The organism is Arthrobacter sp. P4_F11, assembly GCF_056401395.1.
The window spans coordinates 113,110-226,778 of record NZ_JBFUJK010000006.1 but is presented as its reverse complement, the minus strand read 5'-3'; the positions used below and the strand labels follow the sequence as shown (position 1 = coordinate 226,778).

Here is a 113,669-nt window from a genome sequence, read left to right as displayed (position 1 = left end):
GTTGGCGCGGAGGAAGTCAAAGCCCTTCTCCGAGGTCCAGATGCCGCTGCCCCAGCGCTCGGGGACTGCGAGTTCCAGGTGCACGCCGATGTCGAACACCACGCGGGCCGCACGCATGCGCTGCATGTCCAGCATGCCCATGTGGTCGCCCGGATCATTGAGGTAGCCGAGCTCCTGCATGAGCTTCTCCGCGTAGAGTGCCCAGCCTTCCCCATGGCCCGAGGTCCAGCACACACTGCGGCGCCACTTGTTCAGCAGCTCCCGGCGGTAGGTGGCGGTGGCGACCTGGAGGTGGTGGCCGGGCACGCCCTCGTGGTACACGGTGGTGGTTTCGGCCCAGGTGGTGAAGGTGTCTTCGCCGGCCGGCACGGACCACCACATGCGGCCCGGGCGGCTGAAGTCCTCCGAGGGTCCGGTGTAGTAGATGCCGCCTTCATCGGTGGGCGCGATCCGGCACTCCAGCGTTTTCATGACGTCCGGGATCTCGAAGTGGACGCCGGCGAGCTCCGCGACGGCTTTGTCGGACAGTTCCTGCATCCAGGCCTGGAGGGCGTCGGTGCCCTTGAGCTGGCGGGCGGGATCGTTGTTGAGGATCTCTTTGGCTTCCTCCACCGTGGCGCCGGGCCGGATTTCGCCTGCCACCCGTTCCTGTTCGGCGATGAGGCGGTCGAGTTCCTGGACGCCCCATGCGTAGGTTTCCTCCAGGTCCACGGTGGCGCCGAGGAAGTCCCGGGAGGCCAGGGCGTAGCGGGCGCGGCCCACAGCGTCCTTGGCCGGGGCGACGGGCAGGAGCTCGGACTCGAGGAAACCTGCGAGCCGGGAGTACGCCACCCGGGCAGCTGCCGCGCCGGTATCGAGCCGTGACTGCAGTTCCGTCGGGAGCGGGCCGTCCGCGGTCTTGGCGCCGGCGGCGAGCTTGGCGAAGAAGCCGTCGTCCGCGGCGTGCTTGGTGGCCTGTTCGATCACGATCGAAACCTGGCGGGCCGCGGCCACTTTGCCGTCCTGCATCGCCGAACGCAGCGACTCGATGTAGCCGTCGATTGCGGCGGTGACATTGCGGGCCCGGCCCGCGATGTGCTCCCACTGCCCGGCGGTATCCGTCGGCATGAGGTCAAAGATCGCGCGGATGTCCTGGGACGGGGAGGCGATGTTGTTCAGATCGGCCGTGGCCCAGCCCGATTCGTGGATTTCCAGCTGCAGGCCCAGCCGCTCTCGCATGGCGTCGAGCGTGACGGCGTCGACGTCGTCAGCCGGCTCCAGCCCGTCCAGCGCCGCAAGTGCCTCGCGGGCGGCGGCCGCGAATTCCTCGTGGCCGGCGGGGGAGAAGTCCTGGTACTCCGTCTCGTGCCCGGGCAGGCCGAGTTCGGTGGCGAAGCTCGGGTTAAGCCGGATCAGGGTGTCCGTGTAGGCGTCGGCGACGGCGTCAATGGCCGTCTGCTGGCGCGCGGGGGCAGTGTTGTCTGAGGCGATGATTTCGGTAGTCACCCGACGAGACTAGCCCGGCCGCCGTGGTTATGAAAGAGTCACTGAACTTTTTCGCGCGCAACTTTCCCGGGCAGATTTCGGCTGCGGGCCGGCCCTGCCAGGGCGCTGAACCGGGTCGGCTCAGCCCAGGCTGCGGCGCCAGGCCTGCGGACCGGGACTCGGCGCCAGCCGAAGCTGCTGCCGGCGGACCCAGTGCCGGACGCCGGGGCTTTCCGGTGCCGCCTGCTGGGTCTGCCCCAGGGACAGCACGACGGCGGTCAGCGCCGCCAGCTCTTCCGGCGTCGGCTCGCCCTTGGCGACGGAGAACAGGATCCCGGGCGCGGCGTCGCTGCCCACCGCGTCGGCAGGTTCGTCGGGTTCGGCCATGGGGCTCACAGCGGGATGTTCCCGTGCTTCTTGGCGGGCAGGGCGGCCCGCTTGTCCCGGAGGGCGCGCAGGCCCTTGATGATCTGCATCCGGGTCTCGGACGGTGCGATGACCGCGTCCACATAGCCGAGCTGGGCGGCCTGGTAGGGGTTGAGCAGCTCTTCCTCGTACTGGCGGATCACCTCGGCGCGCTTGGCCTCGACGTCGCCGCCGTCCTCCGCCACCGCGGCGAGTTCGCGGCGGTACAGGATGTTCACGGCACCCTGGGCGCCCATGACGCCGATCTGGGCGGTGGGCCAGGCGAGGTTGAGGTCCGCGCCGAGCTTCTTGGAGCCCATCACGATGTAGGCCCCGCCGTAGGCCTTGCGGGTGATCACGGTCAGCTTGGGCACGGTGGCCTCGGCATACGCGTAGAGCAGCTTGGCGCCGCGGCGGATGATGCCCTGGAACTCCTGGTCCTTGCCCGGCAGGAAGCCCGGCACGTCCACGAGCGTGATGATGGGGATGTTGAAGGCATCGCAGTGCCGGACGAAGCGCGCGGCCTTTTCCGAGGCCGCAATGTCCAGGGTGCCGGCGAACTGCATGGGCTGGTTGGCCACGATGCCCACCGTGTGGCCCTCGACCCGGCCGTAGCCGATGATCACGTTCGGGGCATAGAGGGACTGCATCTCGAGGAAGTGGGCGTCGTCGACAATTTGCTCGATGACTTTGCGCATGTCGTACGGCTGGTTGGCCGAGTCCGGGATCAGCGCGTCCAGGGCGAGGTCGTCGTCGTCGACCTCCAGTTCCTGCTGGTGCTCCAGCACCGGGGCCTCGGCGAGGTTGTTGGAGGGCAGGAAGTCGAGCAGTTCGCGGACGAACTCGACGGCGTCGGCCTCGTCGGAGGCCAGGTAAGTCGACGTGCCGGTGTTGGCGTTGTGCTGCCGGGCGCCGCCGAGGGTTTCCATGTCCACGTCTTCGCCGGTGACGGTCTTGATGACGTCCGGGCCGGTGATGAACATGTGCGAGGTCTTGTCCACCATGACCACATAGTCGGTCAAGGCGGGGGAGTAGGCTGCGCCGCCGGCGGACGGGCCCATGATGAGGGAGATCTGCGGGACGACGCCGGAGGCGTGGACGTTGTTGCGGAAGATGTCCGCGAACATCGCCAGGGAGGCGACACCCTCCTGGATGCGGGCACCGCCGCCGTCGAGGATGCCGACCACGGGGCAGCCGTTGCGCAGCGCGAACTCCTGGACCTTGACGATCTTTTCGCCGTTGACCTGGCTCAGCGAGCCGCCGTAGACGGAGAAATCCTGGCTGTAGACCGCGACCGGGCGGCCGTCCACCGTGCCGTAGCCGGAGACGAGGCCGTCGCCGAGGGGCTTCTTCTTCTCCATGCCGAACGCGGTGGAGCGGTGCACGGCCAGCGCATCGAATTCGACGAAGGAGCCGGCGTCCAGCAACAGGTCGATGCGCTCGCGGGCGGTGTTCTTGCCGCGCGCGTGCTGCTTGGCGATCGCTTCCGGGCCGGAGGGCTGTTCGGCACGGGCCTGGCGGTCGCGGAAATCCGCAATCTTTCCCGCAGTCGTGGTCAGATCGTGGCTCATCAAGTTTCTCCGGCTCTGTCGCAAGGTTGTACGGCGCCCGTTGCGTGGGGTCCTTTGGCTGGAATCCACAAAAGCAGGGCTCTGCTGGCAAGTCTAGTGACGGTATTGGCCGGCGCCGCTGTAGGGAACCTACAATTTTCCCGCCGCGAAGCTCCCTCACCGCTTTGTTACCCGCCAGTAACATTGGTCGGCTAGAGTGTGGGAATGACTTCAAGCAACGATGCTTCGGGCACCGCCGCAGGGCCGTACCAGGCAGCCGGTTCCCTCCAGGGCCGCACTGTCCTCATCTCCGGGGGCAGCCGTGGCATCGGCCTGGCCATCGCGCTCCGCGCGGCCCGGGACGGCGCCAACATTGTCCTGATGGCCAAGACCGGTCAGCCCCACGCCAGGCTGGAGGGCACCGTGTATACCGCCGCCGAACAGATCGAGGCCGCGGGCGGCCAGGCCCTGCCGCTGGTCGGCGACGTGCGCAACGACGCCGACGTCGCCGGTGCAGTCGGCGCCGCCGTGGACCACTTTGGCGGGATCGACGTCGTCATCAACAACGCGTCGGCGATTGACCTCTCCACCACCGACGACGTGGACATGAAGCGCTATGACCTCATGCAGGACATCAACGTGCGCGGGACGTTCCTGCTCTCGAAGATGGCGCTGCCGGCCCTGCGCGCCTCCGGGGCCGGGCACATCCTCACCCTCTCCCCGCCCCTGAACCTGGATCCGAAGTGGGCCGGCCTGCACCTGGCCTACACCATGGCCAAATACGGCATGAGCCTGACTACGCTGGGGCTGGCCGAGGAGCTCAAGGCCGACGGCGTCGCCGTGAACTCACTCTGGCCGTGTACCTTGATCGACACCGCGGCAATCCGCAACATGCCCGGCGGCGACATGATCGTCAAGGGCGCCCGCAGCCCCGAAATCATGGCCGACGCCGCCCACGCCGTGCTGACCGGCGGCAATGCGGTCCCCGCCCACAGCAGCCGGAGCGGCAACTTCTACACCGATGAACAGGTTCTCGCGGCGGCAGGGGTGACGGACTTCAGCCCGTACAGCCTCGGCGCGCCGGAGGCCCAGCTGGTCCCGGACATCTTCCTCTGAACTTGCTGAGTGTTTTGCGGCCGTCTGCCCCGCGGATTTTCCCCTCATTTGGGGGCCGGACGCCGGAATGAGCGGTGTGTCCGGCCGACACGCCGGACATCCCGGCCAGAGGTGGGGAGTTTCGGCGGAGGCATTGAGGCAGACGGCCGGGGCCCCGGTGCGCTTTCCTCGGTAGGATTCAAGGATGGAAGCCGCGCAGGAAACCCCGGACCGTCCGCCCCTGGACCTGAGTGCCCTCAGCGATGAGGCGTTCCTGTCCGCCAACGGAATTCCGCGCCTGACGGTGCTTGAGTCCACCGGCTCCACCAACGCCGACCTCCTCCGCGGGGTGACCGAGGATCCCGGTGCGTGGCCGGACCTGTCAGTGCTGACCGCCGAGTACCAGAGCGACGCGCGCGGCCGGCTCGACCGCCGGTGGGAGGCGCCGGCCCGCAGCTCGGTCTCCGTCTCCCTGGTGCTCCTGCCGGTCAACGGGGCCGGCCGGCCGCTGCCGACCCACAGGTACTCCTGGCTCTCCCTCCTGGCCGCCCTCGCCCTGCGGGAGGCCCTGACGGAAACGGCAGGCCTTCCGGCGGAACTCAAATGGCCCAACGACGTCCTGGTCCGGGGCCGGAAAATCGCCGGCATCCTGGCCCAGCTCGGCCCGCTCGGCGCCGGCGGCGCGCCGCCGGTCATCCTCGGCACCGGCCTGAATGTCACGCTGACGGAGCCCGAACTCCCGGTTCCCACCGCCACCTCCGTGCTGCTGGAGAATCCGGACACGGTGGACCGGACGGAGCTCCTGAAGAGCTACCTGTCCCGCTTCGCCACCCTGTACCGGAGTTTCTGCAACGCCGACGGCGACCCCACCGCCGGCATGGCCGGTGGCCCGTCGCTGCACAAACGCGTGGAGCACCTCCTCTCAACCCTCGGCAAGCAGGTCCGGGCCCAACTCCCGGGCGACCACGAGATCATTGGCCACGCCACGCGCCTGGACGAATACGGCTCACTCCTGGTGGTCGATGCCGCGGGCCATGAACATGTGGTGACCGCCGGCGACGTCGTGCACCTGAGGCCGTGGAATCCGGCACGGACCGGCAGCCAGGGCACCGGCAGCGGCGGAGCAGAAAGCGGCTATGCGTAGAGTGCTCCTGCCGGGAGAGCAAGTGATTGTGGTGACCCGGCCCCAGCCCAGGATGCTCATTGTCCCGGCGCTGATGTTCATTGTTGTTCCGGCCTTGGCCGCGTATGCCTGCGCCTGGGTTGTCAAGGGCGGCCCGGCGCGGCTCGTCCCCCTCGTCCCGAAGGAGTGGACGCCCTGGCTGGTCGCCGTGTGCCTGGCGTTGGCGGCGTGGGTGCTGCTGGGCTATTGCCTCCCGCGGGTCATTGCGTGGCACGTTACCCGCTACATCCTCACCAGCCAGCGCATAGTTGCCCGATACGGCATGTTACGGCGGCGCGATGAACAGGTCCCCCTCGCCGCCGTCCGCCATGTGGCCATTGAGCAATCCTTGTTGCAGCGCCTATTGCACTCCGGGAATATATCCTTGGAGACCGGGTACCCCCTTGGAACGGTGGTCCCCGATGTCCCGGAGGCGGCGACATTCCGTAATTTCCTGCTGGACGCCATCGACGACCTCCCGCAGGGCGAGGCGTCCGGCGCCGATGGCATGACCGACAACCCGGGCGAGGCCTGGCCGTGGGAAACGAGAGAAGGTGGAAGAGATGAACGCTGAGAACGTCCACCAGGACATCGATCTCGCTGCCCCGGATTTGCCCCGGGAGCCCGAGGACGCCGCCGGTTCGGCTGCCGCCGACAGCGACGCCGGGACCGCCTTCGGCAGCGAAGCCGGCGCGCTCACCGAACCCGCTGCCGAACCCGAACTCGAACCCGACGAAGCTGAACCCGTGGCCCCGCCCACCGGCACTATGTCCGCTGAACGGCTCGCCGCCAAGGCCCTGGAAGCGCGGCTGCTGGGCGGCGAACGCAAGCTTCGGCGTCGTGAAGTCGCCGCCGGTGCAGGGCTCTCGCTGCTCTCTGCCCGGAAACTTTGGCGCGCCCTGGGTTTTCCCAACCTCGGGGATGAAGATGTCGCTTTCACCGAGCGTGACCAGGCCGCCCTGTCCACCATCGTGGACCTGGTGCGCGACGGCAAGCTCACCGAGGAAGCCGCAATCTCCATCACCCGGGCCATCGGCCAGATGACCGACCGGATGGTGGTGTGGCAGATCGAGGCCCTCGTGGAGGACATGGTCCAGGAACATGGCGTGACCGACGCCGTCGCCCGCAAGCGTCTCGTCAGCGAGTTGCCGAACCTGATCGACCCCCTCGAGGAGATGCTCGCCTACTCCTGGCGCCGCCAGCTCAACGCCGGTGTGCAGCGCCTGGCCGTCCGGGCCGAAGCCGGGCTGCAGTCCAGCGAAGAGGGCCGCGAAGGCGACGAGGACGATGCGCCCCTGCCGTTGGCCCGGGCGGTTGGCTTCGCCGACCTTGTCTCCTACACCAGCCTGTCCCGCCGGATGAACGAGAAGACGCTGGCCCAGCTGGTGCAGCGCTTCGAGAACAAGTGCGCCGAAATCATCTCGGTCGGCGGCGGCCGGCTGGTCAAGACCGTCGGCGACGAAGTCCTGTACATTGCCGAGACTCCGGCGGCCGGCGCCGAGATTTCCCTGGCCCTGTCCCGCGCCTTCACCGACGACGAGATCCTGCCCCAGGCCCGCGTGGCCATGGTGTGGGGCCGCATCCTCTCCCGCCTCGGCGACATCTACGGACCCACCGTCAACCTCGCCGCCCGCCTGACGGCTCTCGCGGACCCTGGAACCGTACTGGTGGATTCGATGACCGCGGCCGCGCTGGAGCAGGACGAACGCTTCGTCCTGGTGCCCCGGCCGGCCGAGGACGTCCGCGGGTTCGGTGAAATCCACCCGGTGCAGCTGCAGCCCGGCAGCGGCCGGGGCCTGATCCTGGACTGAACGCCGGATCAGCCCGGCGGTAGGCCGTGGCGGGCTTCTCAGCTGAGCGGCGCATATGCAATAGTCGGACCGGCAGTTGCGATCCGGCCGGGTTGCGAACGCCGTCAACCCCCGCGCACCAGTGAAGCCGCGCACCACTGTATTGAGGACCGCCATGAACCCATCGCCAGACGCCCCCATCCCGCCGTCGGACGGAAAACAGGGACCGCTACTGCGCTGCGGGTACGGCACGGACCGGGGACTGCGCCGCGAGGCGAACGAGGACGCCTTCATTGCCGCGGACCCCGTCTTCGCCGTAGCGGATGGCATGGGCGGGCACGAGGCCGGCGAAGTTGCCAGCAGCATCTGCGTGCGCACCCTGGCCGAGCTGCCACAGTCCAAGACCGGCAGCCGGGATGCGACGGCGGACATCCTGCAGGAGTACCTGCTCATGGCCGATGCGGGCATCCGTCACGCCACCGGATCGCGCGCCGGAACCACCCTGTCCGGCGTCGTGGTGGTGGAACAACAGGACGTTCCGTACTGGCTTGTCCTCAACATCGGAGACTCCCGCACGTACCGGTACAGCCATGGCCAGCTCGCCCAGATCAGCGTGGACCATTCCGAAGTCCAGGAACTCCTCGACACCGGCCAGATCACCGAGGCCGAGGCCGCCGTGTACCCCCGCAGGCACGTGGTGACCCGGGCGCTGGGAACCGGGGATGACTCCGAGGCCGACTTCTGGCTGGTTCCCCTTGAAGACGGCGACCGGATGCTGGTCTGCTCCGACGGCCTCAACGGCGAACTCAGCGATGAGAAGATCGCCGGCATCCTCGCGGCCGAGGCCGACCCCCAGGCGGCCGTGGACGAACTGATCCAGGCGGCCTTGCGCAGCGGCGGCCGGGACAACATCACGGCGATCGTGGTCGACGCCCGGACTGCAAACGTCGACGGGCCCGCCTGACCTTGCGGTCAGCATCAGACCAAATTCGGATGCGGGCCCCAGACCGGACCCTGGACCGGACAATGTCGGGGATCTAGGGCAGGATAGGTCTGTGAGCACAGGGAAGACCGCAGCAGAGACCGCAGCAGGGACTGAAGAAGCAGCCGAAGCAGCCCCCGGGCACGTCACGGACCCGCAAGGCCCCGCGGGGGAGCAGGTCCCCTCCGGGGACATCCGCGCGGAGTATGAAGACCTTGTTGAGCAGGTCCGCAAGCACCGCTTTGCCTACTACCAGCAGGACGCGCCGATCATCTCCGACGCCGAGTTCGACGAGCTCTACCGGCGGCTGGAAACGCTCGAAGCCATGCATCCGGAACTGGTGGCCAACGATTCGCCCACGCAGGAAGTCGGCGGCGAGGTGTCAGCGGCGTTTGCCGCCGTGCAGCATTTGCAGCGCATGTACAGCCTGGAGGATGTCTTCTCGCTCGAGGAGCTGGAGGCCTGGATGGTCAAGGCCGAGGCGGGCGTCGCCAAGCTCGGCAACGGCGGGAACCCGCCGTCGTGGCTCACCGAACTGAAGATCGACGGCCTGGCCGTCAACCTGCTCTACCGCGACGGCGCCCTGGTCCGGGCCGCAACCCGCGGGGACGGCACCACCGGCGAGGACATCACGCATAACGTCCTGACCATCAAGGAAATCCCGAAGCAGCTCAGCGGCACCGGCTTCCCGGCGGAGGTGGAAGTCCGCGGCGAAGTCTTCATCCCGTCGCAGGCCTTCGCGGAATTCAACGAAGCCCTGATCGAGGCCGGCAAGGCGCCGCTGGCCAACCCCCGCAACGCCGCCGCAGGTTCGCTGCGGCAGAAGGACCCCGCGGAAACCGCCAAGCGGCCGCTGCGGATGTACGTCCACGGCATCGGCGCCCGCGAGGGTCTCGACACCGCCAGCCAGTCCGAGACCTACCGCAAGCTGGCCGAGTGGGGACTGCCCACGAGCCCGTATTTCGAGGTCCTGGCCGGGCTTTCCGACGTGCTCGAATTCATCAAGCGCTACGGCGACAAGCGGCACAGCCTCACCCACGAGATCGACGGCATTGTGATCAAGGTGGACGACTTCGCCACCCAGCGGGCCCTGGGCTACACCACCCGGGTGCCGCGCTGGGCCGTGGCCTACAAGTACCCGCCCGAAGAGGTCCACACCAAGCTGCTCGACATCGCCGTCAACGTCGGCCGCACCGGCCGGGTCACCCCGTACGGCGTGATGGAACCGGTCAAAGTCGCCGGCTCCACCGTGGAAATGGCCACCCTGCACAACCAGGAAGTGGTCAAGGCCAAGGGCGTGAAGATCGGCGACATTGTGGTGCTGCGCAAGGCCGGAGACGTGATTCCGGAAATTGTGGGCCCGGTGCTGGCGCTGCGGGACCAGCAGGACCCTCCCGTCCGCGACTTCATCATGCCCACCGAATGCCCCGCGTGCGGCACGCCGTTGGCCCCCGGGAAGGAAGGGGACGTGGACATCCGCTGCCCCAACTCCCGGTCCTGCCCGGCGCAGCTGCGCGAACGAGTCTTCCACCTTGCCGGCCGCGGCGCCTTCGACATCGAAGCCCTCGGTTGGGAAGCCGCCATCGCACTGACCCAGCCGGCCGAGCCCGCGGAGCCGCCGCTGACCACCGAGGCGACATTGTTCGACCTCACTCCGGAGCAGCTCGCGGACGTCCGTGTCCGCCGGGAGAAGCGCTCCAAGGGCGTCGGCACCGGGGAATTCGAGCTGGTGCCCTACTTCTTCACCAAGGCCACCACCAAGACCCCGTCCAAGCCCACGGCCACGACGGACAAGCTCTTCCGGGAGCTCGAAAAAGCGAAATCCCAGCCGCTGTGGCGGATCCTGGTGGCCTTGTCCATCCGGCACGTCGGCCCGCGGGCCTCGCGCGCCCTCGCCACCGCGTTCGGCAGCATGGACGCCATCCGGCAGGCCTCCGAGGAGGAGCTCGCCCACGTGGACGGCGTGGGCCCGGTCATCGCCCAGGCGCTGACTGAATGGTTCGCCGAGGACTGGCACCGCGACATCGTGGACCGCTGGGCGGACGCCGGCGTCCGGATGGCGGACGAACGCGACGAGTCGACGCCCAGGACGCTGGAGGGGCTGACTGTGGTGGTGACCGGGAGCCTCGAGGGCTTCAGCCGCGATGAGGCCAAGGAAGCCATCCTGATCCGCGGCGGCAAGGCGGCCGGATCGGTGTCGAAGAACACCAGCTACGTGGTGGCGGGCGAGAACGCCGGCACCAAGCTGGACAAGGCCGAACAGCTCGGCGTCCCGGTCCTGGATGAGGACGGCTTCCGTGCCCTGCTGGCGAACGGGCCGGCCGGCACCGGCGCGGACGGCAGCGCGGACAGTGTGCCGGGCAGCGGCGCGGACGGCGTCCCGGACCCGGCCGACGACGGCGAGGCCCCCGTCGTCGAGGTTGCGGCGGCCGAATGAGTTCCCACTCCGCGGGTCCTCCCGCACCTGGCATTCCGGAGCTGCTCGAACTGGCCAAATCGGCCGCCGCGGCGGGCGCCGCCGTCCTGGCCACCCGGAAGACCGCGGCCCTGGACGTCAGCAACAAGGGCGACTCAGGAGACTGGGTGACCGCCTTCGACCTCGCCGCCGAAGCCGCCGTCCGGGACGTCATCACCGCCGCCCGGCCGTGGGACATCATCACGGGCGAGGAGGGCGGCACCGTCCTGCCGGCAGAGCCCAGCGGCTACCGCTGGTCCATCGACCCGCTCGATGGCACCACCAATTTCATCCGCAACATCGTCTACTACGCCACCTCCGTGGCGGTGGCCGACGCCGACGGCGTCTGGCTGGCCGGCGTCGTCAGCGCACCGGCGCTGGGACGCACCTACTACGCGTCCCGCGGCGAGGGCGCCTGGCTCCAGGAGCAGGGCCACGTGACCGCCCTGTTCGGCCCGGTCCCCGGACGGACCGGCCAGATCCTGGCCACGGGCTTCAGCTACGATCCCGGCGTGCGGGCGGAACAGGCCGCAGGCCTCGGCAGCCTGATGGACGGCTTCGCCGACATGCGCCGGCTCGGGTCCGCGGCACTGGACCTGTGCCTCGTGGCGGACGGCACGCACGACGCCTACGGTGAGCGCGGGCTCAACGAACACGACTTCGCCGCCGGGGCCCTGATCGCCGAGGAGGCAGGCTGTTGGGTGCGCCGGCCGCGGCTCACCAGCCCCCTGGCCGGCGGCCCCTCCGACGACGAGCGCCTCGCCGCATGGACGTGCGCCGGGCCGCTGGAACTCTCCGGCAAGTTCCCGCTCTAACGTCGTCTCACCGGCCAGGCTCTACGCCTGTCAGATGCGCCTGAGTGATAGTTCAGTCACGGAAACGGCCTTTCCGGGCACGGCCCGGGCCGGGCGCCCGTACCATTGACAGGTGCCTTCGCAGATCCTCATTCGCCCCGCCGTTCCGGCCGACTTCGACGCCATAGCGCGCATCACCCGGGACGCCTACCTGGCGGCAGGCTACTTTGAGAGCGCCGACCACCCCTACATGCAGCAGATCCAGAACGTCGGGCAGCGCGCGGCGGCCGCGACGGTTTGGGTCGCCGAGCGTGAGGGCCGGATCCTCGGCTCCGTGACGCTGGCGGTCGCCGGCGAGCCCTACGCGGACATCGCCTTCAGCGACGAGCTCGAGTTCAGGATGCTCGTGGTGGACCCCTCCGTGCAGCGCAGCGGTGCCGGCAAGGCCATGGTCCAGGCCATCATCAAGCACGCCAGGGCCCTGCCCGGCATCCACGCCGTGGCCCTCACCACTGGCGAGAGCTGGGAAAGCGCCCACGGCCTCTACCTGAAGACCGGCTTCGTCCGGGCGCCGGAGCGCGACTGGCTCGTGCCGGGCACGGACATCAAACTGCTCGTTTACCGCCAGGAACTCTAGCCGGGGCGGTGGCCCCGCGCAGGTCCGCCGACACAAAGCAACCCGGTTTGGCGGCCCGGCCATCCGGCGCCCTACAGTTGTGCCGATCCCTGGGGCAACTGCGAAAGGCCCACCATGCGCAAGACCTTCGGTACCGGCTCCACCTGGGAACAGACCCTCGGCTATTCCCGGGCTGTCCAGGTGGACAACACCCTCTACATCTCCGCGACCGCCGCCAGCGGCGAGGACGGAATCGTGGGCGAGGACTTCTACGCCCAGACCAGCTACATCCTGCAGAAGCTCGGCACCGTGCTGGCCGAGGCCGGCTTCGGCTTCGAGGACGTGGTGCAGTCCAAGCTGTACCTGACGGACATCAGCCAGTGGGAAGAGGCCGGCCGGGCCCACGGCGAGGTCTTCGGCGACATCCGCCCCACGCTCTCCCTCGTTCACGTGCTGCCGTTCCTGGATCCCAAGATGCTCGTCGAGATCGAACTCGTCGCCCAGAAGAGCGCCACCTAGGGCCAAACCGACGCTTGCCCGGGGCGTTGCGGGGGCCGGCCGGGCTCTGGCGGAACGTCGGGACTTGGAGTATGAAGGGCGCATGACCAAGGCGCACGGGCAGGGGCCCACCAGGATCCCCCTCATCGGCCAGTTCCGCTCCTATGACCGCTCGTGGCTGCGCGGCGATCTGATTGCCGGGGTCACCGTCGCGGCCCTGATCGTTCCGAAGAACCTCGGGTACGCAGGCATCGCCGGTATCCCGCTGCAGAACGGCCTGTATGCCGCGGCCGCCGGCGCCATCGTCTACGCGATCTTCGGCACCTGCCGGCAGATCTCGATGGGCCCGAGTTCGGGCCTGGCGGCGGTGGCCGCAAGTGCCGTGCTCGCGGCGGGCATCACCGGCGAGCAGGATGTCGCCTCGTTCGTTGCCGGAATTACCCTTGCCTCCGGCATCCTGTTCCTGATTCTTGCCGTCTTCAAGATGGGCTGGATTGCGCAGTTCCTCTCGAAGGCCGTGGTCACCGGCTTCCTTTTCGGCGCGGCGATCGACGTCGTGATCGGCGAGCTCCCCAAACTCACCGGGACCGAGGTCACCGGCTCGAATCCGCTCCAGGAGCTGTGGTCGTGGCTGGGCACCCTGGGCGCGGCACAGCCGACCACCGTGGTGGTGGGGGTCATCGCGCTGGCTGTGGTCTTCGGGCTGAAAGCCATCGCTCCCCAAGTCCCCGGCGCCCTGGTCCTGGTGGTGGGCGGACTGGCGGCGGAGGCGCTCTTCGGTCTCGGGGCCAAAGGCGTGGCCCTGGTGGGCGACGTACCCAGCGGGCTGCCCTCGCTGCAGGTCCCGGACGGCCAACTCATGTGGGACCACGTCGGCACCGTGGCGCTCGCGGCGGTGGCACTGGTCCTGATCGGCTTCTCCCAGACCGCAGGGGATGCCAGGGCGTTCGCTGCCAAACACCGCTACCAGATCGACATCAACCAGGAATCCATAGCCCAGTCAATGGCCAACATCGCCTCGGGTCTGTTCAAGGGGATGCCCGTCTCGACGAGCCTGTCCGCGAGCTCGCTGAACGACCACTCGGGGGCGAAGACCGGACTGGCCTCCCTCACCTCGGGGATCACCGTCCTGCTCACGCTGCTGTTCCTGGCGCCGCTGTTCTCGATCCTGCCCAAGCCCGTGCTGGCGGCGCTGATCATCGAGGCCGTCGTCATGGGCATGATGAACGTGCCCGAGCTGCGGCGGCTGGCCCGCGTGCAGAAGTTCGACTTCTGGATTGCGGTCGCGGCCATCATCGGGACCCTCATCTTCGGCGTGCTGGCGGGCGTCGTCATTGGAATCGGGCTCTCGCTCATCTGGCTCGTCCGGGTGGCGACCCATCCGGAGATGCCCGACCTGGGCCGCGAGCCCGGGACCCAGGTCTTCCGCGACGCCGGTGAGCACCCCGGCGACGAGACCGTTCCCGGCATTGCCGTGATCCGGTTCGACGGCGGCCTGTTCTTCGCCACGGCCGATGCACTGGAGGACCGCCTGCGCGACGTCATCCAGTCGACGCCGGGGCTCACCGGGATCGTGCTCGACTGCGGCGGGATCAACTTCGTCGACTCGCAGGGGGCGGCAAAGGTGGCGGACATCGTCATCCTCGCCCGGGAGGCCGGGGTCAACCTGCGCCTGACCCGGCTGAAGCCCGCGGTCCGGTCGGTCCTGGAGCGGGACGGCGTGATCGAGCGTGTCGGGGCGGACATGATCCACGGCAACATCCACAGGGCCGTGCAGGCGGAGCAGGCGGCGGCACAGAAGGAGCCCGACGGCGCCTAGTGGCCGGCCGGAACGGGGATTCCGTAGCGGTGCTCGGGCCGCCCGGTGGTGCCGTAGCGCAGCTGGATGTCGACGGCGCCGTCGTCCGCCAGCGCGGACAGATACCGCTGGGCGGTGGCCCGGGACACACCGACCCGGGCGGCGACGTCGGCGGCTGAATACTGCTCGCCGGGCACCAGGGATTCCAGCACCGCGGCCTCGGTGGCGGAGCGGGGACGTGCCGAGGCGACGACGTCGCCCGGGATCAGGGCGCGCTTGGCGCGCTCCACCGTCTCCTGGCTGACGGAGCCCGGCTGGGCCAGGATCCGGCGGTAGCGTGCATAGGAGCGCAGCTGCTGCGAAAGGGATTCGGCCGTGAAGGGCTTGAGCAGGTAGCCCAGTGCCCCGCGGCGGAACGCGAGCCGCAGCGAGGCCGTGTCCGAGGCCGCGCTGAGGATCACGGTATCGACGTCCAGCTGGTGCAGCAGGTCCAGGCCCGAAGCGTCCGGCAGGTAGACGTCCAGCAGCACCAGGTCCGGGCGGAGGCTGTGGATGGCCTGCAGTGCCTGGGACGCCGAGCCGGCCGGCGGCAGCGCCAGGAAGCCGGCCACCGAATCCACATAGGCGGCATGCAGCTTGGCGACGTGGAAATCATCGTCGACAATCAGCACCCTGAAATCCTCAGACATCGTTGTCCTCTCGGTTTGCTTCAGTGATTGCAGGTTCGGTATTTCCCGGCAGTGTTGGCCCCGGTTCGGTGGTTCCCGGCAGCGTGGCGACGAAAACGGCGCCCGGGCCGCCGGGGGAGCCGGCTTCGAGCACCCGCAAGTCTCCGCCGCGGCGGCGCGCGAGCTGGCGGGACAGCGCCAGCCCCAGGCCCTGCCCTCCGCCAGGGCGGGCGGGCCGGACCGAGGTCGTGTAGCCTTCCGCGAAGACCCCCTCGGCCTCGGCGGCTGTCATTCCGCCGCCCAGGCCGTCGCCGGAATCGGCCACCACAATGTGGAGTGTGCCGGCGCCTCCGTTGATGCCCGGTTCGTCCAGCACTTCGACTTCCACCCAGCGCTCGGCCGCGGATCCGGCGACGGCGGCGTTCACGGCGTTGTCGATCAGGTTCCCCAGGACGGTGGTGACGTCCTGGGGTTCGGTGACGTGGCCGCGGACCACGGATTCCGGGCCGAGGCGGAGGCTCACGCCGCGCTCGTCCGCCTCGACGCCCTTGGCACCGAGGAAGGCCTGCAGGTAGGGGTCCTGGAGCAGCTCGGCCTGGTCCACCGGGAATGCCAGCGGCCCGGTGCCGGCCAGTTTGGCGAGATAGTCCTGGGCCTGCTGGGGCTCCCCGATGCTCATGAACCCGGCGATCGTGTGCAGCTGGTTGGCAAACTCGTGGCGCTGTGCCCGCAATGCCGCAGACATGGTGCCGACGGCGTCGAGCTGGCGGGTCAGCTGCTGCAGCTCGGTCCGGTCCCGCAACATCACCACCCAGCCCAGGTCCTCCCGGCCGTGCAGGGCCTTGCGGGCGCTCACCACCAGCACCCGGCCGCCGGCCACGAGTTCCACCGCCTCGCCCTCGGCCGCATCGGCCCGGGTCAGGGCCTTGAGCTGCTCCGGGACCGGCGCGGCGGCCCAGGCCGTGCCCGCGAGGTCCGGGACACCGAGCAGCCGCTGCGCGGCGGCGTTGAAAACGCTGACCCTGCCGTCGGCCGAAACGCCGATGACGCCGTCGTCGACGCCCTGCAACACGGCCACCTGGTCGTGCACCAGGGTGCTGATCTCCTCGGGTTCGAGCCCGAGGGTCAGCCGCTGGAGCCGCCGCCGCAGCAGGAAGGAGGCGAGCACGCCGGCCAGCAGCGCGCCGGCGGCCGTGACGGCGATGGGGATGATGTCCCGGGCCAGGCTTTGGCTGATCGTCTCGGTGGAGTAGCCCACGCTCACCTCGCCCACCACCGCCGTCGAATCCGGGGCGTACACCGGGACCTTGGCGCCGGCGGACGGGCCCAGCGTGCCCGTGTTCCGCGTGGTGACCTCCCGGCCCGCGAGGGCGTCCGAGGGGTCGGTACTGACCTTTTCGCCCAGCCGCTCCGCGTCGGGGTGCGCCAGCCGGATGCCGGTCTCGTCCGTAATGACCACGAACAGCGCCCCGGTGCGGGTGCGGGCACCCTCCGCGGCAGCCATCAACGGACCGGCCAACAGCTCGGCGGCCGGGGGAGCGGCGGGAAGGGCGCTGATGGACTGGACCTGAGCCCGCACGGAGGGGTCCGAGGCCACGGTCCGGGCCAGGGTCAGCGCCTGGTTCTCCGCCTCGCGGCCCAGCCGGTCGTAGCTCAGCCAGGCGTGGACGGCGCTGCTCAGCAGCACCACCAGCGCCACGACGCCGAGCTGCAGCAGCAGTGTCTGGGTCGAAAAACGCAGGGCCGGCAGAACTGTGCGGCGCTTCATCGGGCTCCTGCCTGGGGTTGGTACGGACGTGAGCAAAATGCGCAAAATGCATCCAATAAGCAGTATGCCAATCAATTGAGCCAAAGGCCCAGTCGTGACGGGCGCCACTCTAACGTCTGTAGTGCGCATCACACCGGAGTGGTGTCATTCAACGAAGAAGGAGCCGGCCGTGCTGGTATTACTAGGATTCGCCATGATCGCGGTATTCATGGTGCTGATCATGACGAAGAAGTTGACGCCGGTGCTGGCGCTCATCATTGTTCCCACAGTCTTCGGGCTTTTCGCCGGCGCGGGCCTCGGCATCGGCCCGATGGTCATGGACTCCATGAAATCCATGACCTCCACCGCCGCGCTGCTGATGTTCGCGATCATCTACTTCGGGCTGATGATCGACGTCGGGCTCTTTGACCCCCTGGTCAGGTTCATCCTGCGAAAGCTCGGCAACGACCCCGCCAAGGTGGTCCTGGGCACGGCCATCCTCGCGGCAGCGGTCTCCCTCGACGGCGACGGCTCCACCACCTTCATCCTCACCACCGCGGCGATGCTGCCGGTCTACCTGCGGCTGAAGATGAGCCCCGTGGTCCTGACCTGCGTGGCCGGCCTGGCCAACGGCACCATGAACATCCTGCCCTGGGGCGGCCCCACCGCCCGCGCCGCCTCCGCGTTGAAGCTCGACGTCAATGATGTCTTCGTGCCCATGGTCCCGTCCCTCATCGCAGGGCTCATCGTCGTGCTGGTCTTCTCCTGGCTGCTCGGCCTGCAGGAACGCAACCGCCTCCGCGCCGTCGCCCCCGAGATCTGGGGCGTCCCGGATACAGCCGCAGCCTTCGACGGCGATGCAGACGGCGCAGCCGGCGGCAGCGCGGCCGGCGGTACCGGAATCCGCCGCGGCCGCAAGGGCCCCGGAGCCTCGCCCGCCGGGCTCTCCCCGGAAGGATCGTCCGTTGCCGTGCTGGAGCGCGCCGATTCCCTCGTTGACGACCGCGACTCCGCCATGGCCGACACCGCCCTGGACCCCAACCGCAAGACCCTCCGTCCCAAGCTGTTCTGGTTCAACCTCGGCCTCACTGTCGCCGTCATGGTGACGCTCGTCGCCAACGTCATTCCGCTCCCGTTCGTCTTCATGGTCGGCGCCGCCATCGCCCTGCTGGTCAACTTCCCCAAGGTCAAGGACCAGAGCGCCCAGCTGATCGCGCACGCTCCCTCGATTGTCGCCGTCGTCAGCATGGTCATGGCCGCCTCGGTCCTGACCGGCGTCCTCAACGGCACGGGCATGGTCAAGGCCATGTCGGAATGGCTGGTCCAGATCATCCCGTCGGACATGGGTCCGCTGATGGCCGTGATCACCGGTGTCCTGAGCATCCCAATGACGTTCTTCATGAGCAACGACGCCTTCTACTTCGGCGTCCTGCCGGTCCTGAGCGAAACGGCGGCCCACTACGGCGTCAGCGCCGCCGACATGGCCCGCGCTTCCATCACCGGCCAGCCCTTCCACCTGCAGAGCCCCCTGGTCCCCGCCATCCTGCTCCTGGTCTCCCTCGCCAAGGTGGACCTGGGCGACCACCACAAGAAGGTCCTGTGGCGCACGGCCGTGATCTCCCTGGTCATGCTCGGCGTAGGAGTCCTCACCGGAGCCATCGGCATCGGCTGACAAGCCAAGGAGCACCACAAATATTCATAACGAGACTGTCGGGTTCGGAGATTTTCCGGACCCGACAGTCGCGTTTGGTGAGGGAGGCTCGTCCGGCCTGGCGCCGGACGGCGGCAGGGCGTTCAGACACGTAGACTGGGACGGAAAATTATCCATACCTTGCAGGGGAGATCCATGGCTGCGATCAACCGCGATGACGTCGCGCATCTCGCGCAACTCGCGCACATCGAGATGAGTGCTGAAGAGCTGGACAGGATGGCCGGCGAACTCGCCGTCATCGTGGATTCAGTGAAGTCCGTCAGTGAAGCCGCCGGTGATGACGTCCCGGCCACGTCCCACCCGATTCCGCTGACCAATGTGTTCCGCGAGGACGTCGTGGGCCACACGTTTACGGCCGAGCAATCCCTCTCCGGTGCCCCAGACGCGTACGAAGGCCGTTTCAAGGTCCCGGCAATCCTGGATGAGGACTAAGACCATGACTGAGAACAACGAACTGATCCGCCTCTCCGCCGCCGCGCTCGCCGAGAAGCTGGCCGCCCGCGAGATCACCGCCGTCGAGGTCACCCAGGCCTACCTGGACCGCATCGCCGCCGTCGACGGCAAGGTCCACGCCTTCCTCCACGTCAACGCCGACGAGGCGCTCGCCGTCGCCGCCGAAGTGGATGCGATCCGCGCCGCCGGCGGTGCCGCCGCCGAAGAGCTCCACGTCCTCGCGGGCGTCCCGATCGCCGTCAAGGACCTCATCGTCACGATCGGCCAGCCCACCACGGCCGGCTCGAAGATCCTCGAAGGCTGGCACAGCCCCTACGACGCCACCGTCGTCGAGCGCCTGCGCGCCGCCAAGATGCCGATCCTGGGCAAGACGAACCTCGACGAATTCGCGATGGGCTCGTCCACCGAGCACTCCGCCTACGGGCCCACGCACAACCCGTGGGACCTGGACCGCATCCCGGGCGGTTCCGGCGGCGGTTCCGCTGCCGCCGTCGCGGCCTTCGAAGCCCCGCTGGCCCTCGGCACGGACACCGGCGGATCCATCCGCCAGCCCGGCGCCGTCACCGGCACGGTCGGCGTCAAGCCCACCTACGGCGGCGTTTCCCGCTACGGCGCCATCGCCATGGCCTCCTCGCTGGACCAGATCGGCCCGGTCTCGCGCACCGTTCTCGACTCGGCCCTGCTGCACCAGGTGATTGGCGGGCACGATCCGCGCGACTCCACCTCGCTGCCGGACCCGCTCGAGGACCTCGTGGCCGCTGCCCGGACCGGCAACGTCGAGGGCATGAAGATCGGCATCATCAAGGAGCTCCACGGCGAGGGCTACCAGGCCGGCGTCGAGAACCGCTTCAACGAATCCCTCGAGCTGCTGAAGGGCGCGGGCGCCGAGATCGTCGAGGTCTCCTGCCCCAACTTCAAGTACGCCCTGGGCGCCTACTACCTGATCATGCCGTCGGAGGCGTCCTCCAACCTGGCCAAGTTCGACGGCGTCCGCTACGGCCTGCGGGTCCTGCCCGAACAGGGACCGCTGACCATCGAGCGGGTCATGGGGGCCACCCGCGCCGCCGGCTTCGGCGACGAGGTCAAGCGCCGCATCATCCTGGGCACCTACGCCCTGAGTGCCGGCTACTACGACGCGTACTACGGCTCGGCCCAGAAGGTGCGCACCCTGATCCAGCGCGACTTCGACGCCGCCTTCGAAAAGGCCGACGTGCTGATTTCCCCGACGGCGCCGACCACGGCGTTCAAGCTCGGCGAGAAGCTCAACGACCCGCTGGCGATGTACCTCAACGATGTCGCCACCATCCCGGCGAACATGGCCGGCGTCCCCGGCCTGTCGCTGCCCGGCGGCCTGGCCGACGAGGACGGGCTGCCCGTGGGCATCCAGCTCCTGGCCCCGGCCCGCCAGGACGCCCGCCTGTACCGCGTCGGCGCGGTCCTGGAATCCCTGCTCGAGGCGCAGTGGGGCGGCCCGCTGCTGGACAAGGCCCCCTCGCTCACTGATTCTGCCGTTTCAAGCCACGGAGGCTCACACTAATGACTGACGCAACCCTCAGCTTTGAAGAGGCGATGGACAAGTACGATCCCGTCCTGGGGTTCGAGGTCCACGTGGAGCTCAACACCAAGACCAAGATGTTCTCCTCCGCGCCGAACGTCTTCGGCGACGAGCCGAACACCAACGTCAACGAGGTGGACCTCGGCATGCCCGGCGTGCTGCCGGTGGTGAACAAGACCGCGATCGAGTCCTCGATCAAGATCGGCCTGGCGCTGAACTGCAAGATCGCCGAGAAGTGCCGCTTCGCCCGGAAGAACTACTTCTACCCGGACACCCCGAAGAACTTCCAGACCTCCCAGTACGACGAGCCCATCGCGTACGACGGCTACCTGGACGTCGAGCTCGCCGACGGCACCGTGTTCCGCGTCGAAATTGAACGCGCGCACATGGAGGAGGACGCCGGCAAGCTGACCCACATGGGCGGCGCCACCGGCCGCATCCAGGGAGCGGACTACTCCCTGGTGGACTACAACCGTTCCGGCGTGCCGCTGGTCGAGATCGTCACCAAGCCGATCGAGGGCGCCGGCAGCCGCGCTCCCGAACTCGCCAAGGCCTACGTGGCCGCCGTCCGCGAGATCGTCAAGAACCTCGGGGTCTCGGACGCGAAGATGGAGCGCGGCAACGTCCGCTGCGACGCCAACGTCTCGCTGCGCCCGCACGGCCGCGAACGTTTCGGCATCCGTTCGGAAACCAAGAACGTCAACTCGCTGCGCGCCGTCGAACACGCGGTCCGCTACGAGATCCAGCGGCACGCCGCCGTGCTGGACTCCGGCGAGCCGGTCACCCAGGAAACCCGGCACTGGCACGAGGACACCCGGACCACGACATCGGGCCGGGCCAAGTCCGACGCCGACGACTACCGCTACTTCCCGGAACCTGACCTGGTCCCGATCACCGCGTCCCGCGAATGGGTCGAGGAGCTCCGGGCCACCCTGCCCGAGCCGCCGGCCGCGCGCCGCAAGCGGCTGCAGGCCGACTGGGGCTACTCGGACCTGGAGTTCCGCGACGTCGTCAACGCCGGCGTCATGGACGAGATCGAGGACACCATCACCGCCGGCGCCACCGCCACCGTGGCCCGCAAATGGTGGATGGGCGAGATCGTGGGCCGCGCCAAGAACGCCGACGTCGATCCCGGCCAGCTCGGCGTCAACCCGGCCACCATCGTGGAACTGAACAAGATGGTCGAGGACGGCAAGATCAACAACAAGATGGCCTCCGAGGTCCTGGACGGCGTGCTCGCCGGCGAAGGCACCCCGGCGGAAATCGTCGAGAAGCGCGGCCTCGCCGTGGTCTCCGACGACGGCCCGCTGCTCGAAGCCATCGACGCGGCCCTCGCCGCTCAGCCCGGCGTCGCGGACAAGATCCGCGGCGGCAAGATCCAGGCGATCGGCGCGATCGTCGGGGGCGTGATGAAGGCCACCCGCGGGCAGGCCGACGCCGGCCGCGTGCGCGAGCTGATCCTCCAGCGCCTCGGCGTCGAGGGCTAGCCCCTAGCCGCCCACTAAATCGGTCATGATGGTCTGCAGCGCTTCGCAGACCATCATGACCGATGTGCGTTTAAGGTTCTCCGGCCGGGCCAGGACGTCGATCCGACGCCGGGTGCTGATGCCCTCCAGCGGCCGCAGCACAATGTCCGGGTTCAGCACAGGCCGCGCGGTGTGCCGCGGCAGCAGGCCGATCACGCCGCCGGCCGCCACGAGCGCCGCCACAGTTGAGTAGTCGTTGATGCGGTGCACGATGTTCAGCTCACGGCTGGAGACCGCCGCGACGGCGGAGAGCACGTCGGCGGGGGAGTAGCCGGCGCGGCTCGTCACCCACGGTTCGCCCACGACGTCGTCCGCCGTCACCGCGCGCTGGCCGGCCAGCCGGTGCCCGGCCGGCAGTGCCACGTCCAGCGGCTCATGCGCGAGCGGGATCACCGCGACGCGTTCCCCGGGCCAACGCGGGCTGTGATCCATCCGGTGCGCCAGGACCAGGTCGTAGCGCGCCGTCAGGGCGGGAAAATCCTGCTGGGCGACGTCCTCGTCGGAGAGCAGGATCCGCGGCTGGCCCGGGCCGTCCAGCAGCCGGGCCAGCGGCGCGAACAATGCCTGCCCGGCGCTGTGGAAACCGCTGAGCGTCACCGGCGCCACCGGTGAGCCGTGGTAGGCGCCGATCGCCATCTTCGCATCCGCCATCGCGCTGACCACCGCGGCCCCGGCGTCCGCCAGCACCTGCCCGGCCTCCGTGAGCACCAGGTTCCGGCCCTCCTTGCGGGTCAGCGGCACCTCCACAGTCTTCTGCAGCGCGGCCAGTTGCTGGGACACCGCCGACGGCGTCACCAGAAGGGTTTCGGCGACGGCCTTGACGCTGCCCAGAGCTCCGAGTTCGCGCAACATCTCCAGCTGGTGGATTTCCATGCCAGCCATTCTATGCAACAGCGATTGCTAATTCGTCGATTGAGAAAAATTCGGTTGTGCTAATGCTTTCTGGTGGGTCTAATGGGGTGAGTTGACCCACACGCCCGCCCCGCATGCGGAACAGAACACGCGGAACAGAACGCGCGGAGCAGGACCCCAAAAGCACAGTTAGGAAGGCCCATGAAGGCTCTCTACAAAGCCGGCGCCCACGCAGGATTCGAGCTCGTCGACCGTCCCGAGCCGAAGACCGGCCCCGGGGACGTCAAGATCCGCGTCATGACCACCGGCATCTGCGGTACGGACCTGCACATCCAGGCCTGGGACGCCTGGGCGCAGGGCATCATCAACGCCCCCCTGATCGCCGGCCACGAGTTCTACGGCGAGGTCGTGGAGACCGGCGAGGACGTCCTGGACGTCAAGGTGGGGGACAGGGTCTCCGGCGAAGGCCACATCGTCTGCGGAATCTGCCGCAACTGCCGCGCCGGCCGCCGCCAGATGTGCATCAACACCGTCAGCGTCGGCGTCCAGCGCGACGGCGCCTTCGCCGAGTACGTGGTGATCCCCGAGACCAACGTCTGGGTCCACCAGGACCCCTCCGTCACCCCGGAACTCGGCGCCATCTTCGACCCCTTCGGCAACGCCGTCCACACCGCCCTGAGCTTCCCGCTGGTCGGCGAGGACGTGCTGATCACCGGCGCCGGACCCATCGGCCTGATGGCGATCGCCGTGGCCCGGCACGCGGGCGCCCGCAAGATCGCGATCACCGACGTCTCCGCGCCCCGGCTGGAACTGGCCCGCAGGCTCGGCGTCGACCTCGCGATCGATGTCTCGAAGATGCGGGTCAAGGACGCCCAGCGCGAACTCGGCATGCGCGAAGGCTTCGACATCGGCATGGAAATGTCGGGACACCCCACCGCGCTGCCTGAGATGATCGACAACATGAACCACGGCGGCCGGATCGCGATGCTGGGACTGCCCAGCCAGTCCATCGACATCAACTGGGGCAAGGTGGTCACGCACATGCTGACCATGAAGGGCATCTACGGTCGCGAAATGTTCGAGACCTGGTACGCGATGAGCGCCATGCTCTCCTCCAACCCGGCCCTGCACGCGAACATCTCGGCCGTGGTCACGGACACGCTGCCGGCCACCGACTGGGAAAAGGGTTTCGAGGTGGCCCGCGCCGGCGTCGGCGGCAAGGTGGTTCTCGACTGGACCGTTTTCTAGGCCCTTTCCTGACTGCGCGCTTCCGGCCCCCTGCCAGACACCGCCTTCCACGCACAGCATTCCGCCCCCGCATCCAACCAGCCGAGGAGCCAACCCATGTATTCAGCCATCAAGGACCAGCTGCAGCACGAACTCGATGAGATCCGCAGCGCCGGTCTGTTCAAGACCGAGCGGCACATCGACTCGCCGCAGGCCAACCGCATCAAGGCCGGGCAGATCGGCGAGTCCGGCGCCGACGTGCTGAACTTCTGCGCCAACAACTACCTGGGCCTCGCCGATCACCCGGACATCATCGCCGCGGCGAAGACCGCCATGGACGAGCGCGGCTTCGGCATGGCCAGCGTCCGCTTCATCTGCGGCACCCAGGACCTGCACCTGGCACTGGAAAAGCGTGTCTCGGCGTTCCTCGGCACCGAGGACACCATCCTGTTCTCCAGCTGCTTCGACGCCAACGGCGGCGTATTCGAGTCCCTATTCGGCCCGGAGGACGCCGTCATCTCGGACGCCCTGAACCACGCGTCCATCATTGACGGCATCCGGCTCTGCAAGGCCCAGCGCTTCCGCTACGCCAACCAGGACATGGCGGACCTCGAATCGAAGCTGATCGAGGCCACGACCCAGGAGAACCCGGCCCGCCGCAAGATCATCGTCACGGACGGCGTCTTCTCGATGGACGGCTTCCTGGCCCCGCTCGAAGCGATCTGCGACCTCGCCGACAAGTACGACGCCCTGGTCATGGTGGACGATTCCCACGCGGTGGGCTTCATGGGCGCCACCGGTGCCGGCACGCCGGAACATGCCGGCGTCTCGGACCGCGTGGACATCTACACCGGCACCTTCGGCAAGGCCCTCGGCGGCGCGTCCGGCGGCTACGTCTCGGGCCGCGGCGAGGTCGTGGCGATGCTCCGCCAGAAGGCCCGCCCCTACCTGTTCTCCAACTCGCTGGCCCCGGCGATCGTCGCGGCCACGCTCACGGCCCTGGACCTCGTGGAAAACTCCGGCGAACTGCGCGGCAAGCTCTTCGCCAACGCGGAGCTCTTCCGGAACCGCATGAGCGAGGAAGGCTTCGACCTGCTCCCCGGCGAGCACGCCATTGTCCCGGTAATGTTCGGCGACGCCGTCATGGCCGCCAAGGTGGCCGATGCCATGCTCCACAACGGCGTCTTCGTCACGGCGTTCAGCTACCCGGTGGTGCCCAAGGGCGCCGCCCGGATCCGCGTCCAGCTCTCCGCCGCGCACAGCGCCGACGACGTCGAAGCCTGCGTCCAGGCGTTCGTGCGCAGCCGCGCAGCGGTGGCAGCAGCCTAGAGCGCCTGATCGCCGGGCCGGGCCCCCGCTTTCAGCACGGGTCCGGCCCCACCCCAGGGGTCCGGCCCTGCCCGTTCATCCCGGCTTGCTCCTCTTGCTGGTCCGCGGGACATGTCCAGCTCCGGCAGCGAGGACTGGACATAATGCCACTATGTCCAACGGCCACGACCAACGAAGGGCATGCCCCGGTCCTGCCCGCCGCAGCGAGGGACATGTCCAGCCGTACGGACCACGGAAGAGCATGTCCCGGGCCGGCCCGCCGCAACGCGGGACATGCCCAGCCGTGCGGACCACGGAAGGGCATGTCCCGGGCCGGCCCGCCGCAACGGTGGACATGCCCAGCTCCGGCAGCGAGGACTGGACATAATGCCACTATGTCCAACGGCCACGACCAACGAAGGGCATGTCCCGGGCCTGCCCGCCGCAACGAGGGACATGTCCAGCCGTGCGGACCAAGGAAGGGCATGTCCCGGGGGCGGCGTGCACAATTTATCCAAGCAACCAGGATTCCAAGAAAGTTGCCGCCAAACCCGGAATCGTGGAGACGCCATGTGCCGAGAGCACCGTGAGTCACTGGACATTTCAACGCCCGGGGATCCAACAACGCCGCTGGTGATGACTGTGGGACCCGATTGACGCCGCTCGCCCGGGCGCAGGTTGCGGCAAACGCCGGATACCGGCGCGGCCTGACCCGACAATCTGCAAGGATGGGATCATGTCAGCTCATTACGATGTCGTAATTGTCGGCGGCGGGATCGCCGGCCTGTCCCTTGCCTCCGCCTTGGCCGGGCGCTGCAGCGTGGCCCTGATCGAAGCCGAGCAGACCCTGGCGTACCACACCTCGGCCCGCTCGGCCCGGCAACTGATTCCCAGCTACGGCCCGCCTGTGGTTCAGGAGCTCACCGTCCGGACGCTCGACCTCATCGCGGCCCAGGACGCTGAACGTCCGGAACCGGTGCTCACCCCGCGCAGTTTCATGCTGATCGGGGACGACGCCACCGTCCGGGCGGAGGCAAGCGGACACATGCAGCGGATCACCCACGCCGAGGCACTGGACCTGTGCCCGGTCCTGGTCCCGGATTCGTTCAGCGCCGCCGGGCTGGACACCGGATCCTTCGCCTGCAACGCCCCCGTGCTGCTCGAGGACCACCGGCGGCTCGCCGTGGCCGGCGGCGTGGACATCATTACCGGCGCCAGGGTCCATTCCGCCCAACGCCTGGGCACCGGCTGGGAACTGGGCGCCGGGCAGGAAGGCTTCCAGTCCGCCGTCGTGGTCAACGCCGCCGGTGCCTGGGCCGACGAGCTCGCCGTCCTCAGTGGCGTCGAGAAGCTCGGCCTGCAGCCGTACCGGCGCACCGCGGCGATCGTCGACGTCGAGAATCCCCTCCCGGAAGCCTGCCCGATGGTGGCGGCGGCCGATGACAGCTTCTACTTCCGGCCGGACAACGGCCAGGTCCTGATCTCGCCCGCCGAACACGTGCCGAGCGGACCTGAGGACGCCCGGCCCTATCCCGGCGACGTCGAACGGGTCATCGCCCGGCTCAACGAGATCACGACGCTCGGGATCCGGAGCGTTCGCACGGCCTGGACGGGGCTGCGGACGGAGGCGGCCGACGGCGTCCCGGTGGTGGGGTTCGACGCCGAGGCCACCGGATTCTTCTGGCTCGCCGGCCAAGGGGGGTACGGATTCCAGACCTCATCCGGCGTCGCGGAACTGGCCGCCGGGCTGATCCTCGCCGGCCAGGGCTCCGCCCCGGCCCTGGCCCCGGCCCTGCCCCCGGCGCGGGACGCCAGTCCGGCATCCCGGACAGCGGAGGCGCTGGCCGCGACCCGCTGGTCCATCCGGCGCTGAAGAATGGACCCATGAGTACCCTCATCACCAATATCGCCGAACTGATGACCCAGGACGCGGAACACCGCGTCCTCCGCGACGCGGCGGTGGTCATCGAGGGGGAGCGGATTTCCTGGCTCGGGCCCGCGGCCGGCGCCCCGGCCGCGGACGAACGGGTGGATGCCGGTGGCCGGGCGCTCCTCCCGGGCTGGGTCGACTCCCACACGCACCTGATCTTCGCGGGGGACCGCACTGCCGAGTTCGAGGCCCGGATGGCGGGGGAAAGCTACAGCGCCGGCGGGATCGCCGTCACCACCGGCGCCACCCGGAGCACGAGCGACTTCGACCTGACCCGGCTGGCGATGGGCCGCGTCGCGGAGGCCGTGTCGCAGGGCACCACCTACCTGGAGACCAAAACCGGCTACGGCCTGGACCTCGAGAACGAGGCCCGCAGCGCCCGCATCGCCTCCACGGTGGCGGACGAGGTGACCTACCTGGGGGCGCACCTTGTGCCCGCCGGGATGGACGCGGAGGAATACACGGAGCTGGTCTGCGGACCGATGCTCACCGCAGTCCGGCCCTACGTCCGCTGGGCCGACGTCTTTTGCGAGCAGGGTGCGTTCAACGAGGACCAGTCCCGCCGGGTGCTGCTGGCCTGCAAGGCCGCCGGGCTGGGGCTGCGCGTCCACGGCAACCAGCTCGGCGAGGGCCCCGGCGTCAGGCTGGCCGTGGAATTCGGCGCCGCGAGCGTGGACCACGTGAACTACCTGTCGGCCGCGGACATCGACGCCCTTGCCGGCAGCTGGTCCGGCTGGGACGCCGCCGGCGGCAGCGGCACGCCTGGATCCGGGCAGCGCGGCACGGTTGCCACGTGCCTGCCGGCCTGCGATCTTTCCACCCGGCAGCCGCTGGCCCCAGGCCGTGAACTGCTCGACGCCGGTGTGCAGCTGGCGCTGGCCTCCAACTGCAACCCCGGCACGTCCTACACCAGCTCCATGGCGTTCTGCGTCACCACCGCAGTGCTGCAGATGCGGCTCAGTGTCCATGAGGCGGTGCGCGCCGCGACCTACGGCGGCGCCCTGGCCCTGGGGCGGGAGGCCGGGAACGACGTCGACGGCGAACGCGCGGTGGGCTCGATCGCCGTCGGACACCGCGCGGACCTGCACCTGCTCAACGCCCCTTCCGCCACGCACCTCGCCTACCGGCCCGGCATCCCCCTGACGCACGCGGTGTGGCGCGTCGGTGTAGCGCAGCCGCTCCGCTAGCCCTAGAACATCATGGGCGGTGCGTCGAGGACGGTCTCGTCCACGCGCCTCTTCTCCCACTGCGTGAAGGGCTTGTCGAGCTCGTACTTGCCGTGCGAGGTGCGCAGCAGGGTGCGGACCTCGGCGTTCTCGGGGTTGTTCAGGGACTCGAAGTATTCCACCGACCAGTGGAACCAGCGCATGCAGAACAGCCGCATGGTCAATCCGTGCGTCACGAACAGCGCGTTCGGGGCATAGCCGGGCCGGGACCAGTGCCGGTGCAGGGTTTCCATGAACGAAGAGATCCTGTCATACACATCGGAACCGGACTCGCCCTCGCGGAAGCGGTAGAAGAAGTGCCCGTAGGCGTTGCGGAGCTCCTTCTGGTCCTCGATGTCGCCGGCGATCTGAAAGTTGGCCCAGTCCTGTTCGCGCAGGCGCGGTTCCTCGATCACCCGCTCCACGAGCGGGCCGAGATTCAGCGCCTCGAGGGTCTGGTAGGCGCGCAGGTACGGGGAGACGTAGACGCACACCGGGCGGCCGTCCAGCTGGCGCCGGACCTCCTCCCCGGCCGCGGTGGCCTGCTCCAGACCCAGCGCGGTCAACGGGATCCGGTAGTCCGGAACACGGTTGTAGATCGAGGTGTCGGCATTGGCGGCAGACTGGCCGTGCCGGATCATGATGATTTTCCGGGGCGCACTCATAATCCCCAAGCATAGGGCTCCTAAAAGCAGGTGCCGCAGGCAAAACCCCGTTCGGCCGGCACCACGCGGGCACCAGCAAACTATCGGCAAGTGCAGGCAAGATAGAACCATGTTGGTTCCCTCCCGCCGTCGGCTGCGGTTCGAAGTGTTGATTGTCCTGGGGTTGTCGCTGGGGCAGTCCGCGATCTACTCCGTGGTGCAGTTGCTGGACAAGATGACCACGGCGCCGCTGGCCCAGGGGACATCCACACTGAACCGCTCACAGAGCGCACGCGAATACTTCGACCTCACCTACCAGTTGCTGGACATCATCTTCGCCCTGGTCCCGGTGGCCCTCGTGATCTATTTCCTCACCGAGCACTGGCCGGCCGGTGAGCGCGGAACCTCGGCGTTCCGAAGGATCGGCTTCGACTTCGCCCGGCCCGGCAAGGACCTCCTGCAGGGTCTCGGACTCGCCGCGCTCATCGGCATTCCGTCCCTGGGTCTCTACGCCGCCGGCCGGGCCCTGGGGATCACGACGGCGATCATCCCCAGTGCCCTGGACGCGTACTGGTGGACCGTGCCAGTGCTGGTCCTGTCCGCGATCCGGCACGCGGTGGTCGAGGAAGTGATTGTGGTGGCGTACCTGCTGGACCGGCTCGGGAAACTGGGCTGGAGCGTGCCGGCGGCCATCGCCGCCAGCGCCCTGCTCCGCGGCAGCTATCACCTGTACCAGGGGTTCGGGCCGTTCATCGGCAACGCGGTGATGGGCGTCGTCTTCGCGCTGGTCTACACGCGGACCAAACGGGTGATGCCGCTGGTGATCGCCCACGCCATCCTGGACACTGTGGCGTTCGTGGGGTTCAGCCTGTTCGGCAAGGCCGTGGGCCTGGGCTGAGTTGCTTTTAGGAGCAGCCCTTAAATGATCTCGGCCGCCGTCTCCTAGGTGACATCGTTGGCACCTAAGAGATGGCGGCCGAAGCGTGGGGCAGGTGGAGCGTTAGATCGTGACCGCTCCGGAGGCGGTCTCGAAGGTGACAGAGAGGATGCCGGGAGTCCCGTGCGGCGCGATCCAGTTCACGGCGACGTCTTCCAGCGGCTTTTCAACCGGTTCGCCCAGCCACTCCGTGACACGTGCGGCCGAACCGGCAATGGTCAGTGCGGACATCTTGACATCGCTCGCGTAGGCGTTGGACGGGTGCAACTCCGGGTCGCCCTCCCACTTGAGCATGTACGGCACCTGGGGGTCGGCAATGAGCCCCAGGATGCCGATCTGCTTCCAGACCAGTTCGCGGCCGTCGGGAAACTTCCGGTTGCCGTTGACGGCGGCGCGGCCGAGCCGCTCCTCGAACGGGGCCAGGTCGTCAACCTCGACGCACCAGCCCATCCAGCCGCCGCCGGCCTCGGAGCGTGCCCGGACGGCCTGGCCGAACGGGGCCTTGTCGGAGGCCGGGTGGTTCAGGACCTCCACGACTTCCAGGTACTTGTGTCCCGCGAGCGGGATAATCATGTTGCGTGTCCCGAAACGGGGGTGCACTCCACCCTTCACGGCTTCAACGCCGAGGGCAGACGCAATACGTTCAGTGGTGGCTGCCAAGCCATCGTGTTCACAGGCGTAAGAGACGTGATCCATGCGCATGCCATCATCTTGGCACTTTGTGATGGACCTCTCAGCTTAGGCTCCCCTAACCGTCATGGGACGTCCTGGGGCGCGGAACGCGGCGCCCCGGATGCTCCGTCACGGCGGCCGTCTTCATCTTCGTCACAAAGCTATCCATGGCTCCGCCGCCATTCCTACACTGAAGCCAGGTCATGAGTGCCAGCGCACAGCCCCGGCTTGCTGGCCGGCAACCCTCGTATCGCGGTGGGGTGCCCCGGGTGAAGACCTGGCCGTCCGGCGCCCGCCGGAGGGCAAGCGCGGCGCCTGTTCCGGTTCGGGCCGAAAGCCCCGGCCGGTGCTGTGCCCAGTGACTCGAGGAGCACCAATGTCCAACGCCTGGTCCTTTGAAACCCGCCAGATCCACGCCGGCCAGGAGCCGGACAGCGCCACCGGCGCGCGTTCCCTGCCCATCTACCAGACGACGTCGTTCGTGTTCCCCAGCGCCGAAAGCGCCGCGAACCGCTTCGCGCTCGCCGAGCTCGCGCCCATCTACACCCGGATCGGCAACCCGACCCAGGACGCCGTCGAACAGCGCGTCGCCAGCCTGGAAGGCGGCCTCGCGGCGCTGCTGCTCAGCTCCGGCCAGGCCGCCGAGACGTTCGCCATCCTCAATATCGCCGAGGCCGGGGACCATGTGGTGGCCAGCCCCAGCCTCTATGGCGGAACCTACAACCTGCTCGCGCACACGCTGAAGAAGTTCGGCATCTCCGTGACCTTCGTGGCGGACCCGGATAACCTGGACCAGTGGCGGGACGCCGTCCAGCCCAACACCAAGCTGTTCTTCGGCGAAGTGGTCTCCAACCCCCGCCAGGACGTCCTGGACATCGAGGGCGTCTCCCGCGTGGCGCACGAGGCCGGCGTCCCGCTGGTGGTCGACAACACGCTCTCCACCCCCTACCTGATCCGGCCGATCGAGTGGGGCGCGGACATCGTGGTCCATTCCGCCACCAAGTACCTCGGCGGGCACGGCGCCGCAATCGCCGGCGTGATCGTGGACTCCGGCAACTTCGACTTCGGGAAAGACCCGGAGCGGTTCCCCGGCTTCAACACCCCGGACCCCACCTACAACGGCCTGGTCTACGCCCGCGACCTCGGAGCCGACGGCGCGCTGGGCGCGAACCTCTCCTACATCCTCAAGGCCCGGGTCCAGCTCCTGCGCGACCTCGGCTCCGCGGTGTCCCCGTTCAACGCCTTCCTCATCGCCCAGGGCATCGAAACGCTGAGCCTGCGCGTCGAGCGCCACGTGGCCAACGCCACGAAGGTGGCGCAATGGCTGGAGGGGCGGGACGACGTCGAATCGGTCGCCTACGCCGGGCTGCCGTCCAGCCCCTGGTACGAGCGCGGCCGCAAGTACGGGCCCAAGGGGACCGGCGCCGTCGTGGCGTTCAACATCGCCGGGGGAGCGGAGGCCGGCAAGCGGTTCGTCGATGCCCTCGAACTGCACTCCCACGTCGCGAACATCGGCGATGTCCGGTCGCTGGTGATCCATCCGGCGTCGACCACCCACAGCCAGCTCTCGCCTGAACAGCAGGTGATCGCCGGGGTGAATCCCGGGCTGGTGCGGCTTTCGGTGGGACTGGAGCACATTGACGACATCTTGGCGGACCTCGACGCCGGATTCCGCGCGGCCAAGTCCGCCTAGGCCGAAGCCCACGCGGAATTTCCCCACCTTTGCGGGCATGACGCCGGGAATCGCCGGCACTTCGGCGCGACCCGCCGGTCACGGCTGTCAAAGGTGGGGAAACTGCGGTGCTGACGGGTCCGGCTGTCACATGGAAGTCATAATCTTCGTGATTTCCGCACCCTGTTTCGTAGACTCGTACCAGGTCATGAGTGCCAGCGACAGCCCCGGCTTGCTGGCCGGCAACCCTCCTTTTGCGGCGGGGTGCCCCGGGTGAAGACCTGGCCTGCCGGTCAGCTGACGGCGGGCAAGTGCGAAGATAGGTCCTCACATGACGATTGCCGTCACCCGCACGGGTGTTCCCGAAACCAAACCATCCCGGACCCCTGACGGGACTGTCCAGTTCGTCAGGATCGGTGATCTGCAGCTCGAATCCGGGACTCCGTTGCCGGATGTGGTGCTCGCCTACGAGACGTGGGGGACCCTGAACGCGGATGCCTCCAACGCCGTGCTCATTGAACACGCCCTGACCGGCGACACGCACGTGACCCGCGGCGAGAGCGGGGAGCCCGGCTGGTGGGAACAGCTCGCCGGACCCGGGGCTCCCGTGGACACGGACAAGTATTTCGTCGTTTCGATCAACATCCTGGGCGGCTGCTACGGATCCACCGGGCCTTCCACCCCGGCCCCGGACGGGCGCCCCTGGGGATCGCGGTTCCCGCTGGTCACCCTGCGGGACACCGCCGCTGCCGAGGCGCGGCTGGCCGATGCCCTGGGCATCGGCAGCTGGTACGCGGTGCTGGGCGGCTCGCTCGGCGGCGCGCGGGCCCTTGAATGGGCCGTCACGTTTCCCGGCCGGGTCCGGCGCTGCGCCGTGATTTCCGTCGGCGCCAGCAGCACCGCCGAACAGATTGCCTTCGCGCAGGCACAGACGCTGGCCATCCGCCAGGACCCCCACTTCAGGGGCGGGGACTACTACGGCGGCCCGGAACCCGAGGCGGGGCTCGCCCTCGCCCGCCGCATCGCGCACATTACCTACCGCTCAGCGGCCGAACTGGACGGCCGGTTTGGCCGCAACGCCCAGGAGTCCGAGACGCCCCTGGAGGCCGGATCGCTGGCCGGACGCGGGCGCTATCAGGTGGAAAGCTACCTGGACCACCAGGGCAGCAAACTGGCCCGGCGTTTCGACGCGAACAGCTACATCGCGATCACCGAAGCCCTCATGAGCCACGATGTGTGCCGGGGGCGCGGAGGTCTCGGGGAGGCACTGGCCCCGGCCACCGCGGAGTTCCTGGTGGCGGCCGTGGACTCGGACCGCCTGTATTTCCCGGCCCAGTCCCGTCAACTGGCAGAGGCCCTGCCGGGCGGCCCGGAACTGCACATCATTCAAGCGCCGATCGGCCACGACGGCTTCCTGACCGAAATCGGCCAGCTCAGCGGGCAGCTCCGGGAGACCTTCTTCAGCCACTAGGCCGGCCCGCTTGTGCATTTTTGCAGATGCGCTCTGCACTAATGGCCGTTGAGGCTCAGGGCCGGAGCGTCCATACTCATGGGGAATGACGCCCTGTGCCCTAAATCACAAGCGTCCTCAGTCCAATGGTCCACAGGGTGTCGATGGAGACGCCGAAGGAGTCACGATGAGTACGGAAAACGCCGCAAGGCGCGCTGAAGAAACCGACGTCAAAACGTCCGGCCTGAAGAAGGTGGTGGCGGCCTCCATGGCCGGCACCGTGGTTGAGTGGTACGAGTTTTTCCTCTACGCCTCCGCCGCCACCCTTGTATTCGGCAAGCTGTTTTTCCCGAACACCGGTTCGGAACTGGACGGCATCCTCGCCGCTTTCCTCACCTACGCGGTCGGCTTCATTGCCCGCCCGATCGGCGGCATCGTCTTCGGCCACTTCGGCGACAAGTTCGGCCGCAAGCAGTTGCTCCAGCTGAGCATCATCCTTGTCGGCGTTGCCACCTTCGCCATGGGCTGCCTGCCCACCTTCGCGCAGATCGGCTACTGGGCCCCGGCCCTGCTGGTCTTCCTGCGCTTCGCCCAGGGCTTCGCCGTTGGCGGTGAATGGGGCGGCGCAGTCCTTCTCGTCGCCGAACACAGCCCGAGCAAGTCCCGCGGTTTCTGGGCAAGCTGGCCGCAGTCGGCGGTTCCGATGGGCAACCTCCTGGCCACAGCTGTCCTGTTCACCCTCTCCGCCACGTTGTCCTCCGCCGACTTCCTCAGCTGGGGCTGGCGCGTAGCCTTCTGGCTCTCCGCCGTGATCGTGCTGGTCGGCTACTACATCCGCACCAAAGTCCAGGACGCCCCCATCTTCCTGGAGGCCCGCAAGGAGGTCGAGGCCGGCCACAAGGGCTACGGCGTGGCCGAGGTCTTCCGCCGCTACCCGCGAGGCGTCTTCACCGCCATGGGTCTGCGATTCGCCGAGAACATCCTCTACTACCTTGTGGTCACCTTCTCGATCACTTACCTGAAGGTCATCGTCCAGACGGACACCTCGCGGATCCTGCTGCTGCTGCTTGTGGCGCACATCGTCCACTTCGCCGTGATCCCGATGGTCGGCAGGCTCTCGGACAACGTCGGCCGCAAGCCGGTCTACATGGCCGGCGCCATTCTTGGCGGAACGTGGGGATTCTTCGCGTTCCCGATGATGGACACCAAGAACGACCTCGTCATCCTCGCTGCGATCACCATCGGCCTGCTGTTCCACTCCCTGATGTACGCCGGCCAGCCGGCGCTCATGGCCGAAATGTTCCCGACCCGGATGCGCTACTCCGGCGTCTCGCTGGGCTACCAGGTCACCTCGATTGTGGCCGGTTCGCTGGCTCCGATCATCGCCGTCGCGCTCCTGGGCCAGTACAAGTCCTCGGTCCCGGTCGCCATCTACCTCCTCGGCGCCTGTGTGGTCACCTTGGTTGCGGTGTTCTTCCTGAAGGAAACCCGCGGCATCTCGCTCCGCGACGTCGACGCCGCCGACGCCCAGGGCACCGCTGACCTCCTCGCCGCCAGCAAGAAGTAACAACGAATGAGCACGGCAACAGCCCGGGTCCCGCACTGCGGGGCCCGGGCTGTTGCCGGTTGGAAGCAGGATCGGCCCCGCAGGCTGGCTCGGCCCGCCAGGACCGCTCAGCCTGCCAGGACCGCCTGGCGGTCGGCAATCTCGGTCCGGATCGCCTCCAGCACGGCACGGACCGGGGCCGAACGCAGCGCCTCGGGCCGGGCCACAGCCCAGATGGGCAGCTGGCGCTGGAAGTCGTCCGGCAGCACTGGCAGGAATTCCGGCCGGCCCGCCACGAGGAAATTGGGGAGCAGGCCTATCCCGGCGCCCCGCCGGACGGCCTCCAGCTGGGCGAAGACGCTTGTGGCCTGGAAACTGGACCGCGGCACCGGCAGTTGCGTTGAACGGTGGCCCAGCTCCGCGACCTGGAGCGCCGATTCCACGTAGGAGACAAAGCCGTGCTGCCGGACGTCGTCGAGCGTTGCCGGAAGCCCGTGCTCCTGCGCATAGCCGGGACTGGCGTACAGCCTGAGGAAATAGTTGCTCAGGAAGATCGCGCGGGCGGTGGTGGTGTCCATGTTGCCCACCACCACTTCCAGGTCCACGCCGGAGCGGTTTTGGCTCACCTTGCGGGTGGCGCTGAGCAGTTCGACGTTGAGCAGCGGATTCGCCCGCTGCAGCCGGACGAGGGCCGGGGCCAGGAATTCGGCGCCGAAGCCGTCCGGGGTGCTGATCCGGACCAGGCCGGAGACCACGTCGCCGGAGCGGGCAATGCTGCTGGAGAGGGCACCGAGAGTGCCCTCGATGGCTTCCGCCGCCGCGACCGCCTGGCTGCCGAGCTCGGTCAGCTCCCAGCCGTGCGGGCTGCGTTCGAGCGTCCGGCCGCCGAGCTGTTTGTCGAGGGCCAGGACGCGGCGGGAAATGGTGGTGTGGGTCGTGCCGAGCGTCTCGGCCACGGCGTTGAACCGGCCCAGGCGTGCCACGGTCAGCAGGATCAGCAGGTCGTCGGGGCTCGGAAGCCGGCGCAAGTCCACTCTTGTCCCCTTTGCAGCGAGTGTGGCGGAGTCAGGGCCATCATTGTGTATCTGTGCATCTGTGCACATGGCATCTGTGATTTTTTACCTTGATTGCACTCTAACAGGGTGTGATGGTGGACACCGGGGCGCCGGAGTTTCGGCTTTCACGCCGGAGCGCGTCGAGGCGCCCGGCAGCACATCAAGCAAAGGAGCTTAAGCCATGGCAGTCATCGCCTGGATCGGACTTGGAAACATGGGCGGATCCATGTCCGTCAACCTCTCGAACGCCGGACACGAAGTCCGTGGCTTCGACCTCAACAGCGCAGCCGTTGCCGCCGCCGAGGCCGGGGGAGTCAAGGCCGCCGGCAGCATCGCCGAGGCCGTCGCCGGCGCCGACGTCGTCTTCACCATGCTCCCCAAAGGTGAGCACGCCCGCGCCGTGTACCTCGGCCAGGACGGCGTCCTTGCCCACGCGGACACCCGGACCCTCCTGGTGGATTCCTCCACCATTGACATCGCCTCCGCGCAGGCCCTGCACGACGCCGCCGCTGCCGCCGGCTTCCGCTTCGTCGACGCACCCGTCTCCGGCGGCATGAGCGGCGCGAAGGCCGCCACGCTGACGTTCATGATCGGCGGCGAGGCCGGCGCCGTCGCCGACGCCACCGAATACATCCGCCCCATGGCCGCGAACATCATCCCCACCGGCGGCGCCACTACCGGCCAGGCCGCGAAGATCTGCAACAACCTCATGCTCTTCATCAACCTCGCCTCCACCGCCGAGGGCGCGGTCCTGGCCGATCGGCTCGGCCTGGACAAGCAGGTTTTCTGGGACATCGCGTCGGTCTCCTCCGGCGACAGCTGGGCGCTGCGCACGTGGTACCCCGTGGCCGGCGTCGTGCCGACCGCCGCGTCCAACAACGACTTCGCTCCGACCTTCACCACCGAACTGGCCAACAAGGACATCGGCCTGGCCATCAGCGCCGCGCGGGACACCGGCACCCCGCTGGAACTCGGCGAGCACGTCCAGCAGCTCTTCCAGCGGCTCATCGACTCCGGCCAGTCCGGCCAGGACTGCTCGATGATCGTCAAGCTCGTCGACGGCACCCTCGAGTCCGCCAACTAGCCCTTAACGGCCCTGCCCCTCACGGCCCTGCCCTTCACGAAAGAGACCCACCCATGGAACGCATCCCGCACTTCATCAACGGCGCCCTGATTGCCGACGCCGAGCGCTTCGGCCCCGTGTTCAACCCGGCCACCGGCGAGCAGGAGAAAGAGGTCGCCCTGGCCTCCGCCGCCCGCGTCGAGGAGGCCATCGAGGCCGCCCGCGCCGCCCTGCCCGGCTGGCGCGCCACGAGCCTGGCCAGGCGCACAGCCATCTTTTTCAAGGTCCGTGAACTGCTCATGCAGCGCCGGCCCGAACTCGCGGCCCTGCTCACCAGCGAGCACGGCAAGGTCCTCTCGGACGCGGAAGGTGAAATCACCCGCGGCCTGGAGAACATCGAATTCGCCACCGGGCTCTCCCACATGCTCAAAGGCGAACGCTCGGAGCAGGTCTCCGGCGGCGTCGATGTCCACTCGGTCCGCCAGCCGGTCGGCGTCGTCGCCTGCATCACGCCATTCAACTTCCCCGCCATGGTGCCGCTGTGGATGATCGGCAGCGCCCTGGCCTGCGGAAACACCGTGCTGCTCAAGCCGAGCGAGAAGGACCCGTCCTCCGCCATCTTCATCGCCCAGGTCTTCGCTGAGGCCGGGCTGCCGGCAGGGGTGCTCAACGTGGTCCACGGGGACAAGGAAGCCGTGGATGTCCTGCTGGAACACCCGACGGTCAAGGCCATCAGCTTTGTCGGCTCGACGCCGATCGCGCAGTCCATCTACAAGCGCGCCGCTGATCACGGCAAGCGCGTCCAGGCCCTGGGCGGCGCGAAGAACCACATGGTGGTCCTGCCGGACGCGGACCTCAACATGGCCGCGGACGCCGCCGTCTCGGCCGCCTACGGCTCCGCCGGGGAGCGCTGCATGGCAGTCAGCGTCCTCGTCGCGGTCGGCAGCATCGCCGACGACCTCGTGGAGGCGATCACCACCCGCATGGCAGCCCTCACGATCGGGCCGGGCACGGACCCGGCCTCCCAGATGGGTCCGCTCATCACGGCCGAGCACCGCGACAAAGTGGCCTCCTACGTTGCCGGAGCGGCCAACGAGGGCGCCACCGTGGTGGTGGACGGCCGCGAACACGAATTCGACTCCAACGGCTTCTTCATCGGCGTCAGCCTGATCGACCACGTCAAGCCCGGAATGAAGGTCTACGACGACGAGATCTTCGGGCCCGTCCTCTCCGTGGTCCGCGTCGAGACCTACGCCGACGCCGTGAAGCTGGTCAACGACAACGAGTTCGGCAACGGCGTGGCCATCTTCACCCGCGACGGCGGCGCCGCCCGCCAGTTCGAGTTCGACGTCGAGGCCGGCATGGTGGGCGTCAACGTGCCCATCCCGGTGCCGGTGGGCACCTTCTCCTTCGGCGGCTGGAAGAATTCGCTGTTCGGCGACACCCACATGTACGGCCCGGAAAGCATCCGCTTCTACACCCGCGGCAAGGTGGTCACCACCCGCTGGCCGGACCCGGCCACCTCGGTGATCGACCTCGGCTTCCCCCAGGTCGACTGACGCTTCTGCCCGTAAAAGCGACGCGGGGTCACCTATCCGGCACTGGATTATGGGCCGCAAGTGACCCCTCGTTGCTTTCGGGGTCCGGGATTAGAGTAAGCACGCAGGGACAGCCAGGATCCGGGAGGCACCATGACCACGCTCGTCAACCGTCCCAACACGGCATTGCTCGTCGTCGATATGCAGGTCGGTGTGGTCGCGGAGGCCTACCGCCGCGACGACGTCGTCGCGACAATCGCCGCGCTCGTGGACAAGGCCCGCGACGCCGGGGTGGACGTCGTCTGGGTGCAGCACAGCGGTGAGGAACTCCCGCGCGGCAGCGACGGCTGGCAGTACGTGCCGGAGCTCGCGCGCCGCAGTTCGGAGCCGCTCGTGGCCAAGGAGTACAGCGACGCCTTCGAGGCCACCGACCTGGAATCCGTGCTGGCCGGGCGCGGCATCGGGCGCTTCTTCCTGGCCGGTGCGCAGACCGACGAGTGCATCCGCTCGACCCTGCACGGCGCGATCACCCGCGGCTACGACGTCACGCTGGTCGCCGACGCCCACACCACCGAGGACCTGACCGAGTACGGCGCCCCGCCGCCGGCTCTGGTGGTCGCGCACACCAATCTGTACTGGCAGTACCACAAGGCGCCGGGGCGGACGGCGGGAACGGTCAACGCGGCCGACGTCGTGTTCGCCGGCCCGGCAGGGTCCTAGCCCTTCATGATTTCCGCGCGCTGGGCCATGTAGTCCTCCATGGACAGCTTGCCGTCGGTGTACTGCTGGTCGAGCTCGGCCAGCTTGCGGGCCCGGTAGCCCTGCCCGGCCGACGGCGGCGGCGGAGACTGCGGCGCCTGCGCCTGTCCCGCGCCCGGCGCCGGGGGAGTTTGCGATGCCTGCGGCCGCTGCGGTTGCGGCGGGTTGTTCAGGTACTCGGGGCTGTCCTCGTACGGGACGGGGGACTGGTAGCCGACCGGGTTCGGGTACTGCTGGCCGGGGTACGGCTGGTTCGGGAACGGCTGGTCCGGAAACCGGGGACGGGGGTTCTGCGCGTTCGGGTACTCCGCGCTGGGGTATTGCGGGTTGGGATACGGCTCGTTGGCCGGACCCGACTGCTTCGGGGCGCCCAGCTGGCCAAAGCCGCCGAAGTAGTCCTGCTGGGTGTAGCCATCACGCGGCTGGTTGCCCTGGCCGGGGTTGTTCTGGCTGCCCGGGAACCGGCCGAACTGTCCCGGCGTGCCCTGGTTCCGGCCGCGGGCAGACCTGCGGTAGAGGCGCATCGCCACGGGAACCAGGAAGGACAACACGATGATCCAGAAGAACATACTGCTCACGGTACTGGGCCTTTCAGCTGCTGGGCCTTCTCATCTGCGGGCTCATCTGTAGGGCCGGAGAAGTGTTCCTCCAGCTTATGCCCCGCAGGCTCAGGCCCGAAGCCTCAGGACCGCACCGCGTCCTCGGCGCCGGGCGGGCCTTCGCCGGAACCAAGCGGAACGCCGGGACCGAACACCGGTCCGGCCAGCGGCCGCTTGGCCGTCATGCCGTCGCCGGAGGAGCGGTGCCGCAGCCGGCGGACCACCCAGGGGACGAAGTACTCCCTGGCCCACACCAGGTCCCCGCTGCGCGCCTCGCGCCAACTGCGCTGTGGCAGCGGTTTGGGGGAGAGGGGCTGGAGCGTGTGCTCGACGTTCAGCGAGTCCAGCACCATGGCCGCGATGGTGTGGTGGCCCAGCGGTGAGAAATGCAGCCGGTCGACATTCCACATCTGCGGGTCATTGAGCTGGCGCAGCGACCACATGTCCGCGATCACGGCGTCGTGGCGCGCGGCGATCGTGCGCAGGTTCTCGTTGTAAATGGCCACCTTGCTGCGGATCCGGCCCAGCACCGTGGAGCCGGTATCCGGGCCGTTGAACAGGACAACGGTGGCGCCACCCAGGCTCAGGATCTGCACCACCGAATCCAGCTTTTCGGCCAGCACGTCCGGATCGCCGCCCGGGCGGATGAGGTCATTTCCGCCCGCGGAGAGCGTGATGAGGTCCGGTTTGAGGGACAGGCAGTGAGCCATTTGCTGGTCCACGATCTGCTGCAGGAGCCGGCCGCGGACGGCCAGGTTCGCGTAGGCGAAGTCGTTGTGCCCACGGCTGAGTTCCTCGGCCACGCGGTCCGCCCAGCCCCGATGGCCGCCCGGACTGGCCGGTTCCGGATCGCCGATGCCCTCCGTGAATGAGTCGCCCATCGCCACATAGCGGGTCCACGGGTGGGTGACGGTGTCAGCGGTGGTCTCGGCTGGGGTGTCCGGTGAATTTTCCATGGGATAGGTATTGCTCACCCCCTTATCCTGCACTGTTCCCGTTTAGCTGCGCCACCGTATTAGCTGCGCCACCGTAATTTGTTACCGCCGGGTAACTGTAAGAATAGTTCCATGACTCACGCTGACGCCTTCCCCGCCCCTGTCGTCCAATGGTCCCAGCCGGAGCAGGAACGGGCCGGCAAGCCGCTTCTTGTCCTGTTGCACGGCTACGGCGCCAACGAACAGGATCTGCTCAGCCTCGCCGGGATGCTGCCGCAGGAATTCGCGGTGGCATCGTTGCGCGCCCCGATCGCCATGGGGCCGGGCTTCACCTGGTTCCCGCTGACAGGGTCCATTGACTACTCGCTCGACGCCGTCAAGGTCGCCGCAGGCTACGTTCAGGACTGGCTCGACGGCGTCAAAGCCAACCACCCGTCGGTGACGCTGTTGGGGTTCTCGATGGGCATGGCGATGGCCACCACGTTGCTGCGGCAGCGGCCGGCGGACTTTGCCGCCGTCGTCGGGCTGTCAGGTTTTGTCGTCGACGCCGGCGATGACCCCAGCTTCCGCGACGGCGAACTGGACGGCACTGTGCCGCTGTTCTGGGGGCGGGACCAGCAGGACCCCGTGATCACCGAGGACAAGATCGACTACACCGTCGGCTGGGTGCGCAAGCACGTGAAGCTCACCAAGGTCCTCTACACGGGCATGTGGCACGGCATCAACCAGCAGGAGATCGGCCACGTCTCGGAGTTCCTCACGCACGTGGTGCTCAACGCCAAGAAGTAGGCGCGCCGGGGAAGTGTGCGCCGGGAAGCGGCGCCGGGCGGGCGGCTAGGCGGCCGGGGGCGCGCTGATCCGCACGGTCCGGCCGTTCACGGTGACGGTGTCGCCGTCGTGCAGCTGGCGGCCGCGGCGCTCGTCGATTTCGCCGTTGACCTTCACCAGCCCGTTCTTGATCAGTTCCGCGGCCTCCACGCCGTCCTCGACCAGATTCGCAAGCTTCAGCAGCTGGCCCAGCCGGATCATGCTGTCGCGGATAGTGATGTCTTCGAATTCCGGATTGCTCATACAAGCAATAATGCCTGACCTAAGGTGGCACCTATGACCCATCACCGCCGTCTTCCGCTGATCGTCGGCCTGCCCATGGCCGTCGCGACGGGACTGTTCATCCCGATCCAGGGCCGGATCAACGGCGCCCTCGGGGTGGCGCTGGAGGACGGAATCGGTGCCGCCGTCGTCAGCTTCAGCACCGGACTGCTGGTCATGACGGTCATTTCCCTGGCCTTGCCCCGGGGCCGGGCAGGGCTGGCGCGGATCCTGCCCGCCGTGCGCGAACGGCAGTTTCCGCCGTACTACGTCCTGGCCGGCTGCATTGGCGCCCTCTTCGTCTTCGCCCAGTCCTTCACCGTGGGACTGCTCGGCGTCGCCCTCTTCACGGTGGCCGCCGTGACGGGACAGACCCTCAGCGGCCTGCTGGTGGACCGGATGGGGATCGGACCGGCGGGGAAGAGGCCCATTACCGGCATCCGGGTGCTCGGCAGTGTGCTCACCGTCGCCGCCGTCGCCTGGGCGGTGTCGCCCAGATTCAGCGCCGGGGAATCCGGGCTGCAGTTGCTGGTTCCCGTGATGCTTCCGCTCCTGGCCGGGTTCCTGATGAGTTTCCAGCAGGCCATGAACGGCACAGCCACCGTGCACTACGGCACCCCCATCGCCGCGACACTCGTGAACTTCATCGCCGGAGCGGTCCTGCTGTGGGTGGCGTGGCTGATTAAACTCGCCGTGGCCGGGGCCGGCAACCCCCTCCCGGCGCAGTGGTGGTACTACCTTGGCGGCCCGCTCGGCTGCATCTTCATCGGCATCGGCGCCCTCCTGGTCCGCAGCCTGGGCGTGCTGGTCACCGGCCTCGGGATGATCGCCGGCCAGCTGCTGGGGTCCCTCGGACTGGACCTCATATTGCCGGTGCCCGGAACGGTGATCGCCCTCCCCACGGTCCTCGGCACCATCCTGACGCTCGGCGCCATCGTCCTGGCCACCCTGCCCTGGCCCAAGGGCGCGCTGAAGCGGTAGCGGGCCGGTAGGCTTGGAGTTTGCATCGCACTGTTCGTATTGCATTGTTCCTATTGCATTGTTCGTATCGCTTTGTTCGTATCGTCCCGGCCGGCAACCAGCCGGCGTCCCGGGGCCAACACCACGGACCGCACCCAGCGGCCCTGTAGAAAATTGGAGTTCCCATGGCAGCAAAATCCGTCCTCGACCAGATCATTTCCCTCGCCAAGCGCCGGGGATTCGTTTTCCAGGCCGGTGAAATCTATGGTGGCTCCCGTTCTGCCTGGGACTACGGCCCGCTCGGCGCCGAGCTCAAGGAAAACATCAAGCGCCAGTGGTGGCAGTCCGTGGTCCGCGGCCGCGACGACGTCGTAGGCCTGGATTCCTCCGTCATCCTGCCCCGTCAGGTGTGGGAGGCCTCCGGCCACGTCGATGTGTTCTCCGACCCGCTGGTGGAGTGCCTGTCCTGCCACAAGCGCTACCGCGCGGACCACCTCGAGGAAGAGTACGAGGAGAAGAAGGGCCGTCCCGCCGAGAACGGCCTCAAGGACATCGCCTGCGCCAACTGCGGCACCCGCGGCCAGTGGACCGAGCCCCATGAATTCTCCGGGCTGCTCAAGACCTACCTTGGCCCCGTCGCCAGCGAAGAAGGCCTGCACTACCTGCGGCCCGAAACGGCCCAGGGCATCTTCGTGAACTTTTCCAACGTCCTGACCACCTCGCGGAAGAAGCCGCCCTTCGGCATCGGCCAGATCGGCAAGTCCTTCCGCAACGAGATCACGCCCGGCAACTTCATCTTCCGCACCCGCGAGTTCGAGCAGATGGAGATGGAATTCTTCGTCGAGCCCGGCACCGACGAGCAGTGGCACGAGTACTGGATGAAGGAACGCATGTCCTGGTACACGGGCCTGGGCATCCGCGAAGAGAACCTGCGCTTCTTCGAGCACCCGCTGGACAAGCTCAGCCACTACTCCAAAGGCACCACGGACATCGAATACCGTTTCGGATTCCAGGGCTCGGAGTGGGGCGAGCTCGAGGGCATCGCCAACCGCACCGACTTTGACCTCTCCACCCACGCCAAGGCCTCCGGCGCGGACCTGAGCTACTTCAACCAGGCCACCAACGAACGCTACACCCCGTATGTGATCGAGCCCGCGGCCGGCCTGACCCGTTCGTTCATGGCCTTCATGATCGATGCCTACACCGAGGACGAGGCCCCCAACGCCAAGGGCGGGGTGGACATCCGCACCGTGCTCAAGCTCGATCCGCGCCTGGCGCCGGTGAAGGCGGCCGTGCTGCCGCTGAGCCGCAACGAGGACCTGTCCCCGAAGGCCAAGGACCTCGCAGCGCAGCTGCGCAAAAGCTGGAACATCGAGTTCGACGACGCCGGCGCCATCGGCCGCCGCTACCGCCGCCAGGACGAGATCGGCACCCCGTTCTGCATCACCGTGGACTTCGACACGCTCGAGGACCAGGCCGTCACCATCCGCGAACGCGACACCATGAGCCAGGAACGCGTCTCCCTGGACAAGGTGGAGGGTTACCTGGCCGCACGGCTGATCGGCGCCTGATCATGGCGATCGCATACCGGGAATGGCGGGAAGGCGACGACCTCGCGCTGCTGGAAATCTGGGGCGGCCCTGAGACCGTCCAGGCCGGACAGTTCCGCGGGACGCTGTCGCCCTCGGGCAATTCCCCGTGGCGCCGCTGCATCGTGGCCGAGGACGTTGTGGACGGTGTCGCCATTCCGGTGGCGGCCGCCGTGGTCCACGAGGCCTCGCTGCACCCCGAACGGCTCTGGGCGTATGTCGAGGTCGCCCGGGACCACCGCCGCGCCGGCCTGGGGTCCACGCTGCTCACCATGCTGCGGCACGAGGCCGCCCAGGCGCCGTCGGGCGTGTCCAGACTGCGCTGCAAAGTGGAGCCGGGCACACCCGGTGCGGCGTTTGCCGAGGCCGCGGGCCTGGCCCCGATCCAGCGTTCCCGCCTCGTCGTCGTTGACCCTGCGCCGCTCAAGCTGCCGGTGTTCGGCGACGGTTCGGAGTCCGCGGCCACCGACCAGGTCGAGGACCTGGCCACGGGTTCGGTGGAGCTCAGCGACGTCGTGGGACGCTACTACACGGCCGTGCACGGCTGGGACAGCCCGGGGGAGCTGAGCGTCGCCGCGGTGCAGCGCCTGTTCCTCGATGACCTCAGCGGCGCCCACGGAGCGATCGTGCTGCGGGCGCCCAAGGCCAGCGCCTTCGGGCACGGCATCGCGGCCAGCCGCAAGGGCCGGCTGGAGGGGTTCGCCATCAGCTACGCCCAGGGAATTCCGGGGGCCGACGGCGGCGCCGATGCCGGTGCCGGCGGCGCGGCCTCGACCAGTGAGCCTACTGAGGTGTTCCTCGGGCACGAGCCCAAGCTTGGCGCGGACGAGGCCAAGGCCGCCGTCCGGGACCTTTTGGCCCTGATCGCTTACCAGCACCCGGTGATGCTCGAACTGGACGACGCCATGACCGCCCTGCGCACCGTCGTCGAACCGCTGCTCGAGAGCGGCAAGGCCCATGTCCAGGGCTCGGAAACGCTCGTCGTCTCCGACCCGGCCTAGGTCTTAACCCGACGGACCCGCAGCTGCAGCCGTATGAAGCTTGATAACGGCCACGGCTGCGGGTCAGTCTGCGTTAAACACAGTTATTGTGCGGCGCAGTTATTTGGGCATTACCGGCGGCACGAAGTCGAAGGTCATGCCCAGCAGCCAGACGAGCAGCAGGACCACTGGCAGGTGGAAGACGAACTGCAGGAAGGTGAAGCCCACCAGGTCCCGGGCGCGCAGCCTCAGCACCGCGAGCAGCGGCAGCATGAAGAACGGGTTGACCAGGTTCGGCAGCGCCTCGGCGATGTTGTAGATCTGCACGGTCCAGCCGAGGTTCATCTGCACGTCGGTGGCCGACTGCATCACGTAGGGCGCCTCTACCAGCCATTTTCCGCCCCCGGAGGGGACCAGGATGCCCAGTACAGCCGTGTATAGGGCAATGACGACGGCGAAGCCGCCGCCGCTGCCGATGTCCGAGAAGAACGCCGCGAGGTGCGTGGAGAGGCTCATGCCGCCGGTTCCCGTGGCCTTGGTCAGGATGGCCGCCATCGCCGCGTACAGCGGGAACTGCACGAGGATGCCCGCGGTGGCCGGGACGGCCTTCGTCACGGCCTGCAGGAAGTTCCGCGGCGTCCCGTGCAGGACCAGGCCCAGGATGAGGAAAACGAGCAGGTAGCCGTTGAGGCTGCTGACCACGCTGAGGAACGGCTTGGTGAGGAACTGCGAGACGAGCCAGCCGAGCGTGAGGACGCCCGCCAGGATCGGCAGGACCCGGCTGTATTCGAGCCATTCGCCCGGCCGGGAACGCGGCGCGGACTCGGCCGGCTCGTCGTCCAGGTCCACGCCCAGGTCCTCTGCGGTGCGGATCGAGCCGCCCTGGGGCGCGGAGAAGTGCGCAATCACGGTGGTCAGGGCCATCAGGATGGCCAGCGTCAGCAGTGACTGCCAGGTAAAGATCGTGGTGCCGAAGTCCAGGATGCCCGTGATCTTCAGCAGCGCCGGCGGCAGCGACGCGGCCGTGGCCTGCAGCTGCGCGGCAGAGGAGGACAGCCCCAGAGCCCAGACGGCGCCGAGGCCCATGAACGCCGCCGCACCCAGGGCACGGTAATCCACCGTCAGGTCCTTCCGGCGGGCAATCGCGCGGGCCAGCAGCCCGCCGAAGATCAGGCTGAGCCCCCAGTTGAGGAAGGACACGGACATGGCGAGCACGGCCACGAAGCTCACCGCGGTCCGCGCCGTTGACGGCACGAGCGCCAGCCTGTTGATCAGTCTCGCCACGGGCGGGGAGGTGGCCACGACGTAGCCGGTGAGGACCACCATGGCCATCTGCAGGGTAAAGGCCGTCAGGTCCCAGAAGCCGTTGCCGAACGAGTCGGCGACTGCCTGGGGCGTGGCGCCGATGGCGAATGCGGCCACCGCGATGATGACGACGCCGGCGAGGGCGAAGATGTAGGCGTCCGGGAACCACCGCTCCGTCCACGCCGCCATCCGTTGGGCTATCCGTGCGAGACCGCGTTCTTCGGTTCCGCTCTTGGTCACGACTGTGCTTGCCACAGGTGTCCCTCTCCATTGAGTGCTTTTTATACCCCATGGAGTTTAGTCAAGACGATGGCGGAAGTAGGGCCTATCGGCGCTTGGCACCTGCGCGCCGGGGGCCGTCGGCCTCGTCGAGCCGGCGTCTTTCCTCCTCGGTCGGGGCGCCGCCGCCAAGACCGGCCGGCATCCACCAGGCCCCGGGGGCCGGTCGCAGGGGGAAATCGGCAATTCCGGCGTCGATCCCGTCCTGCAGGGTCTTGGCCAGGCGCGCCGTCGCGGCCCGGGCGTCGTCGGCCGGGTCCGGGAGCGAGCCCGGAAGGATCGGCTCGCCGACGTGGATGCGGACCGGGGCGCGCCAGGCGCGCCGCGGCGAGAAGGCATGGTGGCGGGTCATCAGCCGGTGGGCGCCCCAGATGGAGACCGGGATGATCGGCACGCCGGCCTCGGCGGCCATCCGCACCGCACCGGTCTTGCATTCGCGCACCGTGAAGCTGCGGCTCACGCCGGCCTCTGGCAGGACGGCGACGTATTCGCCCTCCCTCAGGCGGGCGACGGCGGCGTCGTAGGCGTGTGCTCCCGATCCGTACCCGACCACCACATGCCCGGCGGCGCTGACCGCGGGGCCGGCAAACCAGTGGTCGGCGGCGCCCTGCGTGATGAGGAAACGCAGCTGGGCCCGGTTGTGCCACCACAGCAGCATCTCGGCAAAGGCAAAGTCGAGGTAGCCGAAGTGCGTGATCGCGACCACGGCGCCCTGGCCGGGCACCACCGGGCGGGACGGGAGGCGGGTTGATGCGCCGCGGGTTGAGGCATTGGGAGGCCCGGGCTGGGGCAGGTGCTCCCGCCCCGTGACGAGGACGCGGATGCGGAACAGCCAGCGCAGCGCCAGCCCGGTGCGGACAATGAATCGGTAGAACCGGTCGCTGGGCTCCGGCCGCCACTTCACGGGCCGCCAGCCCAGCCCGTGCCGGGCACCTGCCGGGCCGCGCACGTCAGTGTCCGCCCACCCGCCGCCGGGGCGGCCAGGGCAGGAAGCCGGAGGTGGAGTCGATGTATTCCTTGTACCCGGGACGCGCGGACATTGCCTTTTCCGTCAGCGGCTTCCCGGTCTTGCCGGCGAGCGTCCAGATCATCAGGGCGGGGGAGAGGACGGTCAGGACACCCGGCCAGGAATCGGCCGCCACCAGGAACAGCCCTGCCCAGACGGCGGCGTCGCCGAAATAGTTGGGGTGGCGGGTGTAGCGCCACAGCCCGGTGTTGAGGACGGTGCCGCGCCTGGCGGGATCGGCCTTGAACTGCGTCAGCTGCCAGTCGCCGACCGTCTCGAACACGAAGCCAAGGATCCAGAGCAGGACGCCGGCGAACGCCAGCCAGCCCAGGCTTCCCGTGGCGAACATGCCGACCTGGATGGTGAGCGAGACGAAGAACATCACCAGCCCCTGGGGCAAGTAGACCCGCCGCAGGGCATAGACATTGCGTGATCCGGGCGCTCCGGCGAGCATGTCCATGTAGCGCGGGTCCTCGTGGCCGCCGCGTGCGCGTGCCCCGATGTGGACGGCGAGGCGGATGCCCCACACCGCGACCAGGGCAAGCAGGAGCAGCCGCCTGCCGGCGTCGCCGTATCCGGCGGAAAGCACCCACGAGATGCCGGCCACCACCACGAAGCCCAGACCCCAGACGGTGTCGATGACGGAGTGCCGGTTCTGCCGCACGGCAACCGCGAAAGTCACTGCGAGCAGCACCACGAGTCCCGCGATGACCCAGGGCAGGCTGGCAAGGAAGGCATCGAGCGGGAACGGCGGCATCACAACACCACCGGCATACGCGTTCCGGCCGCCGGCGGGGCGCCGCCGAGGGCGCTGCGCAATGCATCCCTGGCGCCGGAAACATCGGCCCCCGTTGCCTCGCTGAAGGCGTCCAGGACGAAGCCGTTCGCCAGCACGTTCCACAGTGGCAGCCGGCGGATCATGAAATGGCCGGCCTCCTTGAGCGAGACGTAGTCAACGGACGCGGCGACGCCCTCGGCGCGCCGGGCATAGTCCAGTGAGTTCGCCGGGCTGGTCCAGCGGTCGTCGGTCCCGTGGACGATCAGGACGCGGCGGCCCGCGACAGGCTGGACCGAGGTCTTGTGGTTCAGCCACGGGGCGAGCGCGACGACGGCCTCGACCTGCGCGTCGTCGGCCACGCACAGCGCCGTGAGACCGCCCATGGAGTGGCCCAGCAGGTACACCGGCACGCCGGGATGTTCCTGGCTGATCCGGGCGAGCGCCCAGCGGGCATCGTGAACGGGGGACATGTCCTCCCCGTTCCAGCCGCGGTAGCGGTTGCGCAGGGTCCACACTGCCAGCCCGTGCGGGCCGCCCTGCCTGTGCAGCGCCCGGGCGAAGGGCACCATCCGGGCCGGACTCAGGTGCCGGCCGCGGACTGCGTCAAAACTGTCGGCCCGCCCGCCGTGCAGGATCAGCACGACTCCGCGGGCCTCCCCGGCGGCTTCGGCGATGGTCAGCACGGCTTTGGCGACGGGCCCGGAACGGCCCGCCTCCGGCTCGCGGTCGTCGAGTTTGCGCATTGCCACGTATGTGTCCTTCCGGTCCTTCGTCCGTCAATTACCAACCATAGGTTGCGGCCCCCTCCCGTCAAGGCCGGTGGTCCCTAGTGTGGATTCGGAGCCGGCGCCCCCGGTGATGGGTGCGGCCCGCACGCGTGCATTTGCTGGCGCCCTTGACGGGGAAATGCGGGAAGAGTAGGCATGAGCAGGTAAACCTCCGGGCGCCACGCCGGCTGGGAGCGCAGAGAACCGTCCGGTCGAATCTCACGACGAAATCGACGGTATACATAATGAACGGAACACAGTTCGACAGCCTGCGCGGGCAAGTCCGCGGGCAGATCATCACGCCCGGCGACGCCGGCTACGACGCGGCACGGGCAGTCTTCAACGGCATGATCGATAAGAGGCCGGCAGCGGTGGCCCAGGTATCCCAGGTGGCCGATGTCATCTCCTGCGTCAACTTCGCCCGGGACAATTCCCTGGACCTGGCGGTCCGCGGTGGAGGACACAGTGCCCCGGGCTTTGGCACGTGGGATGACGCCCTGGTCATCGATTTCTCCAACATGACCGGCGTCCGGGTTAATCCGGCAGCCGCGACGGCGCGCGCGGAGCCGGGTGCGACGTGGGCCGACTTCAACCACGCGACCCATGCCTTCGGGCTGGCAACTCCCGGCGGCATTGTCGGCTCGACCGGCATCGCCGGGCTGACCCTCGGCGGCGGCATTGGATACCTGAGCCGCAAGTATGGACTCAGCTGCGACAACCTGCTCTCTGCCGACGTCGTCACGGCCGAGGGAAAATTCCTTACCGCCAGCGAAAGCGAGAACGAGGACCTGTTCTGGGCCTTGCGCGGCGGCGGCGGGAACTTCGGCGTCGTGACGTCGTTCGAGTACCGGATGCACCCCGTGGACATGGTCCACGCCGGCATCATCATTTATCCCATCGAGCATGCCGAGACGGTGGCGAGGTTTTACCGGGACCACATGGCCACCGCCCCTGAAGAGTTTGGCGCGTTCCTGGGCTTCCACCAGGGTCCTCCTGTTCCGTTCCTGCCCGAGGAATGGCATGGCAAACCGGTGTGCGTCATCGTCGGCATGTGGACCGGTGATCCGGCGGAAGGTCCGGCACGCTGGCAGCCGTTCCTGGACGCCGCGCCGGCTGCGGGATCCATGGTGGGACCAATGCCGTACCCCGCCTTGAACTCGGCTTTCGACCCGCTGCAGCCCCCTGGCATGCAGGCCTACTGGAAAGCGGATTTTCTGGCGGAACTGAACGACGGTGCCATCGCGGCGCACATCGAACACGGCAGCAAGGTCCCCAGCGTGCAGACCGCGGTACACCTCTACCCCATCGATGGTGCGGTCCAGCGGGTGGGCGTGACGGACACGGCGTTCGCCAACCGGAACGTGAAGTTTTCGCCCGTGATCGCGGCGCAGTGGATGGACCCCGCGGAAAACGAGGCAAACATCGCGTGGGTGCGGGACTACGCGGCCGCCCTGCGGCCCTATTCGGCCCCCGGCGGCTACATCAACTTCATGGACGGCGATGATCTGCCCAGGGTTGCGGAGAACTACGGGGAGAACTACAAGCGGCTGAGGGAGGTCAAGGCCAAATACGATCCGCAGAACCTCTTCCACGTCAACCAGAACATCGCGCCGGCGTAAGCGCGGCGTCATCGGTCCGGAGCGGAACCGCCCACGCCGTAAAGTTTTCGGCATGAGGTTGAACTGCTGATGGGCGCCGGACACTCACACTCCCACAACGAACATCCCGAGCCCACGCCTCAAATGCTGGCTGCGCGGAAGAAGGCCAACTGGATCCTGGCTGCCATCCTGATCCCGCTGACGCTGCTGACCCTGGCGGCCATGGCTTTCATGTGGCCGTCGGGAAGCAAGGAAGGCATCACGCTGGCCAGCCCGTACGCGGCGGCCCCGGGGGTGACGTTTGACACCGGCAAGATCCAGCGGGTCGTCGTCGGCAGCTGTTCGGATGTCCAGGCCGGCGGTGACGCCGCCCAGCAGGGCACCTCCGGTTCCGGGGCCGCGCCGCAGCCGCCGAACGAGGGCTCTCAATGCACGTTCGCCTACACCGAGCCGGACAAGGGCGGCAACCCGGTGAAAGTGGTCATCAACCCTGACGTCGCGAAGTCCCACGGCGTGAAGCCCGGAGACGGGATCCGCTACCTGAACCTCTCCAAGGTGCAGGGCGCCGCGGGCCAGGGCGCGCCGGCCTATGTCTTCGTCGACTTTGTCCGGACCCTGCCCATCATCTTCCTGGCGGTGCTCTACGCCGTCGTGGTGATCGCCGTGGCGCGCTGGCGCGGACTGCGGGCGCTGATCGGGCTTGTCGGCGCGTACGTGGTGCTTGTCTCGTTCATGCTGCCCGGGCTGGTCGAGGGCAAGCCGCCGCTGCTGCTGGCGCTCGTGGGATCCACGGTGATCATGATCGGGGTGCTCTACTTCGCCCACGGCTTCTCCGCCCGCACGTCGACGGCGCTGCTCGGGACGATGTTCGGCCTCGCCATTACGGCGCTGCTGGCGGCCTGGGCCACCGACGCCGCCAACCTCGCCGGTGTGGGCAGCCACGACGCTGCCACCCTGACCAACATCTCGGACAACATCTCAATCTCCGGCATCATCCTGTGCGGACTGATCATTTCCGGGCTGGGCGTGCTCAACGACGTCACCATCACACAGTCCTCGGCCGTCTGGGAACTGTGGGAACTGGCCCCCGAAACCAGCGCCCGGCAGCTCTTCACGTCCGCCATGCGGATCGGCCGGGACCACATCGCCTCCACCGTCTACACCATCGCGTTTGCCTATGCCGGCGCGGCCTTGCCGGTGCTGATCCTGGTCATGCTCTACGAGCGGCCGCTCGGGGACGCCCTGACCAGCGCCGAACTCTCCGAGGAAGTCATCCGCACCCTCGTCGGCTCCGTGGGACTCGTCCTGGCCGTGCCGGTCACCACCCTCATCGCCGTGCTGGTGGTCAAGGCCACCGGCATCAGGGGTAGTGCGGTGGCAGGGCCCGCGTTGGAACGGGGCCGGCCGGAACGGCCCGCATTCGAACGGGGCCGGCCGGAAGAGCCCGCCCCGGATTGGGGCAGTCCGGACCGGATCGCGCCGGATGGGGCCGCCCCGGATTGGGCCGGGTCCGACCCGGGCGGGTCCGACGCCGCCGGTGCTGCGACGCGCCGCGGGCGGCGGGCCGCACTACGGGGCTGACGAGGAATCTGCCGCCACCCGAACGCCGCCAGATCGGGAAGATTTCCACATAGCCGGAGCGGGACCGGGCCGATTTGCCCGTCTTTGAGACAATGGTCGGGTGACTGTTGTAGCAACCCCTCCCGCCCCCAAGCTGGAACTCCCGCCCCTGAAGCTGGGCCCGATCACGGTGGACACCCCCGTGATCCTGGCTCCCATGGCGGGCATCACCAACTCCGCCTTCCGCAGACTGTGCCGTGAATACGGCGGCGGCCTGTACGTGGCGGAGATGGTTACCTCGCGCGCCCTCGTCGAGCGCACGCCGGAGTCGCTGCGCATCATTTCGCACGACGACGACGAAAAAGTCCGTTCCGTCCAGCTGTACGGCGTGGACCCCGTCACCGTCGGCCAGGCCGTCCGGATGCTGGTGGAGGAGGACCGGGCGGACCACATCGACCTCAACTTCGGCTGCCCCGTGCCCAAGGTCACCCGGCGCGGCGGCGGATCGGCCTTGCCGTGGAAGATCGACCTCTTCACCTCCATCGTCCAGACCGCGGTGAAGGAAGCCTCCAAGGGCAATGTCCCGTTGACCATCAAGATGCGCAAGGGCATCGACGAGGACCACCTGACCTACCTGGACGCCGGCCGGATTGCCCGCGATTCCGGCGTCGCAGCCGTCGCCCTTCATGGCCGCACGGCCGCACAGTTCTATTCCGGCCAGGCCGACTGGTCCGCCATCGCCCGGCTGCGCGAGGCCCTGCCGGACATTCCCGTTCTCGGCAACGGAGATATCTGGTCCGCGGAGGACGCGGTTCGGATGGTCCGCGAAACGGGTGTGGACGGCGTCGTCGTCGGCCGTGGCTGCCAGGGCAGGCCCTGGTTGTTCGGCGACCTCATGGCCGCGTTCGAAGGCAGCGACCAGCGGCACCGGCCGGACCTGCGCCAGGTTGCCGAGAGCGTGTACCGGCACGCTGAGCTCATGGTCGAGACGTTCGGGGACGAGGGCAAAGCCCTGCGCGAAATCCGCAAGCACATTGCCTGGTACTTCAAGGGCTACGTGGTCGGCAGCGAACTGCGGACCAAGCTGGCGCTCGTCACCAGCCTGGAGGTGCTGCGCGGCACCCTGGACCAGCTGGACCTCGACTCGCCGTATCCCGGAGGCGACGCCGAGGGTCCGCGCGGCCGCGCTGGTTCGCCCAAAAAACCGGCACTGCCAAAGGACTGGCTGCTGAACCGGACGCTGGATGACGCCCAGACCCGCGATATTTCCTTCGCCGAACTGGATGTCTCCGGTGGCTGAGACCCGGACCACCGCGCCCGTCCTGGACGGGTATACCTCCCGCGACTGGGCCCGCTGGGTCGAGGAGCCGCCCAAGAGCACCTACCGCTCGGACTTCGAGCGTGACCGTGCAAGGGTCCTGCACTCCTCGGCGCTGCGCCGGCTCGGCGCGAAGACCCAGGTGGTGGCCCCGGATACCGACGACTTCGTCCGGACCCGGCTTACGCACAGCCTCGAAGTTGCCCAGGTGGGCCGCGAACTGGGCCGTGCGCTGGGCTGTGACCCCGACGTCGTGGACACCGCATGCCTCAGCCACGACCTCGGCCACCCGCCTTTCGGCCACAATGGCGAAGCGGCCCTCAACGAGGTGGCGCACGGGATCGGCGGCTTCGAAGGCAACGCCCAGACGCTGCGGCTGCTGAGCCGGCTTGAGCCAAAGGTCCTCGCCGCCGACGGCCGCCCGGCCGGCCTGAACCTGACCCGGGCCAGTCTCGATGCCGCCGCCAAATACCCGTGGTCCGCTGTAAACGCCCCGGTCATCCACGGGGAGCGGACCAGCAAGTTCGGTGCCTACGAGGACGACCTCCCCATCTTCGACTGGATCCGCGACGGCGCCCCGGAACGCCGGTCCTGCCTCGAAGCGCAGGTCATGGACCTGGCGGACGATATCTCCTACTCGGTGCACGACGTCGAGGACGCGATCGTCGCGGGGCATTTCCAGCTGCGCTGGATGGACAACCCGGACCACCGCGCCCGCGTCGTCGGCTACGCCAAGCAGTGGTACCTGCCGCACAACGATCCCGCCGCGATCGACGCCGCCCTGGCCCGGCTGGAGGCCACGGACGTCTGGGTGCGCGAGGCCGACGGCAGCCGCAAGGCCATGGCGGCGCTCAAGGACATGACCAGCCAGCTCATCGGCCGCTTCTGCCAGAGCGCACTGGAGGCCACCCGCACGGTCTACGGCCCGGAAAACCTGACCCGCTACAACGCTGAGCTGATCGTCCCGGATGAGACCGTGATGGAAATCGCGGTCATGAAGGGCCTGGCCACCACCTTCGTGATGACCACCGAACACCGGCAGCCCATCTACGAGCGCCAGCGTGAGGTCCTGCACGCCCTCGTCACCGCGCTCAGCGCCACGGGGGACCGCCATCTGGAACCGATGTTCGCCGCCGACTGGCTCGACGCGGGCGACGACGCCGCGCGGCTGCGTGTCGTCATCGACCAGGTCGCGTCGCTGACGGACGGCTCGGCGCTGGCCATGTACGAGCGTCTCGTGGGCAGCCTGCCGTCGCTGTGGTGAGGGCCACCATGGCCGGCCCGTCGGCGTCATACCCGGGGACTAGGATGGCACTGTGGCCGGCCTGATCAAACGCGAAGACATCGATGAAGTACGCCAACGCACCGACATCAAGGAAGTCGTCGATGGCTACGTGACGCTCAAGGGCGCCGGGCTCGGGTCCTACAAGGGTCTGTGCCCCTTCCACGACGAGCGTTCACCCTCCTTCACCGTTCGGCCCCAGGTTGGCCGGTACCACTGCTTTGGCTGCGGCGAGGACGGCGACGTCATCTCCTTCGTCCAAAAGCTGGACCACATCTCCTTCCACGAGGCCGTGGAGAAGCTGGCCCACCGGATCGGCTTCGAGCTCCATTACGAGGACGGCGGCTCCGGGCCCAACCGGGAGGACATCGGCCGGCGCCAGCGGCTGCTGGACGCTCACAAGGTGGCCGACGAGTTCTTCCGTGCCCAGCTGCTCACCCCCGGCGCCGCGGAGGGCCGCAACTTCCTCTACGGGCGCGGCTTCGACCGCGCGGCGGCCGAACAGTTCGGTGTGGGCTACGCGCCGCAGGGCTGGGACTCGCTGCTCAAACACCTCCGCGGCCGCGGCTACACGGACCCGGAACTCAAGCTGACGGGCATGTTCTCTGAAGGCGGCCGGGGGATCTATGACCGTTTCCGCGGCCGGCTGATCTGGCCCATCCGGGACATCGCCGGCGACACCATCGGCTTCGGTGCCCGCAAGCTCTACGAGGACGATCAGGGACCGAAGTACCTGAACACCCCCGAAACCGCGCTCTACAAGAAGTCCCAGGTCCTCTACGGAATCGACCTCGCCAAGCGCAACATCGCCAAAGACCGGCAGCTCGTGGTGGTGGAGGGCTACACCGACGTCATGGCCTGCCACCTGGCCGGCATTCCGACGGCGGTAGCCACGTGCGGGACCGCTTTCGGCACCGAGCACATCAAGATCGCCCGCCGGCTGCTCTCCGACGACGGCAGCGGGGGAGAGGTCATCTTTACGTTCGACGGCGACGCCGCCGGGCAGAAGGCGGCCCTGCGCGCCTTCGAAGAGGACCAGCGGTTTGTCGCACAAACCTTCGTGGCGGTCGAACCCAATGGCGCGGACCCCTGCGAACTGCGCCAGTCCAAGGGCGACTCCGCCGTCCGGGATTTGATCGGTAGCCGCCGCCCGCTGTTTGAGTTCGCCATCCGGGCCACGCTGAAGCGGCACAATCTGGACACGGTCGAGGGCCGGATCGCGGCCCTGCGTGAATCCGCGCCCGTGGTGGCGCAGATCCGCGACGCCGGAATCCGGCCGGCCTATGCCCGGGAGCTCGCCGGCTGGCTGGGAATGCCGGTCGAGGAGGTCAGCAGGGCCGTCGGCGCGGCGACCAAGCGCGCCGCACAGGCTGCATCGGCTCCGCCGGGCGGGGGCCAGGCCCAGAGCCACGGGCAGGGCGGCGGGCAGGGCTATGCGGGGTCCGGCCGCGGCTTTGCCGGGACCGCGCCCGGCGTTGCCCCCTTGCCGCCGTCGGCCGTACTCCCGTCCTTCAACCGCCCTGATCCCCGGGACCCCGTGGCCGCGATGGAGCGCCAGGCGCTCGAGGTCGCGCTGCAGGAACCCGGCATGCTCGAGGGCGAAACGTGGCAGCGCTTCTCGGAGGCGCGGTTCTCCACACCCGCCTACCTCGCCATCCACGAGGCCATCCGGGCCACCGGACTCGGGTTTTCGGGGGATCCGGTGCGCTGGGTCGAGCAGTTGCTGCAGGAGGTCCCCGAGCCCCTGCGCCCGCTCGTGTCCGAGCTCTGCGTGGTGCCCCTGCCGGCCAACACCCCCGAAGGCGTCCTGCGCTACTGCAAGGACATCCTCGCCCGCTTGTTCGAGCTCCAGATCACCCGGGTCAAGGCCGAGAAGATGGGCCAGCTGCAGCGTCTGGACGCCTCGGCCGACCCCGAAGACTTCCAGCGGCTGAATCGCGAACTCATGCAACTTGAGATGCAGCGGCGGTCCCTGCGCTCGGACGCCTGAGCCGCCGATTTCGTTTCCCGGGCTGGTGTTTGCTAGGCTTATACCCGCTTCATTCCTCCTTAGCTCAATTGGCAGAGCATTCGACTGTTAATCGAAGGGTTGCTGGTTCAAGTCCAGCAGGAGGAGCGCGCAGTCCCCGTTCCGGGTTCCGGAACGGGGACTTTTTTATACCCGGAGGGGGTATTTAGCGACTGGCAGGCGCTGGCCCCGTGGCCGATTTCCCTACCGGCAAAACCTTTGCTAATGTCGTACCTGCTTCATTCCTCCTTAGCTCAATTGGCAGAGCATTCGACTGTTAATCGAAGGGTTGCTGGTTCAAGTCCAGCAGGAGGAGCGGACAGGTCCCGCGGCCGGTGAAAACCAGCCGCGGGACCTTTTTTATTTCCTCATTTATTTCCGCGTTTTTTGTTGCTCCGTCTACGGGCAGGGGTTTCCGCCGGGCAACGCAGTGGCGGGCAGTTCAGGTGGAGGTTCAGACGAAGTACATTTCCACCTGGAGGAAGCGCTGGGCCTCGGCGACCGCTGCCTGGAAGGCCTCCAGCTCCGTGGGGGACTTCCGAGGTTCCCGCGGGTGCCATTCATGCGGCGCCGAGTGCACCTGGGTGAAGCCGCCGCCCGGGGGCGCATAGAAGATGCCGAACCGTTGCACCGGCCACTCCGGGGACGATTCCGGTGCCACGAGGAGGGCGGAGTCATATGCGGGGTTGTACCACTGGGCAATTGGGCGGCGCCGGTCTTCGGTGAACAGGCCGGCGGCGAACAGGGCTGCCGACTGCGGACTGGTCTGAGCGCACAAGCGATCCCACCACAGGGGCAGGATTCCGGCGTCGGACCGCTGCCAAGTGGCCGGAAGGGGCTGGTGATCCTGCCTGTCGGGCATGAAATAACTTTATCGCCCGCCGCGGACGTCGAACAGGGTGCAACGGGGGCGCAGGGCTGCAGGCCACGGACAGGCCTGCGTGGGCGGCTGGGCGGGGCCATAGGGCAGAGGCCGCGGCCACGGTGTTCGCTGCACTGGGGCTGCCCGGGGGACATGCTCAGTGCTGGCGGGATGCCCCTGGGGACATGTCCAGTGGTGGTCCTGGCGGCTGGACATAGTGGCAATATGTCCAGCCCCGGGCGCCAAGAATGGGTATGTCCCGTGGGGGAGGCCGTGATGAATGGGCATGTCCCCCCGGGGGAGGGCCCGGCTACTGAATCGGTGGCACCGTGCTGGGCCGAACAACCAGCCACAGTGCAGCGGCCGCCAGAAGGATGCAGACGGCCTGGACGGCGCCCATCGGGGTTGCGGAGCTGACGCCGAGCCAGCCGACCACCGGCGAGACCAGGCCAGCCATCAAGAAGGTCGCCGCGCCGAGAAGTGAAGCCGCGGTTCCGGCCTGCGCCCCGTGTTTGGCCAGGGCCAGGACCTGCACGGTGGGGAAGGTGAAACCGGCGCCCAGGATGTAGAACCACAGCGGCACCAGGACGCCCCACAGCCCGAACCCCAGCTGGTCGAAGACGACAATCAGGACGGCCATGACGAACATCCAGGCCGTGGAACAAGCCAGGATCCACTGCGGCGGGACGCGCTTGATGAGCCGCGCGCTGGTCTGCACGCCTGCGACGATGCCTAGCGAGTTGACGCCAAAGAGCAGGCCGTACTGCTGGGGCGTGAACCCGTAGACATTCTGGAACAGGAACGGCGAGGCGGAGAGGTAGGTGAAGAGGCCCGCGAAGTTCATCCCGCCCACCAGCAGCAGGCCTACGAAGATCCGGTCGGAGAACAGCACCTTGTAACGCTGGCCCATGGTCATCCCGGTTTTGCCGCGCAGTTCCGGCGGCAGGGTCTCCCGGATCACGAAGAGGGCCGCGATGATGACGCAGGTCCCGTAGGCGGCCAGGAACAAGAAGATGCCGGGCCAGGGCATCAGCAACAGCAGTTGGGAGCCGATGACCGGGGCGAGGATCGGGGCCAGCCCGTTGACCAGGGCCATCCTTGCGAACATCCGCACCATCGCGTAGCCGCTGAACAGGTCACGGACCATGGCCATGGCCACCACACCGCCCCCGGCAGCCCCGACACCCATGAGGACACGGAAGAAACCCAGCGTGGCGATGTCCGTGGACTGCGCGGCGCCCAGGGACGCCGCGATGTGGACCGCCGTCGCCACGATCAGGGGCAGGCGCCGGCCGAACTTGTCGCTCAGCGGGCCCACCACCAGCTGTCCCAGCGCGAAACCGATGGTCGTCCCCGTGAGCGTCAGCTGCACCGCGGCCGCGGAGACGCCAAGGCTGTCTTCCAGGGCCGGGAATGCGGGCAAGTAGAGGTCGACCGTGAACGGCCCTAGGGCGGTCAAAGCGCCAAGCGTCAGGATGTAGAGGAATTTACGACGGCGGCTCAGGGAATCACCGGGATTGTGGGGTGTGCTCACAGAGGTCCATCCTAGGGCCCGCCGGGGTGGCCGGCCGGTGGCTGGGCGGGCGCGCCACACCTTGCCCGAAAAGGCCTCCCAAGAGCCTAAATGATAGTTTTGACACCGGGGTCTGTGCGAAGCTGTCCAGACCCGGCAAGCCCGCGCGAGCGGATCGACGGATGGCACCAGTTAGGCGGGACCGATGAGCGGACGTCACAGCGGCGGCACAGGCAGCGGGTTGCGGATTTCCGCGCTGCCGCAAACCCTGAAGATGATCTTCAAGCTGGCGCCCCGGCAACTCAGCGACGAGATTGCCCTGGCCAAGGCCGAAATCAAACGCAAGGGGGCACAGCTCGGCGTCGCCGGCGCCTTCTTCGCCGTCGCCCTGGTCTTCGTTGGACTCCTGGTGATCGGACTCTTCATTGCAGCGATCATGGGACTGGCCACCATTATGCCCGCCTGGCTCGCAGCCCTGTTGGTCTCCGCCGTCTGCCTCATTATCGCCGCGATCGGGGCGCTCATCGGGCAGAACAAGTTCAAGAAGCTCATGCCGCTCGTCCCCGAGGATACGATCCGGGGGCTCAAGTACGATCTCGGCATCGCCAAGGAAGGCTCCGCCTTCGACGCCAGGATCCTGGATCCGAGCACCGAGCAGTACAAAGCAGCGAAGGCCGCCAAGGAAGCCGCCGCAGCCAAAGCGACGGCGGAAAAGGAAGCAAAGGCTGCCGCCAAGCCCGACTTCGGGCCGCCGCCCACAGAGGCTGAACTCCGACGCCGGCTGGACCTGCGGCGCACGCACCTTACCGGCGTCCGCGACGACCTCGGCCGTGAACTCGATGTCAAGACCCAGACCCAAATCCTGCTGGCGGCCGCGCAGGTCCGGCTCCAGGACGGCAAGGAGCAGCTCAGCGACAAGATCGCAGGCTTCCGCGCCTCAGCCCGATCCTCGGCGGGGTCGGCCACATCCGCTGACGGGCAGGGCCTGGCCGACACGATCAAGCGGCGCTGGAAGCCCCTGGCTGTGCTCGCCGCCTCTGGAGCCGCCCTCGCGGTCCTGGTGCGCAGGCTGGTGAAGGGCTAGACAGATCCCTGAACCTAAACGCCAAACCGTTGCCGTCCACGGAAAGGGGGAATCGATGAAGTTCATCGGCGCCGGCGCCCGCCCCGGGCAGCCCCTCGTCCACCGCGATGCGGTCTTCACGGTTCCCAATGTCCTGACCGTGGTGCGCTTCCTTGGCGTTCCGTTATTCATCTGGCTGGTCCTCTCGGAGCACAAGTACGGCTACGGTGCCCTCGTGCTCGCGGTCATGGCCAGTACCGACTGGGTGGACGGCTACATCGCCCGCCGCTTCAATCAAATGTCCAACCTCGGACGGGTCATGGACCCGATTGCGGACAGGCTTTCCTTAATCGCCGTCGCCGTGACCCTCGTGATAGCAGGCGTCGTCGAGTGGTGGTATCTCGCCGCGCTGCTGGTCCCGGACGCGGTCCTGCTGGCTCTGTCAGTGTTCTATTTCCACGGCCACCCGGATCTGCCGGTGAGCCGCATCGGAAAGATCCGGACGGGCCTGCTGCTGGTGGGCACGCCACTGCTGGTGCTCTCCAAGCTTCCGGTGCCCGCCGCGGACGTCTATGCCACGGTCGCGTGGATCTTCCTGGGACTGGGGCTCGTGGGGCACTGGATCGCGGCCTACAACTACGTCTGGGCCATCATCGGCAAGGGCAGGCAGCTTCGGGCGCACGACGGCGGCTCCCGCTGATGGTCTGGGTTGCGGTTTTACTGGCGGTCCTCGGCGCCTTCTGCCTTGCGTTTGGGGCACAGCGCCAGGGCAGTGCGGTCAAGGCCGATACCGGCGGCCTGGCGCTGAGCACCCACGGCCTGCTGCGGCTCGTGCGTAACCCGCGCTGGGTATTCGGGTTCCTTCTGCTATGCGCCGGGATGGGAATGAACGCGATCGCCCTCGTCATGGCGCCCTTGACGGTGGTGCAGCCGATCGGCGCGATCGCCCTGGTTATCACCACCGTGGTCAACACCAAGGACCAAGGCCTGAGCATGAACCGGGCAACCGTCGTGGCCATCTCGCTCTGCGTGACCGGCTCAGCGCTGTTCGTGCTGCTGGCCGTCACCGCCACGCAGGAGAATCACAACGTCAGCAGCGAGGACGAGCTGACAATCGTGCTACTCCTGGCCATTGCGGTCGCTGCCTTTGGCACGCTCGCGGTCCTGTTCAGGCACCGCATGAGCGCGTTCGTCTACATCCTCGGCGCCGGGGTCCTGTTCGGCTTCGTGGCTGTGCTGACCCGCATCATCGGCAGGCATTTGCTTGATCCAAATGGACAGTTCCTGCTGAATGTGCCGTGGTACAGCGTGGTTGCGATTATTGCTGCAGGCGTTCTGGGATCGTGGTTTGTCCAAAACGCCTACTCCAGCGGACCGCCGGACCTCGTGATCGCCGGATTGACGGTGATCGACCCCATTGTGGGCATCGCGATTGGCATCGTGATTCTGGGAGAACTGCGTCCGGATGTCCAAGCCGTGACGGCTATTGCCATGGGGACGGCCGCATTGCTTGCTATCGTGGGAGTCATAGCCCTCTCCAGGCACCACCCGGAAGTCACCAAGCGCAAGAAGGACGCGCGGAAGGCAGCGGGCAGGTCCTAGGGCGTCAGTCCAGACTTCGGCTGCAGGCCCGGCGCCTGTGCCGACTGCCAGCCGGCCGCCATTGATCCAGCTGTCCGCACAGCGACCACCAGGAGCTCTTCACGTGACCACGTCCGACAACCAGCCCCCGCTGACCATCCTGATTGCCGCTGACACGTACCCGCCCCACGTCAACGGCGCCGCCCAGTTCGGTTACCGCCTGGCCAAGGGGATGACAGCCCGGGGTCACGATGTCCACGTCCTGGCGTGCCGCCCGGGCAAGGGCCCGAGCTACAGCGAGTTCAGCGATGAGGCCACCGTCCACCGCCTGCGCTCCCACTCGGTGCCCACACACGAGTACTTCCGGGTCACCTTCCCCTGGGAGATCAAGAAGGAAATCGGGCTGTTGTTCGACCGCATCCAGCCGGACGTGGTGCACATCCAGAGCCACTACATGATCGGCGAGCACGTCCTGTACGAGGCCGTGAAGCGCGGCATCCGGGTGGTGGCGACGAACCACTTCATGCCCGAAAACCTGAACCCCTTCCTGCCGTTCCCGCAGTGGTTCAAAGACATTGTGGGACGGATCTCCTGGCGGGACATGGGCAAGGTCATGGGCCAGGCCGACGTCGTGACCACACCCACGCCGCTTGCCGCCAAAGCCATGCACCAGCACGCTTTCCTCCGCCAGGTCCTGCCACTGTCCAACGGCATCGACGCCGCCGCCTACGAGGTCGGTCCCGACGAAACGGTGGAACGCCACGCCAGCCCGACCGTACTCTTCGCCGGCCGGCTGGCGGAGGAGAAGCACGTGGACGTGCTGATCGATGCCGTCGCCAAGACGCCCAAAGAACTGGACATCCACCTCGAAATCGTCGGCGGCGGAGAAGTCCGCCCTGCCCTGGAGGCGCAGGTCGCCCGGCTCGGGCTGAAGGACCGGGTCAGGTTCCTCGGCCTGGCCAGTGACGCCGAGCTTCGCAAGGCCTACATCACGGCCGATGTGTTCTGCATGCCCGGCACGGCTGAACTTCAGTCCCTCGTGACCCTGGAGGCGATGTCGGCGTCCACGCCAGTCCTGCTGGCCGACGCCATGGCGCTGCCGCACCTGGTCCGGGACGGGGAAAATGGTTATCTCTTTATCCCCAACGACAGCGATGACCTCGCCGCCAAGCTGACGCGCGTGTTCTCGCTGCCCGACCACGAGCGTGATGCGATGGGCAAGACCAGCCGCGAAATGGTGGAAAGCCACGGTATCGCGCGCACGCTGCAGACGTTTGAGGACATCTACCGGGGCGCGAGCTACGACGACCTGGTCCTCTAGGGGCGCCGTCTGGCAGAACGGCGTCCACTCCGAACGCTTCAAGCTCCAGGGCGCCCGGTCCAACAGGATCCAACTCAGTTGCGGCAGGCTGCCTGCCGGTGGCGGCATGCACGTGTGATGCGTCTACTATTGCTAGAGTATTTTTGCCCGGAACCAATCCGGCCCGCGCGGGCCAGGTCTGGCTCCGGGCGCAGGGGGCTATAGCTCAGCTGGTTAGAGCGCGGGACTCATAATCCTAAGGTCCTCGGTTCAAGTCCGAGTAGCCCTACATTCATTTCTGCGGCAGCCTCCTCATCCGGGGTCCGCAACCACGGGAGCCGTGGCTGACGTCCGACGTCGGCCGCGGCTCCCTTTTTGTCGGGTTTGTCGGGTTTTCATTGGGCCGGCACTTGCAGGCGTCCCGACACTGCGATAAGTTACTGATCAGTAACATATTGCCGGCGCGAAGCCCGCGCCCTTTTGGTCCCCGCTGATCGAGTGAAGGAACATCATGTCCAAAGCTGCCATCGACATCCACAACCTGTCCTACGCCGATGGCGATTTCTTTGCGTTCGAGCAGTTGCTCAGCGCCAAGGAGCAGGACAGGCTGGCCGAAGTCCGTGAATTCCTTACCCGCGAAGTCCGGCCGATCGCCGTCGATTGCTGGAATCGCGGGGAGTTCCCCATGGGCTTGATCCCGAAGCTCGCCGAAATCGACCTGGTCAGCCCTGTTCGGAGGCAGGGCTACTCGAATCTCTTTGCAGGCATCCTGCACGCGGAGGCCACCCGCGCCGACACGTCGATCGCGACGTTCATGGGCGTCCATGACGGGCTCTTCACCGGCTCCATCGAAGCTCTTGCCTCCCAGGAGCAGCAGGATGCGTGGCTTCCCGAGATCTACTCGCTCAAGAAGATCGGCGCGTTCGGCCTCACCGAGCCCCTGGGCGGCTCCGACGTCGCCGGCGGTACGCGCACCACGGCACGGCGCGACGGCGATAACTGGATCCTCAATGGAGCCAAGCGTTGGATCGGCAACGCGACTTTCTCCGACTGGGTGGTCATCTACGCCCGCGATGTTGGCGACAACCAGGTCAAAGGGTTCCTCGTGGACACCAAGGCCGAGGGATACAGTGCCGTGAAAATTGAGAACAAGATCTCGCTGCGCACGGTCCAGAACGCTGACATTACGCTCGACAACGTTGTGGTGCCGGAGTTCTTCAAGCTCGCCAACGCCAACAGCTTCCGCGACACGAACAAGGTCCTGAAAGTCACCCGCCTGGCCGTGGCCTGGCAAGCGGTGGGCCAGCAGCTGGCGGCCTTCGACGTCGCCCGGCGCTACGCCGTGGAACGCAGCCAGTTCGGCCGTCCGATTGCCTCCTTCCAGCTGATCCAGCACCAGCTCGTGCAGATCCTCGGCAATGCGGTGAGCTCCATGGGCATGATGGTGAGGCTTTCCCAGCTGGAGGACGCGGGGGAGGCGAAGGACGAGCAGTCCGCCCTGGCCAAGGCGTTCACCACCGCGCGGATGCGCGAAAGCGTGGCCCTGGGCCGGAGCATCCTCGGCGGGAACGGGATCGTGACGGACTTCGAGATGGCCAAAGTCTTTGCGGACGCCGAAGCCATCTACTCCTACGAGGGCACCCATGAAATCAACACCCTCGTCACCGGCCGGGCTATCACGGGCATTTCCGCGATCGTCTGAGGGGCGCCAAACGCCCGCCGCGGTTGCCCGCGTGCGTCAACGGACGAGCCGCGCATCAAAGGCGGCGCCAAATGCTGCATCACGGACCCGGATTCAGGGGCGGCAGCAGAACGGAAGGCCGAAGGTCCATCACGAACGCCAGCGGATTGACGTAGTATTCGCCGCGGCGGACGCCCCAGTGGAGGCAGGGCGGCGCCGGGCCGCAGTGGCCGGTCTGCACCTGCCCCAGGACATCGCCCACCGCCACGGCGGACCCCGCCCTCAGTGAACTCGCCACCGGCTCGAAACTGCTGCGCAGCCCGTTGCCGTGATCGATCGTGATGACCGGCCGGTCCACCACCGTCCCGACAAAGCTCACCGTCCCGGCGGCGGGCGACTTGAGCGGGGCGCCATCGAAGGGCGCCTCAAGGTCGACGCCGCGGTGACCGCTGAGCCACGGCTTGGCCGGGGGGTCGAAGGCGCGGAGCACCGCCGGCCTTGGGCTCAGCGGCCAGCTCCAGGCAGACGCAGGGACCGGCCCCGCCCTCGGGGAGCCCCGGCCGGAGGAAATTGCAGCCCGGGCGGCAATGGCAGGGTAGCCGGCGTCTGTGGGGCCGGAGCGGGCGGCGGCGTCGGCGTCGGCGTCTGTGGGGCCGGAGCGGGCGGCGGCGTCGGCGGCGGAGGCATGGGCAGCGGCGGCGATATCGGCGTCGGCGGTGATGGGGGGCGGCGCCAGGAACGTTGCCAGGAACAATGCCGCCAGCAGCAAGGCCCGCAGGCCAAGTGGGAGCTTCATGGCCCCAGCCTGCCAAGGCAGCGCCCCGGGCGGAATCTCCCGCCATGGCTATGTGGATAAGGTGCCCGCCGGCCCCCGCCAAAGCCCCGGAACCCCGCACCGCTGCCGCGGCAAAACCGTCCTCCTGGGCGGGGCCGCTGTAGTACACTTGGTGGAGCAGTTTGCTGTGCCCTCACGCTTGTAAGTCGCGATACTTCGTGATTGCCGAAGCCGGCACGCCTCATTCAGGGGTGCGGGGGAGCAGCAGCTGACTACGCGTATCCAGCCCTCCTCAAAAGAAGCCTGAAACTTCCGATGCGGAGGACTGCGCCTCCTGCGGTCCGTTCCACATGGCATGTCCATATGGCGCGGATGGGAAGTGCGGTGGATGCCAGGAGCAACGCCCGCCCCGGGCGAATGCTAAACAACCGTCAACTATTGGCAGGGTAAGAGGGCCATGGGCTCTCTCATGAATGACCTGCCGGAAGGAGCGTCGGCATGCCCGTCGTAACTATGCGCCAGCTGCTTGACAGCGGCGTCCACTTTGGACACCAGACCCGCCGTTGGAACCCGAAGATGAAGCGCTTCATCTTCACGGAGCGCAACGGTATCTACATCATTGACCTGCAGCAGTCGCTGTCCTATATCGACCGGGCCTACGAGTTCGTGAAGGCCACCGTTGCACACGGCGGCACCGTTCTCTTCGTCGGCACCAAGAAGCAGGCGCAGGAATCCATCGCCGAGCAGGCCACCCGCGTTGGCCAGCCGTACGTCAACCAGCGTTGGCTCGGCGGTATGCTGACCAACTTCCAGACGGTCTCCAAGCGCATCCAGCGCATGAAGGAACTCGAAGAGATCGACTTCGACGACGTCGCCGGTTCGGCTTACACCAAGAAGGAACTGCTGCTCCTTCGCCGCGAACTCACCAAGCTGGAAACCAACCTCGGTGGTATCCGCAACCTGACCAAGGCGCCGTCCGCGCTGTGGATTGTTGACACCAAGAAGGAACACCTTGCTGTCGACGAGGCCAAGAAGCTGAACATCCCGGTTGTGGCCATCCTGGACACCAACTGCGATCCCGACGAAGTCGACTTCCCGATCCCGGGTAACGACGACGCCATCCGCTCCGTCAACCTGCTGACCCGCGTTGTCGCCGACGCCGTTGCTGAGGGCCTCATCGCCCGTAACCAGCGCGCCACCGGCACCACGGAAGCTCCGGAAGAGCCGCTGGCCGAGTGGGAGCGCGAGCTCCTCGAAGGCAACAAGGCTGAAGCTGCTGCAGCGCCCGCCGCTGAGGCTGCGCCCGCCGCTGAGGCTGCACCGGCTGCTGACGAAGCACCGGCCGCCGAAGCTGCTCCGGCTGCTGAGGACGCACCGGCTGCTGAAGAAGCACCGGCCGCCGACGAAGCCAAGTAGTCAGACAAGTAAATCTGGATCTCCCCACATGCGCTCAGCTGCATAGGGGGTACCGACAGGATGGCCGCTCACTCGGTGAGCAGCCGTCCTGTCGGTCCGTACACCACATAAATTTCTAGACAGAGGGGTTCACATGGCGAACTACACTGCCGCTGATATCAAGGCTCTGCGCGAGCGCACTGGCGCCGGCATGATGGATGTCAAGAAGGCTCTTGACGAAGCCAACGGTGACGCCGAGAAGGCCATCGAAATCATCCGCATCAAGGGCCTGAAGGGCGCCACCAAGCGCGAGGGCCGCTCAACCGCCGAAGGCCTGGTTGCCGCCAAGGTCGCCAACGGCGTCGGCGTGATGATCGAAGTCAACTGCGAGACCGACTTCGTCGCGAAGGCTGACAAGTTCATCCAGCTGGCCGACAAGGTCCTGGCTGTGGCCGTCGAGTCCGGCGCTGCCGACCTCGAGACCCTGCTTGCCACCGAGGTCGACGGCAAGCCGCTGTCCGAGGTCGTCATCGAAGAGGGCGCCGTTCTGGGCGAGAAGGTTGTTGTCCGCCGCATCTCCCGCATCGAGGGCGCCACGGTCGACGCTTACCTGCACAAGACCTCCAAGGACCTCCCGGCCCAGGTCGGCGTGTTGTTCGCTGTTGACGGCGAAGGCGAAGCGGCTGCCACCGCAGCCCACGACGTCGCCGTTCACGTCGCCGCCATGGCTCCGAACTACCTCACCCGTGAGGACGTTCCGGCCGATCTCGTCGAGTCCGAGCGCCGCATCGCCGAGGAAACGGCCAAGGCCGAGGGCAAGCCCGAAGCTGCGATGACCAAGATTGTCGAAGGCCGCGTTACCGGCTTCTACAAGGGCGAGGTCCTCGTTGACCAGGCATTCGCCAAGGATGCCAAGAAGTCTGTCGCACAGGTCCTCGAAGAAGCCGGCGTCAAGGCAACTGCCTTCACGCGCTTCCGCGTCGGTTCCTAGTCAGACTGGCCAGACACCAGTCAGGCACTAGCCAGACACGCTAAGGGGGTGGTCACCACGGTGGCCACCCCTTTTGCATGCACCCGTGAGGCACCGTTTCCGGTCACGGCCGGAATGCCGCCTTGGGCGCCCAGCACGATAACCTAACTCAGAGTTCACCAACGGGAAGGCACCATGGAAACCGTCACCACTTCAGCCCAGCCAAAGAAGAACAGGCGCCGCGTCCTCTTGAAGCTCTCCGGCGAGGTCTTCGGCGGTGGGAAACTGGGCGTCGACCCGGATACCGTCCGCGGCGTGGCCAAGCAGATCGCCGCCGCAGTTCCCGATGTGGAGGTGGCAATCGTCGTCGGCGGAGGCAACTTCTTCCGCGGCGCCGAACTGTCCCAGAGCGGCATGGACCGCTCCCGCGCCGACTATATGGGCATGCTCGGAACCGTCATGAACTGCCTCGCGCTCCAGGACTTCCTTGAGCAGGCCGGGGTGGAAACGCGCGTGCAGAGCGCCATCACCATGGGCCAGGTTGCCGAGGCCTACATCCCCCGCCGCGCCATCCGCCACATGGAAAAGGGCCGGGTTGTCATCTTCGGCGCCGGCGCCGGCCTGCCGTACTTCTCCACTGACACCGTGGCCGCCCAGCGTGCCATGGAGGTCCACGCCGACGTCGTCCTGATGGCCAAGAGCGGCGTCGACGGCGTCTACACCGCCGACCCGAAGAAGGACCCGACGGCGGAGAAACTGCACCGCCTCAGCTACGACGACGCCCTCCGCCGCGACATCCGCGTGATGGACCAGACCGCGATGACCATGTGCAAGGACAACAACCTCACAATGGTGGTCTTCGGCATGGAAGGCGAGGGCAACGTCACCCGCGCCATCCGGGGCGAAGACCTGGGCACCGTCGTCACCCCCTAGCAACAGCTAGGATGTTTTCAGGACCTTTCCGCCGCCAGGCGGAAGACAAAAGCGCCCGGCGGAATACGGCAGGCGCACAAAGAAGACGTGCCGCGCCCCGGCCCCCGGGACGCACCAATTTCTGAGGAGAGACCGTGATCGAAGAAACCTTGCTCGAAGCCGGGGACAAGATGGACAAGGCAGTTGAGGTAGCCAAGGAAGACTTCGCCTCGATCCGGACCGGCCGCGCGACGCCTGGCCTGTACAACAAGGTCATCGTCGAGTACTACGGCACGCCGACACCGCTGCAGCAGCTGGCCTCCTTCGCGGTCCCGGATGCCCGCACCATCCTCGTCACCCCGTACGACAAGACGGCCCTGCGCGACATCGAACGTGCCCTCAGCGACTCGGAGGTCGGCGCCAACCCGTCCAACGACGGCAACGTCATCCGGATCACCATTCCCGAGCTGACGTCCGAACGGCGCAAGGAATACGTCAAGATCGTCAAGTCCAAGGGTGAGGACGCGAAGGTGTCCATCCGCAACATCCGCCGCAAAGCCAAGGAAACGCTGGACAAGCTCGTCAAGGACGGCGACGCCGGCGAAGACGAAGGCGCGCGCGGTGAGAAGGAACTCGACGCCATGACCAAGGCACACGTGGACGGGATCGACGAGCTGCTCAAGCGCAAGGAAGCTGAGCTGCTCGAGGTCTGATGAATCAGGCACAGGAGGCCTCCGGGCCGCGCGCCCGGAGGCGGGGGAAGCAGCGCGAGAACCCAACGCCGAAAGCGGGCCGGAACCTGCCCGCCGCCACCGTGGTGGGCGTTGGCATGCTGGTATGCGTCCTCGGCGGCCTGCTGTTCCTCCCGCTGGGCTTCGTCCTGGTGACCGCCACCTTTGCGATCTTCGGCGTCTGGGAGATCTTCCGTGCGCTGGAGGCCGCAGGCACCCGCCTGCCGATCGTGCCGGTGATGGTCGGCACGGTCGCCATGCCGATCGCCGCCTACTTCGGCGGCCTCGAAAGCCTGCTCTTCGCCATGCTCGTCAGCAGCGTGGCGGTGCTGTTGTGGCGGACCCTGGAGGGCGCCGCCGGTTCGGCGCGGAGCATTTTCGCAGGGGTCTTCACCCTGTCCTGGGTGCCGTTCCTGATCAGCTTTGCGGCGCTGCTGCTGCACACCGCCGACGGCGAGACGCCGGTAGGCCTGTGGCCTGACGGGGTGATTCCGGCGGGTGCGTGGGAAATCGCGACCCTGCTGCTCCTGGTGGTAGCCAACGACACCTTCGGCTACCTCGTGGGCGCCTCCCTGGGCAAGCATCCGATGGCCCCCAAGATCAGCCCCAAGAAGACCTGGGAAGGCTTCGCCGGCTCGATCGCCGGGGCCGTCGTCGTGGGCGTGCTCGCCATGATCTTCGTGCTGGGCGAACCGTGGTGGTTCGGCGTCGTGCTCGCCGTGGGCATGGTGGCAGCCGCCACCGCCGGCGACCTCGCCGAATCCATGGTCAAGCGCGAGCTCGGCATCAAGGACATGAGCAGCATCCTCCCCGGACACGGAGGCGTCATGGACCGGCTGGACTCGATTGTCTTCGCCTCGCCGGTGGCGTTCATCCTGTTCTCGGCCCTCACAGCCGCCTAGAAGCACCGGACCAGCACTTCCGGCGCCTAGAATGGTGCCGAGCAAACCAGCCGAACGGCATCAAAGGAACAAAGTAACAGTGGACATTCAACGGCAGATTCCTGCGTCTTTTGACCGCGTGCAGCGGAACCAGTATGGCTACAACGCCAGGCAGGTCGACGATTTCCTGCAGCGCGCACGGGTGTCATTCGAAGCTCCGTCCGCGGCCTCCCGCGCCATCAAGAGCTCGGACGTCCGCGCCGTGTCCTTCGATCCCGTGAAGGGCGGCTACGCCGCCGCCGGCGTGGACGCCGCGCTGGACCGGCTCGAAGACGCCCTCGCCCGGCGCGAGCGCGATGAGCTCGTTGCCGAACGCGGCGAGGATGCCTGGCTGCGCGAAATCGGCCGGCTCGCAGGCGTCCTGCGCGGGCGCCTGCACCGCCCGGACGGCCAGCGCTTCCGGCGCCCGTCCAAGCCCAAGGCCCGCAGTTACAACACCACCGACGTCGACGACCTCTGCCACGAGCTGATCGGCTACCTCGAGGAGGACCAGCCGCTGAGCGTGGACAACGTCCGGCGCGCCGTGTTCCGTCCCGCCGTGGGCCGGGAGGGCTACGAGGAAAGCCAGGTCGACGCATTCCTGGAGCGCGCCGTCGAGCTCATGGCGGCCATCGACTAGTCACGCCCCGCGCGGACCCACGCCTGGAGCCCCACCGGCCAACCACCCGCCCGGGTCACCGACGCCGGATCGCGACCGCCGGGTCAGCGTTGCCGGAGCCCCGCCCGGGTCAGCACGGCAGGGTCACCGTTCCGTCGCGAGCGGCCGTTCCGGAGTGTGCAGCCGCGTCATGAGCCGGGTGATGGTCCGGGGCACCCGGTTCCTGGTGGCCCGGGAAACCAGGACCGTCACGGCGAACGCGGCCGGCACCGTCCAGGCGGCGGGCTGTGCCAGCCACGACGGCGTCTGCGCAGCACCCAGCACCGAGCCGGCCACCATCGCACTGCCGCAGAGCACGCCGCCGGTCACCATGCCCGCGATAGCCCCGGCGTCCGTCAGCCCCCGCCACCAGATGCCCAGCAGCAGGACCGGGCAGATCGTGGACGCGGTAAAGGCAAACACAAGCCCCACGCTGCCGGCCAATGCCTGCGATTCGGTCATCGAGGCGATACCCAGCGGGACCAGGGCCGAGACCAGTGCTGCCAGCCGGAAGCCCCGGACACTGCCGCCGAACACGTCCTGGCTGATCACGCCGGCCAGCGAGACCACCAGGCCGGACGTCGTCGACAGGAACGCCCCGAACGCTCCGGCCACCACAAGCGCCGTCAGCAAGTCGCCGGCCACCCCGCCAATCATCCGGCCGGGCAGCAGCAGAACCAGGGCATCAGCCTGGCCGCTCCGGGCAAGGTCGGGGGCGAACGCTCGGCCGAGCATGCCGTACGCCGTCGGAAACAAGTAGAAGACGGACAGCAGGCCCAGGACAATCAGGGTGGTCCGGCGGGCGGAACGCCCGTCCGGGTTGGTGTAGAAACGGACCAGCACGTGCGGCAGCCCGAGCGTGCCAAAGAGCAGGGCCACCAGCAGCGAAATGATCTGGTAGGGGCCCGCGGGCGCCAGCGCCGTGGGGTTGGCCGTACTGGGCGGCGGTAACTCCGCCGCGGCGGAGTCCCCGCCGCCCACCACGAACAGCAGGAACACGATTGGCACCGCCAGCGCGGTGAGCTTGAGCCAGTACTGGAACGCCTGGACGAACGTGATGGAGCGCATCCCGCCGGCCACAACGGTGAAGCAGACGACTCCGACCACCGCCACCGGGCCCACCCACGCCGGCAGCCCGGTGGTGATCCGGATGGCCAGGGCAGCGCCGTGCAGCTGCGGGACGATGTAGAGCCAGCCGACCAGGACCACCACCAGGCTTGTGACGCGGCGGACGGCACGCGAATCGAGGCGCGCCTCGGTGAAGTCCGGAATCGTGTAGGCCCCGGACCGGCGCAGGGGAGCGGCGACGAACAGGAGCAGCATCAGGTAGCCGGCCGTGTACCCCACCGGATACCACAGGGCGTCGGTGCCGGAGAGCAGGATCAGCCCGGCGACCCCCAGGAAGCTGGCGGCCGAGAGGTACTCACCGCCGATCGCCGAGGCGTTCCACCACGGCTTGACCGTCCGGGACGCCACGTAGAAGTCTCCGGTGGTGCGCGAGATCCGCAGCCCGTAGAAACCGATGACTGCCGTGGCGAGCGAGACGGCGGCGAACGCCGCCACCCCGACGACGGGGTTCACGTTCCGCTCACCCGGCCCCGTGCGTGGCCGCCCGCCAGGCCGTTCACGTGGGCCCTCACTTGTCGCCGGCGAGGTCCCGGTAGCGGGCCTCGTTCCTTGCCGCGGTCCGCACATACAGCCAGGCACTGAGACCGATCACGGGATAGATGCCGGCACCCAGCAGGACCCAGTCGAATGGCAGGCCTGCAATGGTGGAGTGCGCCAGGCCCGGGACCAGCCCCAGCACAAGCGGGAAGGCGAGCATGATCAGCAGGAATCCCAGGGCCACCACGAGGCCCAGCCGGAGCTGGGACCGGATGAGGGAGCGGACGAACAGCTGCCCGGCGTCGGATTCCTCTGCCGCCTCCTGTGAGGCCGCCGCAGAGCGCCCGCCGGTCAGGGCGGCGCTACCCGATGCGGCACTTCCCGGTGTGACACTTCCCGAAGTGACGCTGCGCGGCGCCGTGACCCGGACCCGCGTCATGCCTGCGGCCGGATACGGCTTGCTTCGAGCTTTTCCCGGACCGCCGGGAGGTGCCTGCGGCTAATGGGCAGTTCGGCCCCGGCCACGGTGACGCTGGGCCGCGCCGCGGCGAGCTTCATGTGGCTGATGTGGCCTAGGGCGGTCAGGTACGAGCGGTGGATGCGCAGGAACCCGGCGTCGGCCCACTGCTGCTCGAGGTCGGCCAGCGGAACCCTGATGAGGTAGCTGGCCTCCGCCGTGTGCAGCCGTGCATAATCGCCCTGCGCCTGAACGTACGTCACGTCCTCCCGCCGGATCATCTTGGTGGTCCCGCCCAGGTCCACGGTGATCATTTCCGGGGCCGGCGCGCCGTCCTTGAGCAGCTCGCTGATCCGGCCGATCGACTTCGCCAGCCGTTCGGCACGCACGGGTTTGAGGAGGTAGTCCACAGCCGCGAGCTCGAAGGCCTCCAGCGCGCAGTCCTCGTCCGCGGTGACGAAGACCACGGCGGGCGGGTGGGCGCTGCGGGAGATGACCCGGGCAATGTCCAGCCCGGACAGCGCCGGCATGTGGATGTCGAGGAAGATGACATCGACTTCTTCGGCCTCCAGTGCCCGCAGGGCCTCGGCGCCCGAGGAAGCGCGGTGGATGGTGCCGATCCGGTCATCCCTGCCGAGCAGGAAAGCCAGTTCCTCAACGGCGGGGAGCTCGTCGTCGGCGACGAGGACGTTAATCATGCCACTAGCCTACTGCCGCGGCCATTGTGGCCGGCTCAGCCCGTCAGCCGACTGCCGCCGGGCACGACACCGCCGGGAACCGACCGGAAATCAGGCGTCGTGCCGGGGCTGGGACTTGGGGACGCGCATCGTGATCAGGGTGCCTTCGCCCGGTGCCGTCTCGATCACGAGGCCGTTATCGTCCCCGTACACCTGCCGCAGGCGGGCGTCGACGTTGCGCAATCCGACGTGGTCGCCGTCGCTGTGCCCGGCAAGGACGGAGCGGAGCTGGTCCGGGTCCATGCCCACGCCGTCGTCCTCGATCGTCACCTCCGCGAACGCCCCCGAGTCGTTCGCCGTGATGGAGATGTGCCCCGGGCCCTCCTTGGCCTCAAGGCCGTGCCGGACCGCGTTTTCCACCAGCGGCTGCAGGCTCAGGAAGGGAATCACCGTGCTCAGGACCTCCGGCGCGATCCGCAGGCTGACCTGCACGCGGTCGCCAAAGCGGGCCCGTTCCAGGAGCAGGTAGCGGTCGATGCAGCGCAGTTCCTCGGCCAGGGTAGTGAAGTCGCCGTGGCGGCGGAAGGAGTAGCGGGTGAAATCGGCGAACTCCACCACGAGCTCGCGCGCCCGGACCGGATCCGTGTTGATGAAGGAGGCGATCGCGTTCAGCGAGTTGTAAATGAAGTGCGGGCTGATCTGGGCGCGGAGGGCCCGGACTTCCGCCTCCATCAAGAGGGTGCGGGAGGCGTCGAGCTCGGCGAGTTCCACCTGGGTGGCCACCCAGTCAGCCACCTCGCCAGTGGCGCGGACCAGTCCGGCGCCGGCGGCCGGCGCGAAGGCGGCCACCACACCCACCACACGCGCGCCAGTTTTGATCGGGGCGATCACGACGGCGCGCTCCACCTCCGGCGCCAGCGTCACGCCGCCGTCGCCGGCGGCCAGGAGCTGGAGTTCGCCCGCCGGAATGACGGCGAGGTGGCCGCCGTCGAACACTTTTGACGCGAGCCCCATCAGGGCAGGTTTGAGTTCCTCGCCGGCGCCGTCCCACGCGAGCACGCCGGTTGTATCCGTGATGGCCAGGGCGTCACAGCCCAGGAGGCTGCGCAGCTGTTTGCTGGCCTTGGCCGCGCCGGCCGGGTTCAGGCCGGTCCTCAGGTGCTGGCCGGCACGGGATGCGGCATGCAGCGTCTGGTAGGTGGCCCGCTCCGCATCGGTGCCGAGATCGCGGAAGGACCGGAGGACCTTGAGTCCCACGGCGACGACGGCAGCGATCGCCAGGGCAATCACCGCGACTGCGGCGGCGGTGAGCAGGGGAGAATCCGGCATGGTGCCAGCCTACCGCCGGGGTTCCTTTCGGCGGCCGGGGGCGCCGTTTGGCGCAGCGTCGGGACCGCTGAGCGACGCAGGCCGCCGCGGCTGTGGCAGGTAACACGCGTCACAGTGCACAGTGATTGCAGTCACATCGGCAGGATGGGTTGCAGGGTGCGTCCCACGCACACCACGGCAGCCGGTGTGGACTCACCAGTCTCAATGAGGAGGAACCGATGGGTCACGACGCCCAAGAAACGGACGCTGCGGCGGCCGTGGACTTCAAGGAAGTCCAGTCGACGGAGCAGTTCCAGGAACTGCGCACACGTCACCGCAGCTTTGTCTTCCCGCTCTCCATTGCCTTTCTGCTCTGGTACTTCGCCTATGTCCTGCTGGCCGACTACGCGGTGGGATTCATGTCGATCAAGGTTTGGGGCAACATCAACGTCGGCCTGATCCTGGGCCTGCTGCAGTTCGTCTCCACGTTCGCGATCACCGGCTGGTACGTCAGCTATTCGAACCGCAAGCTGGACCCCATTGCCTCCGAGATCCGCCAGGAAATCGAGGGGCACGAATTCGACAAGCACGGCAACCCGGTTGGGGGGACAGCAAAATGACACTCATGGTTCCCGCAGTGAACGTTGCGGATCTCAAGGACACAACCCTGCTGAACATGGGCATCTTCGCCCTCTTCGTCGCGATCACCATGGTCATCGTGATCAGGGCCAGCCGCAACAACAAGACGGCAGCCGACTACTACGCGGCCGGACGTTCCTTCACAGGCCCGCAGAACGGCACCGCCATCGCCGGCGACTACCTCTCCGCAGCGTCCTTCCTCGGCATCACCGGAGCCATCGCCATCAACGGCTACGACGGCTTCATGTACTCCATCGGCTTCCTCGTCGCCTGGCTCGTCGCCTTGCTGCTCGTCGCCGAACTGCTCCGCAACACCGGCAAGTTCACCATGGCCGATGTCCTCTCCTTCCGGCTCAAGCAGCGCCCCGTGCGCATCGCGGCGGCCATCTCCACGCTGGCCGTCTGCTTCTTCTACCTGCTGGCGCAGATGGCCGGTGCCGGCAGCCTCATCTCGCTGCTCCTGGGCATCAGCGACTGGGGCGGACAAGCCCTGGTGATCATCGTCGTCGGCGCCCTGATGATCATGTACGTCCTGATCGGCGGTATGAAGGGCACCACCTGGGTGCAGATCATCAAGGCCATGCTCCTGATCGCCGGAGCCGCTGTCATGACCTTCTGGGTCCTCGCGATCTACGGCTTCAACCTCTCGGACCTGCTGGGCGGCGCGGTGGAAACCTCGGGCAACCCGAACCTGCTCAACCCGGGACTGCAGTACGGCAAGACCGAGACCTCCAAGATCGACTTCCTGTCCCTCGGCCTGGCCCTGGTACTCGGCACCGCAGCCCTGCCGCACGTGTTGATGCGTTTCTACACGGTTCCGACCGCAAAGGAAGCCCGAAAGTCCGTGGTGTGGTCCATCTGGCTCATCGGCATCTTCTACCTGTTCACCCTGGTCCTGGGCTACGGCGCAGCTGCGCTGGTGGGAGCCGACACCATCAAGGCCGCCCCGGGCGGCGTCAACTCGGCCGCGCCGCTGCTCGCCTTCCACCTCGGCGGTCCGCTGCTCCTGGGCTTCATCTCGGCGGTGGCCTTCGCGACCATCCTGGCCGTCGTCGCCGGCCTGACGATCACCGCGGCGGCATCCTTCGCACACGACATCTACGCCAGCGTCATCGCCAAGGGGAAGGCCGACGCCGCCACCGAGGTCAAGGTTGCCCGCCGCACCGTGGTGGTGATCGGGCTCCTGGCCATCGCCGGCGGCATCTTCGCCAACGGACAAAATGTTGCGTTCCTCGTGGCGCTCGCCTTCGCCGTGGCTGCCTCCGCCAACCTTCCGACCATCCTCTACTCGCTGTTCTGGCGCCGGTTCACCACCCAGGGAGCCCTGTGGAGCATGTACGGCGGATTGTCCGCGGCCATCATCCTGATTGCGCTCTCCCCGGTGGTTTCCGGGGCCAAGACGTCGATGATCCCCGGCGCCAACTTCGCCATCTTCCCGCTGAGCAACCCGGGCATCGTTTCCATCCCGCTCGCGTTCTTCCTGGGCTGGCTGGGCACCGTCCTGGACAAGCGGAAGGAAGACGCCACAAAGCAGGCCGAAATGGAGGTCCGTTCCCTGACCGGGGTGGGCGCCGAAAAGGCTACCAACCACTAGGAAGGCCGCACCAACAGAGAAGCTCCCGTGCAGCAGCGCGGGAGCTTCTCTGTTGGATGGGCGCCAGCTTGGACTGAGTTTTCCGAGGTCAGCGCTGGGGCCTCAGCCGAATGTTCACCATCTTCAGTTCATCGTGGCCCTCGAAGCGGTAGACCAGCTCCACGCTTTTCGTGTCGCAGTCGATCGTTCCGGCGACGTCGGCGGCGTTGGAGCCGTTGTTGGAGCTGACGTTGAGGGTTGAAAAGTTCGGTTTACAGCTGCCGTCAAGCTCCAGGCTCTGCACGCCCGCGGCGAACTCTTCCGGGGAAATCTTCCGCATGAGGGCCGGATCCAGGTACTTCTCGTAGGCGGTGCTGACCTCGCCGGCGATGATCAGCTTCGTGAAATCGTCCGCGATGCCCCGTGCCTGGTTGGTGGCTCCGCCCACCACGTTGAGCAGGACGACGACGCCGGCACTCACCAGCAGGAGCACACCGCCGACGATCCCGAGGACAATCCACAGGGCCTTGCGGCTCTTTTTCGGGGGCGGCTGGGCGGCGCCGCCGTAGTAGGGCGGCGGCTGCCCAGGCCCGCCGTAGTACGGAGGTGCGCCGCCGCCAGGTGGCGGGTAGCTGGGAGCCGCGCCGGTCGCGGGTGGCGGGTAGCTGGGCGCCGCGTAGTTGGGCACCGCGGCGTCGGCGGGGGGCCCGGGCGGCGGGGCGTAGTACGGAACGGGCGGCTGGCCGGGCGCCGGGTGGCCGGCTGCAGGCTCATGCCCGGGCTGCGGCGGTACCGGGCGGTGTGGTTCCTCGGGACTGCTCACGGTTCAAGCCTTTCCGGCAGTCCAGACAAGCCACTGCCTGTTGCACTGGGCCGCGTGCGCGGACCCAAGGACTCAGGGGGACCCAACGGACACAGCCTAGCGCCGCGGCCGCCCACGGCACAGATGAAAAGCGGATCAGTTATCGGCGGATCCGCGCTCCAGCAGGGGCTGGATCCGGAACGGGATCAGCTCGCCCATCGCCAGTGCGGTATCGGTCCGGTCCACGCCGTCGCACGCCAGTATCTTGCCGTTGATCCGGAACAGGTCCTCGGCGTCGAGCGCCACCACCCGCAGGAGCAGATCGGCCGAGCCCGTCAGGCCGTAGCCCTCCAGGATTTCCGGAATCCCGGCGAGCTCGACGGCGAGGGGTCCGAGCTTCTGCTGCTGGACGTGGACGGAGATGAAAGCCATCAGCGGGTACCCCAGGGACACCGGGTTGATCCGCCGCTCGAAGGAGAGGAACACGTGCTTCTTCTCCAGCTGGGCCATCCTGGCCTGCACCGTATTGCGCGAGAGTCCGAGCTTCTGGGCGAGGGCAACCACGGTCCGCCGGGGGTCCCGCGCCATGGCCGAAAGCAGGCGGGTGTCAGTGCCATCCAAGGTTTGCATAATGCGCAAGATTAGCACGGTTGACGAACGCCAAACAGGGCATAATGCTCAATATTTTTGCGGGTGGTTGTACCCGATGAGCATTGTGAGTAGGGTCACAATTATCCGGGGCAACGGCGCCCGGGCGGCTGGCGCGCCGCGGGATCACGAGTCCTGGGAGTTCCGGTCAGACGACGTCAGAAGGTGCGGACAACAGTGTTTACCGACGACGCGGGCAAGGGCGGCATTGCCGCCGGGGGCCCCGGAAACAGTGAAAATTCTATGAGGCGGACGGGCGGCGACCTCGTCCAGCTCATCACCCCGGCGGGCGAGCGCATCAGCCATCCCGAGTTCGATCCCTGGCTCCAGGACGTCAGCGATGAGCAGCTCTGCGCGCTCTATGAGGACATGGTGGTCATCCGCCGGATCGATGCCGAAGCCACGGCCCTCCAGCGGCAGGGCGAACTGGCTCTGTGGCCGCCACTGCTCGGCCAGGAAGCATCCCAGATCGGCTCGGCCCGCGCCCTCCGCGAGGACGACTTTGTCTTCCCCAGCTACCGCGACAACGGCGTCGCCTACTGCCGGGGAGTGAAGCCGGAGGATCTCGTCCGTGCCTGGCGTGGCAACGCCTCCGCCGGCTGGGACCCGTTCACCGTCAACGTTGCCACCCAGCAGATCATCATCGGCGCGCAGAGCCTGCACGCCACGGGCTACGCCATGGGCATCCAGAACGACGGCGCCGACTGCGTCGCCGTGGCCTACTTCGGCGACGGCGCCACGAGCGAAGGCGACGTCAACGAAGCCATGGTCTTCGCCGCGAGCTTCCAGGCGCCCGTCGTCTTCATCTGCCAGAACAACCACTGGGCCATTTCCGAACCCGTCCGGCTGCAGTCCCACATCCAGCTCGCGGACCGCGCCTCAGGCTTCGGCATCCCCAGCATGCGGGTAGACGGCAACGATGTCCTCGCCGTCATGGCAGCCACCCGCATTGCCCTGGACCGTGCCCGGCGCGGCGGCGGCCCCACCTTCATCGAGGCCGTGACCTACCGGATGGGCCCGCACACGACGGCGGACGACCCCACCCGCTACCGGGATGCCAACGAACTCGAGGACTGGGCCGCCAAGGACCCGATCAGCCGGATGAAGTCGCTGCTCGAACGCAAGGGACTGCTGACCGCGGACCTCGAGGCCGACGTCGCCGCGCAAGCTGACGCAGTGGCCAAGGAACTCCGGGCCGGGACCATCAACATGCCCGAGCCGCAGCCGCTGGATATCTTCAAGCACGTGTACAGCACGCCCAACTCCTGGCTGGACCGCCAGCAGGAGCACTACTCCCGTTACCTGGCTTCCTTCGGCGATCCCGCAGAAGCCGCTTCTGAAGAAGGTGCACGCTGATGACGCAGATGACCTTTGCCCGAGCCATCAATTCGGGCCTGCGCAAGTCCCTCGAAAACGATCCCAAGGTGGTCCTGATGGGCGAGGACATCGGCGCCCTTGGCGGCGTCTTCCGTGTCACGGACGGGCTGCAGAAAGACTTTGGGAAGCACCGCGTCGTGGACACCCCGCTCGCCGAGTCCGGCATCATGGGTACCGCCGTCGGCCTGGCATACCGCGGCTACCGTCCGGTGGTGGAGATCCAGTTCGACGGGTTCATCTACCCGGCGTTCGACCAGATCGTCAGCCAGGTCGCCAAGATGCACTACCGCACCCAGGGCGCCGTCAAGATGCCCATCACCATCCGCGTGCCGTTCGGCGGCGGCATCGGCTCGCCGGAGCACCACTCGGAATCGCCCGAGGCCTACTTCACCCACACCTCGGGGCTGCGCGTGATCAGCGTGTCCAACCCCCAGGACGCCTACACCATGATCCAGCAGGCCATCGCCTCCGACGATCCAGTCCTGTACTTCGAGCCCAAGCGGCGCTACCACGACAAGGGCGAGGTGGACGAGAGCGTCGACCTGAGTTCTGCCTTGTCCATGGAAAAGGCCCGCGTTGTCACCGAGGGCAAGGACGTCACCCTTGTGGCCTACGGCCCGCTGGTCAAGACCGCCCGCGACGCCGCCATGGCGGCCGCCGACGAAGGCATCTCGGTTGAGGTCATCGACCTGCGCTCGCTGGCACCACTGGACTTCGCCACCCTTGAGGCCTCCGTCCGCAAGACCGGCCGTCTGGTCATCACGCACGAGGCCAGCCAGTCCGGCGGCCTCGGCGCCGAAGTCGCCGCGAGCATCACCGAGCGCTGCTTCTATTACCTCGAGGCCGCTCCCGTCCGCGTGACCGGCTTCGATGTTCCCTACCCTTACTCCAAGCTGGAAATGCACCACCTGCCGGGCCTTGACAGGATTCTCGACGGCGTCGACCGTGCCCTCGGCCGCCCCAACTCCCTCAGCGGGCTGGAAGGATGAGCGCCACTATGATCAAGGAATTCAGGCTCCCGGACCTCGGCGAGGGACTGACGGAATCGGAAATCGTCGCCTGGAAGGTCGCGGTAGGGGATACCGTCACCCTCAACCAGATCATCGCCGAGGTAGAGACGGCCAAGGCCGTCGTGGAGCTGCCCTCGCCGTTTGCCGGCGTCGTCGCGGCCCTGCATGAACAGCCCGGCACCGTTGTTGAGGTCGGGAAGCCGATCGTCTCCTTCGAGATCGAGGGCGACGACGGCGCCGCCGGTTCCGCCGGTGCCGGTGCGGACGGGGCCGCCGCCGGCAAGCGTGAGCCGAACCTCGTGGGCTATGGCGCCGTCCTGGAAGCCTCCGGCCGGCCGGCCCGCCGCGCCCGCACCTTCGCGGCACCGGCGGCCCCTCGGGCCGTCGCGGCCGAACCGGTGGCACCAGTCCGTGCAGCCGAGCTAGTGGCACCGGTCCGTGCTGCTGGGCCGGCCGAAACCCAGCCGGTCGAAACCTCGCCGGCCGCAACCACAGCTGGCGACATGTCGCCGGGGGAGCGCCCGCGGTCCACGCCTCCGGTGCGCAAGCTGGCCAAGGATCTCGGCGTCGACCTCGAGGCCGTGACCGGTACCGGGGAGCGCGGGCTCATCACCCGCGACGATGTGCTGAACTTCGTCGGCGGCGGGGAGCTGCCCGCGGCCGCCCAGGAACCCGCCGGTGCGACGGCGCAGGCCGCAGGGCTTGTCCAGGCCCCGGGCGAGCGCGAGACCCGCACGCCGATCAAGGGCGTGCGGAAGTTCACGGCCGCCGCCATGGTGGCCAGTGCCTTCACCGCGCCGCACGTCACCGAGTTCCTGACCGTCGACGTTACGCCCACGATGGAGCTGCTGGCACGGCTCAAGGCCAGCCGCGCGTTCGCCGGGTACAAGCTCACCCCGCTGACGCTCGTGTCCAAGGCCGTGCTGATTGCGTTGCGCAACCACCCGACCCTCAACGCCCGGTGGGACGAGGCCAACCAGGAGATCGTCCAGTTCAACTACGTGAACCTGGGCATCGCGGCCGCGACCCCGCGGGGGCTGACCGTTCCGAACATCAAGGACGCGGACCGGATGTCCCTCATGGATCTCTCCTCCGCCCTGACGGAACTGACGGACACGGCCCGGGCCGGGAAGACAAGCCCTGAGGCGCTCTCCGGCGGCACGATCTCCATCACGAACATCGGCGTCTTCGGCATTGACGCCGGCACGCCCATCCTGAATCCGGGCGAGGCCGCCATCCTGGCCCTCGGCGCGGTCCGGAAGATGCCGTGGGAGTACAAGGACGAGGTCGCGCTGCGCCAGGTCATGACGCTCAGCCTGTCCTTCGACCACCGGCTGGTCGACGGCGAGCAGGGCTCGCGGTTCCTCCAGGACCTCGGGGCCATGCTGGCCGATCCGGGCATGGTCCTCGCCATGGTCTAGGTCCCTGCGACACAGCTGCCGGCTGCCCCGACCGAAAGGAAGGGGCGGCCGGCAGCTTCGTGGTGTGCGGGACCGACCCGCGGACCCGGGAGGGCGCCCGGGGCGGGGGAGTTGCTTAGCCGAGCGGCTCGGTGGGGGCCGGTGCCAGGAGCGCGGCCAGCGCCATGCTTTCCAGCAGCGGCCTGGCGCGGCGGACGCCGATGCGGCGCCCGTGGCTGCGCACCGAGTGCGGGGTCGAATTGATCAGCCCGAACGTGGCGTGCGCGCGCATCCGCAGTTCGGCGGCCTCCGTGCCCTCGTGCAGTCCGGCCAGCACGTCAACCCAGAGTTCAACGTAGTTGCGCTGAAGCGTGCGGACCTCGGCCTGGTCCTCGCCGGCCAGGTTGCTGAAGTCCTGGTCCTGGACCCGGATGACGTCCGGGTTGCTCAGGGCAAAGTCGACGTGGAAGGCCACCAGCCCGCCCAACGCCGCCAGGTCGCCGTCGGAATCGGCCACCACCTTGCGGCCGCCGTCGAGCAGGTCCTGGCTGACACTGAGCAGCAGGGCGCCGAGGACGGCCTGTTTGCCGGCGAAGTGGCGGTAGACCGCCGGCCCGCTGACGCCGGCCGCGGCCCCGAGATCTTCCAGGGAAACGCGGTTGAAGCCCTCCAGGGCAAAGAGCGCGGCGGCGGCGGACAACAGGGCCTGCCGCCTGTTCGCCTTGGCCTGGCTGCGCTGCGTCGAGGCTGCTCGGGTCGGGGCTGCCTGGGCTGACGGAAGCTGGGCGGTCTGGCTGGGCTCGGTCACCGGCGCATCCCCTCGTTGCAAATGATCCCTGTGTTGGACATCACAGTTAATAGAGACTAACCTAAATCTCAGTTATGCGGTACTAACCGAAATAGTCGGGCGGCCTGAGTTGCCGCTCCGGCGCGCAAGTCCGCGCAGGTCAGGGAACGGAAGCAGTCAATGGAGACAATCGCCAGCCGGGTGGATGCGACGAGCACCGCCTACGCCGCGAACCGGGAGGCCCAACTGGGGCTGGCCGGCGAGCTGAGGGAACGGCTCGCCACCGCCGCGCTGGGCGGGCCCGCGAAGTCCCGGGAACGCCACGTGGCGCGCGGCAAGCTCCTGCCGCGCGAGCGCATCGACCAGCTGCTCGACGACGGCAGCCCCTTCCTGGAGATCGCCCCGCTGGCCGCGGACGGCATGTACGACGGCGACTCGCCCGGTGCAGGCGTCATTGCCGGCATCGGGCTGGTGCACGGCCGCCAGGTGCTGGTCATTTCCAACGACGCCACAGTCAAGGGCGGCACCTATTATCCGATGACGGTGAAGAAGCACCTCCGCGCGCAGGAAATCGCGCTGGAGAACCGGCTGCCCTGCATCTACCTCGTGGACTCCGGCGGGGCGTTCCTGCCCAAGCAGGACGAGGTCTTCCCGGACAAGGAACACTTCGGCCGGATCTTCTTCAACCAGGCGAGGATGTCCGCGGCGAAGATCCCACAGATCGCGTCCGTGATGGGCTCCTGCACCGCCGGCGGCGCGTACGTTCCGGCGATGAGCGACGAGACCGTGATTGTCCGCAACCAGGGCACCATCTTCCTGGGCGGCCCGCCGCTGGTGAAGGCCGCGATCGGCGAGATCGTCACGGCGGAGGAACTCGGCGGCGGCGACGTGCACTCGAAGATTTCCGGGGTCACGGACCACCTGGCCGAGAACGATGAGCATGCCCTCCAGATCGTCCGGGACATCGTCTCCACCCTGCCGAAGCCTGCCGCGCCCGTCTGGGACGTGGACACCGCCGTCGAGCCCGTTGCCGACCCCGACGAGCTCTACGGTGCCGTGCCCACGGACGTCAACGCCCAGTACGACGTGCGTGAGGTCATCGCCCGGCTGGTCGACGGCAGCCGGTTCCACGAGTTCAAGAAGAACTACGGCACCACCCTGGTCACGGGCTTCGCCAAGCTGCACGGCCACCCCGTGGGCATCGTGGCGAACAACGGCGTGCTGTTCAGCGAGTCCTCCCTCAAGGGAGCGCACTTCATCGAACTGTGCGACCAGCGCGGGATCCCGCTGATCTTCCTGCAGAACCTCTCCGGCTTCATGGTCGGCAAGGACTACGAGCAGGGCGGCATCGCCAAGAACGGCGCCAAGATGGTCACCGCCGTCGCCACCGCCCGCGTGCCCAAGCTGACCGTCGTGATCGGCGGATCCTTTGGCGCCGGGAACTACTCGATGTGCGGACGCGCCTACTCCCCGCGCTTCCTGTGGATGTGGCCGGCGTCGCGGATCTCCGTGATGGGCGGCAACCAGGCCTCCAGCGTGCTCGCCACCGTGAAGCGGGACCAGTACGAGGCCCGCGGCGAGGAATGGTCCGCCGCGGACGAGGAAGCCTTCAAAGCCCCCATCAAAGCCCAGTACGAGGACCAGGGCAGCCCCTACTATTCCACCGCCCGCCTCTGGGACGACGGCGTGATCGACCCCGCGGACACCCGCACCGTCCTGGGACTGGCGCTCGACGTCGTCTCCCGCACCCCGCTGCCGGAGACCTCCTTCGGCCTCTTCCGGATGTGAGCCAGCCATGAATCTTTCTTCGCCGACCATCTCTTCGCCCGCCACGCCTTCCGTGGCCACCCCTCCAGCCACCCCCACAACCGGCACCCCGTTGTTCGGCACCGTGCTCGTCGCCAACCGCGGCGAAATCGCCTGCCGCGTCATCCGGACCCTGCGCGCCCTCGGCATCCGTTCGGTCGCCGTCTATTCCGACGCCGACGCCGACGCGCGGCACGTGCGGGAAGCCGACGTGGCGGTCCGGATCGGGCCCGCCGCCGCCACCGAGAGCTACCTCAAGATCGAGGCCATCATCCAGGCCTGCCGCGACACCGGCGCCGAGGCCGTGCACCCCGGCTACGGCTTCCTGAGCGAGAACGTCGACTTCGCCCGTGCCCTCGAAGCCGCCGGGATCACGTTCATCGGCCCCGGCGTCGAATCCCTCAACGTCATGGGCGACAAGATCCGCTCCAAGAACCACGTCACCGGCTACGGCGTCCCCGTGGTGCCGGGCATCGCTGAACCTGGCATGACCGACGCGCAGCTGATCGAGGCCGCGGCCGGCGTCGGCTTCCCGCTGCTGATCAAGCCCTCCGCCGGCGGCGGCGGGAAGGGCATGCACATCGTCCAACGTGCCGAGGACCTAAAAGCCACCCTGGCCACCGCACGCCGGGTCGCCGCGAGCGCGTTCGGCGACGACACCTTGTTCCTGGAACGGCTCGTGCTCACCCCGCGGCACATCGAGGTCCAGATCCTGGCGGACAACCACGGCAACGTCATCCATCTGGGGGAGCGCGAGTGCTCATTGCAGCGCCGCCACCAGAAGGTCATCGAGGAAGCACCGTCCCCGCTGCTGGAATCCCTGCCCGACGGAGCGGAGATCCGCGCCCGGATCGGCGAGGCCGCCTGCCAGGCCGCGCGCAGCGTCCACTATTCCGGCGCCGGGACCGTGGAATTCCTGGTCTCGGACGCCGCCCCGGACGAGTTCTTCTTCATGGAGATGAACACCCGCCTGCAGGTCGAACACCCGGTCACCGAGATGGTCACCGGCATTGACCTCGTCGAATGGCAGGTGCGCATCGCGGCCGGCGAGGAACTCACGGTGACCCAGGCCGACGTCGTGCTGACCGGCCATTCGGTGGAGGCCCGCGTCTACGCCGAGGTGCCGGAGAAGAACTTCCTGCCGTCCATCGGACAGGTCGTGCTGCTGGACGAACTGCCGGACACCGCGAGTGGCAAGGTCCGTGTCGACTCGGCCCTGCTGGAGGGCCTCCAAATCTCCAGCAGCTACGACCCGATGATTTCCAAGGTCATCGCGTGGGGCGAGGACCGGGCCGGGGCTTTGGACATCCTCGATGAGGCGCTCGCCGGGTATACCGCGCTGGGCATCGACACCAACGTCGAATACCTGCGGCTGCTGATCAACGACGCCGACGTCCGAGCCGGACGGCTCGACACCGGCCTGATCGAACGGAAAATGCCGGAGTTCTCCTTCCGGCATGCGGGCGACTTCGAGGTGGCCGCTGCTGCCGCCTTCGCCGCTGCGATGCACGAGCATGAAACGCAGGACGCCGGGACAGGTCCCTGGCATCTCGGTAACGGGTGGCGGCTCGGTGCAGCTGCCCCGCGCCGGATCAGCCTGGGGACCCCCGACGGCGGTATCGCCACGGTGCAGGTATCGGGCTCGTTGGCGCGGGGGACGGCGGCCGTGGCAGTCAACGGCGGCCCGCGACGCCCGGCATCTTTTCGGTCCACCAGGCGAGGCACCGCGGAGTTGACTCTGGGCGACGAATCCCGCAGTTACGCGTTGGCGCCGGTCCACCGCGGGCCCGTCCCCCCCGGCCCCGGCAACCCGATGCCAACGGAAGTGTTCCTCGGCAACGAGGGCTGGTCCTGCCGGCTCGAGGTGCTCACCCGGGAGACCCGGCTCGCCCGGGTGCTGGCGGCGATCGAACGCGAGGAAGGCGCCGCCGACCCGGCGGTGCGCTCGCCGATGCCCGGCACCGTGGTGTCCGTGTCCGTCGGCAACGGCGACACCGTGGAGGCCGGCCAGGTGCTGCTCTCGGTGGAAGCCATGAAGATGGAGCACCAGCTCGTGGCGCCCCTGGACGGAACCGTCCACATCAGCGTCGGCTCCGGCGACCTCGTCAAGGCCGATCAGGTGCTGGCAACGATCCACCCCACTGTTCACCCGACGGAGCCCTCGAAAGCCGAGGACACGATCGAGGAAGCGGTCATCGCGATGGGCGCAGCCGAATGACCGCACCCTACTGACACCACCGCCCCCACCCCGGCTAACCAACCCCGGCGCACCCAACACCTTTCAACAGACCACAGATGTACCTCAGACACAGGAGTCACCCCATGGCAGATTTTGAACTCAGCGAGGACTACCAGATCCTTAGCGACACCGTCCGCGAATTCGCCGACGAGGTGGTGGCCCCGGTTTCCGCCAAGCACGACGAAGAGCACAGCTTCCCCTACGAGGTCGTCTCCCAGATGGCGGACATGGGCCTGTTCGGCCTGCCGTTCCCGGAAGAGTTCGGCGGCATGGGAGGGGACTACTTCGCCCTGGCCCTGGCCCTGGAACAGCTCGGCCGGGTGGACCAGTCTGTCGCGATCACCCTCGAGGCCGGCGTCTCGCTCGGTGCGATGCCGATCCACCGCTTCGGCAACGAGGCGCAGAAGCAGGAATGGCTGCCGCTGCTGGCCTCCGGCAAGGCGCTCGCCGGCTTCGGCCTGACCGAGCCGGAAGCCGGCTCGGACGCCGGCGGCACCAAGACCACTGCCAAGCTGGGCGGCGGAGAGTGGGTCATCAACGGCAACAAGGAGTTCATCACCAACTCCGGCACGGACATCACCAGGCTCGTCACCGTCACCGCGGTGACCGGCCAGGAGGAACGCGCGGACGGCAGCATCAAGAAGGAAATCTCCACCATCCTGGTGCCCACCAACACTCCGGGCTTCACCGCGGAAAAGGCCTACAACAAGGTCGGCTGGAACGCCTCGGACACCCACCCGCTGACGTTCAACAACGTCCACGTCCCCGAGGAGAACCTGCTCGGCACCCAGGGCCGCGGCTACGCCAACTTCCTCTCCATCCTGGACGAAGGCCGGATCGCGATTGCGGCCCTGGCCGTCGGCGCGGCCCAGGGCTGCGTGGACCAGTCCGTGAAATACGCCAAGGAACGCAGCGCGTTCGGGCAGAACATCGGCAAATACCAGGCCATCGCGTTCAAGATCGCCCGGATGGAGGCCCGCGCCCACACGGCCCGCCTGGCCTACTACGACGCGGCCGCCCGGATGCTTGCCGGCAAGCCGTTCAAGACGCAGGCGGCCATCGCTAAGATGGTCGCAGGCGAGGCAGCCATGGACAACGCGCGGGACGCCACCCAGGTGTTCGGCGGCTATGGCTTCATCAACGAATTCACCGTGGCGCGCCACTACCGCGACTCCAAGATCCTTGAAGTCGGCGAGGGCACCACGGAGGTCCAGCTGATGCTGATCGCCCGCGAACTGGGACTGTAGCCGGCCGGAAGGATCACCGATGATCAACAAAGTTGTTGCCAGCGCCGCCGAGGCTGTCGCGGACATCCACGACGGCGCCTCGCTCGCCGTCGGCGGGTTCGGGCTGTGCGGCATTCCCGTGACGCTGATCGAGGCCCTGCATGAGCGCGGTGCCACGGACCTGGAAACCGTCAGCAACAACTGCGGCGTCGACGACTGGGGCCTCGGGATCCTGCTCAAGGACGGCCGGATCCGGCGCACCATCAGCTCCTACGTGGGGGAGAACAAGGAGTTCGCCCGGCAATACCTTTCCGGCGAGCTGGAGGTGGTCCTCACCCCGCAGGGCACGCTGGCCGAAAAGCTGCGCGCCGGCGGCGCGGGCATACCCGCGTTCTACACCCCGGCCGGCGTCGGCACCCAGGTGTCCGACGGCGGCCTACCGCAGAGGTACGACGCCGAGGGCAACGTCGCGATTGCCTCCGCCCCGAAGGAAGTCCGCAGCTTCCACGGCGCCGAGTACGTGCTGGAGGAATCGCTGACGCCCGACTTCGGCCTCGTGCACGCCTGGAAGGGTGACCGCCACGGCAACCTCGTCTTCCACGCCACTGCCATGAACTTCAACCCACTGTGCGCCATGGCAGGGAAAGTCACCATCGCCGAGGTCGAGGAGCTCGTGCAGCCGGGGGAGCTGGACCCGGAGCACGTCCACGTCCCGGGGATCTTCGTCCAGCGCGTGGTTCTCGCCCCGCAGGGCGAGAAACGCATTGAGAAGCGGACGGTTGCGGTGGCCACCGGCGCCTCCGGCACACCAAAACTGTCGCCGGAGCAGGCAGGAGCCTAGCCGTGGAAACGAACAAAGCCGCAGAGGCCCCGCCCCGTCCCGAGGCCGTGCGCCACGAATACCGGCGCTCCGCCGTCGAACACGCCGCCGGTGCTGAGGGCAAGGGCTGGACCCGCAATGAACTCGCGGCCCGCGTTGCGCAGGAACTGCACAACGGCCAGTACGTCAACCTCGGCATCGGCATGCCGACGCTGATACCCAACTACATTCCGGCCGGCGTCGAGGTGGTGCTGCATTCGGAGAACGGCATCCTGGGCGTTGGGCCGTACCCGGCCGAGGATGAAGTCGACCCGGACCTGATCAATGCCGGCAAGGAAACCGTCACGGTCAACAAGGGCGCGGCGTTCTTCGATTCCGCCGCCTCCTTCGGCATGATCCGGGGCGGCCACGTCGACGTGGCCGTGCTCGGCGCCATGGAGGTCGCCGTCAACGGCGACCTCGCCAACTGGATGATCCCGGGCAAGATGGTCAAGGGCATGGGCGGCGCGATGGACCTGGTATTCGGGGCCAAGAAGGTGATCGTGATGATGGATCACGTGGACCGCAACGGCAAGCCGAAAATCGTGGAAACCTGCACGCTGCCATTGACCGGCAAAGGCTGCGTGGACCGGATCATCACCGACCTCGCCGTGATCGACGTCGTGACCGAGGGCGGGAAGTCCCGGCTGGTGCTGCGCGAACTGGCGCCGAACGTGTCCGTGGAGGACGTCGTGGCGGCCACCGGAGCCGAACTCTTTGAGGAAGACCAGGAACTGACCGTATGAGTGATGCAGGCACGACTTCACCGGGTGCAGGCGCACACCCGGGTACCGGCACCCCCCGGGTGATCGAGCAGCGCGGCCTCTATTTCGATGAGCTGGAGGAGGGCGTGGTCTACGCCCACCGGCCGGGCCGGACGGTCACGGAGACGGATAACGTCCTGTTCACCACCATGACCATGAACACCCAGGCCCTGCACCTCGACGCTGCCTGGAGCGCCGGGCAGCCTTTCGGCCAGCGGCTGATGAATTCGATGTTCACCCTGGCCACCGTGGTGGGCCAGTCCGTGCCGCAGCTGACCCAGGGCACCATCATCGCCCAGCTCGGCCTGACGGATGTGTCGTTTCCGCACCCGCTGTACCACGGGGACACCCTGTACACGGAGACGGTGGTGACCGGGAAGAGGCTGTCCGCGTCCCGCCCCGGGCAGGGCATCGTGACCATGCAACACACCGGACGGAACCAGCACGGGGACGTGGTGGCGCTCGCCGCCCGCAGTTGCCTGATGTGGACACGCGAGGCCCACGCCGCTGCCGAGCTGGAAGCGGCGCAAAAGGGGAGAATAGAGACATGAGTTTCCTGATGGGCCCTGCCCTGCTGTTCTGCCCCGCCGACCGCCCCGAGCGGTACCAGAAAGCCGCGGAACGCGCCGATACCGTGATCGTGGACCTCGAGGACGCCGTCGCCCCTGCCGACAAGCAGCGGGCCCGCGGCGCCATCCTCGCCCAGCTCGGCGCCACCGGCGACGTCCCGGAACTGGATCCGTCCCGCACGATCGTCCGGGTCAACCCGGCGGGCACGGACGAGTTCGAGAAGGACCTGCACTGCCTCAAGCACACGCCGTACCGGCACATCATGCTGGCCAAGGCGGAGAGCGCTGAACAGCTGAGGGAACTCGAGGGCTACAGCGTGATTGCCCTCTGCGAGACGGCCGCCGGCGTCCTCAACGCCGCCGCCATCGCCGCCGAGCCCAATGTGGTGGCCCTGATGTGGGGTGCGGAGGACCTGCTGGCATCGCTCGGCGGAACCTCCAGCCGGGCGGAGGACGGCAGCTACCGGGCCGTCGCGCTGCACGCCCGTTCCAGCGTGCTGCTGGCCGCCGGCGCCTTCGGCAAGGACGCGATCGACGCCGTCTACGTCAACATCCCGGATCTGGCGGGGCTGGCACTCGAATCCCGGGACGCGGTGGCGTCAGGATTCTCGTCCAAGGCCTGCATCCATCCGGACCAGGTGGCCGTCGTCCGCGAGGCCTACGCACCCTCCGAGGCTGACGTCTCGGCAGCCGCGGAGCTGCTCGATGCCGCCTCCGCGGCAGGCTCGGGCGTCTTCCAGTTCAAGGGCAAGATGGTCGACGGGCCCATCCTCAAGCACGCCGCGTCCACACTGCGCCGCGCTGGCCGCGTCGGGTCCTGACCGAGGGCCGGCTACCCACCGACACGTGCCCACCAACGTGCGCCTGGGTGAAACTCGCCGACTAGCCTCAGATGGCCGGATTGGCTGGGCCTATTGCGGCCATCTGCGTCGAATGGGTGCCTTGTGGCTCTGAATCCTCGGCCGGTCTCCGCGGCCCGTGACCCGCATTTGTGCCACGTGTCCCGGGCTGCCCCATGAACTGGACATGCTCAGTGCGGCCATCATGAACTGGACATGCTCACTGCTGCCTGCAAGAACCGGACATGTTCAGCGGCGCCAGAGGTAGCGGTTTTCCGGCCGGCCCGCGGCTCCGTAGCGGGGCGTCAGCCGGGCATGGCCGTGAACCACGAGGTACTCGAGGTAGCGGCGGGCGCTGACCCGGGACAGGCCCAGTTGCAGCGCCAGGCCGGCCGCCGAGACGTCCTCCGGACTGGCCTTCAGCGCCTCGATGACCGCGTCCAGGGTGGGGCGCGACAGTCCCTTGGGCAGCCGTACGGCGGCCTGGTCCGGCTGGGCGGCCTGACCCGCCGGGGTTTCTGCCACCGCGGACCGGCGGGAGGGAGCCACCAGGCGGTCGATGCTCGCCTGGTCAAGGGGGCCGGAAGCGCCGGAGGCCAGATGGTCCCGCAGCATGACGTACTCGTCGAGCCGTTCGTTCAATGCCTGCGAGGAGAAGGGCTTGACCAGGTAGTGCAGCACCCCGCCGGCCATCGCGCCGCGGACCGTGTCAAGCTCCCTGGACGCGGTGATCACGAGGACATCCACCGGCCGCCGGCGCGCGCGCAGCCGCTGCAGGACGTCCAGGCCGGACATGTCCGGCAGATGGATGTCCAGCAACACCAGCTCCGGGCCCAGCTCCGCGGCCAGATCGATGCCCTGCTGCCCGGTGTGGGCCATGGCCACGACGTCGAATCCGCCGCGTGCCAGCAGGAACCCGTGATGGATCCCGGCCACTGCTACGTCATCGTCAATGATGAGGGTGCGTATGGCGCTCATTGGTTCTGTAGTTCCGCCTCTTTTGTCCTGAGCACTACCGAGAAGCAGGCTCCGCCCAACGCCGATGAGGATACTGCCGCCCGGCCTCCGCGCCGGAGGGCAACCCGCTGGACCAGGGCCAGCCCAAACCCGCGGCTGTTAATTCCCTCGGACACCTTGCTGGTCACGCCGGGCTCGAACACTTTAGCGCGTTCAGGAACCGGGACGCCGGGTCCGTCGTCCTCCACCACGATGGTCCGCCCGCCGTCGGCGCTCTCGCCCAGCCGGATGGCAACAGTGCTGTCGTAACCCGCAGCGTCCACAGCGTTGTCGATCAGGTTGCCCAGCACCGTGATGACGTCGCCCGAGTCATCAACCGAGCACAACGAATCCGGGCTGACGATGATCTCGATGCCGCGCTCGGCGCAGACCGTGGACTTGGCGATCAGCAGAGCCTGGACCCCGTGGTCGGTGATTCCGGCCGCCAGCGGCCGGTTCGCGAAGACGGCGTCGTTGTGGCTGCGGCCCAGGTATTCGATGGCTTTGTCCTGCTTTCCGAGCTCCAGCAGCCCGGAGATGACGTGCAGTTTGTTGGCAAATTCGTGCGCCTGGGCGCGGAGTGCCTGCGTCACGTCCACGGCGCCGTCGCGGTCACGCAGGACGGTGTGGAGTTCCGTGCGGTCGCGCAGGATCAGCACCTTGCCGACTTCGCGGCCGTCGACGGTGGCCGCATTGACCTTGCCCAGCAGGATCCGTTCGCCCGAGAGCACCAGTTCCTCCGTGGCGGATCCGGCCGAGAGCAAGCGGAGGACCGCCGGTTCCAGGCTTGCCTCTGCAGGGGTCCCGGTGATGTCCCCGGCCAGGGCGAGCAGGCGGCGTGCCTCATCGTTGACCAGCGCGACCCTGCCGTCGGCGTCCACCGCCACCAGTCCTTCACCCAGGCCGTGGAGCATGGCGTCGCGCGTTTCCAGCAGGGCAGCGATGTCCTCGGGCTCGAGTTTGTAGATCCGCCGCCACACCAGTTTCGAGACATACATCGCGCCCAGCGAACTCAGCAGCGCCGCCCCGAGCAGCCAGCCGAACAGCTGCGGCATGTCCTCATGGAGGTCGGCGGCCAGGGTGCTCTCCAGCACTCCCACGGATGCGGAGCCGATCACGGCGCCAGCCGCATCGAAGATAGGAACCTTCACCCGCCAGGACTCACCGAGTGTGCCCGTCTGGGTACCCACGTAAATCTCCCCGGACAGCGGCACGGACGGATCGGTGGAGACCTGCCGGCCGATTTCCGCCGGATTGGGGTGCGACTGACGGACCCCGTGCCGGTCCGTCACCACCACATAGGTGACGTTGGATGCCTGCCGGATGACTTCCGCGATCGGCTGGATGGTCTGCGCCGGCGACGATGTGCCGAACGCGTTGATGACCGAGGGCAGCTGGGCAACACTTTCGGCGACGCCGATCAGCCGGCCCTTGTAGGCGTCACGAAGCTGTTGTTCCTGCATCCGGATGGTCACGGCCCCCACCACCGTGAGGACAGCCAGCACGATGCCCAGCTGCAATGCGACCAGCTGGAACCGAAGGGGAATCCTGTGAAACATGTCACAAGTTTCCCATTGGGGGCGCAGCCCGCCCGCCAAAAAGACGGCCAGGGCCGTGACCAATATGACCACTACTACCTCTACGGCCAAATGCTGTTGCCGTTCGGCGGGCGCTCCTAGGGTCAGTGACGTGATTCCAATGATGTGCATCACATTCGCTCAAGGAGAAACCATGACTGCCCAGAACTTTTTCACGCGGCCCGCTTTCACGCATCCCACCCACACACGCCGCGCCGCCCTCATTGCCGGCGCCGCCGGAGTCGTCCTGGCCATGTCCGCCTGCGCGGGAAGCGGAACCGGCACCGCTGCCGGCGGGTCCGCGGGCGCCGATCCGATCAAGAAGCTCAGCATCATCGTCCCGGCCAACCCCGGCGGCGGCTGGGACCAGACCGGACGTGCCATGCAGCAGGACCTGCAGACCAACAAGCTCGTCTCCTCCGCCCAGGTCACCAACATTGGCGGCGGCGGCGGGACCAACGGCCTCGCCAAGCTCGCCACCGAGAAGGACGTCAACACCCTCATGGTGATGGGCTACGTCATGGTGGGTGCGGTCGAGACCAATGGCGCCAAGACCCGGCTCGAAGACACCACCCCGATCGCGCGGCTCACCGAAGAGCCGCTGGTTCTCGTGGTGCCGGCGTCGTCGAAATACCAGTCGGTCGCCGACCTCGTCGCGGACATCAAGGCCAACGGCAAGGGCGTGGCCATCACGGGTGGCTCGGCCGGGGGCGCGGACCACATCCTGGCCGGGCAGATCCTGAAATCCCAGGGCGTGGAGGCGGACAAGCTGAACTACATCGGCTACTCCGGCGGCGGCGAGTCCATCGCGGCGCTGCTCGGCAACAAGGTCCAGGCCGGCATCTCCGGCGTGGGCGAGTATGCCGAACAGGTCAAGGCCGGCAAGGTCCGGGCGCTCGCCGTCTCCGGAAAGGCCGAGGCCCCGGCGCTTCCCGGGATCAAGCCGCTCAAGGACCAGGGGATCGACGTCGTGCTGACCAACTGGCGCGGAGTGGTGGCCCCCGGGTCCATCGACGACGCCCAGCGAGCGAAGCTGACCGACGTCGTCACCAAGCTGCACGCGTCCGAGGCCTGGAAGTCCACCCTGACCAAGAACAACTGGGACGACGCGTTCCTGGCCGGTGACGGCTTCAAGACCTTCCTGACCGAGGACATCGCCAAGGTCAAGACCACCCTGACCCAGATCGGCCTGGTCAAGTAACAGTGTCTGACCTCGCATCAACGTCGGCACCCGCCGCGGCGCCCGCCAAACGGCCGACCGGGGAGATCCTGTTCGCCCTCGTGTTCGTCAGCGTGGGCGTCGCGGGCCTGGCGACGGCGGGATCCATTCCGATCCCGCCGTCGGAGACCGGCATCGGCCCGCGGGCCTTCCCCTACATCGTGTGCGGCTTGCTGGTGCTGTGCGGCGCCGGGGTGGTCCTGCAGGTCCTCCGCGGCAAAGTCGGGCAGGCCGAGGACAGCGAAGACCTGGACGTGACCGCCAAGACCGACTGGGTGGCCCTGGCCAAACTCGTGGGTTTCGTGGTGCTGCACATCTTCCTGATCGAGCCGGCCGGCTGGCCGGTGGCCGCCGCCGTGCTCTTCAGCGGTGCCGCCTGGTCCCTGGACGCCAAACCACTTTGGAAGGCGATCGCCGTGTCCGTGATCCTGGCGCTGGTGCTGCAGTACGTCTTCGGCGGCCTGCTCGGCGTGTCCCTGCCGCCGGGGCCGCTGCTCGAGGGGGTGCCGTTCTTCCATGGATAGCTTCATGCTCCTGCTCGAGGGATTCAGCACCGCGCTGCAGCCCGTCTACCTGCTCTACGCGCTGGGCGGGGTCTTCGTCGGCACCGCCGTCGGGGTGCTGCCCGGTATTGGCCCCGCCATGACCGTGGCACTGCTCATGCCCATCACCTATGCCCTGGACCCCGCGGCCGCGTTGATCGTGTTCGCCGGGATCTACTACGGCGGCATGTACGGCGGTTCCACCACTTCCATCCTGCTGAACACACCGGGTGAGTCGTCCTCGATCGTCACGGCGCTCGAAGGAAACAAGATGGCCAAGGCCGGCAGGGGAGCGGCAGCCCTGGCGACGGCGGCGATCGGATCCTTCATCGCGGGCACCATCGCCACGGTCCTGCTGACCTTCCTGGCGCCCGTCGTGGCCGACTTCGCCGTCGGCCTCGGCCCCGTGGACTACGTGGCCCTCATGGTGGTGGCCTTCCTGACCGTCGGTGCGTTGCTGGGCGCCTCCGTCCTGCGCGGCCTGGCATCCCTGGCGCTCGGGCTGTTCATCGGCCTGATCGGCATCGATGACAGCACGGCCCAGCAGCGCTTCACGTTCGACAACCCCACCCTGGTGGACGGCGTCGACATGGTCCTCGTGGCCGTGGGCCTCTTTGCCCTCGGCGAGGCGCTTTATGTCGCTTCGAAGCTGCGGCACGGCCCGGTGGAGCTGATCCCCGTCAGCAAGGGCAAGAACGCCTGGCTGTCCAAGGAGGACTGGAAGCGGTCCTGGAAGCCGTGGCTGCGCGGAACCTTCATCGGGTTCCCGATCGGCACCGTCCCGGCCGGCGGCGCGGACGTCTCCACGTTCCTGTCCTACGCTGCCGAGCGGAAGCTGGCCAAGGGCGCCAACAAGGCCCAGTTCGGCAAGGGCGCGATCGAAGGCGTCGCCGGACCGGAAGCGGCCAACAACGCCGCGGCCGCCGGTGTCCTGGTGCCGTTGCTGACCCTCGGAATCCCGACGACGGCGACGGCGGCCATGATGCTCACGGCGTTCCAGCGCTACCAGATCCAGCCCGGCCCGCTCCTGTTCGAAAACCAGGGCGCGCTTGTCTGGACCCTGATCGCGTCGCTGTACGTCGGCAACCTCATGCTGCTGGTGCTGAACCTGCCCCTGGTGGGTCTGTGGGTGAAGATCCTGCAGATCCCACGGCCCTACCTCTACGCCGGCATCCTGGTCTTCGCCGCGCTCGGCGCCTTCTCGGTGAACTTCTCGCCGAGCGACGTCGGCATCCTGCTGGTGGTGGGCATCCTGGGCTACTTCATGCGCCGCTACGGTTATCCCGTGGCGCCCATGGTGGTGGCGATGATCCTGGGGCCGATGTTCGAGGTGCAGTTGCGGCGTTCGCTGCAGCTCTCGCAAAACGACCCCACGGCCTTGTTCTCCTCGCCATTCGCCCTGGTGGTGTACGTCTCCATGGCACTGATCTTCGCCGCCTCGTGGTGGCTGCGCCGCCGCCAGGCAACGTTGGAGGCTGCACCGGCGAAGGAAGAGGTCTCCGTCTAAGCGCGGGCGTTGAACTGAATTTGCCGCAAATGGCCGGAATGACGACACTCATTCCATTTGCGGTAAACCGCCCCGGAACGCACCGCGCCGGGCCTCACCGCACGGGAACGCACCGCGCCGGGCCTCACGCCTCCGACGTCGGGCGCGGCGCGGGGAGCCGCGACGGCGGGATGACGACATACAGCGGGGTCCGGATCCAGCGCTGGCCCGTCGCGCGGAACTCGGCCCGGGTGGAGAAATGGTAGAGGTAGCTGGTGGCACGTATCCAGTGCGGCCGTCCGCCGTCGAACGGGTCGTGGCGCAGCAGCCGCAGCGTCGGCCGGTCCGCCGCCAGCAGTTTGGCCAGGAACGCGTAGAACCACTCCTCGTGCACGGTACGCAGCGGCAGGAACCACATCAGCCAGTCCAGCCGCAGGTGGTACGGGGCGTACTGGCGCGGGATGCGCCGGACGTCGCCGGGCTTGCCCTTGAACCCGTACTCCCGCCAGTCCGCCTCGTCCCCGGGGTCCTCGTCGAGGGTCCCCTCCACCACGATCTCGATCCGCCGCTTCGTGACAGTGCCGAACGCGCCGTAGGTGTTGACCAGCTGCCAACGGTTGAAGGATGCGTTCATCAACTGGTGGTGGGAGAAGAGGTTCTCGATGGGCCGGTAGCTGAGCACCACCAGCAGCACGGTGGCCACCAGGACCACCACGAGCCAAGGAACCGGCGCCTGGCTGCCCAACCCGGCTGCGCCCACCGCCGCTCCTGCTCCTGCGGACGCAGACGCGGCATGCCAGTCGAGCGGGATCGCGGGGAACACAGCATGCGCCACGGGATCGCTGACCGCCGCGAAGGCCAGGATGATCGCCATCCAGTTCAGCCAGGCGAAATTTCCACTCGCCACCAGCCACAGCTGGGTGAAGACGATGATTCCGGCGGCGGCGCTGGCCAGGGGCTGCGGGGCAAAGAGGAAGAAGGGCACCACCAGTTGGGCGAAGTGGTTGCCCAGGACCTCCACCCGGTGCCAGGCCTTGGGGAGCAGGTGGGCCTGCCGGCTCAGCGGCCCCGGCATCGGCTGGGTCTCGTGGTGGTAGTACAGGGCCGTCAGGTCCCGCCATTCCTGGCCGCCCCGGATCTTGATCAGGCCCGCTCCGAACTCCAGCCGGAACACCAGCCAGACCAGCAGGATCAGGATGGTCCGGGGCGGGGGAGTCTGGTCGGAGCCGAGGAAGGCCACCGTGAACCCGGCCTCCAGCAGCAGCATCTCCCAGCCGAAGCCGTAGAACGTCTGCCCCACGTTCACGATCGACATGTACAACAGCCACAGGGCCAGGAACGCGATGAGCGGAACCCACGGCGGCCCGAGCTGCGGCAGCCCGGCGATGAGCGTGGCGGCAATGGCCATGCCGCTCCAGCACACCGTCCGCAGCAGCCGGTCCGAGTAGCGCCAGCGGAACAGGCTGGGCCGGCCCAAACGGTTGAAGCCCTCGAGATGCGCCGGCACCGGCAACAGGCCGCGCTCGCCGAGGAGGGCCGGGAACTGGTTCAGCGAGGAGAGGAAGGCCACGAAATACAGGGTGGCGGTGCTGCGCTGCAGCACCTGCCGGGCGAACTCGTACTCCGGCGCGTCGAACCACGCGGTCCACTCCACGTTTTCCACGTTACGCCTCCGCCCTGCTGCGTCAACGAGCGGCGGAAGACTCAACCCGGCGGCGTCGAGGTGGCGCTTCACGGCACTGCTGCACGCCGCGACTGCCGTGAAGTGCCACCTCGAGGGGAACGCGGCGCACCGGTGCGGTGCGGGATACTTGAATCATGCAGCCGCGCAAAATCGTCCTCCTCGGGTCCACCGGTTCCATCGGCACACAGGCGATTGACGTCGTCGACGGCGCCCCGCACCTTTTTGAGGTTGTCGCGCTCAGCGCCGGCGGCGGCAACCTCGAACTCCTGGCCCGGCAGGCCGTCCACACCCGCGCCCAGGCTGTCGGTGTCGCCTCCGGGGATGCCTCCGCCCTCCGGGGGATGATCGACGACGCGGCCCGCGCGGCAGGACTCATCGGGTACAGCCCCGAACTCATCACCGGCCCCGACGCCTCCACCCGGGTCGCGGAAATCACCGCCGACGTCGTCCTCAACGGCATCACCGGATCCATCGGACTTGCCCCCACCCTGGCCGCCCTCGCCTCCGGGTCCACGCTGGCACTGGCCAACAAGGAGTCCCTGATCGTCGGCGGCGCCCTGGTCAAGGCCGCGGCCCGCGAAGGGCAGATCGTGCCTGTGGATTCGGAGCACTCGGCCATTGCCCAGTGCCTGCGCTCCGGCTCCGCCGCGGAAGTGGACCGGCTGATCCTGACGGCATCGGGCGGCCCGTTCCGCGGCAAGACCCGGGACGAGCTGCACGACGTCTCACCGCAGGACGCCCTCGCCCACCCCACGTGGGACATGGGCCTGATGGTCACCACCAACTCCGCCAGCCTGGTCAACAAGGGCCTGGAGGTGATCGAGGCGCACCTGCTCTTCGACATCCCCCTGGAGAAGATCGACGTCGTCGTCCACCCGCAGTCCGTGGTGCATTCCATGGTCCAGTTCGTCGACGGCTCCACGATCGCGCAAGCCTCGCCGCCGGACATGCGCCTGCCCATTGCCCTCGGCCTCGGCTGGCCGGACCGGGTGCCCGGATCCGCCAGAGCCTGCGACTGGAGCAAAGCCACCAGCTGGACGTTCGAGCCGCTGGACACCGTGGCGTTCCCCGCCGTCGACCTCGCGAAGGCGGCCGCCACGCAGGGCAGCACCTTCCCGGCCGTGTTCAATGCCGCGAACGAGGAAGCGGTGATGGCCTTCCACGCCGGGCAGATCCGGTTCACCGACATTGTGGACACCATCGATGCCGTCCTCAGCGAACACTCAGGCTCCTCCGGGCTGACGGTGGAGTCCGTACTGGATGCTGAAAGATGGGCACGCGCCCGCACCCACGAACGTTTAGCCGTAAGAAGCGTCTAGATTGCCAGTTTTCAGGAAGCAGCAGATCACAGCATGAGCCCCGTCCTCCTCTTTGTCCTCGGTGTCGTCTTCGTGGCGATCGGCATCGCCGTGTCCATTGCCCTGCATGAAGTCGGGCACCTGCTCCCGGCCAAGCTCTTCAAGGTCCGCGTGACCAAGTACATGATCGGTTTCGGACCCACTGTCTGGTCGAAGAGGAGGGGCGAAACCGAGTACGGCCTCAAAGCCATCCCGCTGGGCGGCTACGTGTCCATGATCGGGATGTACCCGCCGAACAAGGAAGACGGCACCGTCCGCACCTCCAGCACCGGAATGTTCCAGTCACTGGCATCCGATGCCCGCTCCCTGGCCCACGAGGAAATCGGCCCCGGCGACGAAACCCGGGTCTTCTACCGGCTGCCGGTCTGGAAAAAGATCATCATCATGCTCGGCGGGCCCGCGATGAACCTGCTGATCGGCGTCGTGCTGACCGCGGTGCTGCTGATGGGCTTCGGCACCGCCAGCCAGACCACCACGATCGCGGACGTCTCCAAATGCCAGGTCAAGGCCGGCGAGACCGTGGACCCGGACTCCGCCGACTGCAAGCCCACCCCGGCCGCGGCCGCGGGCCTGTTGCCGAACGACACCATCACCTCCTTCGACGGCAAGGCCGTCACCAAGTGGGACGAACTCACCGGCTGGATCCGCGCCTCGGCGGGCCGGCAGGTGAACATCACCGTGGAGCGCGGCGGCGCCACCGTCTCGACAACCGTCACGCCCGTGCTCTCCGCCCGCCCGGTTCTCGGTCCCGACGGCCGTCAGGCCAAGGCCGCTGACGGAAGCCTCCAATACCAGGACGTCGGCTTCCTGGGCATCGGCGCCCAGACGGCACTCGTGCAGCAGCCGGCGTCGGCAGTGCTGCCCATGGCGGGGGAAAACATCAAGCAGGTCGCCGGTGTGGTGGTGAACCTGCCGGAGCGCGTGGCCGGCGTGGCCAAGGCAGCCTTCAGCGAGGAACCCCGGGACCCCAACGGCCCCATCAGCGTGGTGGGCGTGGGCCGCGTGGCCGGCGAGGTCGCCGCGATGGAGGAGGTCCCGCTGCAGTCCCGCTTCGCCGCCCTGGTGGGTTTGCTGGCCGGACTCAACTTCGCATTGGCCGTCTTCAACCTCATTCCGCTGCTGCCGCTCGACGGCGGCCACATTGCGGGCGCGCTGTACGAGGGGGCCCGGCGCCAGATCGCCAAGCTGTTCGGCCGCCCGGATCCCGGCGCCTTCGATATCGCCAAGCTGCTCCCGGTGACGTATGTGGTGGCGGTGCTGCTGATGGGCATGGGCGCGCTGCTGATCTACGCCGACATCGTCAAGCCGGTCAACCTCTTCGGATAGGCCCGGCCTTTCAGCCAAATTCCGCTGACTACTGTTCATAAGCCTATTTAGACTGATTTTAAGTAATCAGCTGAAATGGGTTGATTATTTCCGATCACCTCCCTAGGCTTGTGTCATGTACGTCATGACAATCGACCAGCGCGGCAGCACGGGCGACATCGACCGGGTCCCCGGCCTCCTGAAGGGGCTCAGCGCACTCTCCACCGCCGGGCGCTTTGAGCGTTCGGTGGGCGACGAGGTCCAGGGCGTCGTGGAACGGGCCGACGAGGTGGTGGAGATCGCCTTGCACGCCCTCCGCAGCGGCCGCTGGTATGTCGGGATCGGGGTGGGGGAGGTGGACCTGCCGCTGCCCGCCAGCCCGCGCGAAGGCTCCGGTCCCGCCTTCGTGGCGGCCCGGTCCGCCGTCGACCGGGCCAAGGGGGCGGCCGCCCATGTTCCCCTCGCCGTGGTTGCCGGCCGCGACCGCCGTCGGGCAAATGCAAATGCAGCAACCACGGCCGCGGACGGCGCCAGCGGGTCCCAGGGGGCCAGGGCCTGCGCCAATGCGGAGGCGGTGCTCCGACTGATTGGCCGCCTGGTCCAGGACCGGACCGCGGCGCAATGGAAGGTCGTGGACGTGCTGCGCTCCGTGCGGCAAGATACCCACGGAACCCACGGCAGCCAAAAAATAGCGGCACAGAAACTCGGAATCACGGAGCAGTCGGTGAGCCGCGCAGTCCTCCGCTCGGGCTGGCAGGAAGAATGGGCCGCGAGGCCGGCCGCAGAACTGCTGCTGACCCTCGCCCACGACAGCACCGAAGGAGAGAAGTGAACGCCCTCTGGATCACGCTGGCCTTGCTCACCGCAGGATTCGTCGGCTGGCCGGTTACTGCCTGGGTGTTCCGCCTCGCCCGCACCATTGATGACCGGGCCGACGCCGGAAGCGGCGCCGGCGCCGGCGGGGACGCGGCCGAGGACCCCGCCGCCGACTCCACCACGGACCCCGACCTCCAGTCGGCTCCGGAGCCGGCCGGGCCGGACGCCGCAGCGCCTACCCCGGCAGCGGCGTCCGCCGCGCCGCCCGCCGAGACCGTCAGCAGCGTGCGCATCCTGCGCGGCGGTGCCATTATCGGCATCCTGGAAAGGTTCGCCGTCTGCCTGGCGATCCTGGCCGGCCAGCCCGTCGCCATCGCCTACGTCGTGGCCATCAAGGGCCTCGGCCGGTTTGCCGAGTTGAAAGCCACCCCGGTGGCCGCCGAGCGGTTCATCATCGGAACCCTCACCTCCATGCTCTGGGCAGCCGGTGTCGCCGCCTTGGCCAAGGTCCTCTTCCTCGGCTGACCGCGTGCCCCGGAGGCTCCGGATGGGAACCGGGCAAACAGGGCGATAGTGTATCCATATGACTGTTTTTGCTGTGGAGTACGTGTACGACGCCGAATCATCCGAGGTCCGCGATGCCAGCCGCCCGGCGCACCGCGAATGGACCGCGGATCTTGCCCGTGAAGGCGCCCTGCTGGCCAGCGGCCCCTACGGCGACGGTGCAGGCGCGCTGCTCATCTTCAAGGCCGCCGATGAGGCGGCCTTGAATGACCTTCTGCGGCAGGACCCCTTCGCAGCCGCCGGTGCCATCTCGGGCACCCGCACCACCGTGTGGGCGCCGCTGACCGGTCTTCTGGCCGAGCACGCCTAGCCCGTCCCGCCCGCACCTTCGCAACTTCGAATTCTAAAAGGGAGTCCATGTGACCTCGGTCAGCCTGGGAATGCCGTCAGCACCGCCCCCCGTTCTTGCCCCCCGCCGCAAGACGCGCCAGATCAAGGTGGGATCAGTCGGCGTCGGCTCCGATTCGCCCATCAGCGTCCAGTCCATGACCACGACGCCGACGACCGACATCAACGCCACCTTGCAGCAGATCGCGGAACTCACGGCCTCCGGCTGCGACATCGTGCGCGTCGCCTGCCCGTCCGCCGATGACGCCGAGGCGCTGCCGATCATCGCCAAGAAGTCCCAGATCCCGGTGATCGCGGACATCCACTTCCAGCCGAAGTACGTCTTCGCCGCGATCGAGGCCGGCTGTGCCGCCGTGCGCGTGAACCCGGGCAACATCCGCAAGTTCGATGACCAGGTCAAGGAGATCGCCCGCGCCGCCAAGGACCACGGCACCTCCATCCGGATCGGCGTCAACGCCGGATCCCTGGAACCGGGCATCATGAAGAAATACGGCAAGGCCACCCCGGAAGCCCTCGTGGAATCCGCCGTCTGGGAGGCCTCGCTCTTCGAGGAGCACGGTTTCCACGACTTCAAGATCTCCGTGAAGCACAACGACCCGGTCATCATGGTTGCCGCCTACGAGATGCTGGCCGAGAAGGGCGACTGGCCCCTGCACCTCGGCGTCACCGAGGCAGGACCGGCCTTCCAGGGCACCATCAAGTCCGCCACGGCGTTTGGCGCCCTGCTCTCCCGCGGGATCGGCGACACCATCCGCGTCTCCCTCTCGGCCCCGCCGGTCGAGGAAATCAAGGTGGGCAACCAGATCCTGCAGTCGCTCAACCTGCGCCCCCGCAAGCTGGAAATCGTCTCCTGCCCGTCCTGCGGCCGCGCCCAGGTGGACGTCTACACGCTCGCCGAGCAGGTCACCGCTGGCCTGGAAGGCATGGAAGTCCCGCTGCGCGTGGCAGTCATGGGCTGCGTGGTCAATGGTCCCGGCGAGGCCCGCGAGGCTGATCTCGGCGTTGCCTCCGGCAACGGCAAGGGCCAGATCTTTGTCAGGGGCGAGGTCATCAAGACTGTCCCGGAGGATCAGATTGTTGAGACACTGATCGAAGAAGCCATGCGTATCGCAGAAGAGATGGGGGACGCCGATGGCGAAGATGCTGTCAAGGGTAGCCCCGTGGTTAGCGTCTCGTAAGGACGACGCCGCTCCCGGCGTCGTCGTCCGGGTCCTTGGCGGCGCGGACACCGGACAACTGCTGGCGCTGGCGCACCGGGACGCCGTCGCCAATGTCTTCATCCTCTCGCACCTGGAGACCGCCGGTACGGCGTCTCCCACGGCCGGGGGCGCCAGCATTCTTGGCGTGTTCGACGGCGGCACCCTCCTCGGCGCCTGCTGGGCCGGCGCCAACCTGGTGCCGATCGAACTGGCGCCCGAGCTCGCCGGCCTCATTGCGATGGCCGCGCACCGCTCCGGGCGCCGCTACGCCTCGATCTTTGGCCCCGCCGAAACTGTCCTGGCTCTCTACGCGGCGCTGGAGCCGCTCGGCCAGACCGCCCACGAAGTCCGGGACCACCAGCCCCTGCTGACGATCGCGGGGCCGCCCGCCGTCCGGCCCGAGCCCGCACTCGGCTTTGGCCAGCTGGCTGACTTCGACAAGATCCTGCCCGCATGCGCCGCAATGTTTGAGGAAGAAGTGGGCTATTCGCCCTACCTCGGCGGCAGGGAGTATTACAGCCGGCGCGTCAAGAGCCTCATCCGCCAGGGCCATTCCCTCGTGCACGTGAACGCCGCCGGCGATGTGGTCTTCAAGGCCGAACTCGGCGCCGTCACGCCGGAAGTGACCCAGGTCCAGGGTGTCTGGATGAACCCCGACTTCCGCGGACTGGGACTGAGCGCGGGCTACATGGCCGCCGTCGTCGTCCTCGCCCAGACCCTCGCGCCGGTGACCAGCCTGTACGTCAACGGGTTCAACGCCAAGGCGCGCGCCACTTACGATCGGGTGGGCTTTCGCCAGGTGGGTACGTTCGCTACAGTTCTCTTCTAGCTGTCCGCTTTTCTGGCCGGCCGGGCTGCCGGGAGGCCAGCCGCGGGCGCCCCGCATGGACCCGCAACGACCTGCCGAAAATATCCGGTTGCAGACTATTGATTCCCGGCCGCATGTCACATAGGTTCTACCTAGCCGTGTCGCGTAGGCGCACACACTCCCCAACGCATTTTCCGGGGAAGACAACGCCTGGAGACGACACCAAGTAGCTCGCCGCCTGAGATCTGGGGGTGCTGGGGCCACGGAGCCACGCCATGACGGGATGACCAGCCGGAAACGGCCAGGGGCTTCCAACAGTTATGGCGTGGCTCTTCCATGCGCCGCGCTCCGCAGAAGCGGGCGAGAAGCGGGGCAGTAGCGGGGACGCAGCGGGGCCGGCGCGGCAAAGCGGTGCGCTCTGGACGGTAGATTAGTACCTAGATGCTTTTCTTAGGCTTTGCCCGCACTTCCCCAGAAACGGATACCCCACCTGTGGTCCTTCGACTCTCCAAGCTGTTCCTGCGCACCCTGCGCGAAGATCCCGCCGACGCCGAGGTGGCCAGCCACCGGCTCCTGGTCCGCGCCGGCTACATCCGGCGGGCCGCGCCCGGCATTTACACCTGGCTCCCGCTGGGGCTGAGTGTGCTGCGCAAGGTGGAGCAGGTCATCCGCGAGGAAATGACCGCCATCGGAGCCCAGGAAGTCCACTTCCCGGCGCTGCTGCCCAAGGAACCCTACGAGGCCACGAACCGCTGGACCGAATACGGCGAGGGCATCTTCCGGCTCAAGGACCGCAAGGGCAACGACTACCTTCTGGCCCCCACGCACGAGGAAATGTTCACCCTGCTGGTCAAGGACCTGTACTCCTCGTACAAGGACCTGCCGCTGAGCATCTACCAGATCCAGAACAAGTACCGCGACGAGGCGCGTCCCCGCGCAGGCCTGCTGCGCGGCCGCGAATTCATCATGAAGGACTCCTACTCCTTCGACGTCGACGACGCCGGCCTGGACGACAGCTACGCCGCCCACCGCGGCGCGTACCTGAAGATCTTCGAGCGCCTCGGCCTCGAAGTGATTCCGGTTGCTGCCACTGCCGGTGCCATGGGCGGGTCCAAGAGCGAGGAATTCCTGCACCCCACCGAGATCGGTGAGGACACCTTCGTGCGCTCGGCCGGCGGCTACGCGGCCAACGTCGAGGCCGTCACCACCGTGGTCCCCGCGGACATCGACTTCAGCAAAGCCCCGGCCGCCGAAGTCCGCGACACCCCGGACACCCCCACCATCGACACCCTCGTCGACGCCGCCAACGTCCTGGTTCCGCGCACAGAGGCCGACGGCGGTCCCTGGACCGCCGCCGACACGCTCAAGAACGTCGTCCTCGCCGTGACGCTGCCCACCGGCGAACGCCAGATCGTCGTCATCGGCCTCCCCGGAGACCGCGGCGTGGACCTCAAGCGCGTCGAGGCGAACATCGGGTCCTTCCTGCCGATTGCCGGCGAGATCACGCTCGAAGCCGCCAATGAAGACGACCTCAAGAAGCAGCCCCTGATCGTCAAGGGCTACCTCGGCCCCGGCATGTCCCTGGATGCGCCGCTGCTGGGCAGCGAGGGCGCCGCAAAGCTGCTCTACCTCGTGGATCCCCGCGTCGTCAGCGGCTCTGCCTGGGTCACCGGCGCCAACGAGGCCGGCAAGCACGTCTTTGGCCTCGTCGCCGGACGCGACTTCGGCTGGGACGGAGTCATCGAATGCACCGAGGTGCGCGCCGGCGACGAGGCTCCCGACGGTTCCGGTCCCCTCGAAACCGCCCGCGGCATCGAAATGGGCCACATCTTCCAACTCGGCCGGAAGTACGCCGCCGCCCTGGACCTGAAAGTCCTGGACCAGAACGGCAAGCAGGTGGTGGTGACCATGGGCTCCTACGGCGTCGGAGTCACCCGCGCCGTGGCGGCCCTGGCAGAGTCCAACCACGACGACCGGGGCCTGGTCTGGCCGCGCGCCGTCGCCCCCGCCGACGTCCACGTTGTGGCCGTGGGCCGCGGCGAGGAAATCTTCGCCGCCGCCGAAAAACTGTCCCTGGAGCTCGAGGCTGCCGGCCTGGACGTCATCTATGACGACCGCCCCAAGGTTTCCCCCGGCGTGAAGTTCGGCGACGCCGAACTCGTCGGCGTCCCCACCATCCTCGCCGTCGGGCGCGGACTCGTGGACGGCGTCGTGGAGATCAAGGACCGCCGCAGCGGCAATGCCGAGAATGTAGCCGTTGACAAGGCTGTTGACTACGTGGTCAACGCCGTGCGCAACAGCTGATGCCGCGCCGTCCCGGGCCGCACTAGGCAATGGTCTCCGGACTCGAATCGATCCAGCTCGGAACTGTCATCCTGATCGTCGTGGCCGGCCTGGCGGCCGGATGGGTCGACGCCGTCGTCGGCGGCGGCGGGCTGATCCAGCTCCCGGCGATGCTCCTGGTGCCGGGCATCAGCCCGGTCCAGGCGCTGGCGACCAACAAGATGGGCTCCATCTTCGGCACCAGCACCAGCGCGGCCACGTACTACCGCCGCGTCCGGCCCGACCTGCGCACCGCCCTGCCCATGGCAGCGATCGCGCTGGCAGGCAGTTACGGCGGTGCGGCGCTTGCTGCCAACCTGCCGGCCAGCGTGTTCAAGCCGATCATCGTGCTGGCGCTGATCGCCGTCGCGCTCTTCACCGCCTTCCAGCCCGGCATCGGTGAGCTGACCAAGCTGCGCCACGAGGGGCACCGGCACTACGTGGTGGCCTGCCTGATCGGCGGCGTGATCGGCTTCTACGACGGCCTGATCGGTCCCGGCACCGGATCGTTCCTGATCATCGCCCTCGTCTCGGCCATGGGCTATGCCTTCCTGGAGGCCAGCGCCAAGGCCAAGATCGTGAACGTGGCCACCAACGCCGGCGCCCTGCTGTTCTTTGTTCCGCACGGCGCCGTGCTGTGGGGGCTCGGGCTGCTGCTGGGCATGGCGAACATGGCCGGCGGCTACCTCGGTGCCCGGACTGCGGTCCGGCAGGGGAGCAAGTTCATCCGGATCGTGTTCCTGGTGGTGGTGGGCGCGCTGATCATCAAGCTCGGTTCCGACGTCTGGCAGGACAACCTGTCCTAGAATGGCGCGGCCCAAACATGGCCCTTCACGGACAACCGAAGCGGCCTCTGGTAAACCGCGACCCTATTAGGCATCGAGGCGGTAGCGCGCTTCGTACACCGGGTTCAGCTCGATCCATCGGCTGCGCCACTCGCTGGATTCCAGGCCCGCCTCGTAGCTGATCAGATCCTCGATGTGCACCTGCCAGCCCGCTCCATAGGCCGCGATTTCGCCGAGCGGGAGACCGCGTTCCTCAACAATCAGCCGCGTGCCAGGTCCCTCGGGAGTCAGTACCGCCTCAATGACCGTTTCCTCCTCGCTGCCGGGCGACATCGTCACGGTCAGCCGGCGCGGTGCCTCGCACAACTCGACCCGTCCGGCGCCTTCCCATCCGCTCGTAAAGACTGCCGTGAACGCCCCACCGGGATGCAGGTCGCCATCGACCCGGGCGACCCACCGGGCGAGGCGCGTCGGGTCGGTCAGCGCCGTCCACAGATCTGTGGCCGGCGTCCCGAAAAGCGAGTCCATCCGTACAGCGCCCTTCCCGTCACCGAGCGAGCGAATGCTTCCTATCACGCTGTTTGGCTGTGCCATTGTGTCGTGCTCCTCTCCTCGCGGTGACCCCGCGAGATCTCGGTATGCAAAGCGTTTAAGCGGCCTTCCCACAATGTGCGGTACGGGCCGAGCCAAGTATCCAACTCTGCGAGTGGCTCCGGCCGAAGGCTGTAGATGCGCTGCTGTGCCTGTGAGTGCACTTCAACGAGCCCGGCCTCGCGCAACACGCGGAGGTGGCGTGAGACCCCCGGGCGAGCGATCGGCAGTGCGGCCGCGAGTTCGGAGACCGACGCTGGCTGTCGGCGCAGGTGCTCGAGAATTATGCGGCGATTCTCGTCTGACAGGGCGTGCATAACGGCTTCCACGCCTTGAAGGTACCCGTCCGGTTACGTACCCGTCAAGGTACATTGAGGAAATGGCGGCCTCCATCGCGGGTGGCGCCCGGGCTGCATTCTCTTTCATCACTCGTTCCAGCATCCCTTCAAGAAGCCCAGGGCCGCACCGGTGTACACACCCGCTAGGTCCGCGGCACCCGCATGGGACTCCCGGACCGTTGGCGCCGGGCGTAGCATGCAGCTATGTCGGCAAGTGAGGAACGCTACCGGGATGCCCTCGACGCCGCGGCCGGGCACGCACGCCGGTGGCTTGAGAGCCAGGAGACACGCCGGATCGGACCGCAGGCGACGGCGGCGGAGCTCGCGGCCGACTTCGGCGGCCCGCTGCCCCCACAGGGGATGCCGGCCGCGGAGGTGGTGGACTATCTCGCGGCCAAGGCCGAACCCGGGCTGATGGCCATGCCGTCCGGGCGGTTCTTCGGCTGGGTCATCGGCGGCACACTGCCGGCCGCCCTGGCCGCGGACTGGCTGCTCAGCGCCTGGGACCAAAATACGGGGCTGCGTTTCGCCACGCCCGCCACCGCCGCGATCGAGGAAGCCGCCGGCAAATGGATCCTTGAGCTGCTGGGTCTTCCCGAGGAGTCCGACGTCGGCTTTGCCACCGGTGCCACCATGGCCAACTTCACCGGGCTCGCCGCCGCCCGCTGGCGGCTCATGGCCGATGCCGGCTGGGACCTTGACGGCGACGGCCTCGCCGGTGCGCCCCGGATCCGCTGCTTCGCGGGCCAGGAGCGCCACGAAACGATCGACCTCGGCCTGCGCTATCTGGGCCTCGGGCACCCCACCGTGGTGCCCTCCGACCATCAGGGGCGCATCATCCCGGCCGAGCTGGACTGCGCCCTGGACCTTGCGCTCAGCACCGGGGAGGGCGGCCGCCCCGGCCCGGCCCTCGTGTGCCTGCAGGCCGGCAACCTGCATTCGGGTGCCTTCGACCCCTTCGGCGAGGCCATCGCCGTCGCGAAGGCGCACGGCGCCTGGGTCCACGTGGACGGGGCGTTCGGGCTCTGGGCGGCCGCCGTGCCCGAACTGTCCGCCCTGACCGCGGGACTCGACCTGGCCGATTCGTGGGGCACAGATGCGCACAAGACCCTCAATGTCCCCTACGACTGCGGGATCGTGATCGTGCGCGACGCCCAGGCGCTGCGGTCGGCGATGGGTCTGCACGCCAGCTACCTGATCCAGGCCGCCGACGGGGCCGGAGACCCGTCCCAAAGAGTGCCCGAGCTCTCCCGCCGGGCGCGCGGCGTGCCGGTGTGGGCAGCGCTCAAATCCCTGGGCCGTGACGGTGTCGCCAGCCAGGTCCGCACGCTCGTGCACCGGGCCGCGCAGCTGGCCGAACAGCTCGGGGCGTTGGACGGCGTGGAGGTGCTCAACGACGTCGACTACACCCAGGTGTCCCTGGCGTTTGGCGACGACGCCGTGACCCGGGCAGTGACGGAGAGGGTCATGGCTGATGGCCGGGTCTGGATGTCCGGGTCACGCTGGCAGGACCGCGATATCCTGCGGATTTCGGTGAGCAACTGGAGCACGGACGACGCCGATGTCAGAGTCGCCGTCGACGCCGTCCGCGACGCGCTGGCGGCCGTGCGGGGCTAGCCGCCAGCTATCCCGCCGGCTTCCCCGGGCGTCGGGAGTGACTGCGGGGCGGGCAGGCCGGGAAGCGTCCGGCCGGCCAGCGTGCTCGCCACCCACAGCGATCGGGCCAGATCGCCTTCGTGATGGCGCTGCGGGGCATACCAGAGGGCGTTCTCCACCTCGCGCGCCAGGCTCCACTGCCGGGCGGCCTCGGCGTCCAGACCGGCGGCCGCACTGAAATCCGCGCACCGCGCGAGCAGCGCCCGCCCGGGATCCTGCTGGGGCAACTCCCGGATCCTGTTCCACAGCACCGGGGCCACCGCGAACTCCGCCTCCCCGATCATGGGCTGGGGATCAATCGCAGCGTACTGTTCCGGCCCCGCCGGTTGGTTCCGGGTTGCCGGCTCCGGGACGCCGGGCCGCGCCAGGATGTTCAGGTAGTGAAGGTCCGCGTGGACCAGGACGTCCTTGCCGGACCGCCGGCCGACGGCGCCGCGGGTCTGGCAGACCTCCAGCGCCGCCTCGAGCAGCCAGCGTGGGAATGGCCGCCCGAGGTGTCCCCACGCCTCCGGGAATTCATCGCTCCACTGCTCGGCCAGTGCCGCCACGTGGTCGATTTCCAGCCACTCCGGCCGGCTGTCCGGGACCACGCTGAGCTGGCGGACCACGCCGCCCCACACCGTCACCGCTGTGTCCAACGGGACATCCAGGAGGGACCGGCAGGCATCCAGGCGCTCCAGGAGCAGGGCGCAGGAACCGGCGTCGGCGGCCAGCAGCCTGACGGCGCCGTGGCCTCCCCAGAGGGCGAGGGCGTGGTGTTCGCGAGTGGCCTCCTCGTGCGGAAAAGCCAGCTTCAGCACGGCTGCCTCGCCCTTGCCTTGGGACCCCTGCCCGTCCCGGCGCCGCACAGGAATGACGACGCCGCCGTGCCCGTTCCAGGGAAGGGCCCCCGGTTCCAGATCCGGCTCCAGGTCCCACTGGTCGAGGAATCGCCCGATCAGGTCAGGAA

The 113,669-nt window shown here is 67.9% G+C and carries 102 protein-coding genes, 3 tRNA genes and 2 riboswitches (2 of these 107 only partly in view); of the genes, 73 read left to right on the top strand and 32 right to left on the bottom strand.

Annotated features, from left to right (window positions below; translation table 11 throughout):
* The 3 genes from AC1DRO_RS09255 to AC1DRO_RS09245 form a co-directional block, all read right to left on the bottom strand.
* On the bottom strand, positions 1-1,485 hold the 5' portion of the coding sequence (locus AC1DRO_RS09255) for a DUF885 domain-containing protein (protein WP_476950601.1). Its footprint begins 216 nt before the window's first position; only the first 1,485 of its 1,701 coding nucleotides appear in the window; it begins with the start codon at positions 1,483-1,485; its stop codon lies off the left edge, out of view.
* A gap of 120 nt (positions 1,486-1,605) precedes the next feature.
* Complete coding sequence (locus tag AC1DRO_RS09250) at positions 1,606-1,851, bottom strand: acyl-CoA carboxylase subunit epsilon (RefSeq protein ID WP_476950614.1); 246 nt, start codon at positions 1,849-1,851, stop codon at positions 1,606-1,608.
* Between the two features lie 5 nt (positions 1,852-1,856).
* Positions 1,857-3,440 (bottom strand): acyl-CoA carboxylase subunit beta, encoded by a 1,584-nt coding sequence (locus tag AC1DRO_RS09245; RefSeq protein WP_028278320.1) that lies wholly within the window; start codon positions 3,438-3,440, stop codon positions 1,857-1,859.
* A 204-nt stretch (positions 3,441-3,644) separates the two neighbouring features.
* Between AC1DRO_RS09245 and AC1DRO_RS09240 the strand changes: the two genes are divergently transcribed.
* The 10 genes from AC1DRO_RS09240 (at position 3,645) to AC1DRO_RS09195 (ending at position 14,630) form a co-directional block, all read left to right on the top strand.
* Complete coding sequence (locus tag AC1DRO_RS09240) at positions 3,645-4,535, top strand: SDR family oxidoreductase (protein WP_476950600.1); 891 nt, start codon at positions 3,645-3,647, stop codon at positions 4,533-4,535.
* Between the two features lie 184 nt (positions 4,536-4,719).
* Positions 4,720-5,658: a biotin--[acetyl-CoA-carboxylase] ligase gene (locus AC1DRO_RS09235; RefSeq protein WP_476950599.1), complete on the top strand. Its 939-nt coding sequence runs from the start codon at positions 4,720-4,722 to the stop codon at positions 5,656-5,658.
* The gene (locus tag AC1DRO_RS09230; RefSeq protein WP_476950598.1) at positions 5,651-6,250 is read left to right on the top strand and encodes a PH domain-containing protein; all 600 of its coding nucleotides are present in this window, start codon (positions 5,651-5,653) and stop codon (positions 6,248-6,250) included. The genes AC1DRO_RS09235 and AC1DRO_RS09230 overlap by 8 nt, the downstream gene beginning before the upstream one ends.
* Entirely contained in the window at positions 6,240-7,487 is a 1,248-nt protein-coding gene (locus AC1DRO_RS09225; RefSeq protein ID WP_476950597.1) for an adenylate/guanylate cyclase domain-containing protein, read from the top strand. Before AC1DRO_RS09230 ends, AC1DRO_RS09225 begins: the two co-directional genes overlap by 11 nt.
* Before the next feature lie 154 nt (positions 7,488-7,641).
* Positions 7,642-8,430, top strand: a complete 789-nt coding sequence (locus tag AC1DRO_RS09220; protein WP_476950596.1) for a PP2C family protein-serine/threonine phosphatase — start codon at positions 7,642-7,644, stop codon at positions 8,428-8,430.
* Between the two features lie 91 nt (positions 8,431-8,521).
* Entirely contained in the window at positions 8,522-10,885 is a 2,364-nt protein-coding gene (gene ligA / locus AC1DRO_RS09215) for an NAD-dependent DNA ligase LigA (protein WP_476950595.1), read from the top strand.
* The gene (locus tag AC1DRO_RS09210; RefSeq protein WP_476950594.1) at positions 10,882-11,718 is read left to right on the top strand and encodes an inositol monophosphatase family protein; all 837 of its coding nucleotides are present in this window, start codon (positions 10,882-10,884) and stop codon (positions 11,716-11,718) included. Before ligA ends, AC1DRO_RS09210 begins: the two co-directional genes overlap by 4 nt.
* A gap of 112 nt (positions 11,719-11,830) precedes the next feature.
* Entirely contained in the window at positions 11,831-12,334 is a 504-nt protein-coding gene (locus tag AC1DRO_RS09205) for a GNAT family N-acetyltransferase (protein ID WP_476950593.1), read from the top strand.
* 114 nt (positions 12,335-12,448) lie between these two features.
* A complete protein-coding gene (locus AC1DRO_RS09200) occupies positions 12,449-12,832 on the top strand; it encodes a RidA family protein (RefSeq protein ID WP_459384247.1) in 384 nt (127 codons plus the stop codon).
* Between the two features lie 82 nt (positions 12,833-12,914).
* Positions 12,915-14,630, top strand: a complete 1,716-nt coding sequence (locus AC1DRO_RS09195; RefSeq protein ID WP_476950592.1) for a SulP family inorganic anion transporter — start codon at positions 12,915-12,917, stop codon at positions 14,628-14,630.
* Here the strand turns inward: AC1DRO_RS09195 and AC1DRO_RS09190 are convergent.
* Both AC1DRO_RS09190 and AC1DRO_RS09185 read right to left on the bottom strand, forming a co-directional pair.
* A complete protein-coding gene (locus AC1DRO_RS09190; RefSeq protein ID WP_476950591.1) occupies positions 14,627-15,298 on the bottom strand; it encodes a response regulator in 672 nt (223 codons plus the stop codon). The genes AC1DRO_RS09195 and AC1DRO_RS09190 overlap by 4 nt on opposite strands.
* A complete protein-coding gene (locus AC1DRO_RS09185) occupies positions 15,291-17,045 on the bottom strand; it encodes a sensor histidine kinase (protein ID WP_476950590.1) in 1,755 nt (584 codons plus the stop codon). Before AC1DRO_RS09185 ends, AC1DRO_RS09190 begins: the two co-directional genes overlap by 8 nt.
* A 169-nt stretch (positions 17,046-17,214) precedes the next feature.
* On the opposite strand from AC1DRO_RS09185, the gene AC1DRO_RS09180 reads away from it, so the two are divergent.
* From AC1DRO_RS09180 to gatB, 4 genes are all read left to right on the top strand, one after another.
* Positions 17,215-18,696 (top strand): CitMHS family transporter, encoded by a 1,482-nt coding sequence (locus AC1DRO_RS09180; protein WP_476950589.1) that lies wholly within the window; start codon positions 17,215-17,217, stop codon positions 18,694-18,696.
* 174 nt (positions 18,697-18,870) lie between these two features.
* On the top strand, positions 18,871-19,167 hold the full coding sequence (gatC, locus tag AC1DRO_RS09175) for an Asp-tRNA(Asn)/Glu-tRNA(Gln) amidotransferase subunit GatC (RefSeq protein WP_026537696.1): 297 nt from the start codon (positions 18,871-18,873) through the stop codon (positions 19,165-19,167).
* Positions 19,168-19,171: 4 nt separating this feature from the next.
* Positions 19,172-20,725: an Asp-tRNA(Asn)/Glu-tRNA(Gln) amidotransferase subunit GatA gene (gene gatA / locus AC1DRO_RS09170; protein ID WP_079551532.1), complete on the top strand. Its 1,554-nt coding sequence runs from the start codon at positions 19,172-19,174 to the stop codon at positions 20,723-20,725.
* On the top strand, positions 20,725-22,230 hold the full coding sequence (gene gatB / locus AC1DRO_RS09165) for an Asp-tRNA(Asn)/Glu-tRNA(Gln) amidotransferase subunit GatB (RefSeq protein WP_476950588.1): 1,506 nt from the start codon (positions 20,725-20,727) through the stop codon (positions 22,228-22,230). Before gatA ends, gatB begins: the two co-directional genes overlap by 1 nt.
* A 3-nt stretch (positions 22,231-22,233) precedes the next feature.
* Here the strand turns inward: gatB and AC1DRO_RS09160 are convergent, their stop codons facing one another.
* A complete protein-coding gene (locus tag AC1DRO_RS09160) occupies positions 22,234-23,142 on the bottom strand; it encodes a LysR family transcriptional regulator (RefSeq protein ID WP_476950587.1) in 909 nt (302 codons plus the stop codon).
* Positions 23,143-23,322: 180 nt separating this feature from the next.
* On the opposite strand from AC1DRO_RS09160, the gene tdh reads away from it, so the two are divergent.
* The 4 genes from tdh (at position 23,323) to AC1DRO_RS09140 (ending at position 28,773) form a co-directional block, all read left to right on the top strand.
* On the top strand, positions 23,323-24,369 hold the full coding sequence (gene tdh / locus AC1DRO_RS09155) for an L-threonine 3-dehydrogenase (RefSeq protein ID WP_476871583.1): 1,047 nt from the start codon (positions 23,323-23,325) through the stop codon (positions 24,367-24,369).
* Between the two features lie 96 nt (positions 24,370-24,465).
* Entirely contained in the window at positions 24,466-25,677 is a 1,212-nt protein-coding gene (locus tag AC1DRO_RS09150) for a glycine C-acetyltransferase (RefSeq protein ID WP_476950586.1), read from the top strand.
* 715 nt (positions 25,678-26,392) lie between these two features.
* Positions 26,393-27,529, top strand: coding sequence for an NAD(P)/FAD-dependent oxidoreductase (locus AC1DRO_RS09145; protein WP_476950585.1), 1,137 nt, complete (start codon positions 26,393-26,395; stop codon positions 27,527-27,529).
* A gap of 11 nt (positions 27,530-27,540) precedes the next feature.
* A complete protein-coding gene (locus tag AC1DRO_RS09140) occupies positions 27,541-28,773 on the top strand; it encodes an amidohydrolase family protein (RefSeq protein WP_476950584.1) in 1,233 nt (410 codons plus the stop codon).
* A gap of 2 nt (positions 28,774-28,775) precedes the next feature.
* Here AC1DRO_RS09140 and AC1DRO_RS09135 read toward each other — a convergent pair whose 3' ends face one another.
* Positions 28,776-29,456, bottom strand: coding sequence for a histidine phosphatase family protein (locus AC1DRO_RS09135; RefSeq protein ID WP_028278302.1), 681 nt, complete (start codon positions 29,454-29,456; stop codon positions 28,776-28,778).
* A gap of 109 nt (positions 29,457-29,565) precedes the next feature.
* Between AC1DRO_RS09135 and AC1DRO_RS09130 the strand changes: the two genes are divergently transcribed.
* Positions 29,566-30,333, top strand: a complete 768-nt coding sequence (locus AC1DRO_RS09130; RefSeq protein WP_476950583.1) for a CPBP family intramembrane glutamic endopeptidase — start codon at positions 29,566-29,568, stop codon at positions 30,331-30,333.
* Between the two features lie 102 nt (positions 30,334-30,435).
* Here the strand turns inward: AC1DRO_RS09130 and AC1DRO_RS09125 are convergent, their stop codons facing one another.
* On the bottom strand, positions 30,436-31,074 hold the full coding sequence (locus tag AC1DRO_RS09125; RefSeq protein ID WP_026266630.1) for a VOC family protein: 639 nt from the start codon (positions 31,072-31,074) through the stop codon (positions 30,436-30,438).
* Positions 31,075-31,243: 169 nt separating this feature from the next.
* A riboswitch (SAM riboswitch) is annotated at positions 31,244-31,359 on the top strand.
* A gap of 61 nt (positions 31,360-31,420) precedes the next feature.
* Here AC1DRO_RS09125 and AC1DRO_RS09120 point away from each other — a divergent pair.
* From AC1DRO_RS09120 to AC1DRO_RS09110, 3 genes are all read left to right on the top strand, one after another.
* On the top strand, positions 31,421-32,737 hold the full coding sequence (locus AC1DRO_RS09120) for a bifunctional o-acetylhomoserine/o-acetylserine sulfhydrylase (protein WP_476950582.1): 1,317 nt from the start codon (positions 31,421-31,423) through the stop codon (positions 32,735-32,737).
* Positions 32,738-32,920: 183 nt separating this feature from the next.
* A riboswitch (SAM riboswitch) is annotated at positions 32,921-33,036 on the top strand.
* 11 nt (positions 33,037-33,047) lie between these two features.
* Positions 33,048-34,187: a homoserine O-acetyltransferase MetX gene (metX, locus tag AC1DRO_RS09115; protein WP_476950581.1), complete on the top strand. Its 1,140-nt coding sequence runs from the start codon at positions 33,048-33,050 to the stop codon at positions 34,185-34,187.
* Positions 34,188-34,353: 166 nt separating this feature from the next.
* Positions 34,354-35,733 (top strand): MFS transporter, encoded by a 1,380-nt coding sequence (locus tag AC1DRO_RS09110; RefSeq protein WP_028278299.1) that lies wholly within the window; start codon positions 34,354-34,356, stop codon positions 35,731-35,733.
* A 107-nt stretch (positions 35,734-35,840) separates the two neighbouring features.
* Here AC1DRO_RS09110 and AC1DRO_RS09105 read toward each other — a convergent pair whose 3' ends face one another.
* Positions 35,841-36,740: a LysR family transcriptional regulator gene (locus AC1DRO_RS09105; protein WP_459385970.1), complete on the bottom strand. Its 900-nt coding sequence runs from the start codon at positions 36,738-36,740 to the stop codon at positions 35,841-35,843.
* A gap of 208 nt (positions 36,741-36,948) precedes the next feature.
* Between AC1DRO_RS09105 and mmsB the strand changes: the two genes are divergently transcribed.
* From mmsB to AC1DRO_RS09090, 3 genes are all read left to right on the top strand, one after another.
* On the top strand, positions 36,949-37,851 hold the full coding sequence (gene mmsB, locus AC1DRO_RS09100; RefSeq protein ID WP_476950580.1) for a 3-hydroxyisobutyrate dehydrogenase: 903 nt from the start codon (positions 36,949-36,951) through the stop codon (positions 37,849-37,851).
* A gap of 53 nt (positions 37,852-37,904) precedes the next feature.
* Positions 37,905-39,389 carry a CoA-acylating methylmalonate-semialdehyde dehydrogenase gene (locus AC1DRO_RS09095; protein ID WP_476950579.1) on the top strand — a complete coding sequence of 495 codons (1,485 nt, stop codon included), beginning with the start codon at positions 37,905-37,907 and terminating at the stop codon, positions 39,387-39,389.
* A gap of 132 nt (positions 39,390-39,521) precedes the next feature.
* Positions 39,522-40,088, top strand: a complete 567-nt coding sequence (locus AC1DRO_RS09090; protein WP_476950578.1) for an isochorismatase family protein — start codon at positions 39,522-39,524, stop codon at positions 40,086-40,088.
* Here AC1DRO_RS09090 and AC1DRO_RS09085 read toward each other — a convergent pair.
* Both AC1DRO_RS09085 and AC1DRO_RS09080 read right to left on the bottom strand, forming a co-directional pair.
* Complete coding sequence (locus AC1DRO_RS09085; protein WP_476950613.1) at positions 40,085-40,696, bottom strand: hypothetical protein; 612 nt, start codon at positions 40,694-40,696, stop codon at positions 40,085-40,087. The genes AC1DRO_RS09090 and AC1DRO_RS09085 overlap by 4 nt on opposite strands.
* 113 nt (positions 40,697-40,809) lie before the next feature.
* Complete coding sequence (locus tag AC1DRO_RS09080) at positions 40,810-41,682, bottom strand: SGNH/GDSL hydrolase family protein (protein WP_079551726.1); 873 nt, start codon at positions 41,680-41,682, stop codon at positions 40,810-40,812.
* Positions 41,683-41,793: 111 nt separating this feature from the next.
* Between AC1DRO_RS09080 and AC1DRO_RS09075 the strand changes: the two genes are divergently transcribed.
* Positions 41,794-42,450, top strand: a complete 657-nt coding sequence (locus AC1DRO_RS09075; protein ID WP_028278292.1) for an alpha/beta hydrolase — start codon at positions 41,794-41,796, stop codon at positions 42,448-42,450.
* A gap of 45 nt (positions 42,451-42,495) precedes the next feature.
* On the opposite strand, the gene AC1DRO_RS09070 is transcribed toward AC1DRO_RS09075, so the two are convergent.
* Entirely contained in the window at positions 42,496-42,732 is a 237-nt protein-coding gene (locus AC1DRO_RS09070; RefSeq protein WP_018774572.1) for an RNA-binding S4 domain-containing protein, read from the bottom strand.
* Between the two features lie 33 nt (positions 42,733-42,765).
* Here AC1DRO_RS09070 and AC1DRO_RS09065 point away from each other — a divergent pair, with 33 nt between their 5' ends.
* The 3 genes from AC1DRO_RS09065 to AC1DRO_RS09055 all read left to right on the top strand — a co-directional run bounded on the left by AC1DRO_RS09065 (position 42,766) and on the right by AC1DRO_RS09055 (position 46,300).
* Positions 42,766-43,731: a DMT family transporter gene (locus AC1DRO_RS09065; protein WP_476950577.1), complete on the top strand. Its 966-nt coding sequence runs from the start codon at positions 42,766-42,768 to the stop codon at positions 43,729-43,731.
* A gap of 164 nt (positions 43,732-43,895) precedes the next feature.
* Positions 43,896-45,281 (top strand): glycine--tRNA ligase, encoded by a 1,386-nt coding sequence (locus AC1DRO_RS09060; protein WP_028278290.1) that lies wholly within the window; start codon positions 43,896-43,898, stop codon positions 45,279-45,281.
* 2 nt (positions 45,282-45,283) lie between these two features.
* Entirely contained in the window at positions 45,284-46,300 is a 1,017-nt protein-coding gene (locus AC1DRO_RS09055) for a GNAT family N-acetyltransferase (RefSeq protein ID WP_476950576.1), read from the top strand.
* Positions 46,301-46,399: 99 nt separating this feature from the next.
* On the opposite strand, the gene AC1DRO_RS09050 is transcribed toward AC1DRO_RS09055, so the two are convergent.
* The 4 genes from AC1DRO_RS09050 to AC1DRO_RS09035 form a co-directional block, all read right to left on the bottom strand.
* Positions 46,400-47,839: a short-chain fatty acid transporter gene (locus tag AC1DRO_RS09050; protein WP_476950575.1), complete on the bottom strand. Its 1,440-nt coding sequence runs from the start codon at positions 47,837-47,839 to the stop codon at positions 46,400-46,402.
* Between the two features lie 70 nt (positions 47,840-47,909).
* Complete coding sequence (locus AC1DRO_RS09045; protein ID WP_028278288.1) at positions 47,910-48,767, bottom strand: lysophospholipid acyltransferase family protein; 858 nt, start codon at positions 48,765-48,767, stop codon at positions 47,910-47,912.
* A 46-nt stretch (positions 48,768-48,813) separates the two neighbouring features.
* The gene (locus tag AC1DRO_RS09040; protein ID WP_476950574.1) at positions 48,814-49,626 is read right to left on the bottom strand and encodes a DUF1295 domain-containing protein; all 813 of its coding nucleotides are present in this window, start codon (positions 49,624-49,626) and stop codon (positions 48,814-48,816) included.
* Positions 49,626-50,390 carry an alpha/beta hydrolase gene (locus tag AC1DRO_RS09035; RefSeq protein WP_043437079.1) on the bottom strand — a complete coding sequence of 255 codons (765 nt, stop codon included), beginning with the start codon at positions 50,388-50,390 and terminating at the stop codon, positions 49,626-49,628. Before AC1DRO_RS09035 ends, AC1DRO_RS09040 begins: the two co-directional genes overlap by 1 nt.
* Before the next feature lie 269 nt (positions 50,391-50,659).
* Here AC1DRO_RS09035 and AC1DRO_RS09030 point away from each other — a divergent pair, with 269 nt between their 5' ends.
* The 7 genes from AC1DRO_RS09030 to AC1DRO_RS09000 all read left to right on the top strand — a co-directional run bounded on the left by AC1DRO_RS09030 (position 50,660) and on the right by AC1DRO_RS09000 (position 58,496).
* Positions 50,660-52,033: an FAD-binding oxidoreductase gene (locus AC1DRO_RS09030; RefSeq protein ID WP_476950573.1), complete on the top strand. Its 1,374-nt coding sequence runs from the start codon at positions 50,660-50,662 to the stop codon at positions 52,031-52,033.
* Positions 52,034-52,102: 69 nt separating this feature from the next.
* Positions 52,103-53,593, top strand: a complete 1,491-nt coding sequence (locus AC1DRO_RS09025) for a YibE/F family protein (protein WP_476950572.1) — start codon at positions 52,103-52,105, stop codon at positions 53,591-53,593.
* A 100-nt stretch (positions 53,594-53,693) separates the two neighbouring features.
* Positions 53,694-54,872 carry a tRNA dihydrouridine synthase DusB gene (gene dusB, locus AC1DRO_RS09020; RefSeq protein ID WP_018774562.1) on the top strand — a complete coding sequence of 393 codons (1,179 nt, stop codon included), beginning with the start codon at positions 53,694-53,696 and terminating at the stop codon, positions 54,870-54,872.
* Positions 54,856-56,154, top strand: a complete 1,299-nt coding sequence (locus AC1DRO_RS09015; RefSeq protein ID WP_476950612.1) for a deoxyguanosinetriphosphate triphosphohydrolase — start codon at positions 54,856-54,858, stop codon at positions 56,152-56,154. Before dusB ends, AC1DRO_RS09015 begins: the two co-directional genes overlap by 17 nt.
* Positions 56,155-56,206: 52 nt before the next feature.
* The gene (gene dnaG, locus AC1DRO_RS09010; RefSeq protein WP_476950571.1) at positions 56,207-58,162 is read left to right on the top strand and encodes a DNA primase; all 1,956 of its coding nucleotides are present in this window, start codon (positions 56,207-56,209) and stop codon (positions 58,160-58,162) included.
* Positions 58,163-58,215: 53 nt separating this feature from the next.
* Positions 58,216-58,288 (top strand) — tRNA-Asn (locus tag AC1DRO_RS09005).
* 135 nt (positions 58,289-58,423) lie between these two features.
* Positions 58,424-58,496 (top strand) — tRNA-Asn (locus tag AC1DRO_RS09000).
* A gap of 138 nt (positions 58,497-58,634) precedes the next feature.
* On the opposite strand, the gene AC1DRO_RS08995 is transcribed toward AC1DRO_RS09000, so the two are convergent.
* Entirely contained in the window at positions 58,635-59,042 is a 408-nt protein-coding gene (locus AC1DRO_RS08995) for a hypothetical protein (RefSeq protein WP_028278282.1), read from the bottom strand.
* A 310-nt stretch (positions 59,043-59,352) separates the two neighbouring features.
* Complete coding sequence (locus AC1DRO_RS08990) at positions 59,353-60,576, bottom strand: multidrug effflux MFS transporter (protein WP_028278281.1); 1,224 nt, start codon at positions 60,574-60,576, stop codon at positions 59,353-59,355.
* 184 nt (positions 60,577-60,760) lie between these two features.
* Here AC1DRO_RS08990 and AC1DRO_RS08985 point away from each other — a divergent pair, with 184 nt between their 5' ends.
* The 6 genes from AC1DRO_RS08985 to AC1DRO_RS08960 all read left to right on the top strand — a co-directional run bounded on the left by AC1DRO_RS08985 (position 60,761) and on the right by AC1DRO_RS08960 (position 66,201).
* On the top strand, positions 60,761-61,639 hold the full coding sequence (locus tag AC1DRO_RS08985; RefSeq protein ID WP_476950570.1) for a phage holin family protein: 879 nt from the start codon (positions 60,761-60,763) through the stop codon (positions 61,637-61,639).
* A gap of 55 nt (positions 61,640-61,694) precedes the next feature.
* Entirely contained in the window at positions 61,695-62,318 is a 624-nt protein-coding gene (locus AC1DRO_RS08980) for a CDP-alcohol phosphatidyltransferase family protein (protein ID WP_028278279.1), read from the top strand.
* Complete coding sequence (locus tag AC1DRO_RS08975; RefSeq protein ID WP_028278278.1) at positions 62,318-63,220, top strand: DMT family transporter; 903 nt, start codon at positions 62,318-62,320, stop codon at positions 63,218-63,220. Before AC1DRO_RS08980 ends, AC1DRO_RS08975 begins: the two co-directional genes overlap by 1 nt.
* A gap of 103 nt (positions 63,221-63,323) precedes the next feature.
* Positions 63,324-64,520: a glycosyltransferase gene (locus AC1DRO_RS08970; protein WP_476950569.1), complete on the top strand. Its 1,197-nt coding sequence runs from the start codon at positions 63,324-63,326 to the stop codon at positions 64,518-64,520.
* A 194-nt stretch (positions 64,521-64,714) separates the two neighbouring features.
* Positions 64,715-64,788, top strand: a tRNA-Ile gene (locus AC1DRO_RS08965).
* Positions 64,789-65,010: 222 nt separating this feature from the next.
* Positions 65,011-66,201 carry an acyl-CoA dehydrogenase family protein gene (locus tag AC1DRO_RS08960; protein WP_476950568.1) on the top strand — a complete coding sequence of 397 codons (1,191 nt, stop codon included), beginning with the start codon at positions 65,011-65,013 and terminating at the stop codon, positions 66,199-66,201.
* A 79-nt stretch (positions 66,202-66,280) separates the two neighbouring features.
* Here AC1DRO_RS08960 and AC1DRO_RS08955 read toward each other — a convergent pair whose 3' ends face one another.
* Complete coding sequence (locus AC1DRO_RS08955) at positions 66,281-66,976, bottom strand: M23 family metallopeptidase (RefSeq protein WP_476950567.1); 696 nt, start codon at positions 66,974-66,976, stop codon at positions 66,281-66,283.
* A gap of 477 nt (positions 66,977-67,453) precedes the next feature.
* On the opposite strand from AC1DRO_RS08955, the gene rpsB reads away from it, so the two are divergent.
* The 6 genes from rpsB (at position 67,454) to AC1DRO_RS08925 (ending at position 72,523) form a co-directional block, all read left to right on the top strand.
* Complete coding sequence (gene rpsB / locus AC1DRO_RS08950) at positions 67,454-68,371, top strand: 30S ribosomal protein S2 (protein WP_476950566.1); 918 nt, start codon at positions 67,454-67,456, stop codon at positions 68,369-68,371.
* A gap of 133 nt (positions 68,372-68,504) precedes the next feature.
* The gene (gene tsf / locus AC1DRO_RS08945; protein ID WP_028275233.1) at positions 68,505-69,341 is read left to right on the top strand and encodes a translation elongation factor Ts; all 837 of its coding nucleotides are present in this window, start codon (positions 68,505-68,507) and stop codon (positions 69,339-69,341) included.
* A 174-nt stretch (positions 69,342-69,515) separates the two neighbouring features.
* Positions 69,516-70,253: a UMP kinase gene (pyrH, locus tag AC1DRO_RS08940; protein ID WP_018774549.1), complete on the top strand. Its 738-nt coding sequence runs from the start codon at positions 69,516-69,518 to the stop codon at positions 70,251-70,253.
* A gap of 134 nt (positions 70,254-70,387) precedes the next feature.
* Entirely contained in the window at positions 70,388-70,945 is a 558-nt protein-coding gene (gene frr, locus AC1DRO_RS08935; RefSeq protein ID WP_018774548.1) for a ribosome recycling factor, read from the top strand.
* Complete coding sequence (locus AC1DRO_RS08930; protein ID WP_079551459.1) at positions 70,945-71,865, top strand: phosphatidate cytidylyltransferase; 921 nt, start codon at positions 70,945-70,947, stop codon at positions 71,863-71,865. Before frr ends, AC1DRO_RS08930 begins: the two co-directional genes overlap by 1 nt.
* Positions 71,866-71,896: 31 nt before the next feature.
* Positions 71,897-72,523: a DivIVA domain-containing protein gene (locus AC1DRO_RS08925; protein WP_243179628.1), complete on the top strand. Its 627-nt coding sequence runs from the start codon at positions 71,897-71,899 to the stop codon at positions 72,521-72,523.
* 123 nt (positions 72,524-72,646) lie between these two features.
* On the opposite strand, the gene AC1DRO_RS08920 is transcribed toward AC1DRO_RS08925, so the two are convergent.
* From AC1DRO_RS08920 to AC1DRO_RS08905, 4 genes are all read right to left on the bottom strand, one after another.
* Positions 72,647-74,122 carry a sodium/solute symporter gene (locus AC1DRO_RS08920; RefSeq protein ID WP_476950565.1) on the bottom strand — a complete coding sequence of 492 codons (1,476 nt, stop codon included), beginning with the start codon at positions 74,120-74,122 and terminating at the stop codon, positions 72,647-72,649.
* A 55-nt stretch (positions 74,123-74,177) separates the two neighbouring features.
* Entirely contained in the window at positions 74,178-74,585 is a 408-nt protein-coding gene (locus tag AC1DRO_RS08915) for a DUF485 domain-containing protein (protein WP_243179626.1), read from the bottom strand.
* Positions 74,582-75,301: a LytR/AlgR family response regulator transcription factor gene (locus AC1DRO_RS08910; protein WP_223914052.1), complete on the bottom strand. Its 720-nt coding sequence runs from the start codon at positions 75,299-75,301 to the stop codon at positions 74,582-74,584. Before AC1DRO_RS08910 ends, AC1DRO_RS08915 begins: the two co-directional genes overlap by 4 nt.
* A 90-nt stretch (positions 75,302-75,391) precedes the next feature.
* The gene (locus tag AC1DRO_RS08905) at positions 75,392-76,609 is read right to left on the bottom strand and encodes a sensor histidine kinase (RefSeq protein ID WP_476950564.1); all 1,218 of its coding nucleotides are present in this window, start codon (positions 76,607-76,609) and stop codon (positions 75,392-75,394) included.
* A 218-nt stretch (positions 76,610-76,827) separates the two neighbouring features.
* Here AC1DRO_RS08905 and AC1DRO_RS08900 point away from each other — a divergent pair, with 218 nt between their 5' ends.
* Together AC1DRO_RS08900 and AC1DRO_RS08895 are read left to right on the top strand one after the other, a co-directional pair.
* Positions 76,828-77,208, top strand: coding sequence for a DUF485 domain-containing protein (locus AC1DRO_RS08900; RefSeq protein WP_026538258.1), 381 nt, complete (start codon positions 76,828-76,830; stop codon positions 77,206-77,208).
* Positions 77,205-78,821, top strand: a complete 1,617-nt coding sequence (locus AC1DRO_RS08895; RefSeq protein ID WP_028278130.1) for a solute symporter family protein — start codon at positions 77,205-77,207, stop codon at positions 78,819-78,821. Before AC1DRO_RS08900 ends, AC1DRO_RS08895 begins: the two co-directional genes overlap by 4 nt.
* Before the next feature lie 88 nt (positions 78,822-78,909).
* Here AC1DRO_RS08895 and AC1DRO_RS08890 read toward each other — a convergent pair whose 3' ends face one another.
* Both AC1DRO_RS08890 and AC1DRO_RS08885 read right to left on the bottom strand, forming a co-directional pair.
* Positions 78,910-79,623 carry a hypothetical protein gene (locus tag AC1DRO_RS08890; protein WP_476950563.1) on the bottom strand — a complete coding sequence of 238 codons (714 nt, stop codon included), beginning with the start codon at positions 79,621-79,623 and terminating at the stop codon, positions 78,910-78,912.
* Positions 79,624-79,758: 135 nt separating this feature from the next.
* Complete coding sequence (locus AC1DRO_RS08885) at positions 79,759-80,232, bottom strand: Lrp/AsnC family transcriptional regulator (protein WP_026266622.1); 474 nt, start codon at positions 80,230-80,232, stop codon at positions 79,759-79,761.
* Between the two features lie 195 nt (positions 80,233-80,427).
* Here AC1DRO_RS08885 and pdhA point away from each other — a divergent pair, with 195 nt between their 5' ends.
* The 3 genes from pdhA to AC1DRO_RS08870 are packed head-to-tail and all read left to right on the top strand — an operon-like array spanning position 80,428 to position 84,058.
* Positions 80,428-81,606: a pyruvate dehydrogenase (acetyl-transferring) E1 component subunit alpha gene (pdhA, locus tag AC1DRO_RS08880; protein WP_028278128.1), complete on the top strand. Its 1,179-nt coding sequence runs from the start codon at positions 80,428-80,430 to the stop codon at positions 81,604-81,606.
* On the top strand, positions 81,606-82,616 hold the full coding sequence (locus AC1DRO_RS08875) for an alpha-ketoacid dehydrogenase subunit beta (protein WP_476950562.1): 1,011 nt from the start codon (positions 81,606-81,608) through the stop codon (positions 82,614-82,616). Before pdhA ends, AC1DRO_RS08875 begins: the two co-directional genes overlap by 1 nt.
* A complete protein-coding gene (locus AC1DRO_RS08870) occupies positions 82,613-84,058 on the top strand; it encodes a dihydrolipoamide acetyltransferase family protein (protein ID WP_476950561.1) in 1,446 nt (481 codons plus the stop codon). Before AC1DRO_RS08875 ends, AC1DRO_RS08870 begins: the two co-directional genes overlap by 4 nt.
* Before the next feature lie 115 nt (positions 84,059-84,173).
* On the opposite strand, the gene AC1DRO_RS08865 is transcribed toward AC1DRO_RS08870, so the two are convergent.
* Positions 84,174-84,845: an SACE_7040 family transcriptional regulator gene (locus AC1DRO_RS08865; RefSeq protein WP_476950560.1), complete on the bottom strand. Its 672-nt coding sequence runs from the start codon at positions 84,843-84,845 to the stop codon at positions 84,174-84,176.
* 159 nt (positions 84,846-85,004) lie between these two features.
* Between AC1DRO_RS08865 and AC1DRO_RS08860 the strand changes: the two genes are divergently transcribed.
* The 7 genes from AC1DRO_RS08860 to AC1DRO_RS08830 all read left to right on the top strand — a co-directional run bounded on the left by AC1DRO_RS08860 (position 85,005) and on the right by AC1DRO_RS08830 (position 93,108).
* Positions 85,005-86,612 (top strand): carboxyl transferase domain-containing protein, encoded by a 1,608-nt coding sequence (locus AC1DRO_RS08860; RefSeq protein ID WP_476950559.1) that lies wholly within the window; start codon positions 85,005-85,007, stop codon positions 86,610-86,612.
* A 7-nt stretch (positions 86,613-86,619) separates the two neighbouring features.
* Positions 86,620-88,848, top strand: a complete 2,229-nt coding sequence (locus tag AC1DRO_RS08855) for an acetyl/propionyl/methylcrotonyl-CoA carboxylase subunit alpha (RefSeq protein ID WP_476950558.1) — start codon at positions 86,620-86,622, stop codon at positions 88,846-88,848.
* A gap of 104 nt (positions 88,849-88,952) precedes the next feature.
* Positions 88,953-90,116, top strand: coding sequence for an acyl-CoA dehydrogenase family protein (locus AC1DRO_RS08850; protein ID WP_223914042.1), 1,164 nt, complete (start codon positions 88,953-88,955; stop codon positions 90,114-90,116).
* Between the two features lie 19 nt (positions 90,117-90,135).
* A complete protein-coding gene (locus AC1DRO_RS08845; RefSeq protein WP_476950557.1) occupies positions 90,136-90,936 on the top strand; it encodes a CoA transferase subunit A in 801 nt (266 codons plus the stop codon).
* A 2-nt stretch (positions 90,937-90,938) separates the two neighbouring features.
* A complete protein-coding gene (locus AC1DRO_RS08840) occupies positions 90,939-91,700 on the top strand; it encodes a CoA transferase subunit B (protein ID WP_028277096.1) in 762 nt (253 codons plus the stop codon).
* Entirely contained in the window at positions 91,697-92,269 is a 573-nt protein-coding gene (locus AC1DRO_RS08835) for a MaoC family dehydratase (protein ID WP_476950556.1), read from the top strand. Before AC1DRO_RS08840 ends, AC1DRO_RS08835 begins: the two co-directional genes overlap by 4 nt.
* Positions 92,266-93,108 carry an HpcH/HpaI aldolase/citrate lyase family protein gene (locus tag AC1DRO_RS08830; protein ID WP_476950555.1) on the top strand — a complete coding sequence of 281 codons (843 nt, stop codon included), beginning with the start codon at positions 92,266-92,268 and terminating at the stop codon, positions 93,106-93,108. Before AC1DRO_RS08835 ends, AC1DRO_RS08830 begins: the two co-directional genes overlap by 4 nt.
* A gap of 267 nt (positions 93,109-93,375) precedes the next feature.
* On the opposite strand, the gene AC1DRO_RS08825 is transcribed toward AC1DRO_RS08830, so the two are convergent.
* Together AC1DRO_RS08825 and AC1DRO_RS08820 are read right to left on the bottom strand one after the other, a co-directional pair.
* The gene (locus AC1DRO_RS08825) at positions 93,376-94,104 is read right to left on the bottom strand and encodes a response regulator (protein WP_476950554.1); all 729 of its coding nucleotides are present in this window, start codon (positions 94,102-94,104) and stop codon (positions 93,376-93,378) included.
* On the bottom strand, positions 94,101-95,681 hold the full coding sequence (locus AC1DRO_RS08820; protein WP_476950553.1) for an ATP-binding protein: 1,581 nt from the start codon (positions 95,679-95,681) through the stop codon (positions 94,101-94,103). The genes AC1DRO_RS08825 and AC1DRO_RS08820 overlap by 4 nt, the downstream gene beginning before the upstream one ends.
* A 172-nt stretch (positions 95,682-95,853) precedes the next feature.
* Here AC1DRO_RS08820 and AC1DRO_RS08815 point away from each other — a divergent pair, with 172 nt between their 5' ends.
* The 3 genes from AC1DRO_RS08815 to AC1DRO_RS08805 are packed head-to-tail and all read left to right on the top strand — an operon-like array spanning position 95,854 to position 98,967.
* Positions 95,854-96,900, top strand: a complete 1,047-nt coding sequence (locus AC1DRO_RS08815; RefSeq protein ID WP_476950552.1) for a Bug family tripartite tricarboxylate transporter substrate binding protein — start codon at positions 95,854-95,856, stop codon at positions 96,898-96,900.
* Between the two features lie 2 nt (positions 96,901-96,902).
* A complete protein-coding gene (locus AC1DRO_RS08810; protein ID WP_476950551.1) occupies positions 96,903-97,442 on the top strand; it encodes a tripartite tricarboxylate transporter TctB family protein in 540 nt (179 codons plus the stop codon).
* Complete coding sequence (locus AC1DRO_RS08805; RefSeq protein ID WP_459384283.1) at positions 97,435-98,967, top strand: tripartite tricarboxylate transporter permease; 1,533 nt, start codon at positions 97,435-97,437, stop codon at positions 98,965-98,967. The genes AC1DRO_RS08810 and AC1DRO_RS08805 overlap by 8 nt, the downstream gene beginning before the upstream one ends.
* Before the next feature lie 124 nt (positions 98,968-99,091).
* Here the strand turns inward: AC1DRO_RS08805 and AC1DRO_RS08800 are convergent, their stop codons facing one another.
* The gene (locus AC1DRO_RS08800) at positions 99,092-100,600 is read right to left on the bottom strand and encodes a lipase maturation factor family protein (protein ID WP_476950550.1); all 1,509 of its coding nucleotides are present in this window, start codon (positions 100,598-100,600) and stop codon (positions 99,092-99,094) included.
* Between the two features lie 164 nt (positions 100,601-100,764).
* Between AC1DRO_RS08800 and dxr the strand changes: the two genes are divergently transcribed.
* The 9 genes from dxr to AC1DRO_RS08755 all read left to right on the top strand — a co-directional run bounded on the left by dxr (position 100,765) and on the right by AC1DRO_RS08755 (position 110,156).
* A complete protein-coding gene (dxr, locus tag AC1DRO_RS08795; protein WP_476950549.1) occupies positions 100,765-101,949 on the top strand; it encodes a 1-deoxy-D-xylulose-5-phosphate reductoisomerase in 1,185 nt (394 codons plus the stop codon).
* 33 nt (positions 101,950-101,982) lie between these two features.
* Entirely contained in the window at positions 101,983-103,314 is a 1,332-nt protein-coding gene (locus tag AC1DRO_RS08790) for a M50 family metallopeptidase (protein WP_476950548.1), read from the top strand.
* 115 nt (positions 103,315-103,429) lie between these two features.
* The gene (locus tag AC1DRO_RS08785) at positions 103,430-104,125 is read left to right on the top strand and encodes a MarR family transcriptional regulator (protein ID WP_476856458.1); all 696 of its coding nucleotides are present in this window, start codon (positions 103,430-103,432) and stop codon (positions 104,123-104,125) included.
* A complete protein-coding gene (locus AC1DRO_RS08780; protein WP_476950547.1) occupies positions 104,122-104,634 on the top strand; it encodes a hypothetical protein in 513 nt (170 codons plus the stop codon). The genes AC1DRO_RS08785 and AC1DRO_RS08780 overlap by 4 nt, the downstream gene beginning before the upstream one ends.
* 58 nt (positions 104,635-104,692) lie before the next feature.
* Entirely contained in the window at positions 104,693-104,983 is a 291-nt protein-coding gene (locus tag AC1DRO_RS08775) for a YciI family protein (RefSeq protein ID WP_079551403.1), read from the top strand.
* A gap of 49 nt (positions 104,984-105,032) precedes the next feature.
* Positions 105,033-106,199, top strand: a complete 1,167-nt coding sequence (ispG, locus tag AC1DRO_RS08770; protein ID WP_028277109.1) for a flavodoxin-dependent (E)-4-hydroxy-3-methylbut-2-enyl-diphosphate synthase — start codon at positions 105,033-105,035, stop codon at positions 106,197-106,199.
* Positions 106,162-107,049 (top strand): GNAT family N-acetyltransferase, encoded by an 888-nt coding sequence (locus tag AC1DRO_RS08765; RefSeq protein WP_476950611.1) that lies wholly within the window; start codon positions 106,162-106,164, stop codon positions 107,047-107,049. Before ispG ends, AC1DRO_RS08765 begins: the two co-directional genes overlap by 38 nt.
* Positions 107,050-107,520: 471 nt before the next feature.
* On the top strand, positions 107,521-109,332 hold the full coding sequence (locus AC1DRO_RS08760) for a proline--tRNA ligase (RefSeq protein WP_476950546.1): 1,812 nt from the start codon (positions 107,521-107,523) through the stop codon (positions 109,330-109,332).
* A gap of 29 nt (positions 109,333-109,361) precedes the next feature.
* The gene (locus AC1DRO_RS08755) at positions 109,362-110,156 is read left to right on the top strand and encodes a sulfite exporter TauE/SafE family protein (RefSeq protein WP_028277113.1); all 795 of its coding nucleotides are present in this window, start codon (positions 109,362-109,364) and stop codon (positions 110,154-110,156) included.
* Positions 110,157-110,222: 66 nt separating this feature from the next.
* On the opposite strand, the gene AC1DRO_RS08750 is transcribed toward AC1DRO_RS08755, so the two are convergent.
* Both AC1DRO_RS08750 and AC1DRO_RS08745 read right to left on the bottom strand, forming a co-directional pair.
* On the bottom strand, positions 110,223-110,711 hold the full coding sequence (locus AC1DRO_RS08750) for an SRPBCC domain-containing protein (RefSeq protein WP_028277114.1): 489 nt from the start codon (positions 110,709-110,711) through the stop codon (positions 110,223-110,225).
* Complete coding sequence (locus AC1DRO_RS08745) at positions 110,708-111,043, bottom strand: ArsR/SmtB family transcription factor (protein WP_343213070.1); 336 nt, start codon at positions 111,041-111,043, stop codon at positions 110,708-110,710. The genes AC1DRO_RS08750 and AC1DRO_RS08745 overlap by 4 nt, the downstream gene beginning before the upstream one ends.
* A gap of 225 nt (positions 111,044-111,268) precedes the next feature.
* Here AC1DRO_RS08745 and AC1DRO_RS08740 point away from each other — a divergent pair, with 225 nt between their 5' ends.
* On the top strand, positions 111,269-112,681 hold the full coding sequence (locus AC1DRO_RS08740) for a pyridoxal phosphate-dependent decarboxylase family protein (protein ID WP_476950545.1): 1,413 nt from the start codon (positions 111,269-111,271) through the stop codon (positions 112,679-112,681).
* Here AC1DRO_RS08740 and AC1DRO_RS08735 read toward each other — a convergent pair.
* A protein-coding gene (locus tag AC1DRO_RS08735) for an aminoglycoside phosphotransferase family protein (protein ID WP_476950544.1) crosses the window boundary here: on the bottom strand, positions 112,678-113,669 show its 3' portion. It continues 88 nt past the right edge of the window; only the last 992 of its 1,080 coding nucleotides appear in the window; the start codon falls outside the window, past its right edge; its stop codon occupies positions 112,678-112,680. The genes AC1DRO_RS08740 and AC1DRO_RS08735 overlap by 4 nt on opposite strands.

Bases quoted from the DNA above. Each gene is read 5' to 3' on its own strand.
- AC1DRO_RS09250 (WP_476950614.1), bottom strand. From the start codon at position 1,851: ATGGCCGAACCCGACGAACCTGCCGACGCGGTGGGCAGCGACGCCGCG.
- AC1DRO_RS09245 (WP_028278320.1), bottom strand. From the start codon at position 3,440: ATGAGCCACGATCTGACCACGACTGCGGGAAAGATTGCGGATTTCCGC.
- AC1DRO_RS09240 (WP_476950600.1), top strand. From the start codon at position 3,645: ATGACTTCAAGCAACGATGCTTCGGGCACCGCCGCAGGGCCGTACCAG.
- AC1DRO_RS09235 (WP_476950599.1), top strand. From the start codon at position 4,720: ATGGAAGCCGCGCAGGAAACCCCGGACCGTCCGCCCCTGGACCTGAGT.
- AC1DRO_RS09230 (WP_476950598.1), top strand. From the start codon at position 5,651: ATGCGTAGAGTGCTCCTGCCGGGAGAGCAAGTGATTGTGGTGACCCGG.
- AC1DRO_RS09225 (WP_476950597.1), top strand. From the start codon at position 6,240: ATGAACGCTGAGAACGTCCACCAGGACATCGATCTCGCTGCCCCGGAT.
- AC1DRO_RS09220 (WP_476950596.1), top strand. From the start codon at position 7,642: ATGAACCCATCGCCAGACGCCCCCATCCCGCCGTCGGACGGAAAACAG.
- AC1DRO_RS09210 (WP_476950594.1), top strand. From the start codon at position 10,882: ATGAGTTCCCACTCCGCGGGTCCTCCCGCACCTGGCATTCCGGAGCTG.
- AC1DRO_RS09200 (WP_459384247.1), top strand. From the start codon at position 12,449: ATGCGCAAGACCTTCGGTACCGGCTCCACCTGGGAACAGACCCTCGGC.
- AC1DRO_RS09195 (WP_476950592.1), top strand. From the start codon at position 12,915: ATGACCAAGGCGCACGGGCAGGGGCCCACCAGGATCCCCCTCATCGGC.
- AC1DRO_RS09190 (WP_476950591.1), bottom strand. From the start codon at position 15,298: ATGTCTGAGGATTTCAGGGTGCTGATTGTCGACGATGATTTCCACGTC.
- AC1DRO_RS09185 (WP_476950590.1), bottom strand. From the start codon at position 17,045: ATGAAGCGCCGCACAGTTCTGCCGGCCCTGCGTTTTTCGACCCAGACA.
- gatC (WP_026537696.1), top strand. From the start codon at position 18,871: ATGGCTGCGATCAACCGCGATGACGTCGCGCATCTCGCGCAACTCGCG.
- gatA (WP_079551532.1), top strand. From the start codon at position 19,172: ATGACTGAGAACAACGAACTGATCCGCCTCTCCGCCGCCGCGCTCGCC.
- gatB (WP_476950588.1), top strand. From the start codon at position 20,725: ATGACTGACGCAACCCTCAGCTTTGAAGAGGCGATGGACAAGTACGAT.
- AC1DRO_RS09160 (WP_476950587.1), bottom strand. From the start codon at position 23,142: ATGGAAATCCACCAGCTGGAGATGTTGCGCGAACTCGGAGCTCTGGGC.
- tdh (WP_476871583.1), top strand. From the start codon at position 23,323: ATGAAGGCTCTCTACAAAGCCGGCGCCCACGCAGGATTCGAGCTCGTC.
- AC1DRO_RS09150 (WP_476950586.1), top strand. From the start codon at position 24,466: ATGTATTCAGCCATCAAGGACCAGCTGCAGCACGAACTCGATGAGATC.
- AC1DRO_RS09145 (WP_476950585.1), top strand. From the start codon at position 26,393: ATGTCAGCTCATTACGATGTCGTAATTGTCGGCGGCGGGATCGCCGGC.
- AC1DRO_RS09140 (WP_476950584.1), top strand. From the start codon at position 27,541: ATGAGTACCCTCATCACCAATATCGCCGAACTGATGACCCAGGACGCG.
- AC1DRO_RS09135 (WP_028278302.1), bottom strand. From the start codon at position 29,456: ATGAGTGCGCCCCGGAAAATCATCATGATCCGGCACGGCCAGTCTGCC.
- AC1DRO_RS09130 (WP_476950583.1), top strand. From the start codon at position 29,566: ATGTTGGTTCCCTCCCGCCGTCGGCTGCGGTTCGAAGTGTTGATTGTC.
- AC1DRO_RS09125 (WP_026266630.1), bottom strand. From the start codon at position 31,074: ATGCGCATGGATCACGTCTCTTACGCCTGTGAACACGATGGCTTGGCA.
- AC1DRO_RS09120 (WP_476950582.1), top strand. From the start codon at position 31,421: ATGTCCAACGCCTGGTCCTTTGAAACCCGCCAGATCCACGCCGGCCAG.
- metX (WP_476950581.1), top strand. From the start codon at position 33,048: ATGACGATTGCCGTCACCCGCACGGGTGTTCCCGAAACCAAACCATCC.
- AC1DRO_RS09110 (WP_028278299.1), top strand. From the start codon at position 34,354: ATGAGTACGGAAAACGCCGCAAGGCGCGCTGAAGAAACCGACGTCAAA.
- mmsB (WP_476950580.1), top strand. From the start codon at position 36,949: ATGGCAGTCATCGCCTGGATCGGACTTGGAAACATGGGCGGATCCATG.
- AC1DRO_RS09095 (WP_476950579.1), top strand. From the start codon at position 37,905: ATGGAACGCATCCCGCACTTCATCAACGGCGCCCTGATTGCCGACGCC.
- AC1DRO_RS09090 (WP_476950578.1), top strand. From the start codon at position 39,522: ATGACCACGCTCGTCAACCGTCCCAACACGGCATTGCTCGTCGTCGAT.
- AC1DRO_RS09085 (WP_476950613.1), bottom strand. From the start codon at position 40,696: ATGTTCTTCTGGATCATCGTGTTGTCCTTCCTGGTTCCCGTGGCGATG.
- AC1DRO_RS09080 (WP_079551726.1), bottom strand. From the start codon at position 41,682: ATGGAAAATTCACCGGACACCCCAGCCGAGACCACCGCTGACACCGTC.
- AC1DRO_RS09075 (WP_028278292.1), top strand. From the start codon at position 41,794: ATGACTCACGCTGACGCCTTCCCCGCCCCTGTCGTCCAATGGTCCCAG.
- AC1DRO_RS09070 (WP_018774572.1), bottom strand. From the start codon at position 42,732: ATGAGCAATCCGGAATTCGAAGACATCACTATCCGCGACAGCATGATC.
- AC1DRO_RS09065 (WP_476950577.1), top strand. From the start codon at position 42,766: ATGACCCATCACCGCCGTCTTCCGCTGATCGTCGGCCTGCCCATGGCC.
- AC1DRO_RS09060 (WP_028278290.1), top strand. From the start codon at position 43,896: ATGGCAGCAAAATCCGTCCTCGACCAGATCATTTCCCTCGCCAAGCGC.
- AC1DRO_RS09055 (WP_476950576.1), top strand. From the start codon at position 45,284: ATGGCGATCGCATACCGGGAATGGCGGGAAGGCGACGACCTCGCGCTG.
- AC1DRO_RS09040 (WP_476950574.1), bottom strand. From the start codon at position 49,626: ATGCCGCCGTTCCCGCTCGATGCCTTCCTTGCCAGCCTGCCCTGGGTC.
- AC1DRO_RS09035 (WP_043437079.1), bottom strand. From the start codon at position 50,390: ATGCGCAAACTCGACGACCGCGAGCCGGAGGCGGGCCGTTCCGGGCCC.
- AC1DRO_RS09030 (WP_476950573.1), top strand. From the start codon at position 50,660: ATGAACGGAACACAGTTCGACAGCCTGCGCGGGCAAGTCCGCGGGCAG.
- AC1DRO_RS09025 (WP_476950572.1), top strand. From the start codon at position 52,103: ATGGGCGCCGGACACTCACACTCCCACAACGAACATCCCGAGCCCACG.
- AC1DRO_RS09015 (WP_476950612.1), top strand. From the start codon at position 54,856: ATGTCTCCGGTGGCTGAGACCCGGACCACCGCGCCCGTCCTGGACGGG.
- AC1DRO_RS08995 (WP_028278282.1), bottom strand. From the start codon at position 59,042: ATGCCCGACAGGCAGGATCACCAGCCCCTTCCGGCCACTTGGCAGCGG.
- AC1DRO_RS08985 (WP_476950570.1), top strand. From the start codon at position 60,761: ATGAGCGGACGTCACAGCGGCGGCACAGGCAGCGGGTTGCGGATTTCC.
- AC1DRO_RS08980 (WP_028278279.1), top strand. From the start codon at position 61,695: ATGAAGTTCATCGGCGCCGGCGCCCGCCCCGGGCAGCCCCTCGTCCAC.
- AC1DRO_RS08975 (WP_028278278.1), top strand. From the start codon at position 62,318: ATGGTCTGGGTTGCGGTTTTACTGGCGGTCCTCGGCGCCTTCTGCCTT.
- AC1DRO_RS08960 (WP_476950568.1), top strand. From the start codon at position 65,011: ATGTCCAAAGCTGCCATCGACATCCACAACCTGTCCTACGCCGATGGC.
- AC1DRO_RS08955 (WP_476950567.1), bottom strand. From the start codon at position 66,976: ATGAAGCTCCCACTTGGCCTGCGGGCCTTGCTGCTGGCGGCATTGTTC.
- rpsB (WP_476950566.1), top strand. From the start codon at position 67,454: ATGCCCGTCGTAACTATGCGCCAGCTGCTTGACAGCGGCGTCCACTTT.
- tsf (WP_028275233.1), top strand. From the start codon at position 68,505: ATGGCGAACTACACTGCCGCTGATATCAAGGCTCTGCGCGAGCGCACT.
- pyrH (WP_018774549.1), top strand. From the start codon at position 69,516: ATGGAAACCGTCACCACTTCAGCCCAGCCAAAGAAGAACAGGCGCCGC.
- AC1DRO_RS08930 (WP_079551459.1), top strand. From the start codon at position 70,945: ATGAATCAGGCACAGGAGGCCTCCGGGCCGCGCGCCCGGAGGCGGGGG.
- AC1DRO_RS08925 (WP_243179628.1), top strand. From the start codon at position 71,897: ATGGTGCCGAGCAAACCAGCCGAACGGCATCAAAGGAACAAAGTAACA.
- AC1DRO_RS08915 (WP_243179626.1), bottom strand. From the start codon at position 74,585: ATGACGCGGGTCCGGGTCACGGCGCCGCGCAGCGTCACTTCGGGAAGT.
- AC1DRO_RS08910 (WP_223914052.1), bottom strand. From the start codon at position 75,301: ATGATTAACGTCCTCGTCGCCGACGACGAGCTCCCCGCCGTTGAGGAA.
- AC1DRO_RS08905 (WP_476950564.1), bottom strand. From the start codon at position 76,609: ATGCCGGATTCTCCCCTGCTCACCGCCGCCGCAGTCGCGGTGATTGCC.
- AC1DRO_RS08900 (WP_026538258.1), top strand. From the start codon at position 76,828: ATGGGTCACGACGCCCAAGAAACGGACGCTGCGGCGGCCGTGGACTTC.
- AC1DRO_RS08895 (WP_028278130.1), top strand. From the start codon at position 77,205: ATGACACTCATGGTTCCCGCAGTGAACGTTGCGGATCTCAAGGACACA.
- AC1DRO_RS08885 (WP_026266622.1), bottom strand. From the start codon at position 80,232: ATGCAAACCTTGGATGGCACTGACACCCGCCTGCTTTCGGCCATGGCG.
- AC1DRO_RS08875 (WP_476950562.1), top strand. From the start codon at position 81,606: ATGACGCAGATGACCTTTGCCCGAGCCATCAATTCGGGCCTGCGCAAG.
- AC1DRO_RS08870 (WP_476950561.1), top strand. From the start codon at position 82,613: ATGAGCGCCACTATGATCAAGGAATTCAGGCTCCCGGACCTCGGCGAG.
- AC1DRO_RS08860 (WP_476950559.1), top strand. From the start codon at position 85,005: ATGGAGACAATCGCCAGCCGGGTGGATGCGACGAGCACCGCCTACGCC.
- AC1DRO_RS08855 (WP_476950558.1), top strand. From the start codon at position 86,620: ATGAATCTTTCTTCGCCGACCATCTCTTCGCCCGCCACGCCTTCCGTG.
- AC1DRO_RS08850 (WP_223914042.1), top strand. From the start codon at position 88,953: ATGGCAGATTTTGAACTCAGCGAGGACTACCAGATCCTTAGCGACACC.
- AC1DRO_RS08845 (WP_476950557.1), top strand. From the start codon at position 90,136: ATGATCAACAAAGTTGTTGCCAGCGCCGCCGAGGCTGTCGCGGACATC.
- AC1DRO_RS08835 (WP_476950556.1), top strand. From the start codon at position 91,697: ATGAGTGATGCAGGCACGACTTCACCGGGTGCAGGCGCACACCCGGGT.
- AC1DRO_RS08830 (WP_476950555.1), top strand. From the start codon at position 92,266: ATGAGTTTCCTGATGGGCCCTGCCCTGCTGTTCTGCCCCGCCGACCGC.
- AC1DRO_RS08825 (WP_476950554.1), bottom strand. From the start codon at position 94,104: ATGAGCGCCATACGCACCCTCATCATTGACGATGACGTAGCAGTGGCC.
- AC1DRO_RS08820 (WP_476950553.1), bottom strand. From the start codon at position 95,681: ATGTTTCACAGGATTCCCCTTCGGTTCCAGCTGGTCGCATTGCAGCTG.
- AC1DRO_RS08815 (WP_476950552.1), top strand. From the start codon at position 95,854: ATGACTGCCCAGAACTTTTTCACGCGGCCCGCTTTCACGCATCCCACC.
- AC1DRO_RS08805 (WP_459384283.1), top strand. From the start codon at position 97,435: ATGGATAGCTTCATGCTCCTGCTCGAGGGATTCAGCACCGCGCTGCAG.
- dxr (WP_476950549.1), top strand. From the start codon at position 100,765: ATGCAGCCGCGCAAAATCGTCCTCCTCGGGTCCACCGGTTCCATCGGC.
- AC1DRO_RS08790 (WP_476950548.1), top strand. From the start codon at position 101,983: ATGAGCCCCGTCCTCCTCTTTGTCCTCGGTGTCGTCTTCGTGGCGATC.
- AC1DRO_RS08785 (WP_476856458.1), top strand. From the start codon at position 103,430: ATGTACGTCATGACAATCGACCAGCGCGGCAGCACGGGCGACATCGAC.
- AC1DRO_RS08775 (WP_079551403.1), top strand. From the start codon at position 104,693: ATGACTGTTTTTGCTGTGGAGTACGTGTACGACGCCGAATCATCCGAG.
- AC1DRO_RS08765 (WP_476950611.1), top strand. From the start codon at position 106,162: ATGCTGTCAAGGGTAGCCCCGTGGTTAGCGTCTCGTAAGGACGACGCC.
- AC1DRO_RS08755 (WP_028277113.1), top strand. From the start codon at position 109,362: ATGGTCTCCGGACTCGAATCGATCCAGCTCGGAACTGTCATCCTGATC.
- AC1DRO_RS08745 (WP_343213070.1), bottom strand. From the start codon at position 111,043: ATGCACGCCCTGTCAGACGAGAATCGCCGCATAATTCTCGAGCACCTG.
- AC1DRO_RS08740 (WP_476950545.1), top strand. From the start codon at position 111,269: ATGTCGGCAAGTGAGGAACGCTACCGGGATGCCCTCGACGCCGCGGCC.